Origin of the sequence: Streptomyces mirabilis (assembly GCF_039503195.1) — a bacterium.
GTDB classification, from domain to species: domain Bacteria; phylum Actinomycetota; class Actinomycetes; order Streptomycetales; family Streptomycetaceae; genus Streptomyces; species Streptomyces mirabilis_D.
This window is the reverse complement of the sequence record NZ_JBCJKP010000001.1, coordinates 7,615,918-7,731,260: the sequence shown is the minus strand read 5'-3', so window position 1 is coordinate 7,731,260 and position 115,343 is coordinate 7,615,918. Positions and strand designations below refer to the sequence as shown.

At 70.7% G+C, this 115,343-nt stretch carries 70 protein-coding genes and 4 pseudogenes (1 of these 74 running past the window's edge); 29 read left to right on the top strand and 45 right to left on the bottom strand.

Annotated elements, in window-relative coordinates:
• Nucleotides 1-107: 107 nt before the first annotated feature.
• From AAFF41_RS35215 to ngcE, 4 genes are all read right to left on the bottom strand, one after another.
• Nucleotides 108-1,307 carry an ROK family transcriptional regulator gene (locus tag AAFF41_RS35215; RefSeq protein ID WP_319748543.1) on the bottom strand — a complete coding sequence of 400 codons (1,200 nt, stop codon included), beginning with the start codon at nucleotides 1,305-1,307 and terminating at the stop codon, nucleotides 108-110.
• Nucleotides 1,308-1,810: 503 nt separating this feature from the next.
• A complete protein-coding gene (locus tag AAFF41_RS35210) occupies nucleotides 1,811-2,731 on the bottom strand; it encodes a carbohydrate ABC transporter permease (protein ID WP_319748542.1) in 921 nt (306 codons plus the stop codon).
• Between the two features lies 1 nt (nucleotide 2,732).
• Nucleotides 2,733-3,656, bottom strand: a complete 924-nt coding sequence (locus AAFF41_RS35205) for a carbohydrate ABC transporter permease (protein ID WP_054234021.1) — start codon at nucleotides 3,654-3,656, stop codon at nucleotides 2,733-2,735.
• A gap of 59 nt (nucleotides 3,657-3,715) precedes the next feature.
• On the bottom strand, nucleotides 3,716-5,167 hold the full coding sequence (gene ngcE, locus AAFF41_RS35200) for an N-acetylglucosamine/diacetylchitobiose ABC transporter substrate-binding protein (RefSeq protein ID WP_319748541.1): 1,452 nt from the start codon (nucleotides 5,165-5,167) through the stop codon (nucleotides 3,716-3,718).
• 549 nt (nucleotides 5,168-5,716) lie between these two features.
• On the opposite strand from ngcE, the gene AAFF41_RS35195 reads away from it, so the two are divergent.
• The gene (locus AAFF41_RS35195) at nucleotides 5,717-9,478 is read left to right on the top strand and encodes a GH92 family glycosyl hydrolase (RefSeq protein ID WP_319748540.1); all 3,762 of its coding nucleotides are present in this window, start codon (nucleotides 5,717-5,719) and stop codon (nucleotides 9,476-9,478) included.
• 68 nt (nucleotides 9,479-9,546) lie between these two features.
• Here the strand turns inward: AAFF41_RS35195 and AAFF41_RS35190 are convergent, their stop codons facing one another.
• Complete coding sequence (locus tag AAFF41_RS35190; RefSeq protein WP_343325191.1) at nucleotides 9,547-12,828, bottom strand: GH92 family glycosyl hydrolase; 3,282 nt, start codon at nucleotides 12,826-12,828, stop codon at nucleotides 9,547-9,549.
• 1,309 nt (nucleotides 12,829-14,137) lie between these two features.
• Nucleotides 14,138-15,679, bottom strand: coding sequence for a sensor histidine kinase (locus tag AAFF41_RS35185; RefSeq protein WP_343325190.1), 1,542 nt, complete (start codon nucleotides 15,677-15,679; stop codon nucleotides 14,138-14,140).
• Between the two features lie 603 nt (nucleotides 15,680-16,282).
• Between AAFF41_RS35185 and AAFF41_RS35180 the strand changes: the two genes are divergently transcribed.
• A complete protein-coding gene (locus AAFF41_RS35180; RefSeq protein ID WP_343325189.1) occupies nucleotides 16,283-19,945 on the top strand; it encodes a S8 family serine peptidase in 3,663 nt (1,220 codons plus the stop codon).
• 58 nt (nucleotides 19,946-20,003) lie between these two features.
• Entirely contained in the window at nucleotides 20,004-21,005 is a 1,002-nt protein-coding gene (locus tag AAFF41_RS35175) for a response regulator transcription factor (protein ID WP_319748537.1), read from the top strand.
• A gap of 78 nt (nucleotides 21,006-21,083) precedes the next feature.
• Here the strand turns inward: AAFF41_RS35175 and acnA are convergent, their stop codons facing one another.
• Nucleotides 21,084-23,798 (bottom strand): aconitate hydratase AcnA, encoded by a 2,715-nt coding sequence (acnA, locus tag AAFF41_RS35170; protein WP_319748536.1) that lies wholly within the window; start codon nucleotides 23,796-23,798, stop codon nucleotides 21,084-21,086.
• A 186-nt stretch (nucleotides 23,799-23,984) separates the two neighbouring features.
• Nucleotides 23,985-24,503, bottom strand: a complete 519-nt coding sequence (locus tag AAFF41_RS35165) for a GNAT family N-acetyltransferase (RefSeq protein ID WP_343326396.1) — start codon at nucleotides 24,501-24,503, stop codon at nucleotides 23,985-23,987.
• A gap of 179 nt (nucleotides 24,504-24,682) precedes the next feature.
• Between AAFF41_RS35165 and AAFF41_RS35160 the strand changes: the two genes are divergently transcribed.
• From AAFF41_RS35160 to AAFF41_RS35150, 3 genes are all read left to right on the top strand, one after another.
• Nucleotides 24,683-25,543 (top strand): helix-turn-helix transcriptional regulator, encoded by an 861-nt coding sequence (locus AAFF41_RS35160; RefSeq protein WP_319748535.1) that lies wholly within the window; start codon nucleotides 24,683-24,685, stop codon nucleotides 25,541-25,543.
• Nucleotides 25,544-25,661: 118 nt separating this feature from the next.
• Nucleotides 25,662-25,859 carry a DUF4236 domain-containing protein gene (locus tag AAFF41_RS35155; RefSeq protein ID WP_319748534.1) on the top strand — a complete coding sequence of 66 codons (198 nt, stop codon included), beginning with the start codon at nucleotides 25,662-25,664 and terminating at the stop codon, nucleotides 25,857-25,859.
• Nucleotides 25,860-25,984: 125 nt separating this feature from the next.
• Nucleotides 25,985-27,514, top strand: coding sequence for a helix-turn-helix domain-containing protein (locus tag AAFF41_RS35150; RefSeq protein WP_054234030.1), 1,530 nt, complete (start codon nucleotides 25,985-25,987; stop codon nucleotides 27,512-27,514).
• A 95-nt stretch (nucleotides 27,515-27,609) separates the two neighbouring features.
• Here the strand turns inward: AAFF41_RS35150 and AAFF41_RS35145 are convergent, their stop codons facing one another.
• Nucleotides 27,610-28,056, bottom strand: a complete 447-nt coding sequence (locus AAFF41_RS35145) for a DUF6299 family protein (protein ID WP_319748533.1) — start codon at nucleotides 28,054-28,056, stop codon at nucleotides 27,610-27,612.
• Nucleotides 28,057-28,405: 349 nt separating this feature from the next.
• Here AAFF41_RS35145 and AAFF41_RS35140 point away from each other — a divergent pair, with 349 nt between their 5' ends.
• Nucleotides 28,406-28,600, top strand: a complete 195-nt coding sequence (locus tag AAFF41_RS35140) for a DUF5999 family protein (protein WP_319748532.1) — start codon at nucleotides 28,406-28,408, stop codon at nucleotides 28,598-28,600.
• 46 nt (nucleotides 28,601-28,646) lie between these two features.
• Here the strand turns inward: AAFF41_RS35140 and AAFF41_RS35135 are convergent, their stop codons facing one another.
• Both AAFF41_RS35135 and AAFF41_RS35130 read right to left on the bottom strand, forming a co-directional pair.
• The gene (locus AAFF41_RS35135) at nucleotides 28,647-29,045 is read right to left on the bottom strand and encodes a RidA family protein (protein WP_343325188.1); all 399 of its coding nucleotides are present in this window, start codon (nucleotides 29,043-29,045) and stop codon (nucleotides 28,647-28,649) included.
• Nucleotides 29,046-29,067: 22 nt separating this feature from the next.
• The gene (locus AAFF41_RS35130) at nucleotides 29,068-30,384 is read right to left on the bottom strand and encodes an acyl-CoA dehydrogenase family protein (protein WP_343325187.1); all 1,317 of its coding nucleotides are present in this window, start codon (nucleotides 30,382-30,384) and stop codon (nucleotides 29,068-29,070) included.
• Between the two features lie 177 nt (nucleotides 30,385-30,561).
• On the opposite strand from AAFF41_RS35130, the gene AAFF41_RS35125 reads away from it, so the two are divergent.
• From AAFF41_RS35125 to AAFF41_RS35115, 3 genes are read left to right on the top strand one after another with little or no spacing between them, the layout of a single operon-like run.
• Entirely contained in the window at nucleotides 30,562-32,244 is a 1,683-nt protein-coding gene (locus tag AAFF41_RS35125; protein ID WP_319748529.1) for an AMP-binding protein, read from the top strand.
• 15 nt (nucleotides 32,245-32,259) lie between these two features.
• Nucleotides 32,260-33,081, top strand: coding sequence for a PaaX family transcriptional regulator (locus tag AAFF41_RS35120; protein WP_097286564.1), 822 nt, complete (start codon nucleotides 32,260-32,262; stop codon nucleotides 33,079-33,081).
• 40 nt (nucleotides 33,082-33,121) lie between these two features.
• Entirely contained in the window at nucleotides 33,122-33,358 is a 237-nt protein-coding gene (locus AAFF41_RS35115) for a hypothetical protein (RefSeq protein WP_415925878.1), read from the top strand.
• Here AAFF41_RS35115 and AAFF41_RS35110 read toward each other — a convergent pair.
• The gene (locus AAFF41_RS35110; RefSeq protein ID WP_343325186.1) at nucleotides 33,283-35,550 is read right to left on the bottom strand and encodes a bifunctional salicylyl-CoA 5-hydroxylase/oxidoreductase; all 2,268 of its coding nucleotides are present in this window, start codon (nucleotides 35,548-35,550) and stop codon (nucleotides 33,283-33,285) included. The genes AAFF41_RS35115 and AAFF41_RS35110 overlap by 76 nt on opposite strands.
• A gap of 26 nt (nucleotides 35,551-35,576) precedes the next feature.
• Nucleotides 35,577-36,404, bottom strand: coding sequence for an enoyl-CoA hydratase family protein (locus AAFF41_RS35105; protein WP_319748527.1), 828 nt, complete (start codon nucleotides 36,402-36,404; stop codon nucleotides 35,577-35,579).
• Between the two features lie 344 nt (nucleotides 36,405-36,748).
• Between AAFF41_RS35105 and AAFF41_RS35100 the strand changes: the two genes are divergently transcribed.
• Nucleotides 36,749-37,201: an ATP-binding protein gene (locus AAFF41_RS35100; RefSeq protein ID WP_060897576.1), complete on the top strand. Its 453-nt coding sequence runs from the start codon at nucleotides 36,749-36,751 to the stop codon at nucleotides 37,199-37,201.
• Here AAFF41_RS35100 and AAFF41_RS35095 read toward each other — a convergent pair.
• The 3 genes from AAFF41_RS35095 to AAFF41_RS35085 form a co-directional block, all read right to left on the bottom strand.
• Complete coding sequence (locus tag AAFF41_RS35095; RefSeq protein ID WP_343325185.1) at nucleotides 37,161-38,618, bottom strand: amino acid permease; 1,458 nt, start codon at nucleotides 38,616-38,618, stop codon at nucleotides 37,161-37,163. The genes AAFF41_RS35100 and AAFF41_RS35095 overlap by 41 nt on opposite strands.
• 112 nt (nucleotides 38,619-38,730) lie before the next feature.
• Nucleotides 38,731-39,765: an ornithine carbamoyltransferase gene (argF, locus tag AAFF41_RS35090; RefSeq protein ID WP_319748525.1), complete on the bottom strand. Its 1,035-nt coding sequence runs from the start codon at nucleotides 39,763-39,765 to the stop codon at nucleotides 38,731-38,733.
• Between the two features lie 165 nt (nucleotides 39,766-39,930).
• Nucleotides 39,931-41,160, bottom strand: coding sequence for an arginine deiminase (locus tag AAFF41_RS35085; protein ID WP_319748524.1), 1,230 nt, complete (start codon nucleotides 41,158-41,160; stop codon nucleotides 39,931-39,933).
• Nucleotides 41,161-41,327: 167 nt separating this feature from the next.
• On the opposite strand from AAFF41_RS35085, the gene AAFF41_RS35080 reads away from it, so the two are divergent.
• Nucleotides 41,328-42,377: an SPFH domain-containing protein gene (locus tag AAFF41_RS35080; RefSeq protein ID WP_343325184.1), complete on the top strand. Its 1,050-nt coding sequence runs from the start codon at nucleotides 41,328-41,330 to the stop codon at nucleotides 42,375-42,377.
• Nucleotides 42,374-43,267: a hypothetical protein gene (locus tag AAFF41_RS35075; protein ID WP_319748522.1), complete on the top strand. Its 894-nt coding sequence runs from the start codon at nucleotides 42,374-42,376 to the stop codon at nucleotides 43,265-43,267. The genes AAFF41_RS35080 and AAFF41_RS35075 overlap by 4 nt, the downstream gene beginning before the upstream one ends.
• A 151-nt stretch (nucleotides 43,268-43,418) precedes the next feature.
• On the opposite strand, the gene AAFF41_RS35070 is transcribed toward AAFF41_RS35075, so the two are convergent.
• Nucleotides 43,419-45,968 carry a polynucleotide kinase-phosphatase gene (locus tag AAFF41_RS35070; RefSeq protein WP_343325183.1) on the bottom strand — a complete coding sequence of 850 codons (2,550 nt, stop codon included), beginning with the start codon at nucleotides 45,966-45,968 and terminating at the stop codon, nucleotides 43,419-43,421.
• On the bottom strand, nucleotides 45,965-47,449 hold the full coding sequence (locus AAFF41_RS35065; protein WP_343325182.1) for a 3' terminal RNA ribose 2'-O-methyltransferase Hen1: 1,485 nt from the start codon (nucleotides 47,447-47,449) through the stop codon (nucleotides 45,965-45,967). Before AAFF41_RS35065 ends, AAFF41_RS35070 begins: the two co-directional genes overlap by 4 nt.
• A 229-nt stretch (nucleotides 47,450-47,678) precedes the next feature.
• Between AAFF41_RS35065 and AAFF41_RS35060 the strand changes: the two genes are divergently transcribed.
• Complete coding sequence (locus tag AAFF41_RS35060) at nucleotides 47,679-48,602, top strand: LLM class F420-dependent oxidoreductase (RefSeq protein WP_343325181.1); 924 nt, start codon at nucleotides 47,679-47,681, stop codon at nucleotides 48,600-48,602.
• A 276-nt stretch (nucleotides 48,603-48,878) separates the two neighbouring features.
• Here AAFF41_RS35060 and AAFF41_RS35055 read toward each other — a convergent pair whose 3' ends face one another.
• The 4 genes from AAFF41_RS35055 to AAFF41_RS35040 form a co-directional block, all read right to left on the bottom strand.
• The gene (locus AAFF41_RS35055; RefSeq protein WP_054234047.1) at nucleotides 48,879-49,355 is read right to left on the bottom strand and encodes a DUF6099 family protein; all 477 of its coding nucleotides are present in this window, start codon (nucleotides 49,353-49,355) and stop codon (nucleotides 48,879-48,881) included.
• Nucleotides 49,356-49,725: 370 nt separating this feature from the next.
• Entirely contained in the window at nucleotides 49,726-50,064 is a 339-nt protein-coding gene (locus AAFF41_RS35050) for a nucleotide pyrophosphohydrolase (RefSeq protein ID WP_319748518.1), read from the bottom strand.
• Nucleotides 50,061-51,218, bottom strand: coding sequence for an AAA family ATPase (locus AAFF41_RS35045; RefSeq protein WP_319748517.1), 1,158 nt, complete (start codon nucleotides 51,216-51,218; stop codon nucleotides 50,061-50,063). Before AAFF41_RS35045 ends, AAFF41_RS35050 begins: the two co-directional genes overlap by 4 nt.
• A gap of 154 nt (nucleotides 51,219-51,372) precedes the next feature.
• Complete coding sequence (locus tag AAFF41_RS35040) at nucleotides 51,373-51,762, bottom strand: cell division protein SepF (protein WP_343325180.1); 390 nt, start codon at nucleotides 51,760-51,762, stop codon at nucleotides 51,373-51,375.
• A 193-nt stretch (nucleotides 51,763-51,955) separates the two neighbouring features.
• Here AAFF41_RS35040 and AAFF41_RS51760 point away from each other — a divergent pair.
• From AAFF41_RS51760 to AAFF41_RS35015, 6 genes and pseudogenes are all read left to right on the top strand, one after another.
• Nucleotides 51,956-54,022 (top strand): annotated as a pseudogene (locus AAFF41_RS51760) (molybdopterin oxidoreductase family protein); the annotation flags it as partial.
• Between the two features lie 319 nt (nucleotides 54,023-54,341).
• A complete protein-coding gene (locus AAFF41_RS51755; protein ID WP_425526185.1) occupies nucleotides 54,342-56,117 on the top strand; it encodes a diflavin oxidoreductase in 1,776 nt (591 codons plus the stop codon).
• Between the two features lie 133 nt (nucleotides 56,118-56,250).
• Complete coding sequence (locus AAFF41_RS35030) at nucleotides 56,251-56,670, top strand: TOBE domain-containing protein (RefSeq protein ID WP_319748515.1); 420 nt, start codon at nucleotides 56,251-56,253, stop codon at nucleotides 56,668-56,670.
• Nucleotides 56,671-56,847: 177 nt separating this feature from the next.
• Nucleotides 56,848-58,563, top strand: a complete 1,716-nt coding sequence (locus tag AAFF41_RS35025; protein ID WP_319748609.1) for a hypothetical protein — start codon at nucleotides 56,848-56,850, stop codon at nucleotides 58,561-58,563.
• A gap of 187 nt (nucleotides 58,564-58,750) precedes the next feature.
• On the top strand, nucleotides 58,751-60,961 hold the full coding sequence (locus AAFF41_RS35020; RefSeq protein ID WP_319748514.1) for an MMPL family transporter: 2,211 nt from the start codon (nucleotides 58,751-58,753) through the stop codon (nucleotides 60,959-60,961).
• A 93-nt stretch (nucleotides 60,962-61,054) separates the two neighbouring features.
• Complete coding sequence (locus AAFF41_RS35015) at nucleotides 61,055-61,636, top strand: sensor histidine kinase (protein ID WP_425526184.1); 582 nt, start codon at nucleotides 61,055-61,057, stop codon at nucleotides 61,634-61,636.
• A gap of 105 nt (nucleotides 61,637-61,741) precedes the next feature.
• On the opposite strand, the gene AAFF41_RS35010 is transcribed toward AAFF41_RS35015, so the two are convergent.
• The 8 genes and pseudogenes from AAFF41_RS35010 to AAFF41_RS34975 form a co-directional block, all read right to left on the bottom strand.
• On the bottom strand, nucleotides 61,742-63,208 hold the full coding sequence (locus AAFF41_RS35010; RefSeq protein WP_319748513.1) for a WGR domain-containing protein: 1,467 nt from the start codon (nucleotides 63,206-63,208) through the stop codon (nucleotides 61,742-61,744).
• 307 nt (nucleotides 63,209-63,515) lie between these two features.
• Entirely contained in the window at nucleotides 63,516-64,736 is a 1,221-nt protein-coding gene (locus AAFF41_RS35005; RefSeq protein WP_343325179.1) for a lactonase family protein, read from the bottom strand.
• 224 nt (nucleotides 64,737-64,960) lie between these two features.
• Nucleotides 64,961-66,259 carry an ArsB/NhaD family transporter gene (locus AAFF41_RS35000; protein ID WP_319748511.1) on the bottom strand — a complete coding sequence of 433 codons (1,299 nt, stop codon included), beginning with the start codon at nucleotides 66,257-66,259 and terminating at the stop codon, nucleotides 64,961-64,963.
• 41 nt (nucleotides 66,260-66,300) lie between these two features.
• Nucleotides 66,301-66,648, bottom strand: a pseudogene (locus tag AAFF41_RS34995) (cation:proton antiporter); the annotation flags it as partial.
• Nucleotides 66,649-67,035: 387 nt separating this feature from the next.
• Nucleotides 67,036-67,500: a CBS domain-containing protein gene (locus tag AAFF41_RS34990; RefSeq protein ID WP_319748510.1), complete on the bottom strand. Its 465-nt coding sequence runs from the start codon at nucleotides 67,498-67,500 to the stop codon at nucleotides 67,036-67,038.
• 153 nt (nucleotides 67,501-67,653) lie between these two features.
• The gene (locus AAFF41_RS34985) at nucleotides 67,654-72,579 is read right to left on the bottom strand and encodes a DNA repair ATPase (protein ID WP_343325178.1); all 4,926 of its coding nucleotides are present in this window, start codon (nucleotides 72,577-72,579) and stop codon (nucleotides 67,654-67,656) included.
• 79 nt (nucleotides 72,580-72,658) lie between these two features.
• The gene (locus tag AAFF41_RS34980; RefSeq protein WP_319748508.1) at nucleotides 72,659-74,737 is read right to left on the bottom strand and encodes a flotillin family protein; all 2,079 of its coding nucleotides are present in this window, start codon (nucleotides 74,735-74,737) and stop codon (nucleotides 72,659-72,661) included.
• 71 nt (nucleotides 74,738-74,808) lie between these two features.
• The gene (locus AAFF41_RS34975; RefSeq protein ID WP_343325177.1) at nucleotides 74,809-75,423 is read right to left on the bottom strand and encodes a hypothetical protein; all 615 of its coding nucleotides are present in this window, start codon (nucleotides 75,421-75,423) and stop codon (nucleotides 74,809-74,811) included.
• A gap of 249 nt (nucleotides 75,424-75,672) precedes the next feature.
• Between AAFF41_RS34975 and AAFF41_RS34970 the strand changes: the two genes are divergently transcribed.
• The gene (locus AAFF41_RS34970) at nucleotides 75,673-76,731 is read left to right on the top strand and encodes a PucR family transcriptional regulator (RefSeq protein WP_319748506.1); all 1,059 of its coding nucleotides are present in this window, start codon (nucleotides 75,673-75,675) and stop codon (nucleotides 76,729-76,731) included.
• A 10-nt stretch (nucleotides 76,732-76,741) separates the two neighbouring features.
• Here the strand turns inward: AAFF41_RS34970 and AAFF41_RS34965 are convergent, their stop codons facing one another.
• Nucleotides 76,742-77,479, bottom strand: a complete 738-nt coding sequence (locus tag AAFF41_RS34965) for a flavodoxin family protein (protein WP_319748505.1) — start codon at nucleotides 77,477-77,479, stop codon at nucleotides 76,742-76,744.
• 163 nt (nucleotides 77,480-77,642) lie between these two features.
• Here AAFF41_RS34965 and AAFF41_RS34960 point away from each other — a divergent pair, with 163 nt between their 5' ends.
• Both AAFF41_RS34960 and AAFF41_RS34955 read left to right on the top strand, forming a co-directional pair.
• A complete protein-coding gene (locus AAFF41_RS34960) occupies nucleotides 77,643-79,334 on the top strand; it encodes an acetolactate synthase large subunit (RefSeq protein ID WP_319748504.1) in 1,692 nt (563 codons plus the stop codon).
• Between the two features lie 314 nt (nucleotides 79,335-79,648).
• Nucleotides 79,649-79,792, top strand: a pseudogene (locus AAFF41_RS34955) (IS256 family transposase); the annotation flags it as partial.
• Nucleotides 79,793-79,855: 63 nt separating this feature from the next.
• Here AAFF41_RS34955 and AAFF41_RS34950 read toward each other — a convergent pair.
• The gene (locus tag AAFF41_RS34950; RefSeq protein WP_319748503.1) at nucleotides 79,856-80,770 is read right to left on the bottom strand and encodes a LysR family transcriptional regulator; all 915 of its coding nucleotides are present in this window, start codon (nucleotides 80,768-80,770) and stop codon (nucleotides 79,856-79,858) included.
• A 170-nt stretch (nucleotides 80,771-80,940) separates the two neighbouring features.
• On the opposite strand from AAFF41_RS34950, the gene AAFF41_RS34945 reads away from it, so the two are divergent.
• Together AAFF41_RS34945 and dctA are read left to right on the top strand one after the other, a co-directional pair.
• The gene (locus AAFF41_RS34945) at nucleotides 80,941-82,059 is read left to right on the top strand and encodes a PrpF domain-containing protein (RefSeq protein WP_319748502.1); all 1,119 of its coding nucleotides are present in this window, start codon (nucleotides 80,941-80,943) and stop codon (nucleotides 82,057-82,059) included.
• Entirely contained in the window at nucleotides 82,056-83,441 is a 1,386-nt protein-coding gene (dctA, locus tag AAFF41_RS34940) for a C4-dicarboxylate transporter DctA (RefSeq protein ID WP_319748501.1), read from the top strand. Before AAFF41_RS34945 ends, dctA begins: the two co-directional genes overlap by 4 nt.
• Nucleotides 83,442-83,615: 174 nt before the next feature.
• On the opposite strand, the pseudogene AAFF41_RS34935 reads toward dctA, so the two are convergent.
• The 8 genes and pseudogenes from AAFF41_RS34935 to AAFF41_RS34900 form a co-directional block, all read right to left on the bottom strand.
• Nucleotides 83,616-83,771: pseudogene (locus AAFF41_RS34935) on the bottom strand (IS256 family transposase); the annotation flags it as partial.
• A gap of 160 nt (nucleotides 83,772-83,931) precedes the next feature.
• Entirely contained in the window at nucleotides 83,932-85,317 is a 1,386-nt protein-coding gene (locus tag AAFF41_RS34930; RefSeq protein WP_319748500.1) for an FAD-binding oxidoreductase, read from the bottom strand.
• Between the two features lie 65 nt (nucleotides 85,318-85,382).
• The gene (locus AAFF41_RS34925; protein ID WP_343325176.1) at nucleotides 85,383-86,765 is read right to left on the bottom strand and encodes a DoxX family protein; all 1,383 of its coding nucleotides are present in this window, start codon (nucleotides 86,763-86,765) and stop codon (nucleotides 85,383-85,385) included.
• A 40-nt stretch (nucleotides 86,766-86,805) separates the two neighbouring features.
• Nucleotides 86,806-87,519, bottom strand: coding sequence for a class I SAM-dependent methyltransferase (locus AAFF41_RS34920; protein WP_319748498.1), 714 nt, complete (start codon nucleotides 87,517-87,519; stop codon nucleotides 86,806-86,808).
• Between the two features lie 77 nt (nucleotides 87,520-87,596).
• Nucleotides 87,597-88,415, bottom strand: coding sequence for an ABC transporter permease (locus AAFF41_RS34915; RefSeq protein ID WP_319748497.1), 819 nt, complete (start codon nucleotides 88,413-88,415; stop codon nucleotides 87,597-87,599).
• Entirely contained in the window at nucleotides 88,412-89,395 is a 984-nt protein-coding gene (locus AAFF41_RS34910) for an ATP-binding cassette domain-containing protein (RefSeq protein WP_319748496.1), read from the bottom strand. The genes AAFF41_RS34915 and AAFF41_RS34910 overlap by 4 nt, the downstream gene beginning before the upstream one ends.
• A gap of 62 nt (nucleotides 89,396-89,457) precedes the next feature.
• Nucleotides 89,458-90,396: an NAD(P)/FAD-dependent oxidoreductase gene (locus AAFF41_RS34905; RefSeq protein ID WP_319748495.1), complete on the bottom strand. Its 939-nt coding sequence runs from the start codon at nucleotides 90,394-90,396 to the stop codon at nucleotides 89,458-89,460.
• A 297-nt stretch (nucleotides 90,397-90,693) separates the two neighbouring features.
• Entirely contained in the window at nucleotides 90,694-93,072 is a 2,379-nt protein-coding gene (locus AAFF41_RS34900; RefSeq protein WP_343325175.1) for an ATP-binding cassette domain-containing protein, read from the bottom strand.
• Nucleotides 93,073-93,230: 158 nt separating this feature from the next.
• Between AAFF41_RS34900 and AAFF41_RS34895 the strand changes: the two genes are divergently transcribed.
• The 3 genes from AAFF41_RS34895 to AAFF41_RS34885 all read left to right on the top strand — a co-directional run bounded on the left by AAFF41_RS34895 (nucleotide 93,231) and on the right by AAFF41_RS34885 (nucleotide 97,126).
• Nucleotides 93,231-94,004 carry a TioE family transcriptional regulator gene (locus tag AAFF41_RS34895; protein ID WP_343325174.1) on the top strand — a complete coding sequence of 258 codons (774 nt, stop codon included), beginning with the start codon at nucleotides 93,231-93,233 and terminating at the stop codon, nucleotides 94,002-94,004.
• An 86-nt stretch (nucleotides 94,005-94,090) separates the two neighbouring features.
• Complete coding sequence (locus AAFF41_RS34890) at nucleotides 94,091-95,275, top strand: erythromycin esterase family protein (protein WP_343325173.1); 1,185 nt, start codon at nucleotides 94,091-94,093, stop codon at nucleotides 95,273-95,275.
• Nucleotides 95,276-95,365: 90 nt separating this feature from the next.
• Nucleotides 95,366-97,126: a non-ribosomal peptide synthetase gene (locus AAFF41_RS34885; RefSeq protein WP_319748491.1), complete on the top strand. Its 1,761-nt coding sequence runs from the start codon at nucleotides 95,366-95,368 to the stop codon at nucleotides 97,124-97,126.
• A 6-nt stretch (nucleotides 97,127-97,132) separates the two neighbouring features.
• Here the strand turns inward: AAFF41_RS34885 and AAFF41_RS34880 are convergent, their stop codons facing one another.
• The gene (locus AAFF41_RS34880) at nucleotides 97,133-98,320 is read right to left on the bottom strand and encodes a cytochrome P450 (RefSeq protein WP_343325172.1); all 1,188 of its coding nucleotides are present in this window, start codon (nucleotides 98,318-98,320) and stop codon (nucleotides 97,133-97,135) included.
• A 187-nt stretch (nucleotides 98,321-98,507) separates the two neighbouring features.
• On the opposite strand from AAFF41_RS34880, the gene AAFF41_RS34875 reads away from it, so the two are divergent.
• A complete protein-coding gene (locus AAFF41_RS34875; RefSeq protein ID WP_319748489.1) occupies nucleotides 98,508-99,203 on the top strand; it encodes a tryptophan 2,3-dioxygenase family protein in 696 nt (231 codons plus the stop codon).
• 368 nt (nucleotides 99,204-99,571) lie between these two features.
• Here the strand turns inward: AAFF41_RS34875 and AAFF41_RS34870 are convergent, their stop codons facing one another.
• The 4 genes from AAFF41_RS34870 to AAFF41_RS34855 form a co-directional block, all read right to left on the bottom strand.
• Entirely contained in the window at nucleotides 99,572-99,976 is a 405-nt protein-coding gene (locus AAFF41_RS34870; protein ID WP_319748488.1) for a helix-turn-helix domain-containing protein, read from the bottom strand.
• A 288-nt stretch (nucleotides 99,977-100,264) separates the two neighbouring features.
• Entirely contained in the window at nucleotides 100,265-100,477 is a 213-nt protein-coding gene (locus AAFF41_RS34865; RefSeq protein WP_069926457.1) for an MbtH family protein, read from the bottom strand.
• 46 nt (nucleotides 100,478-100,523) lie between these two features.
• Nucleotides 100,524-109,928 carry an amino acid adenylation domain-containing protein gene (locus AAFF41_RS34860; RefSeq protein ID WP_343325171.1) on the bottom strand — a complete coding sequence of 3,135 codons (9,405 nt, stop codon included), beginning with the start codon at nucleotides 109,926-109,928 and terminating at the stop codon, nucleotides 100,524-100,526.
• A gap of 8 nt (nucleotides 109,929-109,936) precedes the next feature.
• Nucleotides 109,937-115,343: the 3' portion of an amino acid adenylation domain-containing protein gene (locus tag AAFF41_RS34855; RefSeq protein WP_343325170.1), read on the bottom strand. It continues 2,390 nt past the right edge of the window; only the last 5,407 of its 7,797 coding nucleotides appear in the window; the start codon falls outside the window, past its right edge — the gene reads right to left on this strand; it ends in the stop codon at nucleotides 109,937-109,939.

The window sequence follows — 115,343 nt, the reverse complement described above, 5'->3', positions numbered from 1 at the left end:
TGACGAGGCCGCGTCGTTGCGGCCGAGGTGGCTGGAAGTCAACTCGGCCACGCGAGCGACGTCAAGAAGTAAATACTTAACGAGATGGCAACGGTGCCATGCGTTCTCTAAGTGAAGGCAGGGGCACTCGCGGACAGCGATCCGTCCAAAAGGGTCGAATCGCCCATCTCGCTGAGCGCGAGAGCAAGGGCCCCGAGCACCTCCGCACGGCCGCCAAGTGCCCCTGGCAGCACCGAGAGTTGACGTGCGGCACTGGGGATCGCATACCGGCCGACCGACTCCCTGATGGGTCCGAGAACGAGTTCGCCGGCCTCGGCGAGGTCGCCGCCGAGGACCACCCGACTCGGGTTGAGCAGGTTGCAGAGATTCGCAACCCCGCTTCCGATGTGACGGCCGACATCGGCGATCACCCGACGACAACCCGGATCACCCTCCCGAGCCAGCCTGACGACGCCTTCCATGGTCAGGTCCGTGCCATGGCTGGACTGCAGAAGCGGCAGCACATAGCGCGCCGCCGCGAAGGTCTCCAGGCAGCCCCGATTGCCACAGCGACAGACGGGACCGGATTCATCAAGAGTAATATGCCCGATTTCGCCCGCCGTGCCGCCGGGCCCGCGGTAGATCTTGCCGTCGATCACCAGCCCGGCGCCGACACCGCTCGCGACCTTGATGTACGCCAGGTCCTTGACCCCGCGCCCACTGCCCCAGACCAGTTCGCCGAGCGCGCCCAGGTTGGCGTCGTTGTCCACGTACACGGGCACGCCGAGCCGCCCGCGCAGCTCCTCGGCGGGCTTCGCGCCGGTCCAGCCCGGCAGGATCGCGGTGGACCCCAGGGTCCCCGACTCCACGTCGATGGGACCGGGCACGCCGAGCCCCACGCCCGCGATCTTGGAGGGGTCCACCCCGGTCGCCGCGATCAGGCGGCTGACCAGCTCTTCCGCCCGGTCGAAGCCCTGTGCGGCGCTCGCGTCCACGTCCAGCGGCTCGGACTCCTCGGCCAGCACCTGGTGGGCGAGGTTCCCGACCGCGACGCGCAGATGCGTATGGCCGAAGTCGACGCCGATCACGATGCCGGCGTCACCGCTCAGGGACACGCTGCGGGCCCTGCGGCCACCCGCCGAAGTGGGGGTGACCTCGACCGTTCCGCCGTCCTTGAGCTCTCGGACGATATTGGAAACGGTCGCGGCGGAGAGGCCCGTCGTCCTCGCGATCTCCGCCTGCGTGAGCGAACCGGCAAGGCGCACCGCACGTACGACGCGCTCCAGATTGGCTCGGTGCAGCGACGACTGCGACCCCGGAGTCTCCACGACGACCTCCCGCGTACGAGGCCGCCACGATGAGGCCCCGCCTATGTCCAACTAGTGAACTCTAAGCTGAGCTGTTTGGGTTACCTCCCGTCAAGAGGTTGAGCTGCATCGGGCGCGGATGAGCACACGTGTGCGGGACAGACTGGGCCGTAGATCCTTCTATGGCCCAGGTCACACCCCGGCTGATTACAAGTTGTCGCCGTCCCGGCGTACAAGATCAAGGCCGCGACCACGACGCCGCCCCGCCGGGCGTGGGCCCCCGCACATCCCCTCCGGGCGAGTGGGCCGTTTTCGGGGGACCGGGGAATGCGGAACCGAGTGGGCGGGACCGAGTAGTCGGGACGAAATAGTCGGGGCCGAATAGTCGGGGCCGAATGTGCGGAACCGCAGGTGCCTGAATGTGCGGGACCGAGTACGCGTAATCCCTTCCGCGTCTTCGGAAGGGATTACGTACTCCGGAGAGTTCTCGGTGTTCGACGGATGTGGCCGTTACCTCGCTCGGCCTACTTGAGAGCCCCCGCCGTCAGCCCCTGGACCACCTGTCGCTGGAAGATGATGTACGCGGCCAGCACCGGGAGCATGGCCATCACCAGGCCCGCGAAGAGGCCCGACCAGTCGCCCTTGTAGCCCTGACTGGTCGCCAGCTCGACCAGGCCCTGGGAGAGGACCTTCTTGTCGGGGTCGGTGTTCAGCACGGTGGGGAGCATGTACTGGTTCCACTGGCCCAGGAAGTTGAAGATCCCGACGCTGATCAGCCCCGGCTTGGCCATCGGCAGCATGATCTGGAAGAACGTCCTGGTGTGCGAGGCACCGTCGACGAACGCCGCCTCGGCGATCGAGGTCGGCAGTGTCCTGAAGAACGAGGTCAGGAAGAAGACCGTGAACGGCAGCGAGTAGGCGATGTAGACGAGGATCAGACCCGGCAGTGTGTTCAGCAGACTCATGTTGTTCAGGACGTAGAACAACGGCACCAGAGCCAGCATGATCGGGAAACTCATTCCTCCGACGAAGAGGAAGTAGATGAAGCGGTTGCCCGGGAACTCGAATCGGGCGAGCACGTACGCCGCCATCGAGCCGAGCACGAGCGTACCGACCAGCGAGAATCCCACCACGATGAGGGTATTGCCGAAGTAGTCGCTCATGTGGGCCTGCGACCACGCGCGCGACCAGTTGTCGAAGTGCAGTTTGTCCGGCAGCGACCAGGGCGAGCTGAAAATGGAGTCGTCGTTCTTGAAGGACGTCATCACCGCCCACAGCAGCGGCAGTACGACCATGATCGCCCAGATGATGAGAATGCCGTGCGAGAAGGCGTTGAGGACGCCGCCCTCACTGCTCTTCGCCTTTTCCGGCGGCGCCTTCTCCTTTGCCACCTGAGGACGGTCCTCGACCGGTTCCACGGGCGGCGGGGTGTCAGTGGTCTTCATGCTAGAACTCCAACCGCTCGCGCCGGCCCACTCGCATCACGATCGCCGCGAACAGCAGCGTGACGATGAGCAGCGCGACACCGATCGTGGTGGCGTAGGCGGCGTTCGCGTCACGGAACGCCGATTGGTACACGTACAGCGGAAGGACCGTGGTCGAGTAGTCGGGGCCGCCGGGACCCACGGTCATGATCTGTACGGCGGCGAACGCCTCGGCGCCGAGCGCCAGGATCCCCATGTACACCCATCCCGACTGCACGGTGTCCCAGAGCAGCGGAAGGGTGATCTTGAAGAAGGTGGTGGCGCGGCTCGCGCCGTCGAGCAGCGCGGCCTCGTAGAAGTCCTTCGGAATCGACGCCATGCCCGCCGAGAACAGCACGACGAAGAACCCGACCGTGCTCCACAGCAGCACCGCCATCACACACCACAGGGCGAGGTTCGGGTCGCCCAGCCAGTCCGGCTGGACACTGCCGAGGCCGATGGCCTTCAACGTCCCGTTGATGACGCCGTCGTTGGGGTTGTAGGCGAATTGGAAAAGCAGGGAGACGATCGCGATCGACAGCACCTGCGGGAAGAAGTAGGCGATTTTGTAGAAACCCGAACCGCGCACTCCGGTGATGGCGGCGCCTTTTCGGCGCCGCCCACCGACATTGAGCATGAAGGCGAAGAAGAGCGCGAGGCCCAGCGTCACCAGCGGCAGCAGCAACGCGAACAGCAGACTGTGCTGCAACGACTTCCAGAAGATGTCGTCGTGCAGCATTCTGGTGTAGTTGGCGAAACCGACCATCTTGAAGTCGGGGCTCAGACCGGTCCAGTCCGTGAACGAGTAGTAGATGGCCTGGACGAAGGGCCAGATCACGAAGATCGCGTACAACGCCAAGGGGGCCACCAAGAACCCCACGATGAACCGGTACTTGCCGTGTTGCATGGTTACCGACCCCGATCGAATCGCGGATGCCACCGCCGGCGACGCGTGGACACGCGCCGCTACTGGTGCTTGTAGTGCTTGATGGACTGGTCCTTGGCCGCCGCGTCCGCGTAGCCCTGGATCTTCTTGATGGCCTCGGCCGGGGTCAGCCGCCCTGCCATCATCTCGCCGAGACCGGCGACACCGATCTGCTCCTTCTGAAGCTTCACGTACCAGTCCTGGAGCCGCGGGTTGACCACGTTGGTCCCGGCCTTCTCCAGGGCCGCGACACCGGACTTGAGGCCCGGGGTCAGCGTGATGCCGTCGGTGCCGCCGTTGTAGGCGGTCAGCGATTTCACCTGGCTGGTGAAGTTCTTCGACGAGGCCTCGCTGAGCATGATGCGCAGCTGCTCCATGCCTCCCTCGGGGTTGTTCGCCTTGGCCGGCACGATGAAGGGCTCGCCACCGGAGGCCCAGATGGTGCCGAACGGCATCTTGTCGGAGCTGTCCAGGCCGGTCGGGCCGCTGACGGCCAGGTTGAAGTCCTTCGGGATGACGTTCGCGGACTCGTTCTCCACCCAGGAGCCGTTCGGGATGAAGAGTGCCTTGCCCTTGGCCCAGGCGGTCTGCGACTGGATGTGGTCGATGCCCGGGGTGCCCTGAAGGATGTAACCCTTCTTGTAGAGCTCGTAGTACGCCTCGAACGCCGACTTGACGGCCGGGTCCTTCCAGGCGTTGGGCTCCAGGTTGTCGATCTTGTCGAGAACCTCCCGGCCGCCGATCTTGGCGATGAAGGGGTAGAGCGAGAACGGCAGGTAGTACGGGTACTTGCCCGCGTACGTCCAGCCGGCCATGCCCTTCTTCTTCGCCTTCTCGCACAGCGCGAGCATCGCGTCCCAGGTCTCGGGGTACGTCGCGTCGAGCTTGTCGAGGGCGGTCTGCGAGTACCAGACGCCGTAGACGGTGTACGCGTAGTACATGATCCAGACCGGCGCGCCGTCGAACTGGCCCATCTCCACGATGCCGGGGCGCAGCGTGTCGCGGACCTTCTTCGACGGGTCGTCGATGGACGGCGCGTCGAGGAGCGGGGTCAGGTCGGTGAGCTGCTTCTTGCCGACGAGCACGCCCATGTCCATCTGCTGGGCGCCGGAGTTGTCGATCAGGTCCGGCGGGGTACCGCCGTTGAACTTGGGCTGCAGTTCGGACTGGATCTTCTGGGTCGCATGGAAGTTGACCTTGGCCTTCGGGTAGGCCGTCTTGTACTGGGCGTTGGCGTCGGTCGCGTACTTCGTACCGAATCCGCCGTCGAAGATGACGACGGCGAGCGGGGCCGTCTCGTTGACGCCCAGCGGGTTCTTCGTGGTCTTCTTGCCGGCCTTGGCCTTGGTACCGGAACCGCTGTCGCTGCTCGCGCAAGCGGACAAAAAGCTCATCGTCGGTACGGAAATCAGGCCGAGCGCCGCGGACCGCTTGATCAGGTCACGGCGGCCGACACCCTCGGTGTTGCTGTTCTCGGCGGAAGTGGATCCCATGCTCAAGTCCTCGCCTTCTCCAGGACTCAGGCGGTGAACCGGATCCTCCCCGGCACCGCGGTTAGGTCAAGCTGGGGTCGTGCGTGAGGGATTCAGTCGGTCAACGCGGCGATCCCTGCCCGTCACACTGGCCGCCGACGTCCGATTCCCCCCGGGACGTGCCTGCCCGCGGCCGTCGAACGGCTGGGCGGGTGCCGACAGGTATAGTCCACTTCCCGTCAGCGGAGCAAGATCGAAAGCGGGTTTACCCGCGGGTCTTTTCCGAGTTGAGACCTCGCGGAAATATGGGGCGTCCGCGACTTCCCGGGGGAAGATCGACAGGGCACCAATCTCCCACCATGGGAGTAATGCGCAGCTCGTCGCACGATATTCGCCCCGGACGCCACATCCAACACCCTTGACACCACTGACAACTTGACTCCCTACTGGTCCTTGCGCAGCAAATCTGACAACGTTGTCCATGGCCAGGGAGGGTGCTCGCGCATGCAGCACAGAGCTCGGTACAGACGGAGTTCTCCGGCTCGGCTCAGATGGGGTTCCTCAACGATAATGGGGGTGGTAGCGCTTTCACTGGTAGTGGCCTCGCAGGGCACGGCGATTGCCCTTCCGGCCCAAACGGCATCCACCGATCGCGAGTTCGCCTCCTCGTTCGAATCAGGCGATCCGGCACCGACCTGGCTCAACACGGTGGACACCGGAGCAGACGGCGCAAAGCGCGCGTCGGGTGTCGACGGCGGCTACAGCAGCGGCATCCCCGGCAATGTCACCGACCACGTCACGGATGTCAGGGCGAGCGGCGAGAACACCGGCGGCGGCGAGGTGAAGGAGAACCTCGTCGACGACGAGTCGAGCACCAAGTGGCTGACCTTCGAGCCGACCGGCTGGGCGGAGTTCGACTTCGACGCCCCGGTCAAGGTGGTCACGTACGCGCTGACGTCGGCCAACGACCACGACGAGCGCGACCCCCAGGACTGGACCCTCCAGGGCTCCACGGACGGCAAGGACTGGAAGACCCTCGACACCCGTTCCGGCGAGTCCTTCGGCGAGCGGTTCCAGACGAAGTCGTACGACATCGCGAGCCCCGTCGAGTACCAGCACTTCCGGCTCGAGGTCACCAAGAACAACGGCGGCGACATCCTCCAGCTCGCCGACGTCCAGTTCTCCACGGGGCAGAGCGACGACCCGACGCCCAAGGACATGCTCTCGCTGGTGGACCGGGGCCCGAGCGGCTCCCCCACCGCGAAGGCCGGCGCGGGCTTCACGGGCAAGCGGGCCCTGCGCTACGCCGGTACCCACAAGGCGGACGGCCGGGCGTACTCGTACAACAAGGTCTTCGACGTGAACGTGGGCGTCGGGCGCGACACCCAGCTGTCCTACCGGATCTTCCCCTCGATGGCGGACGGCGACCGGGACTACGACGCCACGAACGTGTCGGTGGACCTGGCGTTCACGGACGGCACCTATCTGAGTGACCTGAACGCGGTCGACCAGCACGGGTTCGCGCTGACGCCGCAGGGGCAGGGCGCGGCCAAGGGGCTGTACGTCAACCAGTGGAACAACGTCGCCTCGCGGATCGGTTCGGTCGCGGCCGGGAAGACCGTCGACCGGATACTCCTCGCGTACGACTCCCCGCAGGGCCCGGCGAAGTTCCGCGGCTGGCTGGACGACGTGGCGCTGAAGACCGTGGCTCCCGAGAAGCCCAAGGCGCATCTGGCCGACTACGCGCTGACCACCCGCGGCACCAACTCCAGCGGGGGCTTCTCGCGCGGCAACAACTTCCCGGCGACAGCCCTCCCCCACGGCTTCAACTTCTGGACGCCGGTGACCAACGCGGGCTCACTGAGCTGGCTGTACGACTACGCGCGAGCGAACAACGCGGACAACCTGCCGACCATCGAGGCGTTCAGCGCGAGCCACGAGCCGAGCCCGTGGATGGGTGACCGGCAGACCTTCCAGGTGATGCCCTCGGCCGCCTCGGGCACTCCGGACACCGGCCGCACCGCCCGCGCGCTCGCGTTCCGGCACGAGAACGAGACCGCGCGCCCGTACTACTACGGGGTGACCTTCGAGAACGGTCTCAAGGCGGAGATGGCGCCCACCGACCATGCCGCGGCCCTGCGCTTCACCTATCCGGGTGAGGACGCGAGCGTGCTCTTCGACAACGTGACCGAGCAGGCGGGCCTCACGCTCGACAAGGACAACGGGATCGTCACCGGGTACTCGGACGTGAAGTCCGGGCTGTCGACGGGTGCGACCCGGCTCTTCGTCTACGGGGTGTTCGACGCGCCGGTGACGGACAGCGGCTCGTCCGGCGTCAAGGGATACCTGAAGTTCAAGCCCGGCGCCGACCACACGGTCACCCTGCGCCTGGCGACCTCCCTCATCAGCATCGACCAGGCCAAGGACAACCTGCGCCAGGAGATCCCCGACGGCACCTCGTTCGGGACCGTCAAGGAGCGGGCGCGCAAGACGTGGGACAAGCTGTTCGGCAAGGTCGAGGTCGAGGGTGCGACGCCGGACCAGCTGACCACGCTGTACTCCAGCATGTACCGGCTCTACCTGTACCCCAACTCCGGCTTCGAGAAGGTCGGTTCGAAGTACGAGTACGCCTCGCCGTTCTCCGCCATGCCCGGCCCCGACACCCCCACCCACACCGGTGCGAAGATCGTCGACGGCAAGGTGTACGTCAACAACGGCTTCTGGGACACCTATCGGACGACCTGGCCGGCGTACTCATTCCTGACACCCTCTCAGGCGGGTGAGATGGTGGACGGGTTCGTGCAGCAGTACAAGGACGGCGGCTGGACCTCGCGCTGGTCCTCCCCCGGGTACGCGGACCTGATGACCGGCACGTCCTCGGACGTGGCGTTCGCGGACGCGTACGTCAAGGGCGTGGACTTCGACGCGGAGGCGGCCTACGACGCCGCCCTGAAGAACGCGACCGTCGTCCCGCCGGCCTCCGGCGTGGGCCGCAAGGGCATGTCGACGTCCCCCTTCCTCGGCTACACCAGCACCGCCACCGGCGAGGGCCTCTCGTGGGCGATGGAGGGCTACGTCAACGACTACGGCATCGCCGAGATGGGCCAGGCCCTCTACAAGAAGACCGGCAAGAAGCGCTACCAGGAGGAGTCCGCGTACTTCCTCAACCGGGCCCAGGACTACGTGAACCTCTTCGACTCGAAGGCCGGGTTCTTCCAGGGCCGCGACGCGCAGGGCAACTGGCGTCTCGACTCCTCGAAGTACGACCCGCGTGTGTGGGGCTACGACTACACCGAGACGAACGGCTGGGGGTACGCCTTCACCGCACCGCAGGACTCACGGGGCCTCGCCAACCTGTACGGCGGCCGGAGCGGGCTGGCCCAGAAGCTCGACGCGTACTTCGCCACCCCCGAGACGGCCTCGCCGGACTTCGTGGGCTCCTACGGCGGGGTCATCCATGAGATGACCGAGGCGCGTGACGTACGGATGGGCATGTACGGGCACTCCAACCAGGTGGCCCACCACGTGAACTACATGTACGACGCGGCGGGTCAGCCCTGGAAGACGCAGAAGAACATCCGCGAGGTCCTCTCCCGCCTCTACACCGGCAGCGAGATCGGGCAGGGCTATCACGGCGACGAGGACAACGGCGAGCAGTCCGCCTGGTACCTCTTCTCCTCGCTCGGCTTCTACCCGCTGGTGATGGGCAGCGGCGAATACGCGATAGGCTCCCCGCTGTTCACCAAGGCGACCGTGCACCTGGAGAACGGCAAGGACCTGGTCGTCAAGGCGCCGAGGAACAGCGCGCAGAACGTGTACGTGCAGGGCGTCAAGTTCAACGGCACGCGCTGGACGTCGACTTCGCTCCCCCACTCGCTCATCTCCCGTGGTGGCGTGCTGGAGTTCGACATGGGCCCCAAGCCGTCCTCATGGGGCACGGGCAAGGACGCGGCGCCCGTTTCGATCACCCAGGACGACAAGGTGCCCGCGCCCCGCGCGGACGTCCTCAAGGGTGACGGCGCGCTCTTCGACAACACCTCGGCGACGGACGCCACGGTCACCTCGGTCGACCTGCCGACGTCCACCGCGGCCAAGGGGGTTCAGTACACCCTGACCTCGTCCGCGGACCACACCAAGGCCCCGGGGGGCTGGGTCCTGCAGGGCTCCTCCGACGGCACCACGTGGACCGACCTCGACAAGCGCTCCGGCGAGTCCTTCACCTGGGACAAGCAGACCCGGGTGTTCTCGGTCGCGCATCCGGGCTCGTACGCGCACTACCGCCTGGTCCTCGACAGCGAGGCGACGCTCGCGGAGGTGGAACTGCTGGGCTGACACCCTCATACGGGCGGGGCGGGCGCGGAGATCACTCTCCGCGCCCGCCCCGCTGTGCGGCCGGGGTCTCAGCTCACCGCGACGGTGAACACGTGCAGATCCGCGTTGTCCGGCAGCCGCACGCTCTTGACGGTCTTCCCGGACGGGGCCTGGAAGGGCTTGGTGGCGAAGACGTACGCAGCCACCGGGTCCTTGTCTGCGCCCGCGACATTGCGGTACGCGGTCCTGGCGACGGTCTCGTTGCCGTACTGGACGGTGCCGCCTCCGCCGCCGACGGTCCAGTCGGTGAAGGAGAGGTCGACGGAGTCCGTGCTGCCGTCGGTGTAGGTGACGGTCGCATGGGTCTGCTGGTTGCCGTTGACCGCACTGCCGATGAAGGACAACCGGTCTGCCGGGTGGGCCAGTTCGATGCTCTGGGCGGTCGCCGAGGCGTTGTCGGGACGGCCGGTGGGAGAGTCGGGCCAGGTGTAGGTGAGGCCGTCCACGGTGCCCTGGGTGCCGGGGGTCAGGCCGGCGGCGGCGAGGGCCTGACGGGAGTAGCTCCAGCCGCCGCCGTCGTAGTCGGCCTCGTCGTGGTCGCCGGTGTCGTCGGAGACACCGGTGTTGTTGTAGGCGGCCAGGAGGGAGCCGGGCGCCGCGACGGTCAGGGCCACCGGTTGTTCGTACGAGGTGGCGGCCGACGTCACGGTGACCTTGACGTCGTAGAAGCCCTGCTGGGCGGTGTCACCGGCGGACAGGGTGATCTCCTGGGCGCCGTCGGTCACGGTGCCCTCGGCGGGGGTCGCGGTCACGCCGGCCGGGGTGTCCACCTTGAAGCGGACCTCGGGGCCGGTGCCGCCGCTCAGCGCGAGGGCACGGATGTCGAGCTTCGTGCTGCCGCCGGGTGCGAGCGTCGCCGTGGTCGGCCCGACACCGATCTGGTACGGCTGCTCGCCCTCGCGGAAGGACGGCGGGGCGGCCGCCGGGTCACTGCCCCAGGTGCGGTTCGGGGTGCCGGAGAGGATGTAGTCGAGCGTGCCGCCGTCGCGGACGAAGGAGGCGGGGAGCCAAGGGCGGTCGCTGGTACGGCCGTCGACCTTCAGCGACTGCACGTACGGGGCGTCGGCGGCGGCGCCGTTCGCGTGGATCTCGATGTCGTTGCCGCCGGGCCGGTTGATCTCCACCCGGGTGAACAGCGGTGAGGCGAGGACGAGTTCGGCGCGGGAGGGGACCTGCGGATACATGCCGAGCGCGGAGAAGACGTACCAGGACGACATCTCCCCCAGGTCGTCGTTCCCGGGGATGCCGCCCGGCTGGGTCGACCACAACCCCGTCATCGCGGCGCGGACGGTCTCCTGCGTCCTGCAGGGCGCGCCCGCGTAGGCGTACAGGTAGGGCACGTTGATCGAGGGCTCGTTGTCCAGCTCCGACTTGTCGCCGCCGTTGCCCGTGAGGGCCCAGCTGCCGTCGGCGTTGTGGAAGAAGGTGTCGAGGCGGTCGAGTGCCTTGTCCCGGCCGCCCATCGCGGCGAAGAGCCCGGCCGGGTTGTGCTGCACCATCCAGGTGTACTGGGCGGCCGTACCCTCCACGAATCCGTTGCCGGTCGCCGGGGTGAAGCCGGTGACCCAGCTGCCGTCCGCCTTGCGGCCCGCGACGTAGCCACCGCTCGGGTCGGCCGCGATGTTGAAGTTGTTCTGCCACCACTGGGAGCGCTGGGCGAAGTCGGCGGCCGTCTGCTTCTTCCCGGCCGCCGTGGCGAGCTGGGAGAGCGCGAAGTCCGCGCCGGACATCTCGAGGGTCTCGGCCGCGCCGCCCCAGGCGTTGGACACGGACGGCATGTAGTGCTGCTTGAGGTACTTGTCGAGCGACGGCCGCTGTCCGACGGACAGGACCGGCTTGCCCGAGGAGGAGAGGTCGCCCTCGGTCGGCACGGTCGCCGCCCTGACCAGCGAGTCCAGCGCGCCGCGCAGGTCGAAGTCGGTGCCGCCGAAGGCCCGGATGCCGGCGAGCGCGGTCGGGGACGGGTCGCCGTTCATGACATGGGTGCCGCTCGCGCCGTGCAGCCAGCGGTCCCAGACGCCGCCGTTCTGCCGGGCGAGTTCGAGCAACGACTGCGCGATGTCGGAGCCGGTGTCCGGGCTGAGCAGGGTCAGCAGCTGGACCTGGGAGCGGTAGACGTCCCAGCCGGAGAAGGTGCCGTACTGGGCCCGGTGGCCACGGCCGACGACATGGACCTTGTCGTCGGGGCCCCGGTACCTGCGGTCGGCGTCACTGATGACGTTCGGGTGCAGGAGGGCGTGGTAGAGCGCGGTGTAGAAGGTGGTGCGGTCGCTGTCGCTGCCGCCGCCGACCCTGATCGCGCCGAGCTGGTCGCGCCAGGCCCGATGGGCGGCGTCCTGGACCGAGGCGAAGGAGCGGGACTGCGGGTTCTCGGCCGCGAGGTTGGCGGCGGCACCCGCCTGGCTGACGTACGAGATGCCGACCTTGACGTTCACGGGGTCGGCGCCGGGCTCGAACTCCACATAGCCGCCAGCGCCCTTGCCCGCGACGGGACGGCCGCCGTTCCCGAAGCCGCCGGTGCCGCCGCTCGCCTCCGTGGACCCCGGGCTCAGCCTGTCGTCCTGCCAGGTGCCGGTCGACTGGAAGTCGCGGTCGAAGCGGGCGGTGAAGTAGAGCGTGTAGTAGGCGCGTTGACCTTCGGGGTCGAGGTAGCCGCAGAAGTTCCCGGAGGTGACGGACCCGGAGACCGTGCGGGTCGCCGGGTCGATCTTCAGGGTCGAATCGGTGGACCCTACCTCGGAGTTCGCAGTGCGGACCAGGAGCGAGGCGGGTTTGTCGGCGGGGAAGGTGAAGCGGCCCGAGCCGGTGCGCGCGGTCGCGGTGAGGTCGGCGGTGACGCCGGAGGCGAGGCCGACCTTGTAGTGGCCGGGCTCGGCGGTCTCCTCGGTGTGCGCGAAGTCGGCCGCGTACACCGCGTCCTTGGTGTCGCTCGCCGGGGAGGACGTGACCTCACCGGCGTACGGGAAGAAGGGGATGTCGCCGCTGCCGCCCGCGCAGCCCGTGCCGGACATGTGGGTGAGGCTGAAGCCCCTGATGCGGGTGGCGTCGTACTGGTAACCGCCGGGCGCGGCCGTCCGGGTGGAGTCGCCGCGGGTGTTCTCGGGGCTCCAGGAGAGCATGCCGAAGGGGACGACGGCTCCGGGGAAGACGTTGCCGCCGTTCTTGGTGCCGATGAGCGGGTCGACGTAGGTGGTGGGGTCCCGGACGAGGTCGGGTGCGGCGGTGGCGGCCGCCGCGGGGGTGACGGCGGGGGTGATCCCGGCGGCCGCCAGGGCGACGGCGAGCAGGACGAATGACGGACGGAAACGCATGACGCGGCCCCTCCTCCTTCGGACGGGTCGCGCACCGCAGGTCGCACAAGCCGCAGGGACAGTAACGTGCGCCACGGGTACCACGGAAGACCGCGTGCGCCCCCACAGGCACGCTCGGCGCACACCCCTATGGCGCAACGCGCCCCGCTGTGGTCCCCCAACTCTCTTGACATCGTTGTCGGTTGAGGCGGTAGAGTCATGTACAGACCATCAGACAACGTTGTCGCACGCCTAGGTCGTCACAAGCCACGCTCCCCCACAATCTCGGCTGCGCTCGAGCAGGGGGACCCCCAACCCGGGCAGCACCCCCCTCGCCCGCCCGGGCTCGCGGACCGGGTGAGTTCCACACCACCCACCCGGTCCGCCCAGAGCCGCTCAACCGACCTGGCAGGGAAGCGCGGTCGCGGGATCACCGCCGGAGCCCGAGACGACGTACCCGAAGGTCGCGCTCCTCCCGTGCAGGCCGGGTTCACCGGTTTGATCTCACCGGTGTCGGTCAGCCCGTCCTGCCGGCACAGGAAGGTCCTTCGCTCGATGTCGCGGGAATGCGAGGTGAGGCGGGAGCAACTCCCGGCGGGTTCCGGTCCGCCGCATGGGAGCGCTCCCACCTCATGTGGACGTTAGCGCGCACGACCACCTCTGTAAACGCTTCACGTGTAAGCGCTTCACATGTAAGCGCTTCACGCACGAGGGCCACATCCCCTGACAACGGGTGCGGCCCTCGCCATGACGGAGAAACCACTCAGGTACCGATTTTCCTATGACTGAGAGACCACCCGAGTCGGTCACGTCACCGAGGTGGGGTGACGTCAGACAGTGCTGTCGAAGAAGCTCCCTCCCGTAGTCGTTGCCGTTGGGCGTGCGGATGAGGGAGTGGACGTGCTCCTGGGTCGCGCCGCCGCCCTGCCCCGAACTGCCCGTCTGCGACTGCGGCTCCATTGCCGCGCGCTCCCCGGTGTCCCCGCTGCCGAGCTCGGTCATCGTCGCTGGATCCCTTCGTCGTGGGCACGTCCGGGACGGATGGCTGGGCGCACACGACTCCGGGGGAGCAGCCCGAGGTGAACCCGAAGTGCGGCGGAGGGAGGGCCTGGCCGACGACAACGAACCGCTCCCTTCCGGGCGCCGGGGCGGGCCGTTGTTCCGTCACCCGCGCTTGGCGCACACCGTGACCTGATGCCCGATCCAGCGCGTGCGAACGTATGTCGCCACCGAAGGAAGTGTCAACAATTTCGTTGACCTTCATGGCTCACGCACAGGCCGCACAGGCAACACAAGGTCGCCGAGGGGCGGCGCGGAGGGTGGTCGGGCTTCAGGCCGACGCGGGCGCCGGAGTGGGCGCCGGGTCCGGGGTCCTGATGCTGTCGGCCGGGGGCAGTTCGAGCGTGAACTCCGTACGACCTGGGGCGCTCTCCACGCGGATGCGACCGCCGTGGGCGGCGGTGACCGCCTCAGCGATGGCGAGTCCGAGGCCGGAGCCGCCCTCAGTCGGGTTGCCGCGGGAGCGCGAGGCGTCGCCCCGGGTGAAGCGTTCGAAGACGGACGGGAGCAGATGCTGCGGGATACCGGGGCCGTCGTCGCGCACGCGGATCGTGCAGGATGCGTCCGTGGCCTCCACCGAGGCGACCACGGTCGTACCAACAGGCGTATGCACACGGGCGTTGGCCAACAAGTTGACCACCACCTGGTGGAGCCGTGCCTCGTCGCCGACGACCAGGGCCGGGGTGTCCACCAGCAGCGCCAGCTGCCAGTTGTGGGTGTCCCCGGCGGCTCGCGCGTCCCACACCGCCTCGGCGACCAGTGCCGCGAGGTCCACCTCGGCCGCGTGCAGCGGCCGGCCCTCGTCCAGCCGGGCGAGCAGCAGCAGGTCCTCGACGAGGCCGGTCATCCGGGCCGACTCGGCGGAGACCCGGCGCCAGGCCAGGGTCGGTTCGATCCGTTCGGTGCCGCGGTTCATCAGTTCCGCGTATCCGGCGATGGAGGCGAGAGGGGTACGGAGTTCATGGCCGGCGTCGGCGAGGAAGCGGCGCATGCGTTCCTCGCTGCGGCGCATCTCCTCCTCGCCACGCCGACGTTCGGCGAGCGAGGACTCGACGTGGTCGATCATGCGGTTGAGGGCGGCACCGACCTGACCGGCCTCGCTGCCGGGGTCGGTGTCGCGTTCGGGGACCCGGATCAGTCTGGTGACCTCGCCGTGGCCCAGCGGGGAGCGGGAGACCGCGACGGCGATGGCGGCGACCCGTCCGAGGGGGCGCAGTTGGCGCCGTATGACGACGGCGCAGACGCAGCCCGCCACGGTGAGGCCGACGGCGGCCACGACGGCCTCGACCGCGATCAGGCGACCGATCATGTCCTGTACGTCTGCCATGGGAAGCCCGGTAAGGACGGAGACGCCGTCGCCGCCGAGAGCGGTCACCCGGTAGCTGCCGAGGCCCGGGACGGTACGGGTGTGCAGGGAGCCGTCGGTGGTGATGCGGTCGAGGGCGGCGCGCTGGACGGCGGTCAGGGTCTTCCGGCCGCCGTCGTGGGTGACGACCTCGGCGGCGAGGATGCCCCCGTCCTCGTCGAACCGGGCGGCGAGGGTGCCGACGGCCTGTCCCCGTTCGTTGAGGAACCCCAGGTCCGTGGCGTCGCTGCTGCGGCGCTGGAGGCCGCCCTGGCTGCGCTCGGCGGCGTCGGTGACGCGCTGGTCCAGGTTGCCGAGCAGGTAGGAGCGTTGGGCGAAGACGGTGGTGAGGGCCATGGCGGCGCAGACGGCGACGAGGGTGGCGCTGACGAAGAGGAACAGTCGCGTCCGCAGCGAACACCCGGTCCGAGGGGAGCGTCCGAAGAGCCGGGTCCGTCGGGGGCTCATCTCCCGTCCTCCACCGGCCGGATCGCGTACCCCACCCCACACACGGCGTGCATCGTCGATGCCCGCCCTTTGTCGATCTTCCGGCGCAGGCTCACGTGGTTCCTTGGATATCCGTAGTCGTTCGTCGTCTGCCGGCGCCATGCCATGTGCCGGTTTCGCCTGATTGTGCGAGGCGGTCCCCGCGGAGGTACCCGCCACCGTCACGTCCGACACGGGGGCGGTCGCCGCCGTCACGCTCGCCGCGCACGCGGGCCCCGTCGCCGTCGCCGCCGCCGTCCCCGAGGACACGCTCACCGGGGACGCGGTGGCCACCGGTGCGTTCGCCACGGGCGGGGTCGCCGGGGGCGCGTGTGACGTGGAGACGTTCGCTCCGGGTGCCAGACATATGACGATCCTGTCCCGGTTCGCTGGGAGAACCCCGTGTTCCGACTGTGCCGCAGCCGTGCGAAGGGCCTCCCGGGAGGAACCGGCGGTTCTCAACCCCCCTGGCCGAAGGGGGCATTGGCACCCCTCGGCCACAGGAATCCCTTGAGCCTCTTCTCTCCCGGCCCGCACAGTGGTCCAGACCTCACCAGGTCTCTCAAGGGAAGGAAAAGCCCACAGATGCGAAGACTCCACGCCCTCTGGGCCATGACAGGCGCCGCCGCTCTGCTCGCGGGTGCGATCGCCCCCTCGGCAGCGGCCCCGACCCCCTCGCCCGACACCCCACCGGGCACGGCGCAGGGCACCACCCGGACCGTCACCCTCATCACCGGCGACACCGTGTCGCTCACCGCCGGACCGGACGGAAAATATGCCGTCGACATCCAGCGCGGCAAGGGCCGTGAGGCCGCCACCTTCCTGTCGACCGAGCGCGACGGCGAGGTCAGTGTCCTGCCGGCGGACGCGATCCCGCTGGTGAAGGCGGGCCGTCTCGACCCGGCCCTGTTCAACGTCACCCAGCTGGTGAAGCAGGGATACACGGACGCGAAGACCGGCACCACCCCGGTGATCGCGACGTACAAGAGCGGCAGCGCGACCCCCGACGGCGCACGCCGGACGCTCAAGCTGCCCGCGATCGACGGGGCCGCGCTGAGCGCGAAGAAGTCGACCTCCTTCTGGGCCGACATCGCCCCCGCTCTCGGCACCGAACCGACCACCAAGGCCGCCAAGCAACTCGGCGAGGGCATCGACAAGATCTGGCTCGACGGCAAGGTACAGGCGTCCCTCGACGTCAGCGTGCCGCAGATCGGCGCACCCGAGGTGTGGAAGTCGGGCTACGACGGCAAGGGCATCAAGGTCGCCGTCCTGGACACCGGCGTGGACACCGGACACCCCGACCTCGCGGGCAAGATCGCGGAGTCCCAGAGCTTCGTGCCCGACGAGGGGGTGCAGGACGGATTCGGCCACGGAACGCACGTGGCCTCCACCATCGTCGGATCGGGCGCGGCCTCGGGCGGCCGCTACAAGGGCGTGGCGCCGGGCGCGGAACTGGCGGTGGGCAAGGTGCTCGACACCACCGGCCACGGCCAGGACTCCTGGATCATCGCGGGCATGGAGTGGGCGGCCAAATCCGGCGCGAAGATCGTGTCGATGTCGCTGGGCGGTGACGCCACCGGCCCCTCCGACATCCTGAGCGAGACCGTCGACAAGCTGTCCGAGTCCACCAGCACCCTCTTCGTGATCGCGGCGGGCAACTCCGGCCCGTCCGAGCAGACCGTCGGCACCCCGGGCATCGCCGACTCCGCGCTGACAGTGGGCGCCGTGGACAAGTCCGACAAGCTGGCCTCGTTCTCCAGCCGCGGTCCGCGCGCCGGTGACTACGCGGTCAAGCCGGAGATCACCGCGCCCGGCGTGGCCATCACCGCGGCCCGCGCCGCGGGCACCAGCATGCCTGGTGGTACGCCGGTCGACGACTACTACACGACGGCGAGCGGTACGTCGATGGCCACCCCGCATGTCGCGGGCGCCGCGGCGCTGGTCGCCCAGGCCCACCCCGACTGGACGGGCCAGCAGATCAAGCAGGCGCTGGCGACCACGGCGAAGACCATGCCGGACGCCGACGTCTTCGAGCAGGGCGACGGCCGGGTCGACGCCGTACGGGCCGTCAACCAGGGCGTCTTCGCGACGCCGACGCTGAGCTTCGGCAAGTACGAGGAGACCGACACCGAGGCCGCCGACAAGGACATCACGTACACCAACACCACGGACAAAGCGGTGGAGTTGAAGGTGTCCTCGTCACTTCGCGACGCCACACTGAACGCGGACACGGTGACCGTCCCGGCGAAGGCCACCGCCACCGTCGCGGTCACGGTCGACCCGGCGAAGGAGGCGACGGGCCGGTACACGGGCCACATCACCGCGAGCGCCGACGGCATCCTCGTCACCACGGCCATCGGCTTCGAGAAGCTGCCGAAGACCTACGACCTGAAGGTGTCGCTGCTGGGCCGTGACGGCAAGCCGACCAAGTCTTCGTCGATCTTCATGCTGCAGGAGCTGAACGGCGCGTATCCCGACACCTACGGGTTCATCGGCAGCGGCTACACCTTCAAGGTGCCGGCCGGTACGTACTCCACGGCGTCCTGGATCTCGCAGCGGGACGCGGCCGGACTGGAGGTCAACACCTCGGTCGTCGGCGATCCGGAGATCAAGGTCGCCCGTGACACCGAGGTCGTCCTCGACGCCCGCAAGGCGGTGGAGATCAAGCCGAAGACCAAGGAGGACTCCGAGTTCCAGGGCTTCAGCACCAACTGGCACCGGGAAGGCCCGGGCACTGCCTTCGGGGTGACCTACAGCCAGGGCTGGTGGACCGACCACATCTATGTGGCGCCCACCGAGAAGGTCACCCAGGGCATGTTCGAGTTCTCCTCGAAGTTCCGGCTGTACGCCAAGGAGCTGACGGCGAGCGTCACCGGCCCGGAGAAGTACGCGCTGCCCCTCGACTACGCGCAGACGTACAGCGGCCTCCCCGTGAAGGTCAGCGGTGATCACACGGTGCGGGCGGTGGACGCGGGCGCCGGAACCGCGGCCGACTTCAAGGGACTCGACGTCAAGGGCAAGGTGGCGGTCGTCCGGGTGGGCGCCGGTGCGACGGCGGACGAGGCGCTGGCCAACGCGACCGCGGCCGGGGCCGGTTACGTCCTCGCCTACCGCGAGACGCCCGGATACTGGCTCGGCTCCGTGCAGAGCATGACTGTCCCGCTGATGCTCGCCACCGGCGAGGACGGCGCGAAGCTCGGCGCCCTGCTGAAGAGCGGGAAGAAGGTCAAGCTGAAGCTGGCCGGCACTCCCGTCAGTCCGTATGTGTACAACGTGATGTTCCCGCAGGTGGGAGCCATCTCGGCGAACCAGACGTACAACCTGAACAGCTCCAACACGGTGAAGCAGACGGTTCGTTACCGCGGAGCCGGGGCCGGGGATGTCGGCAAGGACGCCGTGTACCGGTACCGCCCCTGGCAGAGTGCCGACATCGCGACCACCACCAACGTGCGGCTCGGCACGGAGCGCACCGAGTACTACAACGTCTCCGACAATCGGATCTGGCACGCCGTCTATCCCAACTGGAAGGCGAACCAGCCTCAGTGGGGTCCCGTGCGGACCTTCGACAAGGCGGGCAAGCAACCCACCGAGGACTGGCTGGGCCAGGTCGTCCGCCCGGCGACCGCTCAGCAGGCCGGCCTCTCCCAGCGCACCGGTGACAAACTCACCGTCCGCGTACCGGAGTTGAGCGATGCCACACCGGGCCACTACGGATACGCGGACAACGTTCTGGACACCGCGAAGGGCAAGCTGTACGCGGACGGGCAACTGATCGGCGACACCGCACTCGGCGGCTACGGTACGTTCACCGCGCCGGCGGCGAAGTCCTCGTACCGCCTCGTGGTCGACACGCAGCGCACGGCCGACTGGGCGGCGTACTCCACCGCCACCCACACCGAATGGTCCTTCGCCTCGGCGCACACGGACCAGCAGACGGCGCTCGGGCTGCTCTCGGTCGACTACGACGTGGCCGGGCTCAACCTTCTCAACAGTGCTGAGGCCGGACACACGTCGAAGCTCGGCCTCTCCGTCCGGAACCAGTCGGGCGGCGTCACCGCCAGTTCCCTGAAGGCCTGGGTCTCGTACGACGACGGCACCTCGTGGAAGGAAGTGAAGGTCAAGCACGGCAAGGCGGAGCTGAAGCACCCGAAGAAGGACGCCCGGTTCGTGTCGCTGCGCGTACGGGCCGGCGACCGGGACGGCAACATCGTCGACCAGACGGTCGTACGGGCGTTCGGCCTGAAGTAGACGACCGTAGCCAAACGTTGCGGAAAGCCTTAACAAAGATCGTCTACCGTGCCGGGCCATGGTGAACACGGCATACGACACGGCAAGGGAGACCCCTGCCGCGAGCCCCTGGGCCGCGGTGGGGGTCTCCGCGTTCGACGAGGTGCTGTACCAGGCAATCCTCAACCAGCCCGACGCCGGCGCGGCCGGCTGGGCGCTGCTGACCGGTGCCTCCCCGGCCCGGGTCCGCGAGGCCTGCAACCGGCTGCTCACGCTCGGGCTGTTGCAACCACCGGACTCCATGGGCGGGTTACGGGCGGTCGACCCCCGGGTGGCGATCCGCGCGCTGATCCGGCGGCGCGAGACGGAGTCCGAACTGCTGGCCGCCACCGCCGAGGAGATGGCGACCGCGTACGAGGCGGGGCTGCTTCGCGAGGAGCCGTCCCGGCTGGTCGAGGTGGCCTCCGGCGAGGGCGCCATCGCGGCACGCCTGGAGGAGATGTACGCGCGCGCCGAGCACGAGGTGTGCCTTTTCGACACACCGCCGTATCTCGCCCCGCCCGCTCCTCAGGTGGATCTCCAGGCCGATCTGCTCAGCCGCGGAATCGTCTCTCGGGGGATCTACGCGGCGACCGGCCTGGAGGATCCGAAGGTCCTGTCCCGCGCCCTGAGTATGGTCGAACTCGGCGAGCAGGCCCGGGTGTTGCCGACCGTGCCGCTCAAGCTGCTGGTGGTCGACGGATGCCGCGCGCTGCTGCCGCTGACCGCCTCCGTGGCCGGCGGCTACTGTGCCGTCGTGGTGTGGCACTCGGCGGTCACCGAGGCCTTGCAGAAGCTCTTCGAGCTGGCCTGGCAGCAGGCGACCCCGCTCGGCCAGCCGGTCTCCGACGGTGAACTCACCGAGGACGAGCGGACGTTGACCCGGCTGCTGGCCGCCGGGATGAAGGACGAGGCGGTCGCCCGTCACCTGGGGGTGAGCCTGCGGACACTGCGCCGCCGGGTGAGCGATCTGCAGGAGCGGCTGGGCGCGGCGAGCCGTTTCCAGCTGGGGATGCGGGCGGCGCAGCGCGGCTGGGTGTAGGCGCCCGGGCATGCCGTCGCATGCGAAGGGCCGCACCCCTCCGAAGAGGAGTGCGGCCCGGCCGCCGTACCGGATCGCCTACTTGCGGATCAGGTTGCGCAGCACGTACTGCATGATGCCGCCGTTGCGGTAGTAGTCCGCCTCGCCGGGGGTGTCGATGCGGACGACCGCGTCGAACTCGACGCCGGTGTCGGTGGTGACCTTCACCGTGCGCGGGGTGGTGCCGTTGTTGAGCTCCTCGACGCCGGTGAAGGAGAAGGTCTCCTCGCCGGTGAGGCCGAGGGTCTCGGCGGTGGCGCCCTCCGGGAACTGGAGCGGCAGGACGCCCATGCCGATGAGGTTGGAGCGGTGGATGCGCTCGTACGACTCGGCGATGACGGCCTTGACGCCGAGGAGCGCGGTGCCTTTGGCGGCCCAGTCGCGGGACGAGCCGGAGCCGTACTCCTTGCCGGCCAGGATGACCAGCGGGGTGCCCTGCTCGATGTAGTTGCGCGAGGCGTCGTAGATGAACGCGACGGGCGCGCCCTCGACGGTGAAGTCGCGGGTGTAGCCGCCCTCCGTGCCCGGCGCGATCTGGTTGCGCAGGCGGATGTTGGCGAACGTGCCGCGGATCATGACCTCGTGGTTGCCTCGGCGCGAGCCGTAGGAGTTGAAGTCACGACGCTCCACACCGTGCTCGGTGAGGTACTTGCCGGCCGGGGTGTCGGCCTTGATGGCGCCGGCCGGGGAGATGTGGTCGGTGGTGACCGAGTCGCCCAGCTTGGCGAGCACACGGGCACCGGCGATGTCGGTGACCGGGGACGGCTCGTGCGCCATGCCCTCGAAGTACGGGGGCTTGCGGACGTAGGTGGACTGCGGGTCCCACTCGAAGGTGTTGCCGGTCGGGATCGGCAGCGCCTGCCACTGGGCGTCGCCCGCGAAGACATCCTTGTAGGACTTGTTGAACATGTCCTCGCCGATGGCGTTCGCCACGACGTCGTTGACCTCGGCCTCGGAGGGCCAGATGTCGGCCAGGTAGACCGGCTTGCCGTCCTGGTCGATGCCCAGCGCGTCCTTGGTGATGTCCACCTTCATGGAGCCCGCGAGCGCGTACGCGACGACCAGCGGCGGGGAGGCCAGGTAGTTCATCTTGACGTCGGGGTTGATGCGGCCCTCGAAGTTCCGGTTGCCGGAGAGGACCGAGGTGACGGCGAGGTCGTGGTCGTTGACGGCCTTGGAGACCTCCTCCGGCAGCGGGCCGGAGTTGCCGATGCAGGTGGTGCAGCCGTAGCCGACGAGGTTGAAGCCGACCTTGTCGAGGTAGGGGGTGAGCCCCGCCTTGTCGAAGTAGTCGGTGACGACCTTGGAGCCCGGGGCGAGGGTGGTCTTGACCCACGGCTTGCGGGTCAGGCCCTTCTCGACCGCCTTCTTGGCCACCAGCGCGGCGGCGACCATGACGTACGGGTTCGAGGTGTTGGTGCAGGAGGTGATGGCCGCGACCGTCACCGCGCCGTGGTCGATCTCGTAGGTCGAGCCGTCGGGGGCGGTGACCGTGGTCGGACGGGTCGGTACGCCGTTGGCGGTGGCCGGGGAGTCGGAGGCCGGGAAGGACTCCTTGCCCGCCTCGTCGTCCTCGTCGACGTAGTTGCGCACGTCCTGTGCGAACTGCTGCGCGGCGTTGGCCAGGACGATCCGGTCCTGCGGGCGCTTCGGGCCGGCGATCGACGGGACGACCGTCGAGAGGTCCAGCTCCAGCTTCTCGGAGAAGTCGGGCTCGGCGGCCGGGTCGAGCCAGAGGCCCTGCTCCTTGGCGTACGCCTCGACGAGCGCGAGCTGCTGCTCGCTGCGGCCGGTCAGCTTGAGGTACTTGATCGTTTCTGCGTCGATCGGGAAGATCGCGGCCGTCGAGCCGAACTCCGGCGACATGTTGCCGATGGTGGCGCGGTTGGCCAGCGAGGTGGCGGCGACGCCCTCGCCGTAGAACTCGACGAACTTGCCGACGACGCCGTGCTTGCGCAGCATCTCGGTGATCGTGAGCACCAGGTCGGTGGCGGTGGTGCCGGGGGTGAGCTCACCGGTCAGCTTGAAGCCGACGACGCGCGGGATGAGCATGGAGACCGGCTGGCCGAGCATCGCGGCCTCGGCCTCGATGCCGCCGACGCCCCAGCCGAGCACACCGAGGCCGTTGACCATGGTGGTGTGCGAGTCGGTGCCGACGAGCGTGTCGGGGTACGCCTGGCCGTTACGGACCATGACCGTGCGCGCCAGGTGCTCGATGTTCACCTGGTGGACGATGCCGGTGCCCGGCGGGACGACCTTGAACTCGTCGAAGGCGGTCTGGCCCCAGCGCAGGAACTGGTAGCGCTCCCTGTTGCGGCCGTACTCCAGCTCGACGTTCTGCGCGAACGCGTCGTTGGTGCCGAACTTGTCGGCGATGACGGAGTGGTCGATGACCAGCTCGGCCGGGGCCAGCGGGTTGATCTTCGCCGGGTCTCCGCCGAGCTCCTTGACGGCCTCACGCATGGTGGCGAGGTCGACGACACAGGGCACGCCGGTGAAGTCCTGCATGATCACGCGGGCGGGCGTGAACTGGATCTCCTGGCTGGGCTGCGCCTGGGAGTCCCAGTTGCCGATCGACCGGATGTGGTCGGCGGTGATGTTCGCGCCGTCCTCGGTGCGGAGCAGGTTCTCCAGCAGCACCTTCAGGCTGTACGGAAGGCGAGCCGAGCCTTCCACCTTGTCCAGCCGGAAGATCTCGTACGACTCGTCGCCCACCTGCAGCGTGCTGCGGGCGTCGAAGCTGTTCGCCGACACGACAGTCTCCTTCATTGATGTGCGCGTTCCCACCGCATCCTGCCGCCACGACGTCTTGGCCGATCCGCTAAGGTAAGGCTAAGTTAGGTAAGCCTTACCGTCAGACCTGATGACTGCGTGCGGCTGCGGTGCACCTCGGCAGATATCTCGATGTCGAGATAACTCTAGTACATGGGCGCCCCCGGGTCATGCCCGGCATGCTGTCGACCTGCCGTCAGGCACTCCGCCGCGCCGCGGCAGCGCGCGCGTGAGCCACACCAGCTCGCCGCGGTCGTCGGCCGAGACGTGGTCCCGCTCGAACCCGAGCTTTTCGAGGACGCGGAACGAGGGGGCGTCCCAGGTGCGCACGGTCGCCCAGACCCGCCCGCGCCCGGTCGTGCTCGCGGCGGCGAGCACCGCGCAGGCCGCCTCGGTCGCGTAGCCGTGCCCGTGCGCGCTTCGGAACAACTCGTACGCGATCTCGGGTTCGTCGAGGGAGGCCCGGCCGACGTAGCCGAGGAAGGCGCCCGTGTCGCGGCGGTCGACGGGCAGCAGAGCGATGCCGGTCGACGCCGCCGCGGCGAGCTGGGCCGCGATGATCTCGCGGCTCCGTTCGACCGGGAGCGGTCCCGCACCCCGTTCCGCGAAGAGCGCGCTGTGTCCCTCGGCATCGGAGTCGGACCACGGCCGCAGCGTCAGCCGGGCGGTCTCGAGGCGTGACGGCATCGGCGGATACGCGGGCACGGCGACACCCTATCGACGGCGCCCGGGGCGGGGAACGCCGCGCTCGGGGCGAGCAAACCCGTACTCGGGGCGGGGCGGGCCGGGCGGTCATGGGTCTGTCCGCCCGTGCCTGGCACTGCCAGTACCAGGCACGGGCGGGCGGACCGGTGCACAGTGGGGGCATGGCGAGTACGGAGTTCGGGCGGACGGTCCGGCGCTGGCGGGACCGGGTCTCCCCCGAGGCGGCCGGGCTCCCCGTCGGCGGGCACCGACGCGCGGCCGGACTGCGCCGCGAGGAGCTGGCCCTGCTGGCCGGGATCTCGGTCGACTATGTCACCCGTCTCGAACAGGGCCGGGCGAGCAACCCCTCGGAGCAGATCGTCGAGGCGCTCGGCCGGGCGCTGCGACTGTCCGGCGCCGAGCGCGAACACCTCTTCCATCTCGCCGGACTGGTCCCGCCGGGACGCGGCACCGTGCCCGCCCACATCACCCCCGGCGTGCACCGGATGCTGGACCGGCTGACCGGAACGCCCGTCGCGGTCTTCGACGCGGCATGGAACCTGCTGCTGGCCAACCCGCTGTACGCGGCCCTGATGGGTGACCCGTCCGGGTGGCGCGGCAACGAGCGCAACGCGGTGTGGCGCAACCTCGTGGGCCCGGGCAGCCACGTCCGCCACACCCCCGAGGCCCGACGCGAGTTCGAGACCACCGTCGTCGCCGACCTGCGCGCGACCGCGCGCCGGTATCCGGCGGACCAGCGGCTGCGGCGCCTGGTCGAGGAGTTGCGCGCGAACAGCGACCGGTTCGCCGAGCTGTGGGAGTCCGAGGCCGTGGGCCACCACGAGGCCTCGCGCAAGACCATCGACCATCCGCAGCTGGGTCCCGTGACGCTCGACTGCGACGTACTCAACGTCGCGGGCAGCGACCTGCGCATCATGGTCTACACGGCGGAGCCGGGAACGCGGGACGCCGAGCAGGTCGCCCTCCTCGGGGTCATCGGCACCCAGACACTCGTGGAGCGCGGGGCGGCCGAACGAGGCTGAGCGCGCCGGGAGTTCACAGGCAACCATCGCCCGCTTCGGGGTACTGGGAACGGGACGCGCCGCAGTCGGCGGCGCGAAACGACAGGAATGCCGCGAACTGCCCCAAGGGGGACCCTTCATGCCTCTCACGTTCCGCAAGAGCTTCCGCATCCTTCCCGGGGTGCGGCTGAACATCAACCGGCACTCGTGGTCGATCACCACGGGCGGCCGGCACGGGCCGCACCACACCCGCAGCAGCACCGGACGCCGCACCTCGTCGATGGATCTGCCGGGCCCCTTCGGCTGGCGGCGCACGACGCGTCGACGGGAGCGCTGACCGAAGTCGCCGTGCCGCCACGGCGCCGCACCCGAACTCCCATGCGGGTGCGGTGTGCTGTTCCCCACTACCCGGACGGGTGCGCTCCGTTTCTCTTTATCTCACATCAGATATACGGTCGCGCCATGGCAGACGACTACCTCGTACGCATCGGCAAGCTCATCCGTGACGCCCGGCAACACCGGGGCTGGACACAGTCGCAGCTCGCCGAGGCACTCGGCACAAGTCAGAGCGCCGTCAATCGCATCGAGCGCGGCAACCAAAACATCAGCCTTGAGATGATCGCTCGAATCGGTGAAGCCCTGGACAGCGAAATCGTCTCTCTGGGCTACGCGGGTCCGATGCATCTGCGCGTGGTCGGCGGACGTCGTCTGTCCGGCTCGATCGATGTCAAGACCAGTAAGAACGCGTGCGTCGCACTGCTGTGCGCGACGCTCCTGAACAAGGGGCGCACGGTGCTGCGCCGGGTGGCCCGGATCGAAGAGGTCTACCGCCTGCTGGAGGTGCTCGGCTCGATCGGCGTCCGCACCCGCTGGATCAACGACGGGGTCGACCTCGAGATCGTGCCCCCGAGCGAGCTGGACATGGAGGCGATCGACGCCGAGGCCGCCCGCCGGACGCGGTCGATCATCATGTTCCTCGGCCCGCTGCTGCACCGTATGGACACCTTCAGGCTGCCGTACGCGGGCGGTTGCGACCTCGGCACCAGGACCATCGAGCCGCACATGATCGCGCTGCGGCGGTTCGGGCTCGACATCGCCGCCACCGAGGGGCTCTACCACGCCCAGGTCGACCGGGCCGTCTCCCCCGGCCGGCCCATCGTGCTGACCGAGCGCGGGGACACCGTCACCGAGAACGCACTGCTCGCCGCCGCCCGCCACGACGGCGTGACCGTCATCCGCAACGCATCCTCCAACTACATGGTCCAGGACCTGTGCTTCTTCCTGGAGGCACTCGGCGTACGGGTGGAGGGCGTCGGCACGACCACGCTCACCGTCCACGGCGTGCCGAACATCGACGTGGACGTGGACTACTCGCCCTCCGAGGACCCGGTCGAGGCGATGAGCCTGCTGGCCGCCGCGGTGGTCACCGAGTCGGAGCTGACGGTACGCCGGGTGCCAATCGAGTTCCTGGAGATCGAGCTCGCGGTACTGGAGGAGATGGGCCTCGACCACGACCGCACGCCGGAGTACTTCGCCGACAACGGCCGTACGCGGCTGGTGGACCTGACCGTACGGCCCTCCAAGCTCGAGGCGCCGATCGACAAGATCCACCCGATGCCGTTCCCGGGCCTGAACATCGACAACGTGCCGTTCTTCGCGGCCATCGCGGCCTCCGCCCAGGGCAAGACCCTCATCCACGACTGGGTCTACGACAACCGGGCCATCTACCTGACCGACCTCAACCGGCTCGGCGGCCGGCTGCAACTCCTCGACCCGCACCGCGTGCTGGTCGAGGGCCCGACCCGCTGGCGCGCCGCTGAGATGATGTGCCCGCCCGCGCTGCGCCCGGCCGTGGTCGTGCTGCTGGCGATGATGGCGGCCGACGGCACGTCCGTGCTGCGCAACGTGTACGTCATCAATCGCGGCTACGAGGACCTCGCCGAGCGGCTCAACTCGATCGGAGCGCAGATCGAGACGTTCCGGGACATCTAGGACGACCGGAAGGTGGTGGGGCTCGCCGGAGGACGACTTCGCGTCGTCCTCCGGCGAGCCCGCCGTGTGTCGTCCCGTCCCGCCCGTGCGCCGGCTCAGCCCTCCATGAGGGTGATGTCCTGCTGCTGCACCGCGTGGAACAGCGGCAGCGGCAGACCGCCCAGGGCGGGGCTCAGTTCCATCAGGGTGGCCTCGACATGGGCGGCGCCCGGTGCGAGGGCGCCGGGTGTGCGCTTCTCCGAGTTGGTCCAGCGGTGCTCCGCGCCGTCGCAGACCGCCGCGCTGCCGCCGATGCCGTAGCGGATCCGGGGGTCGCCCTGCGACACCGACGAGGAGACGAGCACCGGCCCCGTACGGCCCAGGCAGCGGTAGGTGCCGGAGAGGGTGACGGTTCCGTCGGCGGCGAGGTGACCGGTCGCGTCGACGGTGACCGTCTCGGACGGGTCCGACAGGGCGCCGACGGACACGGCGACGGCGGACGGGGCGAACAGCAGCAGGAGCGCGGCGCCGGTGGCCGCGCCGATGACCTGGCGCAAGGGCATGAGGTACCTCCTGGAACGTGGGGGGCTCCACAGGTACCGGGCGCACGGGCCCGAGGCGGTGATCCTCACCCCTTTGGTGGCGAGTCCGCTGTACGGCGGGTCCGGTACAAAGGGGTCCGGTACCGGCGGTCCGGTACAAGGGGGTCGGGTTCAGGCGCGTCCCGTCCATGGCGGGTCCGGCCCGTCGCGGGTCGGGTCCGTGCGTCATGGGAACGTTCGAGAGTTGTCCGCGTGTTGTCACGCTTCTCGACCGGCGGTTCCGATGAGTTCGCCACGGGAGCATGGTCTTACGTATGCGAGGCGGCGACGGCGCCGTCGGCACTCATCGCATCCGACGTGGAGGTGCGTCATGTGTTCCCACCAAACTCTGTGCCCGTCCGCGGACTCCCAGGCTCCGCACATCGTGTCGGCCCACCCCGAGCAGGGCTGGAGCCTGCTGTGCAACGGCGCGATCGTCTTCGACGACAGCGGTGAACTGCTCCCCGACGGCAGCGTGGTCGCTCCGCACCGGGTGTTCGCCGAGCGGCTGGCCGTCGCCGCCTAGTCCCTCCGGGAGTTCGGGGAGTTCGGGGAGTTCCGGGAGCGGGGTGCTAGGGCAGCACCGCGAAACCGTCGAGTTCGACCAGGGCCTGTTCGTCCCAGAGGCGGGCGGCGCCGACGACGGCCATCGCCGGATAGTTCCGTCCCGCCAACCGCCGCCAGACGCGGCCGAGTTCGGGGGCCCGCGCACGGTAGTCCGCGACATCGGTGGCATAGACCGTGACCCGCGCGAGGTCGGCCGGGGTGCCGCCCGCGGCCCGCAACGCCGTCAGCAGATTGGTCAGCGCCTTCTCGAACTGCTCCGGGAGGGTCTCGCCGACCACCTTCCCGTCCGTGTCCAGCGCGGTCTGGCCCGCCAGGAAGACCACGCGGGTGCCGGTGGCGACGACGGCGTGCGAGAAGCCGGTGGGCGGGGAGAGTTCGGGCGGGTTGACGCGCTCGGTGCTCACTGGACCTCCAGGCTCTCGACGCTCACAAGGCCTCCACCGACGCGTACAGCTCCTTGGCGATGACCGCCCGCTGGACCTCGCTGGCGCCTTCGTAGATACGGGGCGCGCGGACCTCCCGGTAGAGGTGTTCGAGGAGATGGCCGCGGCGCAGGGCACGGGCGCCGTGCAGTTGGACCGCCGCGTCGACCACGTACTGGGCCGTCTCGGTCGCCAGCAGCTTCGCCATCGCCGCGCGCCGGGGCACGTCCGGGGCCCCTTCGTCGTACGCCGCCGCCGCCGCGTAGACCATCAGGCGGGCCGCCTCCGTACGCATCGCCATCTCGGCGACCTGGTGAGCCACCGTCTGCAGGTCCTTCAGCCTGCCGCCGAACGCCTCACGCGCTGCCGTGTGGGTGAGCGTCGCCGCGAGGGCCGCCTCCGCCATGCCGACCGCGAAGGCGCCCACGCTCGGGCGGAAGAGGTTGAGGGTGTGCATCGCGACCCGGAAACCGCGGTCGGGCTCGCCGAGCACGTCGTCCGCCGTCACCGGTACGGCGTCGAAGGCGAGGGCGCCGATGGGGTGCGGGGAGAGCATGTCGAGCGGGGTGCCGGTGAGGCCCGGCCGGTCGGCGGGCACCAGGAAGGCGGTGACGCCACGGGCTCCGGCGCCCGGGGTGGTCCGCGCGAACACGGTGTAGAAGTCGGCCTCGGGCGCGTTGGAGATCCAGCACTTCTCCCCACTGAGCCGCCAGCTCCCCCAGCCGTCCCGCTCGGCAACGGGCGACTCCTGCGCCTCGACGACGGACGGCCCGGGACCCGCGGGCGAGGAACCGGGGGCCACGGGCAGGGTTCCGGGGACCGCAGACGCGACTCCAGCGGCCGGGGACGAGGCCCCGCGGGCCGCGGGTGCGGCTTCGCCGGGCCCCGGTGCGGACGTGGGCGCCCGTGCGTCGTCCCGGTCCGCGCGGAGCGCCAGCGCCGCCGCGTCCGAGCCCGCGCCCGGCTCGCTGAGCGCGAACGCGGCCACCGCGCTCCCGTCCGCGACCCGGGGCAGCCAGCGCTCGCGCTGTGCCCGGGTGCCGTACGCGTGCACCGGATGCGCACCGAGGCCTTGCAGGGCGAGCGCCGTCTCGGCCTCGGTGCAACCGTGCGCCAAGGACTCCCGCATCAGGCACAGATCGAGCGCGCCCGAGGTGAACAGGCGGGCGAGCAGCCCGAGCCGGCCCAACTCGGCGACAAGAGCGCGGTTGACGTGACCCGGCTCGCCCTTCTCCGCCAGCGGGCGCAACCGCTCCTCGGCCAGCGCGCGCAGTTCGGCACACCAGGCGGTCTGTACCGGATCGAGCGAGAATGCGGTCATTGCCGGTTCCCTCTCCGCCGTCGGACTGCGGGACCCCAGGCTATCGCGAGACATTGACTGTCGTCACCAACACGATACGCTCCTTGTGCGAGACGCGAGCCGAGAGCACCGAGACCTGAGCACCGAGAGCCACGAGCTGAGCGCTGCGAGCCCACCACGACAAGGGGGCGAACCTCCATGGACGGCGACACCCTGGAGCCGACGACCTCGGCCCACGTCGACACCTTCGCCCGCGACCACCTCCCGCCCCCGGAGCAGTGGCCCGAACTCCCCTTCGACCTGCCCGAGCTGCACTACCCCGAACGGCTGAACTGCGCCGCCGAACTCCTCGGCGGCAAGCCACCGCAGCGCCCTGCCTTCCGCACGCCGTCCGGCGATCCGTGGACGTACGGGGACCTCCTCGCCCGGGTGGACCGGATCGCCCACGTCCTGACCACCGAACTGGGCGTCGTGCCCGGCAACCGGGTGCTGCTGCGCGGGCCCACCACACCCTGGCTCGCCGCGTGCTGGCTGGCGGTCCTGAAGGCGGGCGGGGTCGCCGTCACGGTGCTCGCCCAGCAGCGCCCGCACGAGCTGACCACCATGTGCGCCATCGCCCACGTCACCCACGCGCTGTGCGACGTACGGTCGGTCGACGACCTGGCGAAGGCGGAGATCCCGGGGCTGCGGATCACGACGTACGGCGGGGACGCGCCCGACGACCTGCTGCTGCGCATCACGGGCGCCCCGGACGAGCCGTTCACGGCGGTCGACACGGCCGCCGACGACGTCGCGCTGATCGCCTTCACCTCCGGCACCACCGGCCGCCCCAAAGGCTGTGTGCACTTCCACCGGGATGTGCTGGCCATAGCGGACACCTTCTCGAAGCACGTGCTGCGGCCCCGCGACGACGACGTCTTCACCGGCAGTCCCCCGCTGGGCTTCACCTTCGGGCTCGGCGGCCTCGTCGTCTTCCCGATGCGCGCCGGCGCCTGCTCCCTGCTGCTCGAACAGGCGGGCCCCAAGCAGCTGTTGCCCGCGATCACCGAGCACCGCGTCTCGGTGCTGTTCACCGCACCGACCGCCTACCGGGCGATGCTGGCGGAGCTGGACGAGCACGACACGAGCTCGCTGCGGCGCTGTGTCTCCGCGGGCGAGAACCTGCCCGCCGCGACCTGGCGTGCCTGGCACAGCCGCACCGGACTGCGCATCATCAACGGCATCGGCGCCACCGAACTGCTGCACATCTTCATCTCCGCGGCCGACGAGCACATCCGCCCCGGGACGACGGGCGTCCCCGTACCGGGGTGGCAGGCGCGGGTGGTCGACCCCGAGGGGACGCCGGTGCCGGACGGCGAGCCCGGACTGCTCGCGGTGCGCGGCCCGGTGGGCTGCCGCTATCTCACCGACCCACGGCAGCGGGAGTACGTGCGCCGCGGCTGGAACATCACCGGCGACACCTATGTGCGCGACCCCGACGGCTACTTCCGGTATGTCGCCCGCGCCGATGACATGATCGTCTCGGCGGGGTACAACATCGCCGGGCCCGAGGTCGAGGACGCCCTGCTGCGCCACCCGGACGTGGTCGAGACGGCGGTCGTGGGGCGGCCCGACGAGGCGCGCGGGCAGGTGGTGGTGGCGTACGCGGTCCTCAGGGAGGGAGCACGCAAGGACGCCGAGGCGCTGCGCGCCTTCCTCAAGTCCGAGCTGGCGCCGTACAAATGCCCTCGCGAGTTCGTCTTCCTGGACTCGCTGCCGCGCACGGCGACCGGAAAGCTGCAACGCTTCCGGCTGCGTGCGGACGCTCCGCCGGCGAGCGGGGAGAGCCCGTCGCCGGCCGCGCCGGAGGGTGAGTTGTCCACCGGCGGCGGTCCCAAGTGATCTTCGCGCACTAGAGTGATCAACGTGTCAGAGCAGCACGCCCCCCGGTCCCTCATCGTCACGTTCTACGGCGCGTACGGCCGTTTCATGCCCGGCCCCGTGCCGGTGGCCGAGTTGATCCGGCTCCTCGCCGCGGTCGGCGTCGACGCGCCCTCGGTACGCTCGTCGGTGTCCCGGCTCAAGCGCCGCGGACTGCTCGAACCGGCCCGTACGGCGGCGGGCGGCGCGGGGTACGCGCTGTCGCCGGACGCCCGCCAACTGCTGGAGGACGGCGACCGGCGGGTGTACGCGGCGGCGCCCCCCGAGGACGAGGGCTGGGTGCTCGCCGTCTTCTCCGTGCCGGAGTCCGAGCGGCAGAAGCGGCACGTACTGCGCTCACGCCTCGCCGGTCTCGGCTTCGGGACGGCGGCCCCCGGCGTCTGGCTCGCCCCCGCGCGGCTCTACGAGGAGACCCGGCACACCCTGGCGCGGCTGCGGCTCGACCCTTACGTGGAGCTGTTCCGCGGGGAGCACCTGGGCTTCGCGGCGACGGCGGACGCGGTCGCGCGCTGGTGGGACCTGGCGGCGATCGCCAAGCAGCACGAGGCCTTCCTCGACCAGCACGCGACCGTGCTGCGCGACTGGCGGCGGCGCGCGGACACCCCGCCCGAGGAGGCGTACCGCGACTATCTGCTCGCCCTGGACACCTGGCGCCACCTCCCGTACGCCGACCCGGGGCTGCCTGCCGCGCTGCTGCCCGAGGACTGGCCGGGCGCGCGCTCGGCCGCCGTGTTCCGGGCGCTGCACGAGCGGCTGCGGGACGCGGGGGCGAGCTTCACCGAACCCACTGACGTGTGACCTCGGTACATCATGAGGCGCCAAGGGCACCCTCATCGCAGTGAACGACCTCGGGCGCATCACCCCGCGCACCGCCGAGCCGCTCGCGCTCGACCACTACGCGGACGTACGCCGCACCGGTGCGTTCCTCCTCGTCGACCCGGTGGACGGCTCGACACCGACGGCGGGCACTCTCCCGTCGGGCCGCTCCTCCCCGCGCCCTCAGGTCCCCAGTGAGAGCCGGGGCTTGGGGGCGTCCATGCGTCCGGTCTGCGGGCGGCGGCTGCCCGCGCGGTAGGGCTTGGGCCAGGCGACGCCCGGACCCTCGTACCCCTGCTCGGCCGCCGCGTGCAGCGTCCAGTGCGGGTCGTAGAGATGCGGCCGGGCGAGTGCGCACAGGTCCGTACGCCCGGCCAGGATCAGGGAGTTGACGTCGTCCCAGGAGGAGATCGCGCCGACGGCGATCACGGGGAGGCCGGTCTCGTGGCGGATCCGGTCGGCGAACGGGGTCTGGAACGACCGGCCGTACTCGGGCTGTTCGTCGGCGACCACCTGCCCGGTCGACACGTCGACCGCGTCGGCGCCGTGCGCCGCGAAGGCCCGGGCGATCGCCACGCCCTCGTCCCCGGTGTTGCCGCCCTCGGCCCAGTCGGTGGCGGAGATACGGACGGTCATGGGCCGCTCCTCCGGCCACACGGCCCGTACGGCGTCGAAGACCTCCAGCGGGAAGCGCAGTCTGCGTTCCAGCGAGCCGCCGTAGGCGTCGGTGCGCCGGTTGGTGAGCGGTGAGAGGAAGCCGGAGAGGAGGTAGCCGTGGGCGCAGTGCAGTTCGAGGAGGTCGAAGCCGCAGCGGACGGCACGCCAGGTGGCGGCCGCGAACTGCTCGCGGATGTCGGTGAGTTGGGCTCGGCACAGCTGCCGGGGGGTCTGGCTGCGCGGTCCGTACGGGATCGGGGAGGCGGCCACGAGCGGCCAGTTGCCCTCCTCCAGGGGTTCGTCCATGCCCTCCCACATCAGCTTCGTGGAGCCCTTGCGGCCGGAGTGTCCGAGCTGGACGCCGATCGCGGTGCCGGGTGCCTGGGCGTGCACGAAGCGGATGATCCGCCGCCAGGACTCGGCCTGCCGGTGTGAGTAGAGGCCGGCGCAGCCGGGTGTGATGCGGCCCTCGGCGCTGACACACACCATCTCGGTCATCACCAGGCCCGCGCCGCCGAGCGCCCGTGCGCCCAGGTGGACGAGGTGGAAGTCGCCGGGGACGCCGTCCACGGCCGAGTACATGTCCATCGGTGAGACCACGACCCGGTTGCGCAGGGTCAGACCGCGCAGCCGGAACGGGGTGAACATCGGCGGTGTGCCGGGCGGGCAGCCGAACTCGCGCTCGACCGCCGCCGTGAAGTGCGCGTCCCGCAGCCGCAGGTTGTCGTGCGTGACGCGGCGGCTGCGCGTGAGGAGGTTGAAGGCGAACTGCCGGGCGGGCTGGTGGAGATACAGCCCCAGGTTCTCGAACCACTCCAGACTGGCCCGCGCGGCCCGCTGGGTGGACGCGACGACAGGGCGCCGCTCCTCCTCGTACGCGGCGAGTGCCTCGTCGAGGGTGGGCCGCTCCTCCAGGCAGGCGGCCAGCGCGAGCGCGTCCTCGACGGCGAGCTTGGTGCCGGAGCCGATGGAGAAGTGCGCGGTGTGCGCGGCGTCGCCGAGGAGGACCAGATTGCCGTGGGACCAGCGGTCGTTGACCACCGTACGGAAGGTGGTCCACGTCGACTTGTTGGACCGCAGTTGCCGCCCGCCGAGCGCGTCCGTGAAGATCTTGCCGCAGAGCTCGACGGACCCCTGTTCGTCGAGGTCCGCGAAACCGGCCGCCCGCCACACCTCTTCGCGCATCTCGACGATGACGGTGGAGGCATCGGCCGCGTACGGGTAGCCGTGCAGCTGCATCACGCCGTGCTCGGTCTCCACGATCTCGAAGCGGAAGGAGTCGAAGGCGAAGTCGGCGGCGAGCCAGATGTAACGGCACCGGTGCTCCTCGACCGACGGTCCGAACGCCTCCGCGTACGCGGCCCGGGTCGGGCTGTGCACCCCGTCGGCGGCGACGACCAGGTCGTACACCGTCATCAGTTCTGCGACCGGCGGGGCCTCGGCCCGGAAGCGCAGCTCGACGCCGAGCGAGCGGCAGCGCTCGTGCAGGATCTCCAGGAGCCGGCGCCGGCCGAGTGCCGCGAAGCCGTGGCCTCCGGAGGTGTTGCGCACGCCTCGGTGCACGATGTCGATGTCGTCCCAGCGCACCAACTCGTCCTGGAGCGCCGCGTACACCACCGGGTCGGCGTGCTCGATCCCGCCGAGCGTCTCGTCGGAGAGCACGACACCGAAGCCGAAGGTGTCGTCGGGGGCGTTGCGCTCCCAGACGGTGACCTCACGGCCCGGGTCGAGGCGCTTGAGCAGCGCGGCGGCGTACAGCCCGCCGGGACCGCCGCCGATGACGGCGACACGCACAGACGCGCGCGTCCGCGTCGCCACGGCTATCGCCCCCGCCACTTCGGCGCGCGCTTCTCCGTGAACGCCGCATGGAACTCGGCGTAGTCCTCGCCGGTCATCAGGAGGGCCTGGGTCGAGGCGTCGAGCTCGACGGAGGCGGCGAGGGGCATGTCCAGTTCGGCGGTGAGCAGGGCCTTGGTCTGGGCGTACGCGAGAGCCGGGCCCTCGGCCAGGCGGCGGGCCAGTCGCTGGGCGGCCTCGTCCGCGTCGCCCTCGTCGGCCAGCTCGCTGATCAGACCGATCCGCTCGGCCTCGGGCGCGCGCACCGGTTCGCCGAGCATCAGCAGCCGGGTCGCGTGACCGAGCCCGACGACCCGGGGCAGCAGATAGGCGGCGCCCATGTCGCCGCCGGACAGTCCGACGCGGGTGAAGAGGAAGGCGAACCGGGCGCTCGGGTCGGCCACCCGGAAGTCGGCGGCCAGGGCGAGGACGGCTCCGGCGCCCGCCGCGACCCCGTGCACCGCCGCGATCACCGGGAACGGGCACTCCCGTACGGTCCGCACGACCTGCCCGGTCATCCGGTTGAAGTCGAGGAGCTGGGCGGTGTCCATGGACAAGGTCGCGCCGATGATCTCGTCGACGTCGCCGCCGGAGCAGAAGCCGCGCCCCTCCCCCGCCAGCACCAGCGCCCGCACCGACCGCTCACGGGAGAGCTCGGCGAGCAGATCGCGCAGGTCGGCGTAGGCGCCGAAGGTGAGGGCGTTGAGTTTCTCGGGGCGGGCCAGGGTGACCGTGGCGACCCCGTCGGCGACCTCGCACCTCAGGTGCTGCCAGTCGGAGGTGCGGGCGGCGGAGCCGGTGAAGGGACTCATGACGGGCGGCCTCCTCGGACGGGGGCGGCGGTCCGCGCCACAGGGCGCCGGACGGCGGTCGTCGTTACTCCACGAAGTTATCACCACTCTGTGACTGTCGTCACGACCACGCAATAACCCGGTCGTGAAGTGACCGTTTCCCGTCACCGAGTCACGGGTTCTCGATAGCCCCGTAACGGCGGGAGCACCTCGCGGGAGGCAGGCGTTGGGCTGGGTACGGGTCCTGATGCCGAGCCGAACGTCCTGGGAGGGCGCCCACCGAATGTCCTGGAAAGCGCCCGCCCGACGCCTCCGTCCGGCCGCGCCGTACCATTCCTCAGGTTGAAAGCAGGACAGCCTGCTCCATGAACGGACCCACCTTGCACGACACTCCCGCCCCCGCCTCCTGGCGCATCGCACTGCCGCACACCGCCGCGGCCGTGCCGGTCGCCCGCGCCCTGGTCCGCACCGCGCTGGCCGAGCTGAAGCACGCGGCCGACAGCGACACCGCGGAACTGCTCACCGCGGAACTGGTCGCCAACGCCGTGGAGCACACCGCGGGGGACGGTCCCATAGAGCTGGTCGTGGAGCTGATGCCGACCGGCTGTCAGGTCGAGGTGCACGACCCGGACCCGGAGCCGCCCGGCAACCTCACGGTCCCGGAGCCGCCCGGTGAGCCCGATCCCTGGCAGGAGCACGGGCGCGGCCTCCTCCTGATCCGCACCCTCAGCTCGTCCTGCGGCCACCGCCCCACCGGCTCCGGCAAGGCGGTCTGGTTCAGACTGCCTGTGGTGCCCGCTCAGCGGCGTCCGGCGTGACCTCGGCGCCGGGAGCGGCTCCAGCCACTGCCAGCCGGGAGTTGCGGCGCCCGTAGAGCACGTACACGAGGAAGCCGGCCGCCAGGAAGCACACGAACTGGACCCAGGTCGTCCAGCCCGTCTCGTACATCAGGTACAGACAGAAGCCGATGCCGAGCAGCGGCACCACGGGGTAGAGCGGCACCCGGAACGTCCTGGCAAGACCCGGTTGCCGGCGCCGCAGCGCGATCACCGCGACATTGACGGCGGCCATCGTGGCGAGCGTGCCGATCGTCGTCAGGTTGACGACGGCGTCGAGCGGGGCGAAGGCCGCCGGGACGGCGAAGACGATGGCGACGATCAGGGTTCCCGCGACCGGTGTCGAGGTCCTCGGCGAGATCTTCTCGAAGACGCGCGGCACGAGCCCGTCACGGGACATGGACATGAGGATGCGGGTCTGTCCGTACATCACCGCGAGCACGACCGAGGCGATGGCGACGACCGCTCCGAACGCGACGACCCCGGCGCCGACCGTGGAGCCGGTGACCACGTTGACGACGTACGACAGCGCGGCGGGCCGCCCGGCGACCGCGTCGCCGCCGACGGCGCCGATCGCCGCGAGGGCCACCGCGCAGTACAGCAGCGTGACCAGACCGATGCAGACCAGGATGGCGATCGGGATGTTGCGGCGGGGGTCCTTGGCCTCCTCGCCGGCGGTGGTGATCGCGTCGAAGCCGATGTACGAGAAGAAGGCAGCCGTGGTGCCCGCGCCGATACCTCCCAGCCCGGCCGGGGAGAACGGCGTGAGGTTGCCGTGCTTGAAGGCGCTGAACCCGATCGCGCAGAAGACGACGAGCACGACGAGCTTCAGCACGGCCATGGCCGCGGTCGCCCGGGCGCTCTCGCGCACCCCGCGGATCAGCAGGACCGAGGCCAGGGCGATCACGATGACCGCGGGAAGGTTGACGATCCCGCCGTCGGACGGGCCGGCCGAGAGCGCGGCGGGCAGCTGCACGCCCATGAGGCTGTGCAGCAGTTCGTTGACGTACTGGCTCCAGCCGACCGCCACGGCCGACACGGAGACGCCGTACTCCAGGAGCAGACACCAGCCGACGAGGAAGGCCGTGCCCTCGCCCAGTCCCGCGTAGGCGAAGGAGTACGAGGATCCGGAGACCGGGATCGCGCCGCCGAGCTCGGCGAAGGAGAACGCGGTGAAGACGCAGGTGATCGCCGCGAGGATGAACGACACGACCACGGCGGGTCCGGCCTGTGCGACCGAGTCGGAGAGCCCGACGAAGATTCCGGTGCCGACGATCGCGCCGACGCCGAAGCAGATGAGCTGGAAGAGACCCATGGTCCGCTTGAGGCCATGACCTTCGCGGTCGGCGCCTGATTCGGCCATCAGCAGCTGGGGGGACTTGATGCGTGGAGCGGACATGCGGGTGGTGCTCATTTCCGGTGGTGCGGGGTGCGACGGGGTCGGTCGCACGGTGGTCACGGAAGGGGTGGCTCCGGACCGCCGGTCAGGATAAGGCCTGCGGGGACCTCCGTCAGGCCAGGACCTCGGGGATTCCCGGTCGGCCCAGGGTGGCGACCATGATCGCCTTGATGGTGTGCAGCCGGTTCTCGGCCTCGTCGAAGACGACCGAGTGCGCCGACTCGAACACCTCGTCGGTGACCTCCAGCGAGTCGAGGCCGTGGGTCTCGTGGATCTCGCGGCCGACCTTGGTGCCCAGGTCGTGGAAGGCCGGCAGGCAGTGCAGGAACTTCACGTCCGGGTTGCCGGTGGCGCGCAGCACGTCCATGGTCACGGCGTACGGGGACAGCGCGGCGATGCGCTCGTCCCACACCTCCTTGGGCTCGCCCATCGAGACCCAGACGTCGGTGGCGACGAAGTCGGCGCCGTGGACGCCCTCGCCGAGGTGCTCGGTGAGGGTGACGCGCCCGCCGTTGCTCTCGGCGAGCTTGCGGGCCTCGGCGACGATCTCCTCGGCGGGCCAGTAGGCCTGCGGGGCGACGATCCGGACGTCCATGCCGAGGAGCGCGCCGGTGACCAGGTAGGAGTTGCCCATGTTGAAACGGGCGTCACCCAGGTAGGCGAAGGCGATCCCACCGAGCGGCTTGTCGCAGTGCTCGGTCATGGTGAGCACGTCGGCGAGCATCTGGGTGGGGTGCCAGTCATCGGTCAGACCGTTGTAGACGGGCACTCCGGCGTACGCGGCCAGCTCCTCGACGGAGGCCTGGCTGTCACCCCGGTACTCGATCGCGTCGAACATCCGGCCGAGCACACGCGCGGTGTCCTTCACGGACTCCTTGTGGCCTATCTGCGAACCGGACGGGTCCAGATACGTCGTCGACGCGCCCTGGTCCGCGGCGGCGACCTCGAACGCGCAGCGCGTACGGGTCGAGGTCTTCTCGAAGATCAGCGCGATGTTCCTGCCCCGCAGGTGCTGCGTCTCGGCCCCGGCCTTCTTGGCCGCCTTGAGCTCGGCGGCCAGCTCGATCAGACCGCGAAACTCCTCCTCGGTGAAGTCCAGCTCTTTGAGGAAGTGGCGTCCGGCGAGGGCGGTCGGGACTGTCGCCATGGGGGCGCTCCAGGGATGCGAGAACGGGGACGAACAAAAGGGCGAGTGGAAGTCTATACGATGCTCCACATTTCTATACGGGCCCTCTTCGTGGACCCCGGGGACAGCGCACCTTCAGGGGTGCGGGGAACTGCGCGACCAACCCTCACCCACCCGCACCCGAGATCACACCCCCACCGCCGCCCTTTCCACCGGACAGCTCATACACCGAGGCCCACCCCGCCCCCGCCCCAGCTCACTCCCCGGAATCTCGATCACCTCGATGCCCTGCTTCCGCAGATGCGTGTTGGTGGTCACGTTCCGCTCATAGGCGACGACGACCCCAGGCTCCACCGCGAGGACGTTGCATCCGTCGTCCCACTGCTCCCGCTCCGCCGCGTGCACATCCTGCGTCGCGGTCAGCACCCGGATCTCGCTCAACCCCAGCGCCGCCGCGATCGCCCGGTGCATGTGCTCCGGCGGATGGTCGGTGACCTTCAGCTCCTTGTCCCCCGAGCCCGGTTCGATGGTGTACGAGCGGAGCATGCCGAGCCCCGCGTACTGGGTGAAGGTGTCGCCGTCGACCATCGTCATCACGGTGTCGAGGTGCATGAGGGCCCGCCGCTTGGGCATGTCGAGCGCCACGATCGTACGGGCCGACCCGGCGGCGAACAGCTTGTGCGCGAGCATCTCGACTGCCTGCGGCGTCGTCCGTTCACTCATGCCGATGAGCACCGCGCCGTTGCCGATGACGAGCACGTCACCGCCCTCGATGGTGGACGGGTAGTCCGCCTGCCCCTCCGACCAGAGGTTGAAGTGCTCGTCACGGAAGAGCGGATGGTGCCGGTAGATCGCCTCGAAGTGCACGGTCTCCCGCTGTCGCGCGGGCCAGCGCATGGCGTTGATGGACACCCCGTCGTAGATCCAGGCGGAGGTGTCCCGGGTGAAGAGGTGATTGGGGAGCGGGCCGAGGAGGAAGTCGTCGAGGTCCATGACATGGAAGCGCACCGAGGTCGGCTCCGGGTGCGCGTCCAGGAACTCCCGTTTGGTCATCCCGCCGACCAGCGCGGCCGCCAGCTCCGGGACGGGCAGGGTCTCGAAGGCCGCCCGGAGATGGTCGGTGGCGAGCGGCCCGTACTCCTTCTCGTCGAAGACCCGGTCCAGGACGAGCGATCTGGCCACCGGGATCTCCAGTGCTTCGGCGAGCAGGTCGCCGAAGAGATGGACGGTGACCCCGCGGTCGCGCAACACGTCCGCGAACCCGTCGTGCTCCGCCCGGGCCCGGCGCACCCACAGCACGTCGTCGAAGAGCAGGGCGTCCTTGTTGCTGGGGGTGAGCCTCTTGAGCTCGAGGTCGGGTCTGTGCAGGATGACGCGGCGCAGCCGCCCGGCCTCGGAGTCGACATGGAATCCCATGCCTCCATCCTGACCATCCGGACGCCTGTTCACCCGTGGATCGACGGGAGACGGGCGAGTTGATTTCGTCCCCTTGACGATAAGGGGGCCTCTTCATTATCGTCACTGCGACGACAAAAGCGCATCACAGCGGGTCGCCGGGATCGCCCGGCGGCGAGGGGGTACCCATGGCCGACATCACCCGGCGTCTCGGCTGGCGCCATCTGCGCGGAGCGCCCACCGCCCATGTCCGGCACCACCGGTCGGGCCGGCTGGCGCACGACGGTCCCGGACTCGGCTTCTGGTACCGCTCCCTGACCGCCACGCTCTCCGAAGTCCCGGTCGACGACCGCGAGTTGGCGATGACCTTCCACGCCCGTACGTCCGACTTCCAGGACGTCGCGGTGCAGGCGACCGTCACCTACCGGATCGTCGATCCCGGGGTCGCGGCCACGCGGCTCGACTTCTCCATCGACCCCGACACCGGCTCCTGGCGCGGCGCGCCCCTCGAACAGCTGGGCTCGCTGCTGACCGAGACGGCCCAGCAGCACGCGCTGGACGTACTGGCCCGTACGACGCTGGCGGCGGCCTTGGTGGACGGCGTCGCGTCGGTACGCGAGCGGATCGCGGGCGGGCTCGGCGCCGAACCCCGGCTGCCCGCGACGGGGATCGAGGTGGTGGCCGTACGGGTCGTCGCGCTGCGCCCGGAACCCGAGGTGGAGCGGGCGCTGCGCACTCCAGCCCGCGAGCAGATCCAGCAGGAGGCGGACAAGGCGACGTACGAACGCCGGGCCGTCGCCGTCGAACGGGAGCGGGCGATCGCCGAGAACGAGCTCGCCAGCCAGATCGAACTCGCCCGGCGCGAGGAGCAGTTGGTCGACCAGCGCGGCACCAACGCGCGGCGCGAGGCGGAGGAGCACGCGGCGGCGGACGCGGTGCGGGCCGGGGCGGAGGCGGCGCGGACCGTGCGGCTCGCGGAGGCGGAGGGCAGCCGGGTGGTACAGCTCGCCAAGGCCGAGGCCACGGCCGCGCGGGAGGTCGGCGAGGCGCGGGCCGCGGCGCAGGCCGCCTGGCTGCGGGTCCACGGAGACGTGGACGTCGCCACGCTGCACGCCCTGACGGGCACGCGGCTCGCGGAGAACCTGCCGCGCATCGACAGTGTGACGGTGTCGCCGGACGTACTGACGGGCCTGCTCGCACGGCTGGGCAATGGGGTCGTCGGAGGGCCGGAGCAGTGAGCCTCGCGCCCCGGGTCGTCCTCGTCCATCGCACCACGGAGTACGAGGAGCTGGTGGCCCGGCACGGGACGCACGGGCAGGCGGCGTTCTTCCTCTCCTCCCGGGGGCGCGACATCGAGGAGGTGGCCGAGCGGCACCGGCGGGCGCGGGAGGCGCTGGCGGAGGTGGTCGCGTCCGTGCCGCTGACCTGGCGTCAGGCGCGGGTCGAGCGGCGCGACTTGGACCGCTTCCTCTTCGCCCCGGAGGACGTGGTGGTCGTGGTCGGGCAGGACGGGCTGGTGGCGAACGTGGCCAAGTACCTGACCGGACAGCCGGTGGTGGGGATCGACACCGACCCCGGACGGAACCCGGGGGTGCTCGTGCGGCACCGGCCGCGCGACGCGGGCGCGCTGCTCGCCTCGGCTCACGGGGGCCGGGCCGACGAGCTGACCATGGTCGAGGCGGTCGCGGACGACACGCAGCGGCTGGTCGCCCTCAACGAGATCTACCTCGGAACCGCGAGCCATCAGACGGCCCGCTATCGGCTGGGGCTCGACGAGTACGGGGGTGCCGTCGAGCCCCAGGCCTCCTCCGGGGTCCTGGTGGGTACCGGGACGGGCGCCAGCGGGTGGCTCCGCTCGGTGTGGCAGGAGCGGGGCGGTGAGCTGCCGCTGCCCGGCCCCGCGGAGGAACGCCTTCTCTGGTTCGTCCGCGAGGCCTGGCCGTCGCCGGCCACCGGCACGTCCCTCGTCGCCGGCTCCCTCACCGCCTCCGCCCACCTCTCCCTCACCGTCGAGTCCGACCGCCTCATCGCCTTCGGAGACGGCATGGAGAGCGACGCGGTGGAACTGGTGTGGGGACAGACGGTACGGGTGGGGGTGGCGGGGATGAGACTGCGCCTCGTGGGCTGACAAACGCCGGACGGGCTGAGGCTCTTGGGGGCGCGGGGAACTGCGCGCCCAGCCCCCACGCACCCGCAGCCGAAGAAGGCACCCCGGGGGTCTGGGGGCGGAGCCCCCAGGTTCGGGATGGGACGGGTAAGGGCGGCGGGGGCGAAGAACGCTACAGACGTGGGTCCACCGGTTCGGACTCCAGCGCCAGCACCCCGAACACCGCCTCATGCACCCGCCACAACGGCTCCCCCTCCGCCAGCCGATCCAACGCCTCCAGCCCGAGCGCGTACTCCCGCAGCGCAAGCGACCGCTTGTGGTTCAGGAAACGCCCCCGCAGCCGGGCGAGGTTCTCAGGACGCGTGTACTCAGGACCGTAGATGATCCGCAGGTACTCACGGCCCCGGCACTTGATGCCGGGCTGGACAAGACGCCCCTGCCCACTCCGCACCACCGCCCCGACCGGCTTGACGACCATGCCCTCGCCCCCACGCCCGGTCATCTCCAGCCACCAGTCCACCCCGCCCCGCACGGACTCCGCGTCCCCGGTGTCCACGAACAACCGCCGAGTCGTCTGCAGCAGCCCACTCCCGTCGTGCTCGACCAGCCGGTCGATGAGCGCGAGCTGCTCGTCGTGCGGCACCGCGGCGAGACTGCGGCCATGGACCGCGAGGATCTGGAAGGGAGCGAGCCGCACCCCCTCCAGCCCCTCCGTCGGCCAGCAGTAGCGCCGGTACGCCTCGGTGAACGCCGCCGCGTCGGCGGCCCGCTCCCGCTGCTTGCCGAGCAGCTCCCGGGCGTCGACCCCACGCTCCGCGGCCCCTTCGAGCGCGGCCAGCACCCCCGGGAACGCCGCCCCGGCAGCGGCGCCGACCGCCGCGTACTGGTTGCGCAGCAACCCGGACGCCTTGAGCGACCACGGCATCAGCTCGGCGTCGAGCAGCAGCCAGTCCGTACGCAGTTCCTCCCACAGACCGGCCGCCGTCACCGCGCCCCGCAGTCGCCCGAGGATCTCCTCGGTGACGGCGGAGTCGGCGAAGAAGGGCCGGCCGGTACGGGTGTACAGCGCCCCCGTGGGCCCCTGCGCGACGCCGAACCGCTCCCGCGCCACCCCCGCGTCCCGGCAGACCAGCGCCACCGCCCGCGACCCCATGTGCTTCTCCTCGCACACGACGTGGGCGACGCCGTCCTCCTTGTACTGGGCGAAGGCCTCGGCGGGGTGTTCGAGGTAGCCCTCCACCTGGGAGGTCGCCGTGGGCGCCATCGTCGGCGGAAGGTAGGGCAGCAGGCGTGGGTCGACCGCGAACCGGCTCATGACCTCGAGGGCCGCCGCCGCGTTCTCCTCCCGTACCGACACCCGCCCGGCGTACCGCGTCTCGACGACCCGCCGCCCGTGCACGTCGGCGAGGTCGAGCGGCCGCCCCTCGTGTCCGCCGGGAGCCTCGGAGGCCAGCGGCTTCGTCGGCTCGTACCAGACCCGCTCGGCCGGTACGTCGACGAGCTCGCGCTCCGGCCAGCGCAGCGCGGTGAGCTTGCCGCCGAACACGGCACCGGTGTCGAGGCAGATGGTGTTGTTCAGCCAGGTGGCCGTGGGGACCGGTGTGTGACCGTAGACGACGGCCGCCCGGCCCCGGTAGTCCTCCGCCCACGGATAGCGCACCGGCAGGCCGAACTCGTCCGTCTCCCCGGTCGTGTCGCCGTACAGGGCGTGCGAGCGCACCCGGCCCGACGTACGACCGTGGTACTTCTCGGGCAGTCCGGCGTGGCAGACGACGAGCCGCCCGCCGTCCAGGACGTAGTGGCTGACCAGCCCGTCGACGAACTCCCGCACCCGCGCGTGGAACTCCTCGCTCTCTCCGTCGAGCTGCTCGATGGTCTCGGCCAGTCCGTGGGAGTGCTGGACCTTGCGGCCCTTGAGATGGCGGCCGAGCTTGTTCTCGTGGTTGCCCGGCACGCACAGCGCGTCGCCGGCCGCGACCATGGACATCACGCGGCGCAGGACTCCGGGCGTGTCCGGGCCGCGGTCGACGAGGTCGCCGACGAAGACGGCCGTACGGCCCTCCGGGTGCGCGCCGTCGACGTAACCGAGCTTGTCCAGCAGGGTCTCCAGCTCCGAGGCGCAGCCGTGGATGTCGCCGATGATGTCGAAGGGGCCGGTGAGGTGGGTCAGGTCGTTGAACCGCTTCTCCGTCCGCACCTCGGCGCTCTCGATCTCCGCCACGCCGCGCAGAACGTGCACCTTGCGGAAGCCTTCGCGTTCCAAGTGCCGCAGGGAACGGCGGAGTTCGCGGATGTGGCGCTGGATGACACGGCGCGGCATCTCGGCGCGGTCGGTGCGGGAGGCGTTGCGTTCGGCGCACACCTCCTCCGGCACCTCGAGCACGATCGCGATGGGCAGCACGTCGTGCTTCCTGGCGATGTCGATCAGCTGGCGGCGGCTCTCCTGCTGGACGTTCGTGGCGTCCACGACGGTGCGCTGGCCGGCCGCGAGCCGCTTGCCCGCGATGTAGTGGAGGACGTCGAAGGCGTCGCCGCTGGCGCTCTGGTCGTTCTCGTCGTCGGCGACCAGGCCGCGGCAGAAGTCGCTGGAGATGACCTCGGTCGGCTTGAAGTGCCGGCGGGCGAAGGTGGACTTGCCGGAGCCGGACGCGCCGATCAGGACCACGAGGGACAGGTCGGTGACGGGCAGGGTGCGCCCCTGGGTGGTGTCGTTGCCGGTCATGCGGCCTTCTCCTCCTTCGTGGTGGTCGGGGTGGCGGTGGTGGTGGCGCGGGTGAAGACGGCCATCTGGGTCGGCGGACCGACCTCCGGGTCGTCGGGGCCGACGGGCGTGAACTCCACCTCGTATCCGTGCCGCCCGGCCACCTGGTGGGCCCAGGTCCGGAACTCCTCCCGGGTCCACTCGAAGCGGTGGTCGCCATGGCGGGAGTGGCCGGCCGGGAGGGTCTCCCAGCGGACGTTGTACTCGACGTTCGGCGTCGTCACCAGGACCGTACGGGGGCGGGCCGAGCCGAAGACGGCGTACTCCAGGGCGGGCAGCCGGGGCAGGTCGAGGTGTTCGACGACCTCGCTGAGCACGGCGGCGTCGTACCCCTTGAGGCGGTTGTCGGTGTACGCGAGCGATCCTTGGAAGAGCCGCACGCGCGCGGCCTGCCGCTCGCCCATCCGGGCCAGCTTGAGCCGCCGCGAGGCGATGGTGAGCGCGCGTATCGACACATCGACCCCGACGATCTCGGTGAACCGCACGTCCTTGAGCAGCGCCTGCACCAGCTGCCCCTGACCGCAGCCGAGGTCGAGCACGCGGGCCGCGCCCGACGCGTGCAGCGCGGCGAGGATCGCGTCCCGGCGCTGGACGGCGAGCGGGATCGGCTTCTCCTCCGTGTCCGCCTCCTCGTCGACCGCGTTGTCGATCTCCTCGACCTCGGTGTCGTCGGTCTCGGCGAGCCGCACGAGCTCCAGCCGCTCCATCGCCTCCCGCGTCAGCGACCAGCGGCGCGAGAGGTACCGGTCGGCGATCAGCTTCTGCTCGGGGTGGTCCGACAGCCAGCCCTCGCCCGCCCGCAGCAGCTTGTCGACCTCGTCGGACGACACCCAGTAGTGCTTGGCGTCGTCGAGCACCGGAAGCAGGACGTAGAGGTGGCGCAGAGCTTCGGCGACGGTCAGACCCGACGCCTCCAGTTCCAGGCGTACATAGCGGGAGTCGCCCCATTCGGGGAACTCGACGTCCAGCGCCACGGCCTCGACCGCCACCGTCCACCCGAGCGGCTCGAACAGCTGGCGTACGAGGTCGGCGCCGCCCCTGGCGGGAAGCGCGGGGACCTCGATCCGGAGCGGCAGCGGCCGCGCCGGCAGGTCCGGCCTCGCGGCGCACTGGCCCTTCATCGCGCTGGAGAACACCGCGCTCAGCGCCACGGCGAGCAGGGACGAGGCGGCGTACGGGCGGTCGTTGACGTACTGCGCGAGCGCGGCGTCGGGGGCGCCGCCGCGGCCCTTGCCCTTGCCGCGCCGGACCAGCGCCACCGCATCGACCTCCAGCAACAGTGCGGCCGTGCACCGCTCGACGGACGCCTCGGGGTAGAGGACGTGCGCCGTGCCGTAGGAGGTCGAGAACGCCTGCGCCTTGTCGGGATGCTTGTGCAGCAGGAAGCCGAGGTCGGTGGCGGGGCGCTCCGGGGTACCGGTGGTACTGATCGTCAGGAACACTGGAATCTGCCTCGAAACGTCTTCTGAGCTGTGAATACCTCACCTGCGCCGAGCGCCGGTGAACCACAGCGGGGAGAGCGCGCCGGGGGATCACTGCTCCCGGCCTGTCGTCGGCGCGCACGCCCCAACGTATAGCGAACGCCCCTGGCGGGCCCGGGAATTTTCCCGCCGAGCTCCGTGGCAGCGGTTCCAGCCGGGGCGGCTGATGTGACCGGTGCATGATGGATGCATGGATCTTCGAGTCTTCACAGAACCGCAGCAGGGAGCGACCTACGAGACGCTGCTCCGCGTCGCCAAGGCCGCCGAAGACCTCAACTACGGAGCCTTCTTCCGATCTGACCACTACCTGCACATGGGATCCGTCGACGGGCTTCCCGGACCCACCGACGCCTGGATCACGCTGGCCGGCCTCGCTCGTGAGACGAGCCGGATCCGCCTCGGCACACTCATGACGGCCGCGACCTTCCGTCTTCCCGGCGTTCTCGCCATCCAGGTCGCGCAGGTCGACCAGATGTCGGGCGGGCGGGTGGAACTCGGTCTGGGCTCCGGTTGGTACGAGGCCGAGCACGAGGCGTACGGGATTCCGTTCCCCAAGGAGAAGTTCGGGCGGCTGGAGGAGCAACTCGCGATCGTCACGGGTCTGTGGGAGACGCCCGTCGGTGAGCGGTTCGACTACGAGGGGAAGTACTACCAGCTCAAGGACTCCCCCGCGCTTCCCAAGCCCGCGCAGCCGAAGGTGCCGGTCCTCATCGGCGGCCACGGTGCCAAGCGGACGCCCGAGCTGACGGCGCGCTACGCCGACGAGTTCAACATCCCCTTCGCCTCCCTCGCGGACACGGAGCAGCAGTTCCAGCGGGTGCGGGCGGCGGCCGAGCGGGCCGGGCGCAAGGGCGACGACCTCGTGTACTCGAACGCGCTCGTCGCCTGTGTCGGCAGGAACGACAGCGAGGTGAAGCGGCGCGCGGACGTGATCGGGCGGGACGTCGACGAGCTCAAGGCGAACGGGCTCGCGGGCTCTCCGGCGGAGGTCGTCGAGAGGATCGCCCAATATCAGGCCGTCGGGTCACAGCGGATGTACATGCAGATGCTGGACCTCGACGACCTGGACCACCTGGAGTTGATCGCCGCGGAGGTCATGCCGCAGCTGGGCTGAGGTCGCGTTCCTCGGATCTCCGGCGGGTGCCATCCGTCAACTCCTCGTGCGGCGCGGGTTCGTGGCAGTGACCCGGGTCGGTGGTGATCGTCGGGCTCGGGCGGAGCCTGAACGGCCTCGTCCTCGAACGCCGGACGGGCTGAGGCTCTCAGGGGCGCGGGGAACTGCGCGACCAGCCCCCACCGGCCCGCAGCCGAAACACCACCCCTCGCGTTCTGGGGCGGAGCCCCAGGAGGAGGGGCCGGGTAGGGGCGGCGGGGCGCGGGAAGGCCCCGTCTACCCGGTCGCCCGCCCCCGCTCCACCACCCCCTGATCCCGCGCCGCCAACCGTCTCAGCATCTCCAGGACCCGGTCCCGGGACTCGTCCGCCGCGTCGATCGCCTCCATGCACTGCCAGTACGTCCCCTGGTCGTCCGCCGCGCAGGCGATACCGACGAGGGCGATACCGACCTCGCCGAGGAGACCCCCGAGACACAGCAGGGACTCTCGCGCATCACCCAACTCGGTGAGCTGAGCGGCGCGCAGGTCGGCCATGTCGAGGGGCGGCGCGTTCAGCACACCGCAGCCCCGGCCCGCCAGCTCCGTCAGACCAAGCGCCTCGCCCCGCAGTTCCGGCGGCCCCGAGACGGCGAAACGACTCCCTATGGCCTGCGCCAGGGCCTGCGCCTGCCACGCCTCCGCCACCACCTCGATCGTGTCCCCGCTCCCCGCGAGAGCGCGCCTGCTCGCCCCGATGAGCCGCACCGCGTCCATGCGCTGCCCCCGTCTGTCCCGACGCGCTCGTCGCGCGTCCGCCCGAACTCCCCTGTCCACTACCCAGAGTGAGAGCCCGTGAGCCGAAAAGCCAGAGGAAGACCGAAATCTGTGGACACAGAGTTGAATGTGGACAACTCAACGAATCCGGAGAGTGACAACCGGACCCACCGCTTCCCCGGCACCCTCACCACGGCCCCTCCGCGAGGCACCGCGCACCCTCACCCCGGCCACTCCGCAACGGCACCGCACCCCCCACCCGCAGCTCTTGCACGACAGCACCGCGCACCCCGCCACGGAGCCCACCCGCCCCCGTTCCCCGCGCGCACCACAGCGCCCCCACACCACAGCACCCGCACCGCCGGGCCCCCTACGCCCCCTCCCCCACCGGAAACCTCCGCTCGTTCCGATCGATCTTCGCGTCGAGCGCCGCCAGCGCGTCGATGCCCAGCACCTCGCACAGCTGGAGCAGATACGCCAGCACGTCCGCCACCTCGTCCGTGACGCGGTGCGCGGTGTCCGCGTCGTCCATGACCCGCGCCGACTCCTCGGGCGTCAGCCACTGGAAGATCTCGACCAGCTCGGACGCCTCCACGCTGAGCGCGGCGACCAGGTTCTTCGGCGTGTGGTACTGCTGCCAGTTCCGCGCGGCAGCGAACTCGGCCAGCCTGCCCTGCAACTTCGCCACATCCAGTTCACGTTCACTCACGGCGTCAGGTCTACCACCGTGACCCCCGGCTCCTCGCACACCGGGACGGCATCGCCCACCGCACCCACCAGCCGGATGTGCCCCCGCTCGCACATCCGCGCCGCCAGCCGCACCAACTCCCCGGCCTGTCGCACGTCCAGCCCCCGGTCGAGGCCGTCGGCCAGCACCGTCAGCGTCTGCAGCGCGGCCGGGACCTCCCCCGCGGGGTCGACCTCCAGCACGCCGGGCCCGGTGAGCAGCACCAGGGCCAGCGCCAGATACCTCAACTCGCCGTCCCCGAGGAGCCCGAGGTGCGTACGAACACCGTCCCCGCGGTCGAGGAGCGCACGGACCGTGCCGTCGCCGAGCGGCTCGGCCAGGACGTCCGTGACGGGGCCCGCGCAGCCGGCCCGTACCGCCGTGACCAGGTGCGCGTAGCGACGGCCGCACTCCGATCGGGTACGCCACAACACCTCGGCGAGGTTGTCGCAGCCCCGGAGCAGCCGCCCCGCGCCGAGCGGGGCGGCGGCGCGCATCCGTCGGGGGCTCGGGTCGCAGGCGTACACGGACCGCAGGGCGACGACCATCTGCTCGGCCGCGGCGAGGACCCGCCGTTCGCCGTCCGTCCGGCCGGCGACGCGCAGGGGCAGCAGCGCGGTGCCGAGGCGGTCGTCGGGGAGCGGGCCCCGGGTGACCGCCGACGGGCCCGCCGTGTGCCAGGCGGCCTGGACGACACGGCGGCCGGGGTCCCGTAGCGCGGTCTCGAGGAGGGTCACACCGCCCGCGGTCAACCGCTCGCCGACGATGCGCAGTTCGGGCTCGGCCTGCACGGCGACCTCGAGCCGTACCGGTCCTTCGGGGCCGTCGACCGTGCAACCGATGCGGAAGCCGCGCCGTCGCTGGGCGTCGGGCCTGGCCCGCTCGGGCACACAGGCGACCGGGTCCGGGAACACCTCACCCAGCGCGGCGCCGCCGCCGAGCCGCGCCAGGGCCTCGTACGCTCGCAGGGCACCCGTCTTGCCGCTGCCGCTGGGGCCGGTGAAGAGGGTGAGGGGGCCGAGCGGGAACCGGGCGCGCCGGTGTGCGGCGAAGGCGGCGAGCCTGAGCTCGGTGGCGCCCGGCCGGTCGGGGCGCGCCTCGGCCTGGGCGGGGGCCGCCAGAGATGACACGGTCATATGTGGACGGTAAGGGCCCCCAGCCGGGTGAACCGCAGGCGAACCGTTACAGCCTGGTGGCCTTCCCACGATCGGGGGACCGGCGCGCGCCCGCGCGCGGGACCCGGTCCTGGTCGCCCCCGGTCAGATCCCAGGAACCCCCGCCCTCCCTTGATCAGATCCCAGGAACCCCCGCCCCTTCCATCAGCCCTCGCACCTCGGTCCCGCGCGGTGTCAGCAGGAACAGGTTGCGGTCGACCCGGTGCATGCCGCTCGCCAGACCGAAGACCACCCCCGTGCTGAAGTCCAGCACGCGCTTGGCGACCTCGGTCTCCGCGCTGGTCAGGTCGAGCAGGACGGGGATGCCCGACATCAGCGTCTCCGCGACGTCGCGGGCGTCCGCGAACACATTGACCCGCAGGACCACGAAGCGGCGCCGCGCCTCCGTCACGGCCTCGGGTATCGACCGGTGATTCACCGCCGAGGGCCAGGCGTCCCGGCCCCGGAGCGGAACGACCTGGGCGAGCCCTTCCCACTGCTCGTCGGTGACGTCGTGGCTGTTCACTGGCCCACCCCGTCCTGGCTCGCACTCATTGTCTGCACCGGCCAATTCTTACGCATGGTCACCCGTTCGGCCCAACAGCGACACGGTCCGCGACACCCTCACATCGCCCGTCGGCCGGTTGTGCAGCGGGCGTAACCCCCCAAGATCAGACCATGTGACATCCGCGTAACGGGCAATTCGTACTGTCGTCGGCATGACCACGACCCCCCGCCCGGAGCAGGTCCGGACCGTCTGCTCGTACTGCGGTGTGGGCTGCGGCATGGTCCTCGACATCGGCCGGGGACCGGACGGACGGCGTACGGTCCTGAAGGCGTCCGGGGACAAGCGGCACCCCGCCAACTCCGGCCGGCTGTGCACCAAGGGCGCGACCACGGCCGACATGCTCGCCGCGCCCGGCCGGCTGACCACCGCGCTCGTGCGCGAGGACCGCGGCGAGGAGCCACGACCCGTGCCCGTCGACGCGGCCCTCGCCGAGACCGCCCGGCGCCTGCGGGCGATCATCGACGAGCACGGCCCGGACGCCGTCGCCTTCTACGTCTCCGGGCAGATGACCCTCGAAGCGCAGTACCTCGCCAACAAGCTGGCCAAGGGGTTCGTGGGGACGAACCAGATCGAGTCGAACTCACGGCTGTGCATGGCGAGCGCGGGCACCGGCTACAAGCTGTCGCTCGGCGCCGACGGACCGCCGGGGTCCTACGACGATCTCGACCGCGCGGACGTGTTCCTCGTCATCGGATCCAATATGGCCGACTGCCATCCGATCCTCTTCCTGCGGCTCATGGAGCGTGTGAAGGCGGGGGCCAAGCTGATCGTCGTCGATCCGCGGCGTACCGCGACGGCGGCGAAGGCCGATCTGTTTCTGCAGATCAGGCCCGGGACCGACCTCGCGCTGCTCAACGGACTGCTGCACCTGCTGCACGAAGGCGGCTCCACGGACCCGGACTTCATCGCCCGGCACACCGAGGGCTGGGAGGCGATGCCCGCTTTCCTCGCCGACTATCCGCCCGCCACCGTGGCCGACATCACCGGCATCCCGGAGGACGACATCCGGGCGGCGGCGCGGCTGATCGGTGAGGCCGGGGAGTGGACGAGCTGCTGGACCATGGGGCTCAACCAGTCCACGCACGGCACGTGGAACACCAACGCGCTCGTCAATCTCCATCTCGCCACGGGCGCCATCTGCCGGCCCGGCAGCGGACCGTTCTCCCTCACCGGTCAGCCCAACGCCATGGGCGGGCGAGAGATGGGGTACATGGGTCCCGGGCTGCCCGGGCAGCGGTCGGTGCTGGTGGACGAGGAGCGTGCCTTCGTAGAGGAGTTGTGGGGGCTGCCGGTCGGGAGCATCCGCAAGGACGGGGTGGGGCAGGGGACCGTCGAGATGTTCCGGAAGATGGCCGAGGGGGACATCAAGGCCTGCTGGATCATCTGCACCAACCCCGTCGCCTCGGTCGCCAACCGCCGGACCGTCATCGAAGGGCTCGAAGCCGCCGAGTTCGTCGTCACCCAGGACGTCTTCGCCGACACCGAGACCAACGCGTACGCCGATGTCGTGCTCCCCGGCGCGCTGTGGACGGAGGCCGAAGGCGTCCTGGTCAACAGCGAGCGGACGCTGACCCTGGCACGGGCCGTCGTCGACCCGCCCGGGGAGGCGCGGGCGGACTGGCGGATCATCGCGGCCGTCGCCCGCGCCATGGGGTACGAGAAGGAGTTCTCGTACGACAGTGCCGAGCAGATCTTCGAGGAGATCAAGGAGGCGTGGAACCCGAAGACCGGGTGGGATCTGCGGGGTGCCTCCTACGAGCGGCTGCGGGGCGGACCCGTGCAGTGGCCCGTCGCGCGGGAGGACGGGCCCGCGCGGAACCCGATCAGGTATGTGGAGCCGGCGGGCGACGGTGAGCTGTCGTTCCCCACCGCGAGCGGACGGGCCGTCTTCTACGCGCGGCCCCACCTGCCGCCCGCCGAGATGCCCGACGACGACTTTCCGTTCGTCCTCAACACCGGGCGCCTGCAGCACCAGTGGCACACGCTGACCAAGACGGGGAAGGTGGCCAAGCTCAACAAGCTCAATCCGGGGCCGTTCGTGGAGCTGCATCCGCAGGACGCGGCCGCGCTCGGGATCGCGGAGGGGGACTCGGTGGAGGTCGCCTCCCGACGGGGGCGGGCCGTGCTGCCGGCGGTGGTGACGGACCGGGTGCGGGTGGGGTGCGTGTTCGCGCCCTTCCACTGGAACGACCTGTTCGGGGAGTATCTGAGCATCAACGCGGTGACCAGCGACGCGGTGGATCCGGTGTCGTTCCAGCCGGAGTTCAAGGTGTGCGCGGTGTCGCTGGCGCGCGTTGCCGCCCGAAGGGCTCTTCCGGAGACACCCGACGGGCCGGAGACTCCCCGGGGCCGGAGACTCCCCGGGGCCGGAGACTCCCTGGGAGCCGAAGGCTCCCGACGCACCGAAGTTGGCCGACCGAGTCGCGACGGCGCCCGGAGGCTTCGCCTTGGAGCCCGCTCCCCCGCCCGTGCTCTCCTCCGTCGAGCGGCAGTACCTCAGCGGCTTTCTCGCCGGGCTCCCCTCCGGGCTCCCGGGCGTGCCCGTCCTCCCTCCGGACGCCCCCTTCGACCCGGAGCACGCCCTCTGGGTGAACGGCGTGCTCGCCGGGATGTACTCGCGCTCCGCGCCCCCGGCGGCTCCCGCGCCGGAGTCCGCGGGCCGTGAGGTGGTGGTGCTGTGGGCCTCGCAGACCGGCAACGCGGAGGAGTTCGCGACGGCCACCGCCGAGCGGCTCGCCGCCACCGGGCACCGGGCACGACTGGTCGGCATGGACGAGGCGGACGTCGGCGCGCTCGCCCGCAGCGCCGATCTGCTCTTCATCACCAGCACCTTCGGGGACGGTGACGCGCCCGACAACGGCTCCGGCCTGTGGGACACCCTGTCCGGGCAGGAGGCCCCGCGGCTGGACGGCGTGCGCTATGCCGTGCTGGCGTTCGGCGACTCCTCGTACGACGACTTCTGCGGGCACGGGCGTCGACTGGACGCGCGCCTGGCCGAGTTGGGCGCCGTACGCCTGGCTCCCCGTACGGACTGCGAACCGGACTACGAGCCGAACGCGGGCGCATGGCTGGAGCTGATCCTCACCGCGCTCGGCGGACGGACCCAGACACCCAGGACACCCGACACATCAGAGACATCAGAGATATCCAGGGCGTCCGAGTCGCCCCGGACCGCCAAGCCCGCCAGGCCCGCGCCGGCCGCCGCTACCGCCCGCCTCACCGGCAACCGGCTGCTCAGCCTGCCCGGCGCCGACAAGGAAGTGCGCCGGTTCACCTTCGACACCCGGGACAGCGAGAGTCCGCTGCCGTACGAGGCGGGGGACGCGCTCGGCGTACGGCCCGTCAACTCATCGGGCCTGGTTGCCGAATGGCTGGAGACGATCGGGGTCGACGGCTCAACAGCCGTCGATGTCACGGGTGTGGGCGAGGTGGCCTTCGACGAGGCCCTGCTTCGGCATTTCGACATCACGCGGATCACCCCGGATCTGCTGCGCTTCGTCGGCGAACATACGCGTGACGGGCGCGAGTTGAGGAAGCTGCTGCGTCCGGACAACAAGGGAGAGCTGGCGCGCTGGTCATGGGGGCGGCAGGCCGTGGACGTCGTGGCCGAGCATCCGGTGCGCGCGTCGGCGGCGGAGTGGGCCCAGGTGTTCAAGCGGTTGCAGCCCCGGCTGTACTCGATCTCGTCGAGTCCGCTCGTCGACCCGAACCTCGTCTCACTGACCGTCTCCGTGGTGCGGTACGAGAATCCGGGCGGCCGGGCGAGGGGCGGGGTCTGTTCGCCCTTCCTCGCCGATGCCGAGCAGGGGGCGGCGGTCCCCGTCTTCGTACAGCGGTCGCCGCACTTCAGGCCCCCGGCGGACGCGACGACACCCATGGTGATGGTGGGGCCCGGTACCGGAGTCGCGCCGTTCGTCGGATTCCTCGAGGAGCGCCGGGCGCTCGGCCATCGGGCGCCGAACTGGCTGTTCTTCGGCGAGCAGCACCGCGCCACCGACTTCTACTACGAGCACGAGCTGACCGGGCTGCTCGACGACGGCACGCTCACCCGGCTCGACACGGCGTTCTCGCGCGACCAGCGCGCCAAGGTCTACGTCCAGGACCGGATGCGTGAGCACGGGCCCGAGCTGTGGCACTGGCTCCAGGACGGCGCCCGCTTCTATGTGTGCGGAGACGCCTCGCGGATGGCCAAGGACGTCGACCGGGCGCTGCGGGACATCGCCGTCGCGCACGGCGGTCTGGCCGAGACGGAGGCCACCGCGTACGTCAAACAGCTGGCGGCGGAGAAGCGGTACGTACGAGACGTGTACTGAGACACGGGAGACACGGGGTGTGGTGAGCCCACCGAGAGCCGCGAGTTGCACATAATTGGCGAAACTCGACTATTCGCAGCGCACCGGCATCCGTCGTTCGCTGTCCCACCGCACCGCACATTGAGGCGTACCCATGAGCCTGAGCATCCGCAACCAGCTCCCCGGAACCGTCACCTCCGTCACACCGGGCGAGGTGATGGCGGCGGTCAAGGTCCGCCTCGACGGCGGTCAGGATCTCACCGCGGCCATCACCGCGGAGGCGGTCGAGGATCTGGGTCTCACCACGGGCTCCACGGTCCGCGCCCTGGTCAAGTCGACGGAGGTGTCCCTGGCCACCGGGCCGGTCGACGGGGTGAGCATCCGCAACCAGTTCCCCGGCACGGTGACGGAGGTCTCCACGGGCGGGGCCATGGCCCGCGTCAAGGTCGAGGTCCCGGGCGGCGAGCTGACCTCCGCGATCACCAAGGACGCGGTGACGGAGCTCGGCCTTACGGCCGGATCGGCGGTCGTCGCGCTCATCAAGTCCACCGAGGTGTCCCTCTCCAACGCCTGAGACACCCGATATGTCCCGTCAAAGCATGAGACGCCCTTATATGAGACGCTCCCGCACGACACGTACCCACATGGGTCGTAAACCCTCTTCTTACCACCCTCATACCGGACTCTTCACGTCCGGCATCATGGCCTTCATCTGCGGGAATTACCGTCCAATCCCGTGTACTTGGCAGAAATGAGGCCGTCGACCACCGGCCAGAAGGCCCTCACGAAGACGTCGCCCGACGAGACGCCCGCGCAGTGGCACCGCGTGCTGACCCTGCTCGCCGACATCAGCCTCTTCATCGGTACGCGTCCGATGTGGACGGCGGCCGCGAGCCACCGGCTCGCCGTCGCGGCGGTGATCTCGGTCTGCTACGCCTCGATCCTGGTGACGGGCGTCCTGACGCTGACCGTGCGCCGGACTCGCTCGCTGGCCCGCCTCGACCTCGTGATCCTGGTGACGGCCGTGACGCTCGCGGTGTGCGGGTTCGCCATGTACCACGGCGGCGGTGACGAGTCGGTCCTCACCGCGCAGGCCGCCCGTGAGTTCGTCGCCGGGCACCAGGTCTACGACCAGCCGTGGCCCTGGCTCTTCGGGCAGCACGGGGTCGCCCTCACCCCGACGATGACCGGCGGCTACGACTACACGTACGGCTACCCGCCGCTTCCCCTGCTGCTCACCGCGCCGCTGCTGTGGATCGGACACGGGGCCGCCCCCGCCGTCCTGGCCGCCACCGGCGCCCTGATCGTGGGCACGATCGTGATGTGGCGGATGCTGCCGACGCAGTGGCGGTCCGCGGCCACGCTGGTCTGCCTCGGGCTCGGCCTGCTGACCGCGTACGCCCGGCTCGGCTATCCGGCGATCGTCGCCTGCGCCTTCCTCATCCCGGTGGTGGTGGGCTGGCCGCGGATGGGCTACGGCGGATGGAGCGACTGGGCACGGGCGGCGTGCCTGGGCGCGGCCTGCGCCTCGCAGCAGCTGCCGTGGTTCCTCATGCCGTTCCTGCTGGCCGGGGTCTACGCCCTGCGCCGCGGCGACCTCGGAGCGCGCGCGGCGGCGGCCGCCGTGGGCCGGATCGTGGGGGTGGCCGCCCTGACCTGGCTGCTGATCAACGCGTACTTCATCGTGAGCGAGCCACGCAGCTGGCTCTCCGGGATCGCGCTCCCGCTCACCCAGAAGGCGAACCTGCACGGCCAGGGCCTGGTCGGCATCTCGCTGTACTTCACCGACGGCAGCGACCGGCTGGCCTGGTACTCGCACGCGAGCATGCTGCTGGCGGCGGGGCTGCTCGGGCTCTTCGTGTTGTTCGTGCGGCGGCTGGGACCGGCCGCGGTGGTCCTGCCGTGGTGCGCGTTCTTCCTCGCGACGCGTTCGCAGGACGGCTACTACCTGATGATGACGCCGCTCTGGCTGGCCGCTGCCGTGACCGCCCCGCCGTCGGCCTTCACCACGGCGTGGCAGCCCCGGCCCGCCTTCCTGCGCGGCCCGCACCGGCAGCGGGCGCGCATCGCCACGGGGGCGCTGCTGATCGTCCCCGCCCTGGTCGCGTCGACCCTGGCGGTGACGGGCTCGCCGCCCCTGAGGATGCGGCTGGTCGGCGAGAGCCGGACCACCACCGCCAAGGCCGTGACCGCGCTCACCGTCCGCGTCACCAACCTCGGCGACACGGCCCTCACCCCGCACTTCACCCTGACCACGGGCCAGGGCATGGGCCGCTACTGGTCCATCAAGTCCGGCCCCGCCACACTCGGCCGGCACGCCTCGGCCAGCTACGAGCTCCTGCCGCCCTCCGGCAGGTTCACTCTCCCCCAGGCCGGAGTACGCGTCCGGCTGCGGGCCGTCTCGGCCACGCCGATGACACTGTCCAGCACGGATCTGCACCTGAAGGCCCCGGCAAGCACCCGCTAGGCCCCCCTGACGTACGCCGCCGGTCGCGGTTCTCCGCGGCCGGCGGTAGACGTCAGGAGGATGATCCGGAAGCGGCGTACTGCGTTCTCAGTAGTCGGAAATGTCGGCACGTGCACGACGACGGGAGGGGTCTGCCACGGGGAACCTGATGGGGTTCCCGAGATCGGACGAGTGGAGACCTCAGCCCGTGGCTACTTTCCTTTGTCGACTGGGCCGTACGGCCTTCCGGCGACGTTGGTACGTCGCCTTGATCTGGGTGGCGGTGCTCGGCGCTGTCGGCTTCGGCGCGGTCAAGGCTCCGGCCACCCCCGATCCGGACAATTCCATGCCGGGGATCGAGTCCCAGAAGGCGTTCGACCTCATGGAGCAGCGCTTCCCGGGGACGACCGCCAACGGCGCCAACGCCCGCATCGTCTTCGTCGCCCCCGACGGCCAGAAGATCACCGCAGCCGACAACAAGAAGACCATCGACGAACTCGTCGACGACGCGGCCGACGGCTCGCAGGTCGCCGGCGCGGTCAGCCCCTTCCAGGCGAACGCGATCAGCAAGGACGCGACGACGGCGTACGCGACCATCACCTACAAGGTGAAGCCTGACGACCTCACCGACGCCAGCAAGAACGCCCTGAAGGGCGCGATAGCGCAGGCCAAGAAGTCCGGCCTGACGGTCGAGGTCGGCGGCACGGCACTGGCGACCCAGCCCGCCGCGGGCGGAGCGGCCGAGGGGATCGGTATCGCCATCGCCGCCGTCGTCCTGATCATCACCTTCGGCTCACTGACCGCCGCCGGGCTGCCGCTGCTCACCGCGCTCATCGGTGTGGGCGTCTCGATGGCCGCGATCACGGCCCTGTCCAGCGCGTTCGGCCTGTCCTCCACCACCGGCACGCTCGCCACCATGCTCGGCCTCGCCTGCGGCATCGACTACGCGGTCTTCATCGTCTCCCGCTACCGAGAAGAACGCGCCAAGGGCCACACCCCGCGGGAAGCCGCCGGCCTCGCCACCGGAACCGCCGGATCCGCCGTCGTCTTCGCCGGCCTCACCGTCGTCATCGCCCTCGCCGGTCTCTCCGTCGTCGGCATCCCCATGCTCACGAAGATGGGCCTCGCCGCCGCCGGAGCCGTCATGGTCGGCGTCTTCATCGCACTGACACTCGTCCCGGCCCTCCTCGGCTTCTGGCCCAACGCCGTACTCTCCCGCAAGGCCCGCAAGCGCGGACGGATCAAGGAAGGCGGCACGAACAACGGCGGCAGCCGCTGGGCACGCTTCGTCCTGCGCCGCCCCCTCCCGGTGCTCCTGCTGTCGGTCGTGGGCCTGGGAACGCTCGCCGTACCCGTGATGGACCTCCAGCTGGGCATGCCCGGAGACGAGGCCAAGCCCACCTCCACCACCGAGCGCCGCGCCTACGACGACCTCGCCAAGGGCTTCGGCCCCGGCTTCAACGGCCCCCTGTCGATCGTCGTGGACGCCAGGGGCGCCGCGAACCCCAAGACCGCGGTCACCACCATCGAGAAGAAGATCAAAGCGACCGACGGAGTCGTGTCCGTCTCCCCCGCCCGCTTCAACCCCGCGGGCGACACCGCGGTCTTCTCCGCCGTCCCCTCCACCTCGCCCACCGACAAGAAGACCCAGGACCTCGTCAAGACCATCCGCAACGAGCGCCCCGCCACCGAGGCCTCGACCCACGCCGAGTTCGAGGTCACCGGCACCACCGCCCTGAACATCGACATGGCCCAGAAGACCCAGAACGCCCTGATCCCCTACCTGATCGTGGTGGTCGGCCTGGCCGTCCTGCTCCTGATGGTGGTCTTCCGCTCGATCCTGGTCCCGGTCAAGGCGGCCGTCGGGTTCCTCCTGTCGGTGCTCGCCGCGCTCGGCTCCGTCGTCGCCGTCTTCCAGTGGGGCTGGCTGGCCTCGCTCCTCGGCGTGGAGACCACCGGTCCGATCATGAGCCTGATGCCGATCTTCCTGGTGGGCATCGTCTTCGGCCTCGCGATGGACTACGAGGTGTTCCTCGTCGCCCGGATGCGGGAGGCCTACGTCCACGGCGACAGCCCGCGCCAGGCGGTCGAGAGCGGCTTCCGCCACAGCGCCCGGGTCGTGGTCGCCGCCGCGCTGATCATGATGGCCGTCTTCTCCGGGTTCATCGGAGCGAGCGAGTCCATGATCAAGATGATCGGCTTCGGCCTCGCGATCGCCGTCCTGTTCGACGCGTTCGTCGTCCGCATGGCCTTCGTACCGGCGGTCCTGGCCCTGCTCGGCAAGGCCGCCTGGTGGATGCCCCGCCGGCTGGACCGGATCCTGCCCAAGGTCGACGTGGAGGGCGAGGGTCTCGTCCACCGGTCCGCCGTCGCCCCGGCGCACGACGACACGGCCGCACGGGAATCGGCCCGCGTCTGACCGTCCCGCGCGCCGGAGGGCCGCCCGTGCCGAACACGGGGGCCTCCGGGCCGTTCGTCGGCGACGTCACCCGCCGGGATCGCCGCACCCGCCATGGTTCGTCGCGGTGACCGCCGCCTTGCCAACGCCCTGGCCGGGACCGCCGCGCACCTCGCCCGCAGCCACCCCGACCAGACACGGCGGATCCTGGGCGACCTCGCCGACACCACGTCCTCGGCGCTGCGTGAACTCAAGTCCACCGTCGGCCTGTTGCGCCAGGCCGGCGATCCCGTCGCGCCCCTGGAACCGTCCCCCGGACTCGGCCGGCTCTCCGAACTGACCGCCGCGTTCGCCTCCACCGGGCTCGACGTCGTCGTCGCCACCGAGGGAGAGGCGCGACCGCTGGCCCCGAGCGTGGACCTGACCGCCTTCCGGATCGTGCAGGAGACGCTGACCAATGTCACCAAGCACGCCGCCGTGAAGGAGGCGCGCGTGCTGCTCTCGTACTTCAAGGACACGGTGCGGATCACGATCGACGACGACGGCAGCGAGGCTCCCGCGCCGCCGGCCCCGGGCAGTGGCTTCGGCGTCATCGGCACGCGCGAGCGCGCCAGTTCGGTGGGCGGGCGACTCCAGACGTACCGGCGGCCGGAAGGCGGATTCACCGTCGCCGCCGAACTGCCGCTTCACCCCTGAGAACCCTGCCCAAGTGCCGCAGGCCCCCCGAGAGCACGGAGCCCCCGAAGGGCCCCCTCGAAGGCCGCGAGGCAGCCCGCACCTACCCCCTCTGGTCGGTGAGCGTCACACCAGACGCCTGATCTCTCCGCGCACCCGGTAGAAGCCACCCGCCGAGGAGTGCAGCGCGTCCACCACATAGCGGGCGCCGGGCTGGCGTATCGCACGCGGGAACTGGACGTTCCAACTCGGCTCATAGCCCTCGGAGACCACGTGCACGCGCACTCGGCCTCCCTCCTGAGTGCACTCCACGACGACCCCGCTCCCCGGCGCGGGGACGGCGCTGACCGTGGCGACGGAGGCGGCGGTGGTCAGCGGTGCGTACGTCGGCAGGGCGGCCGCCAGTTTGATGTCCGCGGCGACCGGAACGGTGCCCGACTGGGCGGCGTTGATCGCGGCCTCGCTCGCGTCGACGCAGGCGAGCGAGCCGTCCGTGGAGACGATGTACAGCCTTTCGTCGTGGTACTGCATCGACAGCGCCGAGCCGCCGCCCGTGCCGAGCTTCCACAGCCGGGAGCCGTCGGCGGTGAAACAGTAGACGGAGGAAGCGGAGTCGCCCGCGAAGACGTACCGCCCACCGGGGGACGTGGCACACGAGTACACCGCGGCGTCACACGAGTAGGAGGCCTCGATCCGCCCGTCGGACTTGGCGAGCCGCTGGACGACCCGCCGCCCCGTCCCGGCGTAGACGGCGTTCTCCTCCTGCCACCCGAAGAGCACATTGCCGTTGGTCGCGGTGTGCCAGAGCTGGCCGGCGCCGTCCGCCGCGTACGCCGTCACACCGCGGCTGTGCCCGTGGTACACGGCGTGGTCGTCGGCCCGCACCATCCACGCGTTGTCCCCGGACGAGTTGCGCGACCACTGGAGCTCGTCCTCGTGGTCGATGACCGTCAGACCGCCGTTGCGGTCGGAGACGTTCAGCACGCCCGCGTGAATGTCCAGCCAGAAGATGTCCACCTCGGCCGCTATCTCGTAGGCCGCGAACGGCACCTTCGAGGAGAGGTCGTACACCCGGCCGTCGTCACAGCCCGCGTAGATCCAGAAGTCGTCCGCCACCAGGCACTTCACCCCGTCCGGCAGGGAGTAGTGAGCCAGCACCTCACCGTCGTGGCTCAGGTTGTAGACGCTGCCGTGCTGGTTGCCCACCCAGCAGCGGTCCTCGTCGACATGGATGCCGAACGCCGAGGCGCCCGTACGGAACCGCCACAGCACCGGGGCCGTCGCCCGCGCCGTGGACGGGGCGGACGTCACCTGACGATGCGTCACGGGCCGGGCCGCGCGCTGCCCCTGGACGGCCGGCGCGTACCCCTTGCGCACCTTCTCCGCTATCTTCTTCGCCGCCGCCGCGTTCGCCTTCTCGACGGTCGGAAACGCGGAGGTCTGACGCTGCCCGTCCACACCGATCCGTCCGTACCGCACCGAGACGGTGGTCCCCTCGACGGTCACCTCGTAGAATTTGTGGGCACCGCCGCTCTCCTGGGACAGCTCCAGATACGTCGTGTTCCCCGACTGTCGTGCCTGCGCAGCGGACACAGCACACCCCTCCCCAAAGGCCCGGTCGGCCGCTTCGGCCGTCTTCCAGTGCCTCCAAACTAGTGGTCACCACTGACAACGACGGGCCGGGCCAGGACCGTTGCGGACGACGGCGCCTCTGCCCCAGGGGAAGCCCCAGAGCCCTCGCCCGCAGGACAGGGCGTCCGGCAGAAATCGGTCCGCTTCCGGTGTTCCGGCCATGGGGGGCGGTCGGTGCTCGCGGTTTGAGCGCCCCGTGCCGTACGGAGGGGCCATGGCGCCCCGGACAGGGACTGTTCGGGGCGCCGGGGCCGCGGTGGCCGCTTCTTTACACCGCGGCGATGCCCTCCATGCCGGACTCGGCGAAGGGGGGCAGTCCAGTGGTCGTGCCGACCTTGGTCAGCGAGCCGTTCCGGCCGATGCGGAAGCCGTCGACGGTGCCGGAAGTCGCGTTCTGCACGTACAGGAACTTCTCGTCCCTGGTCACCGCCAGGTCGATGACGCCTTGGGACTTGGCCGACGGCGGGGCGGCCACCCCGACGTCGTTGGTGAGCGCCAGCCCGCCCCGACGGTCCGTGCGGTAACCGGTGACGGTCGAGCTGCCGGTGTTGCCGCCGTAGAAGAAGTCACCGGCACGCTCCAGCCAGCACAGCGTGTTCTGACCATTGGGCAGGGATTTCTGGACGGCCTCGAGGGTGCCGTCGACGCGGACCTCGTACGTACTGACCGTGGACTCCTTGGCCTCGGCGACCAGCATTCGGCCGGCCTTGTCGAAGGTGATCGCGAACGGGACGGCACCGGCGGAGTCGTTGACCACCGCCCGCCGCGCGGGGCGTCCGTCACGCGTCATCGGAAAGACTTCGACGGTGTTGGCGGACTTGGTGGTCACGACCAGTTCACGACCGCCGGGAGTGAACGCGACCTGCCCGGGAGAACTGCTGAACAGCGGCACCTTCTTGTTGTCCAGCGCGAGGGAACGGTGAGCGTCACGCAGCGGTACCAGGCCCTTGGCCGTGATCCGGAAACCCTGGACACTGCCCGCCCCGCCCGCGTTCATGACGTACGCGAGCCTTCCCGAGACCGCGATCGACGAAGGGAAGTCCCCGCCCGAACGCACCACCCGGCGGTCCGTCAGCCTCTGTCCCTCGACTCGGAAGGACGTCACGGTGCCGCTGCCCGCGTTGACCGCGAGGAGCAGGCCGGACCGGTCGTCGTAGACGAGCGAGCCCTGCGAGGCGAGCGAGTCAGTGGGGGCGGCGACCTGGTCCCCGCCCTTGCCACCGGTCGCGTAGGTGCCCGCGGAACTCAGCCTGCCGTCCTGCGCGCGCTCGAAGACGTGAATTGTGTTGCCGTCGAGTTCGTTGCCCTGCACGAAGACCGCGTGGTCGGCTCCGGCCTTCGCGCTGCCCGCGTCGTCGTGCCCGCGGGAGACCTCTCCCGCCGAGGCGACGGTCACCGTCGTCACAGCCGCCGCCGCGGCGAGGATTCCCGCTCCGACGAGGGTCAGCTCGACCTGTAAAGGTGACCTGCGCCTGTTGTGCCTGCTCATATGTCGCTCCTCGGGCCTTCGCCACCACCAGGGGTCGGTGGAGGGCAGGACCAGAGTTGTCCATGAGGTGCTTGAGGCATGAGGGGTTCGACCGCCACGTCAGCTTCCCGTAATAACTCGACGTGCCGCGTCCAGGGCCGCCGGCGTCCTGCTTTGGCCAGGAGGCGAACCCGGTCCTGGGCATCGAGACGTGGCACGCGACCGTACGCCGCGTCGGCCACGGGTCAGCCGAGGGCGAAGTAGCGCAGCCACACGTAGCCGAGGGAGATGGTCACGGTGACGGCGGTGACGATCAGGCCGTACTTGGTGAACTGCCAGAAGGTGATGGGTTGGCGGTTGCGTTCGGCGATGCCGAGGACGACGACGTTCGCGGAGGCGCCTATGGCGGTGGCGTTGCCCCCCAGGTCGGCGCCGAGGGCGAGGGCCCACCACATGACGTGGTCACCGCCGCCGCCCATGTTGTGGACCAGGTCGCTGGTGATGGGCGCCATGGTGGCGACGTAGGGGATGTTGTCGACAACGCCGGACAGCACCGCCGAGGCTCCCAAGAGGGTCAGGGAGCCGCCGAGTTCGTTCGTGCCGATGACATCGGCCAGTGTCTTGGAGACCTCGTCGATCACACCGGTGTCGATCAGGCCGCCGATCATGATGAACAGGCCGGCGAAGAAGGCGAGGGTGGGCCACTCGACCTCGGAGAGGACCTCGCTCGTGTCGGCGGTGGAGACGGCGACGAGCAGTCCGGCGCCGAGCAGGGCGACGATGCTCGGCTCGTAGTGCAGCACCGGATGCAGGACGAAACCCGCCACGACCAGGGCGAGGACGATCAGGCCCTGGACCAGCAGGCGGGGGTCCTTGATGGCTTCCCGCTCCTCCAGGGCCATGATCTCCACGGCGCGGTCCTCGTCGTACACGAAGGACTTGCGGAACATCACCCGGCACAACGCGACCAGGACGACGACCAGCACCGCCACCAGCGGGGCGAGGTGGACCAGGAAGTCGTTGAAGGTCAGGCCGGCCCGGCTGGCGATGATGATGTTGGGCGGATCGCCGACCAGAGTCGCGGTGCCGCCGATGTTGGAGGCGAACACCTCCGCGATGAGGAAGGGAGCGGCCGACAGCGCGAGCCGCTCGCAGACCAGCAGCGTCACCGGGGCGATCAGCAGGACCGTGGTGACGTTGTCGAGGAGCGCGGAGGCGACGGCCGTGATGACGACGAGCATGGCCATCACCCGGAAGGGCTTGGCCTTCGCCTTCTTCACGGACCAGATGGCCAGGTACTCGAACATGCCGGTCTTCTTCAGCACGCCGACGATCATCATCATGCCCATCAGCAGGAAGATGACGTTCCAGTCGACGCCGGAGTCCTCGGAGTAGAACGCCGAGACGTCGTCGGTCGCCCCGATCGCCAGCATCAGTCCCGCGCCGCCCAGGGCCACGGCGACGCGGTGGATCTTCTCGCTGATGATCAGGGCGTACGCGCCGACGAACACGACGATCGCCGCCCAGCTGTGCCAGTCGCTCACGTTTCTCCGGTTCCTCCGAGCGGTTGCGGAGCCTTGCCCCTGATCGCGAAGGCGATGCGCACGGCGACGAGGGTGAACGCCTCCTCGGCCTGCCGGATACCGGACCGGAGAACGAGCAGCCCGTGCGCCACGGAGGCGAAGCCCTTCGGGCCGACCCAGGCCGCCACCCACCTCTCCGTGCGGGAGATGCGCGTGCCGAGCCGCGAGAGCAGCAAGGCCGGAAGGATGAGGAACATCGCCTGGACCACCGCCGCGTGGCCGCCCCACGACAGGTCCCCGAACAGCCTCGGGGCCAGCGGCGCGCCGAAGACCAGCAACGCCGTGAACTTCGCGAGCTCCGCCAGTGCCTCACCGAGCGGCTCGAAGGACGCCTTCGTCTCCGGCGAGGTGATGTGGATCAGGCCGAGGAAACACAGCAGCAGCACCGCCACCAACAGTGCGGCCCCGAACACCACCGCGAGCACCATGCCGAACGCCCCGATCGGAAGAGAGAGTGATCCCCTGCTCGCCGACCAGGCTTCCCGGCACACCGCTGGGCACCCTACAGGCCTTTGACGCGTCCTTAACAGATTCTTGGCGAGCATCTTGAGGGGCCGCAGGTTGCCTGAATCCGGCAACCTGGTCGCAGACTCCACCCGGGCGTCGGTGTGCTCGAACCGCCCGGCCCGAGCGGCGGCCACTGCGGTCTTTGCCTGGGGGTCAGGCGGGCCGGGAAGCCCGGTCAGCGGGGCCGTGCTCATGGCGCTGCTCGCGCACGGCACTCGTGCCGGCCGCCGTCAGCACGCCGCGGCGGCGAGCAGCCGCTCCAGCAGGTGCGAGGCGGTGATGACTCCGAGCAGCCGCGTACCACTCCTGTCCTTGTCGACCACGGCCACCAACGGGCTGCGGGCCTGTGCCATCTGGGCCGCGACCTCCAGTGCCGTGTCGTCCGGGGCGGCGATGGCGGGCGGTGGCGCGGTCTTCGACAGACAGTCGCCGACCTTGCGTCCCGCGAGCGCCTCGCACAGTCGGTCGGCGTGGCGCTCGTCGACGACCGCCGCGAGCGTGGGGTCCTCCACGACGTACCCCGGCACCAGGATCTTGATCATCTGGGAAGCGGGCAGGATCGCCTTCGGCGCACCCCGCTCGTCCAGCACCAAAAGCGCGGGCAGCCGGTGTTCGGCCATCAATCGTGCGGCGTCCAGGGCGTCGCTGTCGACGCCGACTGTCTCGTACTCCACCGCCAGGTCACGCGCACGCACGCTCGGCTCCTGCCTCGCTCTCGACCCACCGACCCACACAGCCACGAGGACGTACGACCGGGCCGGCACTTCGAACGATACAACCGGCCCGCCGATACGGAGGGTGCCCGAGGACCGGCCTTCAGCCGCCCGAGGGAGCCGCTGCGCCGTCGGCTAGGTACCGTCCGACGCTCGCCCCCACGGCCCGACGGCGTGCCTGGCGGTGGGGTTGGCCATCGCGTGGCGGGGGTCGGCGGCCCGGTCGATCGCGGTCTCCACGGCGGAGATACGGTCGGCGAGCAGGCCGAGCGCGGCGACCGCCCGGGTCAGAGGGGCCTCCTCCGTGCCGCCGAGGGCCTGCGCACGGAGATACGCGGCCTTCACCTCCGCCCAGCGGAGCGCCTGTGCGGTGGTGAGGGTGCCGCGCAGTTCGGCCAGTTTCAGCAGGTTCGCCTCCGCGCCGGTCGTGAGGGTCTGCGCCTCGGCCGTGTAGTGGTCGTCGATGACGGCGGCGAGTTCGGTGTCGTTCATGACCGGCTGGATGCGTTGGACGATCTTGTTCATGGTGCGGTAGGAGCCCTGGAGCCGGAAGGGCGGCTCCGTGCGGGTGGCGTCGGTCCGGGCGGCGGAGGCGATGTAGGCCGCGTTGACGGCGAGGACGGTCGCGCGGGCTGTGAGCAGATGGCGCAGGACGGCGAGGATCCGGTCCAGTTCGGCGGCGGCGTAGGGGTGGGTGAGGCGGTCGGCGCGGGCGGTCGGGTCGCCTTCGGCCCACCGGATCAGCAGGTCCAGGTCGGTGCGCTCTCGCCCGGCGAGCGGCGCGAGGACCGGGTGCGCGGTGAGGGCGTTCTCGACGAAGCTGACGGCGAAGGCGTCCTCCTTGCCGGTCAGGACGTCGCCGAGGTTCTGGACGTCGGCGCGGCTCGCGAGCATGTCGGGGACGTGGAAGCGGCTGCCGGACTCGGTGTAGGGATTGCCCGCCATGCAGACCGCGAAGCGCTTGCCGCGCAGGTCGTAGGTGCGCGGCTCGCCGTTCCACACGCCCTCGACACGGCGCGTGGCGTCGCACAGCGGGATGAACCGCTGAAGCAGCTCGGGCGAGGTGTGCTGGATGTCGTCCAGGTGGAGAAGGGTGTTGTTGCCCGCCTCCAACGCGAAGTTGATCTTCTCCACCTCCTGGCGGGCGGTGGCGTTCGGAGCGTCGGCCGGGTCGAGCGAGGTGACGGCGCTGCCGAGCGAGGGCCCGTTGACCTTGACGAGGACGAGGCCGAGGCGGTCGGCGACGTACTCCATGAGGGTCGTCTTGCCGTAGCCGGGCGGGGAGATGAGCAGGAGCAGGCCGCCGGTGTCGGTGCGCTTCGCCTCGCCTGTGGTGCCGAGCTGTTTGGCCAGGTTGTCGCCGATGAGAGGAAGGTAGACCTCGTCGATGAGGCGGCCCCGGACGAACGAGGACATCACCCGGGGTCGGTACTCGTCCAGCCGTAGCCGGGTGCGTTCGGCGGTCACGAGGGTGGTGCGCTGCCGCTGGTAGGCGCGGAAGGCCGGGGTGTCCTTCGCCCTGAACTCCCTGGTACGGGAGAGGAATTCGTCGACGCGGACGGTCAGGGAACGGTCGGTGATGCGCGGATGCGTGCCCAGCAGCCCCGTGACCGTCCCGGTCAGCGGCGCGTCGGACTCGTAACGCGGCAGGTCCGGGCAGAGTTCGGCGGCCACCGCCTCGGCGAGGTCTCCGGGGGTGATGTCCGTGCCGGTGGCGGTGCTGTACGAGGACAGCCAGGCCTCGACGAGCTGGCGGCGCGCGGCGAGGTCGTCGAGGGCGGTGAGGTCCTCGTCGTACGCCGACGTGCCCACCGTCCGGCGGAACGTGTCGAGCAGTGTGCGGGTGGCCGTGCTGACGACGAAGCCGCCGGGGTCGGTCGTCAGTTCCTCGAAGAGGTACACGGCGGACGCCTGGCCGACGTGGACCGCCAGCTCCGCCCGGAAGTCGGCGATCGCGGGTGTGAGACCGAACGTGTCGCGGGCGCGGGCGAGCGACATCGCGCGGCGTTTCAGGGTCGCGCGCTCCTCTGCGGGAAGTGTGTGGGCCCAGAACAGCTGGGCGGCGGCGCGGGCGGCGGGCTCGTGACGGAGGAGGCCCGCCCTCTCGTGCAGGCGCAGCACCGCGGTGAGGATCGCGGTCGCGTCGTGGTCGTGGACGCCACGCTCGTGGCCTTCGTCGTACGCCGTCTCCGCGGCCTGTCGTACGAGGTCGGGGAGGTCGGCCTCCGCGAGGGCCGCCGGGCCGCGCTCGTCCAGCAGCCGGGCCGCGAGGTGCTCGGCGCGATAGACCTGGGGCGATTCGGAGGGCAGCAGCCGGTCCCAGTACGGGCGGGTGGCGGCGAAGTCCGGGTCCGCGACCGGTGAGCGGTAGTCGGTGCCGGTGAGCGCGAAGGCGAGGCCGTCGGCGGCCGGGACCAGGGTGAGGTCCAGGGGCTCCGTGTTCACGGCGAACCGGTGGCTGCCCAAGCGGATGACGCGGCCGTCGTCGGTGTACAGGTCGGTGCGGTCGCGCAGGGCGCGGGACGCTTCCTGGCGGGTGGCCTTCAACCGGCCGTCCAGTGCCTCCGCCCGTACCCGGTCGCCGAGATCGCGCAGCTCGTCCGTGGTGCGCCGGACCTTGGCGACCATCGGGTCGGAGGCGAAGTACGTACTGACCGCGTCGGTGTCGGCGAGCGCGGCGGCCCGGCGCGCGACCGTTTCCAGGACCCGGTACGCCGAGGCCACGAGCTGTTCGGCCCGGCGGGCGCGGGCGTCGGCGAGGGTCTGCTTGCGGGCCGCGAACGCCTCGTACACCTCGGTCCGCCTGTCCGCCAGCTCGCCGAGGAAGTCGTCGAACTCCGTGAAGCGGGCTTCCAGGTTCTCCACCTGCACCAGCAGCCGGGCGAGTTGCTCGTCACAGGACTCCGGGCTCCCCGCGGCGGTGAGCGCGCTCGTGACCGACTGGCCGAGCAGAGCGAACTCGGCGGCGAACTCGGCACGCCCCTCGTGGTCGAGGAGTTCGCGGCGGCGGGCCTCGAGCGTGGCGCGGGCGCGATTGACACCACCCAGCACCTCGGCGACGCGTTCCAGGACGGACGTCCTTACCGTGGCGTCGGCGATGTCCAGTCCGGCGACGACCTCGGTGACGGTCCGCAGTCCGTCGGTCAGTTCGTCGATGCGGCCGGTGACAGGCGCCGCCTCGGCGACGGTGGTGAGCGACTCGGCTTCCGCGACGAGCCGTTCAACGGCCTGGTGGTGACCGGTGAAGGCATCCTCACGGGCCAGGAAGGAGACGGCACGCTGCCCGAACGAGGCGAGGTCGGCCTCCGCGTCGGCGGCGAGCTCGTCGATACGGACGGTGTCGGCGTACCGCAGCTCCTTGAGCGTGAGCAGGTGGCCCTGGGCGCGGCGGAGTTCGGCCAGGCCGTTCACCCAGGCGTGAGCGTCGCGGGGTGCCTCACCGCGCAGGCGTCGTACGACCGAGGCGATGTGCGCGGCGGCCTCCGCGAGTGCGTCGGCGGCCTGGCGGGTGAGGGCCTGGACCGTCTCGAATTCGGCCAGTACCTGCTCGGCCGTGGCGCGGACCGCGTCCAGCGGAGTGCGCAGGTCGCCCAGATCGGCGTCGCCGAGCCAGTGGTAGGTGTCGGCCGCGCGGACACAGGCGGCGAGCAGCGCCTCGTACACCTCGGCCGTCGGAGCGGTCTCCGAGGCGGCACGTGTGAGGGACAAGCAGTCGGAGATGCCCCGGACGAGGTCGGCGTTGCCGACACGGGCGATGGGGTCTCCCCTGTTCGCACGCAGTTGAGAACTTGAGGAAGGGCCGGCTTCCGACGGCTGGGCATCGGCGTAGGTGTCCGAGACGTACGGGGACCGCCAGAGCTGCAACGCGTGCACGCGTGTCGGCTCATCGGAGTCCGCCCGCAGCACCGTCAGCGTGCCGTCGTCGAAGAGCGCCCAGCCGTGGCAGGACAGCGGAGCGGCGAACTCCTTGCGGATCATGTTGTACGGGAGCAGGAGGCTGCGGCCCTCCACACGCGCGTGGAAGGCGAAGAGGACGTCCTCGCCGTTGGGAGAGCGGATCACCCGCTCGTAGTCCAGGGCTGCCGTGTCCACAGGGGCGGCGGTTCCGTCGAACGTCTTGTACGCCCCCGTGGCCAGGCAGTAGCCGCCGGGGAAGACGATTCCCTGGTCCGCGGGGAGGCGGCGGCACGCCTGCCCGATGCCGTCGAGGCGCACCACGGACCTGGTGAGCGTGTTGACGACCAGGTGGCGGTGCGCGTCCTCTTTGTAGGGGCGGATGCGGAGCAGCATCAGGGCGCCCACGCGCGCGTACGCGATGTCCGCGTCGGCGAGGGACTGGAGCGGTTCGTCGACCGGCTCGGCGTAGATCCCCTCCCCTGTCTCGGTGTTGTCCTCGATCTTGACGGTGAGGGTGCCACCGACCGTCTCGACGAAGACCTCGCCCTCGAGGGAGACGTGCGGGTGGCGGCCGAGTACGTGGTCCTCGCGGGTCGTCTCGTGCCACTCGAAGTCGTGCGAGGACGGGAAGACGTGATCGCGCTCACCGCGCGCGTCCAGGAACGACGCCCGGCCGTCCGCCGAGAGGGCCCACCGCAGTACGCGGATGTCGTCGGCCTTCTCGCCGGTCTGGAAGACGGCCAGCAACCTGCCGTCCACGTGGCGCAGTTGGAGGAGGCGTGCCGCACGGTAGTAGCGGTACAGAGCGACGAGTTCCCGTACGAAGGCGGGGTCGTCGAGCAGACCGGGGACGGCGTCCTCGGGCAGCCGGTTCAGGTCTCGGTCGTACAGCGTGAGGACGTCGCCCACCGTCGTCTCCGGCTTGAGGCCGAGGAAGACGTCGTATCCGAAGAGCAGGACGTCACCGACGGAGACGATGTCGCGGGGCACACAGTGGTGCTCGGTGCGGATGCGTTCGGTGCCGGTGAGCTCCAGCCGGGTCGAGCCGAACTGCTCGGTGCGGCGGGTGTTGAGCGCCTCGGCGCGCCGCGCGAGTTCGCCTGCCTGTGCGGCGAGTCGGTCGCGCAGCACGTCGTACGTACCGGTGTCCAGGCCGGTGGTCATGGGATCCCTCTCAGGAAGGCGGGACATGAGGTCCGGAGCCGCCGTCCCCTGTTCGGCGGCTCCGGACCCGGCTTGGCGGTCAGGCTCTGACGCTGCCGTTCAGGGCGGCGAGTGGCAGGTCGGAGAGACCCAGCTCACCTGCCTTGTCGAGCAGTTGCTGCACCTGTCCGGCGCCGTCACCGCCCGTCCTCATCAGCTTCGTCAGCAGCGCGGAGACCGTCAGGTTCTGCACGTCGGCCGTGGACACCGAGCCGAGGATGCGGCTCAGGTCGTCGGTGAAGCTCGACGTGCCGTCCAGCCACGGCTTCGCCAGCGCCTGCGCGGTCTCGGAGTGCCGCATGAAACCGTCCACGCCCTTGCCGAGTGCGATCGAGGAGACGATGCGGTCGAAGAAGACCGACTCGCCGCCGACGATGTTGATGTCGGCGTTCTCCAGTCCGGTGGCGAGCACCGTGGCCTGCGCCTCGGCGACCTGCCGCTGGACTTCGAGCCCGGCCAGCCGGATCTCCTTCTCGGCCTGGATCCGCAGCCGGTACTCCTCGTGGCCACGGGACGCGTCGTCCAGCGCCGCCATCGCGACGGCCTTCTGGCCGAGGCCCTCCGCCTCGGCCTTGAGCTTCTCGCCGATACCGGTGGCCTCGGCGAGCGCTTTGGCCCGCGAGCCCTCGGCTTCGGCGCGCAGCCGGGCCTCGGTGCCCTCCGCCTCGGCACGCAGCCGCGCCTCGGTGGCCACGGCCTCGGCACGGCCGGCCTTCTCGGTGACCTCGGCCGCCTTGTCGCGGACCTGCACGTCGGCGAGGCCCGCGGCGGCGGACTCGGCCTGGACGCCCTCGGCGAGCCGCAGTTTGGCCCGCGCGTCGAGGTCGGCCGACTTCAACCGGGCTTCGGCAAGCGTCAGTTGCTCGGCGGCACGGTGCTTGGCCGCGGTCTCCGCCGCCTCGGCCGCCTTGATGTCCTTGACCAGCTTCTCCTGGGCCTGTGCCTCGGCGGCGATGATCACGGTCTGCCGTCCGCGCTCGGCTTCCTCCACGGCCCGCAGCTTCTTGATGGACTCCTCCTGCTCGGCGACCGTACGGTCCACCGCGACCCGCTCCCGGATGACCTCGGCGATCTCCCGCCTCTCGGCCTCGACCTCCTTGTCGGCGGCGATACGCGTCAGGCCCGTCTCCCGTTCCCGGGCGATGACCTCCAGCAGCCGGTCCTTCTCGATGCGCTCGTTCTCGACGGCGATGACCCGCTCACGGTTCTTCTGCGCGACGGCGATCTCGCGGGCCTGGTTCTCGCGCTGGATGCCGAGTTGCTCCTCGGTGCGGATGAACGCGCCCTGCGAGCCGAGCCGTTCCTCCTCCTGCACCTTCGCGGTCGCGGCCTCCTCGCGGGCGCGGAGGGTCTCGACCTCGCGCCGCTGCTTGATCTCGGCCTCGGCCTGCCGGCGCTCCAGCTCCAGGATGGTCTCCCGGGCGTCGACGTTCTGCCGGGTGATCTCCTTCTGCTCGGTGCGCTGGAACTCGTTGGTGCGGACGTGCTCGATCGTCGTCAGTTCGGTGATCTTGCGGATGCCCTGGGCATCGAGGATGTTCTGGTTGTCGAGCTGCGTCATCGGCGTCTGCTCGAGGAAGTCGATGGCCGCGTCGTCGAGGTGGTAGCCGTTGAGGTCGGTGCCGATGACCTGGATGATCCGGTCCCGGAACTCCTCGCGCTTGGTGTACAGGTCGACGAAGTCCAGCTGCTTGCCGACCGTCTTGAGGGCCTCGGAGAACTTCGCCGCGAAGAAGTCCTGGATCGCCGCCGCGTCGCTCGCGGTCTCGGTGCCGATGGCCTGCGCGACCTTGATGACGTCCTCGACCGTCTTGTTGACCCTGACGAAGAAGCTGATGTGGATGTCGGCGCGGATGTTGTCCTGGCAGATCAGACCCTCGCGGCCGGTGCGGCGGATCTCGATGGTCTTCACCGAGATGTCCATGTACTCGGCCTTGTGCAGCACCGGCAGCACCACGGCGCCGGTGAAGGTGACATCCACCTTCTTCGTCTTGGAGATGATCAGCGCCCGCCCCTGCTCCACCTTGCGGAACAGCCGGCCGACCACCAACAGCATGGTGATGGCGATGAGGAGGACAACGGCGACGAGCACGCCGATGCCCAAGGAGATGACATCCATGGCAAACGTCCTTGAGGCGTAAGGAACTTCAAGCGGGTGAGAAGGTGCGGCGCGAAGCGGGCGCGGGCGACTCAGGTGCCGTGGCCCCGCGGGTCGAGCGCCGTGTCGTACGGCGCGACCCAGAAGAACTCGCCGACCTCGTCGTAGGCGTACAACAGGCCGGTACTGCCGCTGGTGAGGACCTCGTCCGCGGTCTGGCGCACCTGCACCACCGCGGTGGAGCCGTCCTTCGCCGCGACCTCGGCCTGCCCGAACCCGGCGTCCACCCGCCCCGTGCGGACGGTGCAGGTGAGTCCCACGAAGTCCAGCCGGGACGGCCCCGGTTCATCGGGGAAGAGGTGGCGCAACGGCCGTACGAGAAGGCGGGTCACACGCCAGGCGATCAGCAGTGCCCCCGCCAGGACCGCCAGCCCGGCCAGCCCGCGGACCACCCCGGAGGACGCCAGGGGATCGAGCAGGACGGTCGCGCTCAGACTCAGGAACCAGCCGATCGCGGTCACCAGGGAGAAGACGACCGTGACCGGGACCCCGCCCACCCCCCAGGCGTCGAAGTGCACATGGCCGTCGAAGCCGTGCGACTCCGCCGCTCCTACGGCGACCAGCAGCCAGAAGCCGACGACCACGACGAGCGCGGCCGTGAACAGGATGGTGGGAAAACCGCTGACAGCCACGAGAAACGACCACATGCCCCCCACCCCCGCTCGTCGTGTTGTGCTGCCTGCCTGTTCCGGTGGGCGCACGGCTCCCCTCCGGCTGTCGGTGCCGGACACCGCCAGGCATCCGGCACCGAGACCATCCGCCGTGCTCCCCTGCGCTCATCGTGCATGTCAGGTACCGGCCAGCGCATTGCCGGTTCCCGGCAGTGTTCACTAGGGTCTGCATGCCGGTCGCCGCTAAGAAGTCGTCACCGGGCCGTCAAGAAACCGGGGGACGACGTGACGGGGCACGACATACCCGAGCACTATCTGAGCGGCTATGCCCTGCTCCTGGCGGAGGTCTCGGCCACCGGTCGGCGCCTCACCCGCGACGAGATCGAGTCACGCCGCGCCCTTGGCGAGCGGGCCGCCGACTCCGGCCACGGCCTGCGCGCCCTCGTCAGCGCCCACCTGTCCGCGGCCCGCGCCGCCTGGCCCACGACGCCCGGTTCGGCCGACAGCACACTTGCCGCGATCCAGCAGGTCATCGACGCCTTCGCGGAGGGCTACGAACGGGCGCAGTTCCTCGCCGTACGGAAAGAGGAGGCGGCGCGCCGCGAGTTCATCGACGACCTCCTCTACGGCCGCAGCGACCTGGGCCGCCTCGCCGAGCGGGCCGAGCGCTTCGGCCTGCGCCTCTCCCAGGCGCACGCCGTCGCCGTCGCGCAGGGCACGACCGCCTACGACGAGGGCGCTGTAGTGCCACGACAGGTGGAACAGTCCCTCATCGCACGCTTCGGCGACCGCAACATCCTGCTCACCACCAAGGACGGCCGGATGCTGTGCGTCGCGCCCGGCGACCAGGACGACGTCCTCACCTACTTCGCCAAGCGGGCGTACGCGGCCACGGACGGCGGGCGCATCGCCATCGGCCGCCCCCAGCCCGGCCCCGGCGGGGTCGTCCAGTCCTACGAAGAGGCACTGAACACCCTCGAACTCGCCGAACGCCTCGAACTCGACGACCCGGTACTGCGCGCCGCCGACCTGCTGGTCTACCCCGTCCTCACCCGGGACCGCCAGGCCATGGCCGACCTCGTCCTCGACGCCCTCGGCCCGCTCACCTCCGCCCGCGGCGGCGCCCAGGTCCTCCTGGACACCCTCACCGCGTACTTCGACTGCGGCTGCGTGGCGGCCGAAGCGGCCCGCCGTCTCTCACTGAGCGTGCGCGCCCTGACCTACCGCCTGGAACGCATCCACAAACTCACCGGCGCCAACCCCGCCGACCCGGCCCACCGCTACATGCTCCAGACCGCGGTCATCGGCGCCCGACTGCTGAACTGGCCCGCACAGAGCCTGTGACCCGGCCGGCTCAGCGGTGTTCGGGGTTCTCGTAGTCGCGGTGACAGCCGGCGTCCCACGCGGTGCGCTGGTTGCCGTATGCGGGAATGCCACCGAGGTCCTTCAACGCCCGGGCCAGGTGCAGCAGGTTCCAGGTCATGAAGGCGGTGTTGCGGTTGGTGAAGTCGTTCTCCGGGCCGCCCGAGCCGGGGTCGAGATACGAGGGGCCGGGACCCGCCTCGCCGATCCATCCCGCGTCCGCCTGGGGCGGGATGGTGTAGCCCAGGTGCTGCAGGCTGTAGAGGACGTTCATGGCGCAGTGCTTGACGCCGTCCTCGTTGCCGGTGATCAGGCAGCCGCCGACGCGGCCGTAATAGGCGTACTGTCCGGCGTCGTTGAGCAGGCTGGAGCAGGAGTAGAGGCGTTCGATCACCTGCTTCATCACGGAACTGTTGTCGCCCAGCCAGATGGGGCCGGCCAGCACGAGGATGTCGGCCGCCAGGACCTGCCGGTAGAGGTCCGGCCAGGCGTCCGTCTCCCAGCCGTGCTCCGTCATGTCGGGCCACACACCGGTGGCGATGTCGTGGTCCACCGCCCGGACGACATCGACGTGCACTCCCTGCGCGTCCATGACGCCGACGCTGCGGTCGATCAGCCCCTGGGTGTTGCTCGTCTCCGGCGAGCGCTTGAGGGTGCAGTTGATCACCAGAGCACGCAGGTCGTCGTACCGGGCCGGCGGTGCGTCGGTGGCGGGCGACGAAGCGGTCACACGGTCCTCCCAGAGCCCTGCCCCCGCACGGCGCACGGCGGCACGTCCACAACGGGATCCAGCGTGCGGGCCGACCACGACGGGCGCCACCACAACGCCTCCGAATGGCCCCGCCGGCGGCTGAGGAGTGGCCGGGGCAGGCGGGTGTGCCTACGTTCGTCCCATGGGCAGCGAAGACGCGACCGGGTCGCGGAACACGGCAGCGGTGGAGGACGTCGCGCACCTGTTGGTGCGCTGTCTGCGGGCCGAGGGCGTGGAGTACGTCTTCGGGATTCCCGGTGAGGAGAACATCCGCTTCGTCGACGCCCTGAACGACTCCGGGATCCGGTACGTCCTGGTGCGCCACGAGCAGGCCGCCTCGTTCATGGCGGAGATCTACGGGCGGCTGACCGGCCGGGCCGGGGTGTGCTCGGCCACGCTGGGGCCCGGCGCGATCAATCTGCTGCTCGGCACCGCCGACGCCATGACCAACAGCGCGCCGCTGGTGGCCCTGGCCGCGCAGGGGTCGCTGCGCCGTACCCACAAGGAGTCGCACCAGGTCATCGACCTCGTGTCGATGTTCGCTCCCGTCACCCAGTGGGCGGCCCAGATCGCGTGTCCGGACGCGGTGCCGGAGATGACGCGCAAGGCGTTCAAGACCGCGCAGAGCGAGCGTCCCGGCGCCGTGTTCCTGGCCGTGCCGGAGGACATCGAAGCAGCGCGTCCGGCCGAGCCGCTGGCACCCTTGCAGATCGACGCGGTGCGCGCCGACGCGCCGTCCTCCTCGCAGATCGCGCGGGCGGTCGAGGTGCTCACCACGGCACGGCGTCCCGTCGTGCTGGCGGGCCACGGTGCCGCCAGAGCCGGGGCCTCGGCCGCCCTGGTGCGGTTCGCCGAGGGGCTGAACATCCCGGTCGCGACCACGTTCCACGGCAAGGGCGTCTTCCCCGACGATCACCCGAACGCTCTCGGCGCGATCGGATTCATGCGCCACGACTACGGCAACTTCGGCTTCGACGCGGCCGACGTACTGATCTGCGTGGGCTACGAGATCCAGGAGTTCGACCCGGTCAAGATCAACCCGAACGGCGACAAGCGGATCCTTCACGTGCACCGCTTCCCCGCCGAGGTGGACGCCCACTACCCGGTGGCAGTGGGCGTCAAAGGGGACCCCTCGCAGGCGCTGGACGCACTGGCGGCAGCGCTGCCCGAGGGGCTCACCTTCGACCCGGGAAGCAGCGAGAAGATCCGTACGCTCCTCGACGAAGAGCTCCAGTACGGACGCGACAGTGACGCGTTCCCCCTGGTGCCGCAGCGCGTGGTCACCGATGTCCGCGCCGCGCTGGACCGCCACGACATCGTGCTCGCCGACACCGGCGCCGGAAAGATGTGGATGGCCCGCCTCTACCCCGCCTATGAACCGGACACCTGTCTGGTCTCCAACGGCTTGTCGACCATGGGGTTCTCACTGCCGGGCGCGATCGCCGCCAAGCTCGCCCGGCCGGACCGACGCGTCCTGGCGATGATGGGCGACGGCTCGTTCCTGATGAACTCGCAGGAACTGGAGACCGCCGTCCGCGAACGCGTCCCGCTGGTCGTCCTCGTCCTGGTGGACGGGGAATACGGCCTGATCACCTGGAAGATGGAACTCGAACTCGGCCGCCACAGCCACACCCGGTTCACCAACCCGAACCTGGTCGCCTACGCCGAAAGCTTCGGCGCACACGGCTACGCGATCGAGTCCGCCGACCAACTGCTGCCCGTGCTGCGCCGCGCCCTCGACGACGACACCGTCTCCGTGATCGCCTGCCCGGTCGACTACTCCGAGAATCTGCGCCTGACCGACAGACTGGGCACTCTCCAGGGCCCGTTCTGACCGCACGCCCCGACCGAGTGCGACACGTCGAGGTGGATGCCGTGCTCCCGTAGCGCCCGCACCGCACCTCGTACGCACACGCACAACGGCGGGTCAGGAGCCCTTTGCCGCAGGCTCCAGAATCGCCGCGCAGTCCACGTGATGCGTCATCGGAAAGATGTCGGTCTGCGCGAGTCTCGAAAAAACACCGGTCAGAGCCGATTTCTCGGCTCATCGCCCTTCGTGCAGACACCCAGAGCGTCAAACGAGCGTCAAGGCCGAGCGTCCGTCCTGCTCAGGGCTGAGCAGCCTGCGGCAACCAGCTCACGCAGCGATCCGCCCTCAAGTGCGTCTACCTGGCGCTGATGAGCATGGACCCGACAGGGAAGGGCCGCAAGAGGTGGACCATGCGCTGGAAGGCCCCCATGAACGCCTTCCAGATCGTCTTTGAAGGCCGCCTCACTCCCACCAACCACTGACCGCTTCAACAACCAGGATCAGCCTTTGAATTGACACACCCTTCACCGGGAGTCAGCGCATCGTCAGCGGGTGGGTTCGAGCCGGGCCGCGGTGGTGTCGAGCAGGAGTTCGGTGAAGGTGCTGGCGGCGGGGGTGAGTGCGTGGTCGGCCATGCGGACCAGGAGGATACGGCGCACCGGAGCGGGCGGCAGCAAGGGCAGGACGCTGACGCCGGGGCGGATGCCTTCCAGGGCGAGAGTGGGGGCGAGGGCGACGCCGATGCCGGCGGCGACCATGGCCTGAGCCTCCTGGTAGTCGTGGGCCTCGTAGGCGATCTGGGGTTCGAAGCCGGCGGCGCGGCAACTGCGGTCGAGGGCCTCGGCCACGGGGTGGTGCTCGGCTCGCGTGATCCACGGGTCGTCCGCCAGGTCGGCGAGCGTGGCCGAGTCGCGCCCGGCGAACGGGTGCTGGTCGCTGACGAGGAGGGCCGGCGGGTCGTCGAGGAGTGGCGTGACGACGACGTCCTCGCGGTCGATGCGGCTCCAGTCGTAGTCCCACATCAGGGAGAGTTCGATCTCCCGATTCTCCAGCATCGACCACAGGCCGGCGATGCGGGCGCTGCGCACCGTGAGCCGTACGTCGGGATGCGCCGCCCGGAAGGCGATGACGGCCCGGGGAAGCAGTGAGGCGCCGACGGTGGGAAAGGTGCCGATACGCAGGGTGCCCGCGCGCAGGCCGGCGAAGTCGGCGAGCTCGTTCTCCGCGGCCGTCAGTTCGCGTTCGATCCGGGCCGCCCGGTCGGCCAGGGCGCGCCCCGCGTCGGTCAGCGTGACCCCTCGCGCGTGACGCTCCAGAAGGGGCTGACCCGCCTCCGCCTCCAGGCGGCTGACCTGCTGCGACACCGCCGACGGGGTGTAGTTGAGGGCACGTGCGGTCGCGGTCACCGAACCGCGGCGGGCAACCTCCGCGAAGAGCAGAATACGCCGGACGTCGAGCACTGCCTCACCCCAAGACTTAACCCCAGCTTAATGCCTGTATAGATTTTTGAGATTGTACTTCACGCCGACGTAACTCACCGTGGATCCCACCACCGGGAAGAGCAGTCTCCGGCGGATCCGGAGTTCCCGGCCATTTTCACGTCTATGTCCGCATTCATGGGGAGTCTGTTGTGTTGCGTCTGCAGGGCGAGATGATCCGCGGAGGAACCAGCAAGTGCTGGATCTTCGCCCACCACGACGTGGCGGCGACCGGCGTGGACGTCGACTCCGTCCTGCTGGCCGCCTTCAACGCCGCCGACCCCCGCCAGATCGACGGCGTCGGCGGCGCCACCTCCACCACGTCGAAGGCCGCGATCGTCCAGATCTCGGCCGAGGCGGACGTCGACATCGAGTACGCCTTCGCCCAGGTCGGCATCGGTGACGAACGCGTGGAGTGGGCGAGCAACTGCGGTAACTGCGCCACCGCGGTCGCCCTCTACGCCGTTCACCACGGCCTGGTACCGATCACCTCGGACACCACCACCGTGCGCATGCGCAACGTCAACACCGGGGCCCGGCTCACCGGCACCATCTCCACCCCGTGCGGTATCGCCCCGGACGAGGGCATGGCGCTGGTGCCCGGCACGGCCGCGCCCGGCGTGCCGGTCCTGCTCGGCTTCGAGGACCCGGCGGGCTCCACCACCGGGCGGGCGCTGCCCACCGGCCACGCCGTGGACACCCTGACCGGCCCCGAAGGTCCCGTCGAGGCGACCCTCGTCGACGCCGGCGCCCCCGCCGCGCTCTTCGAGGCCAAGGCTTTCGGCCTCGACGGCACCGAGTCCCTCACTCAGTTCGCCGCCGCCATCCCCGCGCTCACCGTGCTGCGCCGCCAGGCGGCCCTCACAATGGGCCTGGCCAAGGAGAACGACCCGGTCAGCCACGCGGTCCCGAAGGTCGGCATCGTCGCCCGTCCCGCCTCGTACCGCACCACCCATGGCATTCTGGTCGATCAGGACGAGTACGACCTGGCCGTCCGGATGGTTTCCATGCACGCACCCCACCCGGCGATCGGCCTCACCTCCGCCGTCGCCCTGGCCACCGCCGCCGCCACCCCCGGCACCCTTGCCCACCGTGTCGCCCGGCAGACCGCCGACGGAACGCTGCGCCTGGGCACCCCCGCGGGCGTGATCACCGCCCAAGCCGTCCCCGCACCGGACGGCGCGTCCCCCACGGTGCTGCTGCACCGCGCCGCCCGGCGTATCGCCCGAGCCGAACTCCTCGTTCCCGTCCTGGAAGGACGCCCCGCATGAGCCGCAACGACGCTGCCCCGGGTACCGTCACCGCTCCATCGAGTCGCCTGCGCCGGCTGCTCTCCCACCTCTACATCCAGTGCCTGATCGGCATCATGGCCGGCGCCGTGGTGGGCTGGCTGTGGCCCACCTTCGGCGCCGAGCTCAAACCCCTGGGCGACGGGTTCATCGCACTGGTCAAGATGATGATCGCGCCGATCATCTTCTGCACGGTCGTCCACGGCATCGCCTCCATGGACAACCTGCGCGCGGTCGGCCGGGTCAGCCTCAAGGCGCTGATCTACTTCGAGGTCCTCACCACCATCGCCATGGTGATCGGCCTCGTCGTCGTCAACATCGTCAAGCCCGGCAGCGGACTGCACGTCGACGTCGCGTCGCTCTCCACCAAGGGCCTGCCACCGGCCGCGACGGAGCACGAGGGCTTCGTCGAGTTCGTCCTGGCGATGATCCCGGCCACGCTGGTCAGCGCCTTCACCGGCAACGACATCTTGCCGGTGCTCCTCGTCTCGGTGCTGTTCGGCTTCGGCCTGCACGCCAGCGGCGAGGCCGGCCTGAGCATCGCCCGCGGTATCGAGAAGTTCTCCACGGTGCTCTTCACGCTGATCCGCTGGATCATGCGGCTCGCCCCGATCGGCGCATTCGGCTCGATGGCCTTCACCATCGGCAACTACGGCCTGGACACACTGAGCCATCTCGCCCTGCTCGTCGGCTCGTTCTGGCTCACGGCGCTCTTCTTCGTCGTGGTCGTCCTGGGCGCGGTCATGCGCCTCAACGGCCTGCGCATCCTCCCCTTCCTGCGCTACATCAAGGAGGAGCTGCTGATCGTCCTGGGCACCTCGTCCACCGAGCCCGTTCTGCCGCGCATGATGGCCAAGCTGCAACACGTGGGCGCCTCGAAGCCGGTCGTCGGCATCACGGTGCCCGCCGGCTACTCCTTCAACCTCGACGGCACCGCGATCTACCTGACCATGGGCTCGGTGTTCCTCGCCCAGGCCCTCGGCATCGACCTCAGCCTCACCCAGCAGCTGTCCATGCTCGCGATCATGCTGCTCACCTCCAAGGGCGCGGCCGGCGTCACCGGCTCCGGATTCATCGCCCTCGCCGCCACCCTCAGCGCCGTCCCGCACGTTCCGGTCGCCGCCCTCGCCCTGATCTTCGGCATCGACCGCTTCATGTCCGAGGCCCGCGCCCTCACGAGCCTCGTCGGCAACGGCGTCGCCACCCTGGCCGTCGCCCGATGGGAGGGCCAGCTCGACGAGGACCGCGCCAAGGCCGTCCTGCGCGGCGAGATCCCCTACGTCCCCGTCCCGGTGACGGCCGCGCCCAAGCCGAAGGCCGTGACGCCCGAACCGGCCCTGGAGCCGGTGCCCTCCATCGGCTGACACCGCCGCGGATCCAGGAGGCCGGTCCGGAGCACCCGCTCCCGACCGGCCCTTTCCCACGACAGGAGTGCGTACGTATACGACCGGGCCCGGGGACGTCATCGCGGTCGGCGGCAAAAGCGCCGGCTTCAGCGCCGCACAGTCCGCCCGCGGGCAGGGCGCACGCTTCCTGCCCTGGGACTTCGGCGGCTGGGTGACGCCGAGGGACTCCGCGAGTTCCTCGCCCCTGCGGGTGGACACACTCAGCGGACAAGCAGTGGCCACCACACCGATCCGGGCCTGCGCGGTCCGGCGGCGCCGTTCCAGGAGCCAGTGCGGGAAGTACCGCCCTGCCGCAGCTCACGCACACTGGGTGACGGGTCGTGGTCATCCCACGCCGCTGCCATAGCTCGCCAGCTGCGCTCACCGGTGCGGGCGGTGAGGAAGTCGGCGGGCTCCTTCTTGGTGACGCCGGCACCCGGCCGACCGGAGACCAGGAGAGCGCGAAAGCTCAGTCAGTCGCTGCTGTCGGTCGAATGTTGTGGTTGAACCGGAACAGGTTGTGCGGATCGTGCAGCGTCTTTACGCGTCGCAGCCGCTCGAAGTCCTCGGCCGCGAAGAGCTCCCGCACCTGCTCCTGGCGGACCGGGGCGCCGTCGTTGTAGACGGAGTTGAGGCTGCGGCCGACGGTCCACTGCTTCAGGGCGTCGTAGACGCGCTGGTGGACCGGCCGGGCTGCGGTGGACGGCGCGGCCGTGCCGCCGGTCATCACTCGCAGCATGTACGCGGCGTCACGGCCCCCGACCGCGCCCGGATCGGTGGGCCGGCGGGCGAAGGCCCCGCCGAGGTGACGGATGTCGACGATGCAGGGGACGGTCGCGTCGGGTCCGGCCACCTCCACGACGGTCCGCAGGGCCGTGGGATCGAGTTCGCTCAGCAGGACGTTCCCGCCGAAGTAGGCATGCGGGACGTGCGGGTCCTGGTAGATGGTGCCGACCTCCGTGTACGGGATCTCCCGGACGGTGTCGATCAGACGCGGGCCGAGCGCGCGCAGGGGCGCCACGAGCCGTTCGCCCTCCTCGGCGGAGCCCGTGAAGGCGATCCGGACGTGTGCGACGTGGCGTCCGCGCAGCGGCTCGGGGACGGACGGCAACGGTGGGAAGGTCATGAGGCCGATCGAGGAGGTGAGTTCCTCGGGCAGCGTGAGGGTCCACGCGCGGTAGGCGTGCAGCAGGTCGACGGGGTGGTCCGCGGCGAAGTGGAGGCCGCCGCCGTAGAGCCTGGTCACCGGCACGAGGGCCGTCTCGATGGCGGTGACGGCGCCGAAGTTGCCGCCGCCACCGCGCAGCGCCCAGAACAGGTCGGTGTCGGATCCGGCCGTGACGTGGCGCAGCGCGCCGTCGGCGGTGACGATGTCGATGGCGCGGACGTAGTCGCTGGCGTATCCGGTCCGGCGGCCGAGCAGGCCGACACCGCCGCCGAGGAGATAGCCGACGACGCCGATGTGCGGAGCTGAGCCGTTGACAGGGGCCAGACCGTACGGGGCGGCCCGCTCGATGACCTCTCCCCACAGCACGCCGGCCTGGGCTCGGACGGTTCCGCCCTCCGCGTCCACCACGACGGCCTTCATCCGGCGGGTGGTGATGAGTACGCCCTCACCGTCCAGGGCCGTGACGATGCCGTGTCCGGTGGACTGCACGGCGACGGGCAGCCTCCGCTCGGCGGCGAAGCGGACCGCGGCGCGCACGTCCTCGGGGCGGGTGGCGCCGACGACGACGGCGGGCCGGTGCCGGAAGCCGGTCTGGAAACCGGTCCGTTCCTCGTCGTACCCTCGGCTGCCGGGCAGCAGGACGGGTCCTCGCACCTCCGCGGCCAGCGTGTCCACGTCCGCGCTCATCCGTTGTTCTCCTCCCGTGGACGGCGGGCCGCCGTCCCGTGTGTGCCGGTCGGTCGACTGGTCCGCTACCGCAGGTACGAGTTGTCCTGCACCCAGTGGAAGCCACGGCCGACCAGCGGGAAGGTGCCGAGATCGCGGCGGCGCAGATGCAGGCGGAGGTGGTAGCCGTCGGCGTCGCCCTCCAGGATCAGGCGGTCGTCGGCCGGGCGCTCGAAGGTGAACGTCACTTGCCACTTGGGGTCGGCCATCCTGGTCAGCGCGACCGAACGGGCGTTCATGTCGATCGCCGCCATGCAGGGGTCGAGCGAGTCGTCCATGTGCTGGATGGCCACGGTGTCGACGGAGTCCACGACGACTCGGCGCCAGCGCTGGCCGTCGGTCGTCATGGGCGGGTGCCGCTCGCCGTCGATGGAGAAGTCGGTGACGTCCCAGACGCCGTACAACCCGGGCTTCTCCCGTCCGCCCCCGTGGTTCTTCCAGAACGACCAGTCGTTGCGCAGCTGTGCGCCGAGCAGCCAGAGCCCCGCCCCGGCCTGCAGTGCGGTGGCGATCCGGTTCGCCCGGCGGGAGCGGAAGAGGTCCGCGGGGACGGCCGCGGGGACCGGGCGCTCCGTGAGCAGGGCTTCGGTCAGGCGAGGCGTGTGCGGGGCCAGCAGAAGCAAGCTGAGCAGGAGGAGGTGGAAGGAGTGCACCTTGACGGGGACGTCGAAGGTCAGGTTGAGGAGAAGCACCTGGGCCATCTCCGCGGCCGACACCAGCGCGCCCAGCGACGCCGTGCGCGGGACGATGAGCAGCAGCCCGCCCGCGATCTCCGCACAGCCGAGCAGCATCTGGTACGGCTTCGAGGACCCCGTCTGCGCCCACAGCAGGCCCATCGGACTGAGGTCGCCGAGCGGCTCGACGAGCTTGGACGGCGGCAGCTGGAACTGGAGCGGGACGGCCTTGGCCGCGCCGTAAGAGAACATCTGCCCCGCGAGGCAGAATCGGGCGGCCAGGCGGACCCACTTGTCCAGCGCCACGTAGTCCGTCCGGTTCCGGTCCAGCACGGACCAGACCGGGGTGGCCGCGGCGGCACCCGCGAGCCAGCAGAGCTGCCCCGCCCAGGTGTGCGGGTCGTCGCCGCCGTCGAAGCGGTCACCCAGCTCCCTGCCGAGGACCCGGACGGACATCCAGTTCCGCACCGGACGTACCTCCCAGAGCTTCGCCCAGGAGTCGGCCGCTTCCTGGAGACGCCCCATTCCGCCCCCGCGCAGGGCCAGATAGACCTGAGGGGAGGTCAGGCAGTACAGGCCGGCGTAGGCGAAACCGAACCGGTAGGCGGCGCGGGCGGCCCCGGTCCAGGGAGGCGGGGCCGGGGAGGCGCCGGCCGACGGGACCACCCGTCGGGCCGCCCGGCCGGCCGGTGAGGACGCGACGGTCCGCAGCCACTTGCCTACTCGCACCTTCATCGTTCATCACCTTCGCAAGGGCCGTCTTCGGTGGTCGCGGTCAGCTACGGCGGAAGCGTCCGAGCCAGGCGTGCACGTCGAGGAGTTCGGACGTGGTCGGGATGATGCCCCGTATGTGGGTCTCGCCGATCGACTCCACCGTCCAGCCGTCGGCGAAGCCGTGGCGCAAGTGGTCGGCGGAGCGCTTGAGGCCGGGCGGCTCGTCGTTGTCCGGAAGCGGCGCCGGTATCTCCTCGATGGCCTCGGCGAGGCGCGCCTGCATCTCCGCGGACCCCCGGTCGCTGATCGAGAGGATGTGCGCCACCGCCCCCGGGCGGCAGGCCCGGTGCAGGGCCGCCGCGTAGGAACGCAGAGTGTCGCCCTCGAAGGTGTGGGCGAGGCCGGAGTCGATCACGGTGTCGAAGCGCCCTTCCCAGCCCTTGAGGTCGAGGGCGTCGGCGACTTCGAAGACGGCGTCGAGTCCGCGTGCCCCGGCCTTGTCCCGGGCGAGGGAGATCGCCGTCGGGGACAGGTCCAGCCCTGTCACCGCGTACCCCTTGCCCGCCAGGTGGAGGGCGTCCTCACCGGTGCCGCAGCCCGCGTCGAGGACCGCGCCGCCGATGAGTCCCGCTTCCTCAAGGGCGACGTAGGCGGGCTGGGGCGCCCCGATGTCCCACGGCGGGCGTTTGCCGAAAGGGCTCTCCCCGCGGTAAACGGCGTCGAACACCTCGGTCATCGGGGCGGGTCCGTCGGGTGCGGCGACAGGTTCAGTCATGGCTGCCATGATTGCGTCGCCCCCCGGTGCGTCCTCGGTCTCTTGCGGACTTCTGTCAGGGAGGCACCGGCCGCCGGTCAGCGCGAGCCGTACTTGCGGACCGCGAGCGGGGCGAACACCGCGATCAGGCCGACCGACCAGGCCACGGTCTGGAGGACGTAGCTCGTCGCCGGGCCCCCGGTGAACAGTGCGCGCAGGGCGTTCACGGCCGCCGTCATGGGGCTGTGGGCAGCGTACGCCTGGAGCCAGCCCGGCATCGTGTCGGTCGGTACGAACGCCGAGGAGATCAGTGTGAACGGGAAGATCCACACGCCGCCGACCGCCTGGGCGGCTTCCGCGTTGCGCACCGACAGCCCGAGGTAGGCGGCGAACCACGACACCGCGTAGCCGAACAGCAGCAACAGCAGCAGGCCGGCCAGCGCGGGCAGCAGGCCGTTGTGGAACCGGAAGCCGACCAGCACGCCGACTCCCACGGTCACACAGGCCACGCCGACGTTGCGGAAGATCTCCGACAGCGTGCGTCCGATGAGCACGGCGGTACGGCTCATCGGCATCGAGCGGAAGCGGTCCATGAGGCCCTCGCGCATCTCGGCGGCGACCCCGATGGTCGTGCCGGCGGCGGAGCCGTAGAGCGCCATCTGGACGAGGACGCCGGGCAGCAGGAACTGGGCGTAGCGTTCGCCGCCGACGTCCATGGCGCCGCCGAAGACGTATGTGAACAGCAGGATGAACATCACCGGCTGGACCAGCGAGAACATCACCAGATCGGGGCTGCGCAGCACGTGCCGCACGTTGCGCAGGGTCATCTGCCACACGTCGGAGAGCCACCACCCGAGGCTGTTCCGCGCCTGCGTGTACGACGTGCCGCTCTCCCGTGTCAGGGTGGTGGAGGTCATGTGCGCCCGGTTTCCTTCCCGATGTTTCGCTGGTCGACGCCGTGATCGGCGGACCGGCCGGTCACGGCGAGAAAAACGTCGTCGAGAGTGGGTCGGCGGAGCGCCACGTCACCGATCGCGATCCCCGACTCCCTGAGCAGGTGGAGCAGGTCGGGCAGGGTGCCGCCGTCGGGCAGCGGGGCGTGGACCACCATCTTCTGCGGGTCGGCGACCGGGTCGGCGCCCAGCCGCTCCCGCAGGAGCCGCACCGTCTGTTCCATGCCTTCGCCGTCCAACAGCGTGATGCCGACCCGGTCCTGACCCACCTCAGCCTTCAGCTCGTCCGGGGTGCCGCCGGCGATGACCCTGCCCCGGTCGATGACCGACAGGGAGTCGGCGAGTTGGTCCGCCTCCTCCAGGTACTGCGTGGTGAGCAGTACGGTCGTGCCCTCCGCGACCAGTTCGCGCACGAGCCGCCACACCTCCATGCGGCTGCGCGGATCGAGGCCGGTGGTCGGCTCGTCGAGGAAGATGAGCCTGGGCCGCGCCATGAGGCTGGCGGCGACGTCGAGCCGGCGTCGCATTCCGCCGGAGTAGGTCCTGGGCTGCCGGTCGGCCGCGTCGTCCAGGCCGAAGCGTTCCAGCAGTTCGCTCGCGCGGGCCCGGCAGTCGGACTTCGTCAGCCGGAACAGCCTGCCGATCATGTGCAGGTTCTCGCGCCCGGTGAGCAGTTCGTCGACGGCGGCGTACTGGCCGGTGAGGCCGATGACCGACCGGATCCGCCCGGGGTCGTCACGCACGTCCACGCCGAACACCTCGGCCGCTCCCTCGTCCGGTCTGATGAGGGTGGCCAGGACCCGGACGGTGGTGGTCTTGCCGGCGCCGTTGGGGCCGAGCAGGCCGTGCACCGTGCCCTCGGACACCGTGAGGTCGAGGTGGTCGAGTGCGGTGAGCGAGCCGAAACGCTTGCACAGTCCGGCCGTTCTGATCGCTGCTGGCATCTGCCGTGGTTCCTTTCCGGATCCGACGCAACCCTGAATTGAGTGGTGGCGGGGCAACCGGTTCAGCGGCGCACAGCACCGAGCAACGCCGACATGTGGAGGGCGTCGGCGGCCGCGGCGCCCGCCGCGGCCGACACGGTGACCGACTGCTTCCAGCGGCTGGTCAGGTCCCCGGCCGCGTACAGGCCCGGAACGCTGGTGCACTGGGAGGCGTCGACGCCGATGAAGCCGGCGTCGTCGACCGTCAGCTTCAGCTCTTCGGCGGTCCGCCTGACGACGGGTTGCTGCCGCTGTCGTGGCGTCCAGACCAGTGTCTCCCGCTCCAGGACCCGGCCGTCGTCCAACTCGACGGCGTACAAAGCCCCTTGGCGGTGGTGCAGGCGACGGACCGTTCCTATGACGACCTCGCCCCCGCTGCTCCGCGCCGTCGCGCGAGCGGTCTCCAGGCCGGGCATGGACTCCTGGCAGATCGCGATGGTGTCCTCGCTCCAGGCGAGGAAGGCCACGGCGGACAGTCCCGCGAGTTCCGCGTTGTCGGCGACGGTCGCCCAGCGCCCGCCGGCGTTCTCCTCGCCGAGGCAGAACGGACAGTGGATCACGCTGCGGCCCCAGCACTCCGCGAAACCGTCCACGTCGGCCGGGTGGACGTCCACGACACCGGTGGCGAGCAGAACGGTTCGGGCCTCGACGGTCTCACCGCCGCCGACGGCGACCCGGAAGCCTCCGCCCGGAGCGGGGGTCACGCTTTCGGCGTCGGCCTCCAGCCGCTCGACGGTCGCGTACCGGGAGAGTTCCCGCCAGGCGCGCGCCCGGAACTCGCCGGGCGTGACGCCGTCCATTCCGACATGGCCGTGAACACCCGCCGACGCGCTGTTGCGCGGTGCCCGAGGGCTGTCCACGACGGTCACCGGGTGCCGGTATCTGGCCAGGCTGAGCGCCGCGGTGAGCCCGGCGGGGCCGGCTCCCACGATCACGGTGGTGTGGTCGGCGTGCGAGGACATCGGTCTGATCCCTTCCGTCGGGCGGCGTGAGCGGGGTCCGTCCACCGTGGGTGCGGTCCGGCAGGCGCGCGGTGGGGAACGCCGGAACGGGCTGTCAGCGGGCGGAGGCCGTCGGCCCGCATTGTGGTCGCCGCCGCGGTGCGGGAGAGGTACGGGCGAAAGAGGTGAGCCAGACAGTCGTGCGCGTACGGCGGTGTGAGCGGCGTCGACTTTCGGCCCGGCGCAGGCCGGCCACGGTCAACGCCCCCGCCGCCCCCGCCCCCTGTCAACAGGCGGGGGCGGGCGGGCCGCGTCGTGTCACGCGCCGACGTACTGTGCGAGGTGCTCGCCCGTGAGGGTGGGGCGGTCGGCGACGAGCTCGGCGGGCGTGCCCTCGAAGACGATCTTGCCGCCGTCGTGGCCGGCGCCGGGGCCGAGGTCGATGATCCAGTCGGCGTGCGCCATGACCGCCTGGTGGTGCTCCACGACGATGACCGTCTTGCTGGCGTCCACCAACCGGTCGAGCAGGGCGAGCAGTTGCTCGACGTCGGCCAGGTGCAGGCCGCTGGTCGGCTCGTCGAGGATGTAGACGCTGCCCGTTCCGGCCATGTGACCGGCGAGCTTCAGCCGTTGCCGCTCTCCGCCGGAGAGGGTGGTGAGCGGCTGGCCGAGGCTGAGGTAGCCCAGGCCGACCTCGGCGAGCCGGTCGAGGACGGCATACGCGGCCGGCGTCCGTGCCTCACCGCTGCGGAAGAACTCGGCGGCCTCGGCCACCGGCATCGCGAACACCTCGCTGATGTCCCGACCGCCGAGCCGGTACTGGAGCACCGAGGCCTGGAACCGCTTGCCCTCGCACTCCTCGCAGGTGGTGGCGACGCCGGCCATGATCGCCAGGTCGGTGTAGATGACACCGGCGCCGTTGCAAGTCGGGCAGGCGCCCTCGGAATTGGGGCTGAACAGTGCGGGCTTGACCCCGTTGACCTTGGCGAACGTCTTGCGGATCGGTTCGAGCATGCCGGTGTAGGTGGCCGGGTTGCTGCGCCGGGAGCCCTTGATGGGCGACTGGTCCACCGTGACGACGCCGTCGCGGCCCGCTACCGAGCCGTGGATCAGGGAACTCTTGCCGGAGCCCGCGACGCCGGTGAGCACGGTGAGCACGCCGAGCGGGATGTCCACGTCGACGTCGCGCAGGTTGTGGGCGTTCGCGCCGCGCACCTCCAGCACACCGGACCGCTCGCGCACGGACGGCTTCAGCGAGGCCCGGTCGTCCAGGTGCCGTCCGGTGACGGTGCCGCTGGCCCGCAGTCCCTCGACGGTGCCCTCGAAGACGACTTCGCCGCCCTTGGTGCCGGCGTGCGGTCCCAGGTCGACGACGTGGTCGGCGATCACGATCGTCTCCGGCTTGTGCTCCACGACCAGCACGGTGTTGCCCTTGTCGCGCAGTCGCAGCAGCAGGTCGTTCATCCGCTGGATGTCGTGCGGGTGCAGGCCGACGGTGGGCTCGTCGAAGACGTAGGTGACGTCGGTGAGCGCGGAGCCCAGGTGGCGGACCATCTTGACGCGCTGGGCCTCACCGCCCGAGAGCGTGCTCGATGACCGGTCGAGCGAGAGGTAGCCCAGGCCGATCTGGACGAACGAGTCGAGGGTCTGGCCGAGCACGGTGAGCAGTGTCGTGACCGACGGGTCGGTCAGACCGCGGGCCCAGGCCGCGAGGTCGCTGATCTGCATGGCGCAGGCGTCGGCGATGCTGAGGCCGTCGATCTTCGCGGACCGGGCGGTCTCGCTGAGCCTGGTGCCGTGGCACTCGGGGCAGACGGAGAACGCCACCGCCCGTTCCACGAAGGCACGGATGTGCGGCTGGAGCGTCTCCTTGTCCTTGGACAGGAACGACTTGCGGACCCGCGCGAGGAGGCCCTCGTAGGTGGTGTTGACGCCCTTCACCTTGACCTTGACCGGGTCCCGGTGCAGGAAGTCGTACCTCTCCTGCTCGGTGTAGTCGCGGATCGCCTTGTGCGGGTCGAGGAAGCCCGACTCGGTGAACGACTGCACCACCCAGCCGTCGGGCTTCCAGCCGGGGACCGTGACCGCGCCGTCCGCGAGCGACTTGGAGTCGTCGAGGAGCTGGACGGGATCGATGTCCGCGACGGTGCCCATGCCCTCGCAGCGCAGGCACATGCCGCCGACGACGCTGAAGCCCTTCTCGATCTTCTTGCCGTTCACCACGAGGACACCCGAGGCGTCGGCCGAGGCGACGTTGAAGGCGAACGCCTTCTGCGACCCGATGTGCGGCTTGGCGAGCCGGCTGAAGAGGATGCGCAGCAGTGTGCCCGCGTCGGTGGCGGTGCCGACCGTGGAGCGGGGACTGCTGCCCATCGGCTGCTGGTCGACGAGGATCGCGGTGGTCAGCCCGTCTAGCACATCGACCTCGGGCCGCGCCAGGGTGGGCATGAAGCCCTGGATGAAGGCGCTGTACGTCTCGTTGATCAGCCGCTGCGACTCCGCGGCGATCGTGTCGAACACCAACGAGCTCTTGCCCGAGCCGGAGACTCCGGTGAACACGGTCAGCCGCCGTTTGGGGATCTCCACATGCACGTTCTTGAGGTTGTTCTCGCGAGCCCCGTGCACACGGATCAGATCGTGGCCGTCGGCGGCACACAGCCCAGGAGGCTGGGTGTCCGTCTCCTTGCCAGCGGTCATGTTGTCCCTCCCGTTCGTCGGACGCGGCATGCCTTCGTCAGGTGACGTGGTGACGAGTTCCTGAACGTCCCGATTCATGGGACTCAAGCGTATACCTGCAAAGTCGGTTGAGGCTTTTGGAGGAGCTACGCGGATTCCTTGGGATAAAGTCTCAAACCGTGAAGCACCTGCGTCCGTTCGACCTGGCCCGTGAGCACGGCATCTCCACCCAGGCGGTCCGCAACTACGAGCGGGACGGGTTCCTCCCGCTCGCCCAGCGCACCCCGTCCGGCTACCGCACCTACACCGAGACCCACGCGGCGGCCCTGCGCGCCTATTTGGCACTCGTCCAGGCGTACGGGTACGCCACGGGCGGAGAGATCATGCGGTCGCTCAACACCGGCGACCTCGACGCCGCGCTGACGGCCGTCGACCGCGGCCACGCCCAACTGCTCCGCGACCGAAGCACGCTGGACGCGGTGGGACGGGCGGTGGAGCACCTCACCTCCGCCCCCGGCCTCGCCGAGCACACGTCCGCCGGCAGCGAGCCGCTGAGCATCGGCGAACTCGCGCGCCGTCTGGGGGTGACCGCGGCGACCCTGCGGAACTGGGAAGCGGTGGGCATCCTGAGCCCGGCGCGCGAGCCGGTCACCGGCCACCGCTCGTTCGACGCCACGGACGTACGCGACGCCGAGCTGACCCATCTCCTGCGGCGCGGGGGCTACCCGCTGGAGCACATCCGCACGGTGGTCCGGCAGATCCGCACGGCCGGCGGCACCGAGGCGCTGTCCGCCGCCCTCGACGACTGGCGGCGACGGCTCACCGCACGCGGCGTATCCATGCTCGGCGCGGCGGCCCAGCTCGGCGGGTACATGGCCCATGTGGGCGTCCCAGCCGGACCGCCGGCCGCCACGGAACCGGCTCCCGCGCCGGGGCCCCCGCCGACGGTTTGAGACCTCGCGGCCCGGTGGGTCCGACCGCTGCACCGGCGGCATCGCAGTAAGCCTCAACGGGTCTTTCAATGATTCGATTGACAGACATGAGCAAGGACTTTCACGACCTTCCCGTGGCCTCGTGCGCCGTGCTGGCGCTCGGCGAACCCACCCACCGGGAGCCCGCCTTCGGGTGGGTGCGCAACGAGCTGTTCGCCCGACTCGCCGGAATCGGCTTCCGCTCGATCGCCCTGGAGACCGACCGCGTGGCCGCGCTGCGCGTCGACGACTTCGTCAAGGGCGGCGACGGGGATCTCGACGAGGTGGCGCGGGAGGGCTTCTCCCACGACTTCGGGAACCTGGAGACCAACCGGTGCCTCGTCGCCTGGATGCGCGACCACAACGCGAGCCGGCCGCCGGAGGAGCGGCTGAGCTTTCACGGCTTCGACGTCCCTACGGAGACGACGAGTGCCCCCAGCCCGCGGCGCTGTCTCGAATTCGCCCGGGACTATCTGCGGCTCGACCTCGACCTCGCCGGACTGCTGGGCGCGGACGAGCAGTGGAGCCGTGCGGAGGCGGTGACGGACCCGGCCATGTCGGTCGGCGCCACGCCCGAGGCCGAGCGGCTGTGGTCCCTCGCCGACGACATGCTCACCCTGCTCCACTCCCACGCCGCCGAGCGGATCGCGCAGACCTCGCGCACGGAGTGGCTCCGGGCCAGGGCACACCTCACCGCCGGCCTCGGTCTGCTGCGCTACCACCGGCAGGCGGCCCAGCGCCTGGAGAACAACGACCGGCTGTCCCGGCTGTTCGCCACCCGGGACGCGCTCATGGCACAGAACCTCCTCGACATCCGCAGCATCGAGGGCCGCCGGGGCGCGACGCTGGTCTTCGCCCACAATGTGCACCTCCAGCGGACCCCGAGCACCTGGAGCCTGGGAGACCTGTCCGTCAACTGGCCCGGGGCCGGCACCGTCGTGGCACCGCTGCTGGGCGAGCAGTACGTCTTCATCGTCGGCAGCCTGGGGCGCAGCGAGGCCGTCGGGCTGGGCGATCCCGAGCCGGGCACCTACGAGAGCCGCCTACAGGACCGCGTCACCGATTGGGCCATGGCCCCCACCGGCAAGGTCGCCGCCGCCCGGACCCGGACGGACACCACCCCGCAGCAGGGCTACTTCCCGCTCGACCGGGCCACGCTGGACACCGCCGACGCGGTCCTGCACGTCAGCGACGGCGCCGCCGTCAGCCGGGACCTCCTGCGCGTACCCGCCGGTGCTGGGAGCGGGTACTGACAGAGACGGGAAGGATTCGCCGGGCTCCCCGGTCGCCGGAGATTAGATTCGCCGTCGATCAGGGAGCCCCCCCGAAGGAGCTGACCGCGCTTGAACACGGTTCCGGCACTGTTCGAGTCAACCGTCGCCAGACGGGGCGGAGAACCCGCCCTCATCGACGGGGAGAGCACCCTCGGTTACGCGGAGCTGAACACCCGGATCAACCGGCTCGCCCGCAGGCTCATCGCGCACGGTGTCGGCCCCGACTCGCTCGTCGCGGTCGCGATGCCGAAGTCGAGCGAACTGATCGTGGCGATCATGGCGGTGCTCAAGGCCGGCGGCGCCTACCTCCCGCTCGATCCGGGCTATCCGGCAGAACGCCTGCGGTTCATGCTGGCCGACGCGCGGCCGGTGCTGCTGCTGCGGTCCTCCTCGGTGGCGCCCCTCGGCGCGGGTCCGGAGGAACTCGTCCTTGACGACCCGGCGTTCCGCGCCGCGTGCGCGGCTCTGCCGGGGCACGACGTCGCCCAGCATGAGCGCCGTGCCGTACTGCGCCCCGAGCACCTGATGTACGTCATCTACACCTCGGGGTCGACCGGAACGCCCAAGGGTGTCGCCGTGCCGCACAGCGGTGTGCGCGACATGGCCGCCACCCAGGCGGCCGTCCTGCGCGCGGGCCCGGGCGACCGCGTGCTCCAGTGGGCGTCCATCAGTTTCGACGCCGCCTTCTGGGACGTGTCCCTGGCGCTGTTGTCCGGGGCGGCACTCGTGATGGTGCCCGCCGACGACCTGCTGCCGGGCCATCCGCTGTGGAACACCTTGTTCAAGTACGACGTCACGCACGCGGTACTGCCCCCGGTGGCGCTCAGCGAGACCGACGCCGAGGACATTCTGCTCGGCGGGACCGTCATGTCCACGGGAGACAGCTGTACGCCGACGCTGGTGCGCAAGTGGTCGCGGGCACGGCGGATGTTCAACGGTTACGGCCCGACCGAGGTGACCGTCGGGGCGACGATCGGCGGGCCGGTGCGCGACGCCGGTGACGTCGGGATCGGCATGCCGTGGATCGGCAACGAGGTGCACGTGCTCGACGAGAGCCTGCGCCCGGTGCCGCCCGGCACGGAGGGCGAGCTGTACATCGCGGGCAGCGGACTGGCGCGCGGCTATCTCAACCGGTTCGGGACGACCGCGGTGACGTTCGTGGCCGACCCGTTCGGGCCGCCCGGCAGCCGGATGTACCGCACGGGCGACCGGGGCCGCAGGGGGCCGGACGGCGAGCTGTTCTTCGCGGGCCGCGCGGACGGCCAGGTGAAGCTGCGCGGTTTCCGCGTCGAACTCGGTGAGATCGAAACCCGGCTCGCCGCCCATCCGGCGGTGGACGTCGCCGTCGCCGTGGTGCGGGGTGAGCTGGCCGAGGCGCATGTCGTCGGCTACGTCACCACCACGGCGCCGGTCGAGCCGGATGACCTGCGTGCCCATGTCGCCGAGTCGCTGCCCGCGCACATGGTGCCCGCACGGGTCACGGTGCTGGAGCGGTTCCCCACGCTGGCCAACGGCAAGATCGACCGGGGGGCCCTGCCGCAGCCGGACGCGGGGGCAGAGGGGTTCCCGGACGGCGCCCGGGCGCCGGACGCCGCCGAGGCGGATGGCTGCGCGGCCGTGGTCTGCGCGATCGTGCGGGACATCCTCGGGGTCCCGGAGGCGAGGCTCTCCGACAACTTCTTCCAGCTCGGCGGGCACTCGGTGCAGGCGACCAGGCTGGCCGCCCGGATCCGGGAGCGGTTCGAGGTCGCGCTGTCGATCCGGACCGTGCTGGAGGCGGCGACGATCGGCGAGCTGGCCGCGGCCGTCGAGAGCCGGTTGTCCGGCTGACGGCCGTCAGCGGAAGGCGACCGGCAGGCTGCCGTAGCCGTTCAGGAAGGTGGAGTAGATCGGTGTGGGCTTGCCGCACACCTCGATCTCGTTGACCGACTCGGTGAGCGCGCTCAGCAGTGCGCGCAGTTCCGTCCGGCCGAGGAACGCGCCGACGCAGAAGTGCGGGCCGTGGCCGAAGGAGAGGTGCTTGTTGGGCGAGCGGGCCGGGTCGAACCGGCGCGGCTGGTCGAACACCTCCTCGTCGTTGTTGGCGGAGGTGTTCCACAGCGTCACGATGTCGCCCGCGCGCACCCGCCGGCCGCCTATCTCCATGTCCCGGGTCGCGGTGCGGGCGAAGTGCATGGCCGGCGTGGCCCAGCGCAGTACTTCCTCGACCGCCGTGTCGATCGCGGCCGACCCTTCGCGCAGCGCCCGCCACCGGGCGGGATGCTCGGCGAACGTCTTCACCGCGCAGATCGCGGACACGCGGGAGGACTCGTCGCCGCCGAGCACGAGGCTGTAGCAGTTGAGAGCGACCTCCTCCAGCGTCAGCGGGCGGTCTCCCACCTCCGCCGTCGCGATCATGCTGACGACGTCGTCGCCGGGGTCGCCGCGGCGGTGCCGGGCGAGGTCCATGAAGTAACCGATGATCTCGTTCCGGGCCTCCAGGGAGTCCAGCCTGTCGGACTCGGCGTCGTGCGAGGAGAGGGCCAGCTTGTTCCAGCGCAGCAGCTTCTCGCGGTCCGCCTCCGGAATGGAGAGCAAATCGCAGATCGTGTTCATCGGAATGTGCTCGGCGACCTCCGCCGCGAAGTCGAACGCGCCCTGCCCGGTGACGGTCTTGATGAGCCGTGACGTCCGTTCCCATATCTTCTGTTCGACCGCGCCGAGGACGCGCGGGGAGAAGGCGCGCAGCATCAGGTTGCGCAGTTCGCGGTGGCGGGGCCGGTCGGTGACCGCGAGCATCTTGCCGCCTGCCGAGTCACCGCCGCTCAGAAGGACGTCCAGCACGGTCCCGCGAGCGGAACTCAGGGATCGTACGTCGGCGTAGCAGGACAGCACGTCGGCGTGGCGGGCGACGACCCAGAAGCCGGGGTCCCCCTGGTGCCAGTACACGGGCCGGGACTTCCGCACGTCGCGCCAGAACTCGTATGCGTCGTGCCGTACGAAGGCGGTCGCGTCGGTCAGGTCCAGCTCGGTCGGGATGGTCATGCCGGAAGCGTGCCAACGGCGGCGCCGGCGCCGGGTATTTCTTGCTCAGGTATTTCTCCTTGAATGAGAGACGAAAGATTGCTGATCAGCTGGTTCGTTTCCGTGTCACGCTCAGGCATATGGGTCGTTGGCCGCGCCGGACTGTCCGGCGCGGCCGGCAGATCACCTTTGACGAGGAGGCGGCGTCTTGAGCAGTCTGACGTATGCGGACTATCTCCGAATGGAGAGTCTGCTTTCGCTCCAGGAGCCGCGGACCCCACACACGGCCGGCCGTGCGGTCGTCCTGGCCGAGCAGTTCTTCATCATCACCCACCAGTCCTGCGAGCTGTGGCTGAAGCAGCTCGGGGCTGATCTGGACGCCGCTGCCGAGGCGCTCCTGCCGCCCTGTGACACGCACGATCTGGAGCTCGGGCTCGAATTCCTGCTGCGGTCCGGCGAGTTGATACGAGTGCTCCAGCAGCAGCTTCTGGTGCTGGAGAAACTGCCACTGCGTTACTTCGCCGAGTTCCGGTCCTCTCTGGACACGGCGAGCGGCGCGCAGTCCGCGCAGTTCCGGCGGCTGACCACGCTGCTGGGCAACAGCCACCACCAGGGCAGTCTCTACGAGGCGTTCGCGGCGGCGGTCGAGTACCACGGGCAGACCGTGGACGACGTCTGCCGACGTGGCGTGGAGTCCGGCGTGCTGCACCGCCTCGCGGAAGCGCTGGTGGACCTGGGGAACGGGTACTGGCACTGGAAAGTGGCACACCTGGCACTGGTGTCCAAGATGGTCGGGGAGCAGGGCGGAACCGGCGGGTCGAGCGGTGTCGACTTCCTCGCCCGCCGAGTCACCCGGCCCTTCCCCGAACTTCGCCGGCTGCGCGGGAAGGTGCACCACCCATAGCCTTCGGCCGCCGGCCAGGGCGTGTCCACAGCGCCGAGGCAGTCTGCCCGGCTTTCGCGGGCCCGGTCAGCGATGTGGGAACGGGCCGCACCCCCGTCGGTTCCGCCTCGTCCTGAACCGCCCCCGGCATCGTGCCGGGGACGGTTCGCGGGCGGGGCATGCCGTCCTGGGCGTCGGGGTGGACGACGGCCGGTCCTCGGGGCGGGGTCGCGGGTACCGCCCGCGCCGACGGTGATCACGTCGGTGCCTTCGCCCACCGCCACGGACCGGGGTGGCACGATGCGGAACGGGCCACGTGTCGTCCCGTGCGATCACCCCGCGTCATGGGCGTGATCATTGAGGCTCAAGACCCGCTTTCGCCGCACCGCCTAGCCGGCCTCGGTCTCCAGCGCATAACCGCGCCCCCAGGCCGTGCGGATGACCAGGTCGGTCGGTAAGAGACGGCGGCGAAGCCGCATGATGTGGAGGTCGAGCGAATTCCTCGTCGGCCTCCGCACGCATTCCGCCAGCCGTTGAGTGAGTTCATGCCGGTACACCACCTCCCCGAAGTGCTCGATGAGCAGCTCCATCAATTCGGTCTGGACATTCGAGATGGTGATCGAGTGCGGTCCGTAGCTGAGCGTTCCGGCGGAGTCGAGGGTTGGTATCTGCCGGTCGTCGAGCCGGTTCTGGAGAGCTTTGACCCGGGCGTCGAGATCCTCCCGGGAGATGGGCGCTCGGACCCAGTCTTCGAACGGATCGTTGCAGACTGGCGGACGGGCACCCGCCTCCACTACGAGGAGACGGGGTACGCCGTCCCTCTTACATCGGTTCCGAAGGTCTATTTGTGCCGGCCATCGGACGAACATGACATCGCTGGTTGTGCACCCCACAGCACGCGCCTCCCCGTCGACGCAAAGAGATGGTCACTGTCGTCGCCGGCCGACGGCGTTCTTGTGTCGGCCGAGCACGCGTAAAGGGCCGGAGGCCGTGGTGGTCTGGTTCGGTCTCCACGGCCTCGACCCGCAGAGGCGCCGCGCTTCCTCAGGTCAGCATCCGCGACGGCGCCTCACCGCACGGCCTCAGCCGTTCATCGCCTCTCGGAGACTGCGCGGCCGCATGTCGGTCCAGTGCTCCTCCACGTAGGCGACGCTCTCCGCTCTTGCGGCGGGGCCGAAGACGCTGCGCCACCCGGCGGGCACCTCGGCGAATGCCGGCCAGAGGGAGTGCTGGTCCTCGTCGTTGACCAGCACGTGGAACTGGCCGTTCTCGTCGTCGAACGGATTGGTGCTCACCTGTGTCCTCCAGAACTCGTTCCACCAGTTGGGGCTTCGAACAGGATCACTGCGCTGCCCGCAGATACCGGTTGATGGCGCGGCTGATCTCAGCCGCGTTCCGCGGCCAGTACATCTCGTTGTGAGCGCAGGCGATGTCGATGCGCTGCACACGACCGTCGACGTGCTCCTGCCAGAGCACGTCCAGTTCCTCGTCCAGTTCCCGCTTGTCGTGGGTCTCCGGGTCGAGAAGTGCGTTGAAGAAGACGACGTCACCGCGGTACCGCGGTGAGGTGAACCGCCGCATCTGCTCCATCTGTCCGATGAAGATCGAGGAGGCGGTGGTGACCAGCGACGGGTACTCCTCCATCCCGGCCAGGTGTCCCATGTAGTTGGCGAGGTAGCGGCGGACCATGGCCCCGTCCAGCGCTTCCAGGTCGGCGAAGTGGCTGGAGGGCGCGGCGTCCAGCAGCGCCAGGAGTGCCACCTCGTGTCCGCGGCGCTGGAGTTCGGCCGCCATGGCGTGCGCGAGGGTGCCACCGAAGGACCAGCCCAGCAGGTGGTAGGGGCCGCTCGGCTGGACCTGGAGCACCTGCCCGAGATAGTCCTCGACCATCTCCTCGATGGAGCCGGCCGGCGGGGTGGTGCCGTCGAAGCCGCGTGCCTGGATGCCGTACAGCGGCCAGGACGGCTCGACGTGACGGGCGAATCCCAGGTAGGGCCAGCTCAACCCGCCACCCGGGTGCAGCCACCACAGCGGGGGCCGGTGCCCCTCGGTACGGATCGGCAGCAGGACGGCGAACGGATCCTCGAAGTCGGCCTCGGTGTCGGCGGACAGCTGTGCCGCCAGTGCGGCTACGGTCGGGTACTGGAATACCGTGCGGATCGGGACGTCCACACCCAGCTTCTCGTGGATCCGCCAGACGAGGCGCGTCAGCCGCAGGGAGTGGCCGCCACAGGCGAAGAAGTCGTCGTCGATGCCGATCCGGTCCATGCCCAGCACCTCGGCGAAGAGCGCGGCGAGTTCCTCCTCGCGCGGAGTGCGCGGGGCCCGGTGTTCGCCGCCGACCGGGTCCGGCTCGGGAAGCGCGGCACGGTCCACCTTGCCGTTCTCGGTGAGCGGCAGCCGGTCGAGGACGACGATGTCGGCGGGCATCATGAACTCCGGGAGCCGGCCTGCGAGCCGCTCGCGCAGCAGGGAAGGCAGCCGGGAGACGCGGCGGGAGACCGCGGGCACGTTCGCCAGCCGGGCCGAGCCGGCGCCGGCGGGCCGGTAGAGGCCGTCGCAGCAGACGGCGTCGACGTCGGGCATGACGATCGCTTCGAAGCAGTCACCCGCCTGTGCCGACCAGGTGCAGTACACCGCGAGCCCGCGCCGGGCGCCCCATGCCTCCAGGTCGGCGGGGTCGAGGGTGCCGCCCACTTCGGCGGGGGCGCCCCACTCGGCGGCCTCGCCGGCCAGGCGGGTGTTGGGGATTCGGGTCAGGCGCAGCCGGCCGCCCTGGCGGGCCAGCGCGGTCTCCAGGTCGGCCAGTTCGCGGACCTCCGCTCCCCAGGCCTCCTCAGGCAGGTCACCGAGGTGCAATGGCCTCGCGGGCGCCTTGTGCAGCACGACCTCGTAGCGGTGGCGCGTCAGCTCGTTGTGGTGAGTGCCCTGCTTGAGGCGGACGTCGGCGGCAACGGCGTCCGGCCGGGTCTCGGCCCAGCGGGTGAAGAAGCCCGGGTCGACGACGAGTTCCTTCTCGCCGAGCACCGCGCGCTCGACGGCGGCCTGTACGGCGGCCGGGCCGTCGTCGGGCTGCCGGCAGCGGTGGACCGCGGCGGCGAACGTGCGCAGGGTGCGGTAATTGCGGACGTCACCGATCACGACACGTCCGCCGGGTGCGAGCCGGTCCATCGCGAGGTCGAGCACCCGGGTGAGGTAGTCGGTGTCCGGGAAGTACTGCACGACCGAGTTGAGGATCACCGTGTCGAAGTACCCGGTGGGCAGGCCCTCGGCGTCGTCGGCGGGCTGGCAGCGCAGGGTCACCTTGTCCGACAGCACCGGGTCGGCGCCGGTCCGGGCGCGCAGCCGTTCGACGACGGGGGCCGAGAAGTCGGTGCCCCAGTACTCCTCGGCCTCCGGTGCGAGCGGGCCGAGCAGCAGGCCGGAGCCGACACCGATCTCCAGCACCCGGCGCGGGCGCAGGGACCGTACCCGTCGCAGCACGGCCTCGCGCCAGGCCCGCATCTCGGGGAGCGGGATGGGGCGGCTCGTGTAGGAGCTGTTCCAGCCGGTGAAGTCCTCGCACTCGTCGGTGTCGACCTCCGTCCCGCCGTACATGGTGTCGTAGATCTCGCGCCACTCGCCGACCTGTTCGGCGGCGTCGCGGCCCGTGGACACGGAGCCGTCGGGCACCACGTAGGCGACCATGCGGCGTTCACCGAGCCGGTCCTGACGCACGGTGACCACCGCGTTCGCCACGCCGTCCTCTTCGCGCAGGACCGTTTCCAGCTCACCAGGCTCGACGCGGAAGCCGCGCAGCTTGATCTGCTCGTCGCTGCGGCTGATGTACTGAAGGCAGCCGGCGGTGTTCCAGCGCACCAGGTCGCCGGTGCGGTACATCCGCGCCCCGGACTGTCCGGACGGGTCGGGCACGAACCGGGTGGCGGTCAGGCCCGGCCGGCCCGCGTAACCGCGCGCCACGCCGTCGCCGCCGATGTACAGCTCGCCCACCACGCCGGGCGGCACCGGCAGCAGCCGGTCGTCCAGGACGAGGAGCCGGCTGCCGTCCATCGGGCTGCCGATGGGCAGCGGGTCGGTGCACTCCGCGGCAGAGGCCACCCGGTGCCGGGAGGCGAACGTGGTGGTCTCGGTCGGGCCGTAGCCGTTGACCACGATGACGCCGGGACAGGCGTCGAGCACCGCGCGGACGGCGGTCGGCGAGAGGACGTCGCCGCCCGCCCACACCTCCTGGACGGCGCCGAAGCACTCGGCGTGCTGTTCGGCCATCACGGCGAACAGTCCGGCGGTCAGCCACAGCCCCGTCACCTCCCGCTCGGTGATCACCCGGGCGAGTTCCGCGGTGTCCGGCCGGCCGGCGCGAGCCACCACGGCCGTGCCGCCGCCGAGCAGCGGCACCCACATCTCGTACGTCGACGCGTCGAAGGTGTGCGGCGAGTGGAGGAGGACGCGGTGGTGGGCGCCGGTGCCGAAGCAGCCGTCGAGCGCGAGGTCGACGACGTTCCGGTGGGTCACCTCCACGCCCTTGGGTCGTCCGGTGGAACCCGAGGTGTACATCACGTAGGCGACAGCGGACTCGCCGACGCCCTCCGTCTCGGGCGGCGAGTCGGGCAGCCCGTCGAGATCCTCCTCGGCGAGGTCCTCGTACACGGTGACCGCCGGGGCGAGGTCCGCGAGCAGGTAGTCGATGCGCTCGGGCGGGTAGGTGGGGTCGACCGGCACGTAGGCGGCGCCGGTCTTGAGGACGCCGAGGACGGCGGCGACCAGCAGCGGCGAGCGTTCCAGCACGAGCGCGACGCGGCTGTCCGGGCGGGCGCCGCGGGCCCGGAAGTGGTGGGCGAGGCGGTTGGCCCAGCGGTCCAGTTCGGCGTAGGTCCAGGCGAGTGTGCCGTCCGCGGAGACCAGCGCGGTCGCGTCCGGGGTCGCCGCGGCCGTGGCGGCGAACCGCTCGGGAAGGGTGCCGGCGTCGAACCGGGCGTCCCGGCCTCCGCCGCCCCAGCCGCTGAGCGCGGCGCGCTCGTGCTCGGCCAGGACGCCGACGGATCCGATGGGCGTCTCCGGCGCGGCGACCACCTGGCGCAGGAAGTGCAGCCAGCGGTCGAGCAGCGTGCTGACCGTCCCGGCGTCGAACAGCTCGGTGGCGTACTCCGCGAAGCCCCCGATACGGGCCGGCGCGCCGTCCTCGTCCTGTTCGGTGACGCTGATGAACAGGTCGAAGCGGGAGGTGCCCGGGGAGAACGGCTCCTCGGTCACGGTCAGGCCCGCCAGGTGGAACTCCGGCCGCGCGTTGTTCTGGAGCGCCAGGCACACCTGGAACAGCGGGTGGTGGGCGGGCGAGCGGACCGGGTTGAGCTTCTCGACCAGGTGCTCGAAGGGGATGTCCTGGTGGTCGTAGGCGGCGAGGCTGCTCTCGCGGACCCGGCCGACGAGCTCGGCGAAGGAGGGGTCGCCCGAGGTGTCCGCGCGCAACACCCACGTGTTGACGAAGAAGCCGACCAACCGGTTGAGCGCTTCGTCGGTGCGTCCGGCGATGGGCGAGCCGATCGACACGTCCGTGCCCGCGCCGAGCCTGGTGAGCAGCGCGGCAAGGGCCGCCTGGAGCACCATCGACACCGTGGCACCGGTCTCCCGGGCCAGCCTGCGCACGCCGTCGGTGAGCTGCGGGTCGAGTGCGAGCGGCACCAGGTCGCCGGCGTACGACGCCGCGGCGGGCCGGGGCCGGTCGGCGGGCGGCGAGACGGTCTCGGGCAGGCCGGCCAGCTGGGTGGTCCAGTAGTCCAGCTGCCGCCGGTAGAGGCTGCCCGGGGTGTCGGTGTCGCCCAGCAGTTCCCGCTGCCAGAGGGTGTAGTCGGCGTACTGCACGGGAAGCGGTTCCCACTGGGGCACCCGGCCTGCGCGGCGGGCCTCGTACGCGGTGGTGAGGTCCTGGGCCAGCGGGAGGGCGGACCAGCCGTCGGCGGCGATGTGGTGTGCGCCGATCAGGAACACCGCCTCGCGCTCGCCGGTCCGCAGCAGCCAGGAGCGGATGGGGGTCTCGGCCGCCAGGTCGAACGGACGGCGCGCCGCCGCCCGCAGGGCGCCGGGCAGCTCGGCCTCGGTGATCTCGCGCTCCTCCCACGGGACCTCGACCACGGCCGGTTCCAGGATGCGCTGGTACGGCTGTCCGTCCGCCTCGCCGAAGACGGTGCGCAGCGATTCGTGCCGCACGACGACGTCGTGCACGGCGCGGCGCAGGGCCGCCGCGTCGAGTTCGCCGCGCATGCGCAGAGCCAGCGTGACGTTGTAGGTCGCCGAGGGTCCCTCGAAGCGGTGGATGAACCACAGCCGCTGCTGGGCGTACGACAGCGGCAGCCGTTCGGGCCGGACCTGGGGACGGAGCGGCGGGCGGACGTTGCTCAGGGTGTTCAGGTGGGCCGCCAGTTCGGCGACGGTGGGCGACTGGAAGACGACCCGGATGGGGATCTCCACACCGTGCTCGGCACGGATACGGCTGACCAGCCGGGTGGCCAGGAGCGAGTGGCCGCCGACGGTGAAGAAGTTGTCGTCCACGCCGACCTGGTCGAGTCCGAGTACCGCGGCGAACAGCGCGCACAGCGACTCCTCCTCCGGGGTGGAGGGAGCCCGGCCGCCGCCGACCACGTAGTCGGGCACGGGCAGGGCGCGCCGGTCGGGCTTGCCGTTGTCGGTCAGCGGCACGGCGGCGATGGGCACGATGGCGGCCGGGACCATGTACTCGGGCAAGGTCTCCCGCAGATGGCCGCGCAGGGCGGGCAGCAGCGCCGTGACGGCGGCGGCGGCCGCGGGGTCGTTCGCCGGGGTGCGTCCGTCGGTTACCGGCAGGTATGTGCCGGTGAGGGTGGTGCCGGCGGCCGGGCCGTCGCACAGCACGATCACGTCGAGCAGGTCGACCGCGTCGGCCGACCAGGTCGGCACCGCGTCCCAGCCGTGCCGGGCGGCCCAGGCCCGGATCTCGGCGGGGTCGAGCGGGGGCAGTTCGGGCGCCGCGGAGTCGTCGAGGCCGAGGGCGCGGGCCGCCGCGGCCTCCTCGGTGAGGCGGGCGTTCGGGATTCCGGTGATCCGCACCGCCGGCTCGGACCGGTCACGTAACCGGTCGGCGAGCCGGCCGAGGTCGCCCTCCCAGGTCAGGGTGGGGACGACGTCGAGCCGTCGCGGGGCGTCCGCCGGTGCCGTGCCCGGCTTGTGCAGCACGACCTCGTAGCGGTGCCGGGTCAGCTCGTTGTGGTGGGTGCCGTTCTTGGCGCGGATGTCGGCACCGGCCGCCCCGGCCCGGTCCGCCCAGCGCAGGAACGACTCGGGGTCGACCACCAGTTCCTTCTCCAGCAGGACGGCCTGGTCGACCGTGGTGCGCAGTACGGCCGGTGCCGCATCGGGGTGCTTCGTCCGCTGGACGCCCGTCTGGAGCGTGCGCAGGGAGGACGCCCGCCGGATGTCGCCGAGGACGATCCGGCCGCCCGGCGCGAGCAGTTCCCAGGCGCCGTCCAGGACCCGGGCGAGGTAGCGCTCGTCGGGGAAGTACTGCACGACCGAGTTGAGCACCACGGTGTCGAATGTGCCCCGGGGCAGTCCGGTGAGGTCGTCGGCGGCCTGGCGGCGCAGCCGGACCCGGTCGGCCAGGCCGGCCCGGGTCACCTGGTCACTGAGCCGGTCGATCACGGCCTGGGAGAAGTCGGTGGCCCAGTACTCCTCCACCCGGCCGGCGATGTGCGCGAGCAGGAGTCCGGTGCCGACGCCGAGTTCGAGGACGCGCTCGGGCGACCAGCACAGGACGCGTTCCACGGCGGCGTCGCGCCAGTCCCGCATCTCGTCGAGCGGGATCGGCTCGCCGGTGAAGGAGCTGTTCCAGCCGGTGAAGTCCTCACCGAATCCGTGTCCGTTGTCGTGGGAGTAGGCCTGGTCGTAGACCTCCTGCCACTCCCCCACCTGTGCGTCGGCGTCGCCGTCGGGCCGCAGGGCGCCGGTGTCCGGGACGACGTAGGCGACCAGCCGCAGGTCACCGGGCCGGTCCTCGCGGGCGGTGACGATGGCCTGGCGGACGGCCGGGTGCCGGACCAGGGTGTGTTCGATCTCGCCGGGCTCGACGCGGAATCCGCGCAGCTTGACCTGGTTGTCGGCGCGGCCGAGGAAGCAGATGTTGCCGTCCGGGAAGAAACTGGCGCGGTCGCCGGTGCGGTACAGCCTGTCGCCCTCACGCGCGCTGAACGGGTCGCGGACGAAACGTTCCGCGGTCAGCTCGGGCCGGTTGACGTAGCCGACGCAGAGGCAGTCCCCGCCGATGTACAGGTCGCCCTCGACGCCGACGGGGCACGGCTCCATGTTCTCGTCGAGCACGTAGTAGCGGGCGTTGTCGATGGGACGGCCGTACGGAATGCTGCGCCAGGCCGGGTCGATCTCCCGGACCCGGAAGTAGTTGGACCACACCGTCGCCTCGGTGGCACCGCCGAGGCTGACGATCTCCGCGCCGGTGAACACCCGGCGGACCTCGTCGGGCAGCGACAGCGGGGTGTAGTCGCCGGAGAGGAACACCAGGCGCAGGTCGTCGGTGCCCTCGTACCCGCCGTCCTCCGTGAGCAAGGAGGCGACCTGGTTGAGGGTGGTGGGCACCGAGTCCCAGAAGGTGATCGGTTCCGTGAGCAGGACGTCCAGGAGCAGCTGGGGGTCGCGCTGCTGGACAGCGTCCGCGATGTAGACGCCACCGCCGCAGCCGAGCAGGCCGAAGACGTCGAAGACGGAGAGGTCGAAGCCGAGCGACGTGACGCACAGGGCGACGTCGTCGGGGCCGAACGCGAAAGTGCGGTAGCACCAGTCGAGCAGGTTGTGCACCGGGCGGTGGGTGACCGCGACGCCCTTCGGCTTCCCGGTGCTGCCGGAGGTGAAGATGATGTACGCGGTGTTGTCCGGGCCCGCGGCCGGTTCCGGATCGTGGTCGGGGCCGGGCGACCGGGCGGCGGTGAGCTCGACGAGGCGGACGCCGTCCGGCAGGGCCCAGCGTTCGGTGTCCGGCGTGGACAGCACGAGGGAGCACCCGGCGTCGGCGAGCATGCCGGCCACGCGGTCGGCGGGCAGCGCCGGTTCGAGCGGCAGATAGGCGCCGCCCGCCTTGAGCACGCCCAGGACGGCGGCGATCATGACCGGGCCGCGGGGGACGCCGACGCCGACGACGGTCTCCGGGCCGACGCCGCGTTCCTTGAGGTCCCAGGCGACGCGGTTCGCCCACCGGTTCAGCTCGCCGTACGTCATGGTGCCGCCGGTCCAGCGCAGGGCGGTGGCGTCCGGGCGGCGTGCGGCCTGCTCCTCGAAGAGCAGGTGGACCGGTCCCGGACAGTGGACCGGGCGGGCCGTGTCGTTCCACTCGACGAGGATCTTCCGGCGTTCGGCGGCGTCGAGAGTGCCGCCGGACCGACCGGGCCCGGCCTCGCCCGCTGCGCCGACGGGGGTTCTCGGGTCGGCCACGACCTCCTCGACGACGGCCACGAACCGTGCCGCGATCTCCTCCACCGTGGAGCGGTCGAAGAGGTCGGTGGCGTACTCGATCTCACCGACGACGGAGCCGGTGGACTCGTCCGGCGCCAGGTTGAAGAACAGGTCGAACTTCGCGCTGCCGGTGGGCAGCGGTTCCATCGTCACGGTGAGACCCGGCAGGTCCAAGTGCGGTGGGGTGTTGTTCTGCCACGCCAGCACGACCTGGAACAGGGGGTGATGCGCGGTCGACCGTTCCGGCCGCAACAGCTCTACGAGCCGCTCGAACGGCACGTCCTGATGATCATAGGCGGCAAGCGCCTTCTTCCGTACCTGTTCCAGCACCCGCTCGAAAGGCTGGTCCGCGGCCACCTGCACGCGCAGCGTCCAGGTATTGACGAAGAACCCCACGAGTTCATTCAGTGCCTCCTCCGTACGGCCCGCGATCGGCGAGCCGACGGTCACATCCTTGCCTCCTCCCAGCCGATGCAGCAACGTCACCAAGGCGGCCTGGAGCACGATCGACGTCGTGACTCCATGGGTTTGCGCCAACTTGTCGACCCCGGCGCGCAGTTCGGCGGGCAAGCCGACCGGAACCGATCCGCCCCGGAAACTCGCCACCTCGGGACGGGGCCGGTCCAGGGGCAGGGGAAGGGGCTTGGACACACCAGCCAGTTCCTCGCGCCAATAGGCGCTCTGCACCGTGACAACGCTGTCCGGATCCTTTTCGTCGCCCAGCATTTCGTGCTGCCACAGCGCGTAGTCCGAGTACTGCACGGGCAGTTCGGACCAGTCCGGTGCCGTGCCGGTCACCCGGGCCCGGTAGGCCGTCGACACGTCACGTGCCAGCGGGGCCAGCGAGCCGCCGTCGCCGGCGATGTGGTGGATCACCAGGACGACCAGGAATTCCTCGTCGCCGCTCTGGAGGACGCAGCCGCGCAGCGGCACGTCCGTCGACAGGTCGATCCAGCTGCCGCTCACCGACCCCACCACGCCGGGTATCCGCCCGGGGGCCACCCGGCCCCAGTCCTGCCAGGGCAGTTCGATCTCGTCAGGGTCGAGAACACGCTGGTACGGCTGGCCGTCGGTCTCCGCGAAGACGGTACGCAGGACCTCGTGGCGGATCATCACGTCACGGAAAGCCGCCCGCAGCGCGACCGTGTCGAGCGGGCCGTGGCAACGCAGGAGCAGCGGGATGTTGTAGGTGGAGGAAGGGCCTTCGAAGCGGTTGATGAACCACATTCGCCGCTGCGCGTACGACAGGGGGGTCATGGTCTTTCCTACCTTTCGGTCATTCTCCGCAGCGGCATTCGGGTGGAGGCCGACATCTCGTTCCAGCGGTCGGTCAGTTCGGCGACGGTCGGGGCGGTGAACAGAACGCGCATCGGGATTTCCACGCCCATTTCGGCGCGTACCCGGGCCACCAGTCGGGTGGCCATCAGTGAATGGCCGCCCAGGACGAAGAAGTCGTCGTCGAGACCGATCCGCTCGGCGCCCAGGACCTCGGCGAACAGCGCGCACAGCGTCTGTTCCCGGGGCGAGCGCGGAGCCCGGTACTCGTCCCCGCCGAACTCCGGGCGGGGCAGGGCGGAACGGTCGAGTTTGCCGTTGGGCGTCAGCGGCAGTTCCGTGAGCGTCACGAACGCGGCCGGGATCATATGGGCCGGCAGCCGCTCTCCGACCGCCTCCCGCAGGAGTTCCGTGGTGGGCGGCTCGGTGCCGGTCTCCGGGACCACGTACGCCACCAGCCGGCGGTCGCCCGGCCGGTCCTCACGGTCGATGACGACCGCCCGGCGGACCGCGGGGTGGCGGGTCAGGGTGTGCTCGATCTCGGCGGGCTCGATCCGGAAGCCGCGCAGTTTGATCTGGTGGTCGGAGCGGCCGAGGTACTCCACCTCACCCGTGACCGTCCAGCGGGCGAGATCCCCGCTGCGGTACATCCGCTCGCCCGGTGGCCCGAACGGGCAGGCCACGAACCGCTCCGCGGTCATGCCCGGCCTGTCGTGGTAGCCGCGGGCCAGGCCCTCGCCGGCGATCCAGAGGTCACCGGCAGCGCCGGGCGGCACCGGGCGCAGTGTGCGGTCCAGTACGAGGATCCGGGTGCCGGCGACCGGGCCGCCGACCGAGGGAGGCATGCCGCAGTGGCCGGGGAGCAGACGGGCGGCGGTGGCGTAGACGGTGGTCTCGGTCGGGCCGTAGAGGTTGGTGACCTCGGCGGCGTGCCGGCACAGGGTTTCGGCGAGCGCCAGGGGCAGGGCCTCGCCGGTGGAGATCACCCGCAGCCCGGTCAGACAGGCCGGCGCGTGGGTGACCAGGCTCTGCCAGAGCGCGGGGGTGGCCTGCATGACGGTGACGCCGGACCGTTCGACGAGGTCGAGCAGTGCCGTCGGCTGGGTGATGTCGTCCTTGCCGGCCAGTACCACCCGGCCGCCGGCGAGCAGGGGAAGGAAGAGTTCCAGCGCGGCGATGTCGAACGCGACGGTGGCGCAGGCCAGCAGCCCGTCGTCCGGCGTGAAGGCGAATCGATCCCGCATACCGGTCAGCAGGATCGCCAGCGCACCGTGCCGGACCACCACGCCCTTGGGTGTGCCAGTGGAGCCGGAGGTGTAGATGACGTAGGCGGCGTGGTCGGCGCCGGCCGGAACGCGCGGGCCGTGGGCAGGGTGGGGGGACCGGTCGGACAGGTCCACCCCGGCCAGCCGTTCCTCGTCGAGGAGCAGCACCGGTGCGCTGTCCTCGACCACGGCCCGCACCCGGGCGGCCGGATACTCCGGATCCACCGGCACATACGTGCCGCCGGCCTTCCACACGGCCAGCAGGGCCACCACCAGGTCGGCCGAACGGGGCAGCAGCACCACGACCCGGGACTCCGGGCCCACCCCCTGCCCGGCCAGCCAGTGCGCCAGCCGGCCGGCCCGTTCGTCCAGCTCCCGGAAGGTCAGCCGGTGCCCGCGGAACTCGACGCAGACCGTGTCCGGCGTCGCCGCCGCCCGCGCCGCGATCAGCTCGGGGACGGTCCGCTCGGGGGGCGGGACCGTGGTGTCGTTCCAGCCGTGCAGCACCTGTTCACGTTCGGCGTCGGACAGCACGTCGAGCGCGCCGACGGTGGTCCGCGGACCGGCGGCGATCTGCCGCAGCACCCGCACCAGCCGGTCGGCGAGCGCCTCCACGGCGGTCCGCTCGAATGCGTTGCGCCGGTACTGGAAGGAGATCCGCAACAGCGGGTCGGCCGCCGCGATCACGGTCAGCGGGTAGTGCGGCGGGGCGTACGGGCGGATACCGCTCACCACCGGTTGCGCCGACGCGCCCGCCGCCGAGCGGCCGGACCGGTCGACGGGGAACGACTCGAACACCACCAGCGTGTCGAACAGCGCGTTCAGCCCGGTCGCTCGCTGGATGTCGGCGAGCCCCAGATGGTGATGGTCCAACAGCCTCGCCTGGGCGTCCTGGAGCCGGCCGAGCACCTCCGGGACCGGGTCGGCCGGCGTGCATCGCACCCGCACGGGCACCGTGTTGATGAACAGGCCGGTCATGGTGTCCGCGCCCGGCAGCCCGGAGGGCCGGCCCGCGACCGTGGCGCCGAACAGCACGTCCTCGCGGCCGGTGAGCTGCGCGAGCACCATGGCCCAGGCGCCCTGCACCAGGGTGTTGGGGGTGACGCCCCACTCCGCGGCCCGGCGCGCCAGCCTGGTGGTGTCCTCGCCGGTGAGCGGCACGTCGATCTGCCCGCTGCCGCTGCCGGCCGACCGGGCCCCGGGCGTCGCGGGCGCCAGCAGGGTCGGCTCGGCCACACCGGCGAGTTCCTCGGCCCACGCGCGGGCGGAGCGTGCCGTGTCCTGCCGTGACAGCCAGCTCAGGAAGTCCCGGTAGCCGTGCGGGCGCGCCGACGCGGTGTCGACGCCGTCGGCCCCGTACAGCTGCATCAGCTCGCGCTCGACGAGCGGCACCGACCAGCCGTCGAGCAGCACGTGGTGGGCGGTGAGGGCCAGTTCGGCGTGTTGGGGGCCGAGCGTGACGAGGGTCAGGCGCAGCAGCGGCGGGCTCTCCGGGCGGAAGCGGGCGTCCCGCTCCTCGGCGAGGATCTCCTCCAGCCGGGTGGCGGCGTCGGCCTCGCCGGTGAGGTCGAGGTGCCGCCAGGGCAGCGGGACGTCGTCCACGACGACCTGCACGGGCTCACCGGTGGCGCTCGGCCGGAACGCGACCCGCAGGTTCGGGTGCCGGTCGAGCAGGGCCTGGCCCGCGGCCCGCAGGCGCGCCGGGTCGACCGCGCCTTCGAGCCGGAACACGAACTGCGTCTGGTACGCCTCGGACGCGCTCTGCGCGAGCATCGTGTGATACAGCAGCCCGTCCTGCAACGGCGTGAGCGGCCATACGTCGCTGACGCGCCCGAAGCGCTGTTGCCAGCCGTCCAGTTCCTCCTGGCCGACGGTGACCAGCGGGACGTCGGACGGGGTCAGTCCCCGCCCGCCGGACGCGACCAGGCTCCGCAGGCCGCGCAGTGCGGCGCACCAGGTGCCGGACAGGGCGCGGACCTCGTCGGCGGTCAGCACTCCGGTGGCGAAGGTGAACAGGGCGGTGAGGCGCGCGTCGTCGCCGGTGCCGGTGACCAGGGCGTTCAGTTCGAGCGCGCTGGGCGCCGGCATGTCCGCGGCGGGTGCGGCGACCACCTCGGCGCATTCGGGCGCCGGGGTCCATCCGGGGCCGCGGGTGGGGTCCTCGCCGGGCGCCGGCTCCGGGCGTTCGAAGGTGAAACGGCCCAGGAAGTTGAATCCGATGTCGTCCGCCGGGTACGGGCTCAGCAGCGCCGCGGTGTCGTCGTTGAGGTAGCGCAGCAGGGTGTAGCCGATGCCCTGGTCGGGCAGGGCCCGCCGCTGCTCCTTCACCCGCTTGAGGGCGTCACCGGCGGCGGCTCCTCCGGTGATCGCGGCGTCGACGTCGATCCCCGAGACGTCGACGCGTACGGGGGTGACCGTGGTGAACCAGCCGGCCGTGCGGGACAGGTCCGCGCCCGGCACCAGCTCCTCCTGCCGCCCGTGCCCTTCCAGCCGTACGACCGTCGTGCCGTCGGTGAGACCCCGCCGTTCCCGGGCCAGCGCGAGGACCAGGGCGGTGAGCAGGACGTCGTCCGCGCCGCTGCGGTAGGCCGCGGGGACGGAGGTCAGTATCGCGTCCGTGAGGTCGGCCGGGAGCTCCACCCGGACGGTGTCCGTGGTGGAGGTGAGGTCTCGCCCGGGGTCAAGCGGCCGGGAGCCCACGGGTGCGACGGGTGCCTCGAGCAGGTCGCGCCACAACGACGCCTCCGCCACCCGTCCGGGGCGGGCCGCTTCGTCGGCCAGGGCGTGCAGCCATCGGCGCAGGGAGGTGCCCACCCGCGGCAACGCGGGGGGCCGGCCTTCCTGGACCTGGCGCCAGGCGGTGGCCAGGTCGGGCAGCAGCACCCGCCAGGACATGCCGTCCACGACCAGGTGGTGGGCCACGACCAGCAGCCGTCCGGGCCCGCCCGCGGCCCCCGGGAACCAGACCAGCCGGAGCATCCGCCCGGCCCGGGCGTCGATGTGCCGTACGGCCTCGGCGGCCTTTGCGCGCAGCAGGGTCTGCCACTCCTCGCCGCCCCAGTCCCCGGGGCAGTCGACCCGGTCGATGAATCCGCCGGTGTCCGGAGTGCCGGGTGGCCGCACCAGCAGGCCGTCGTCCGTCAGCCGTGAGCGCAGGACGTCGTGCCGGTCGAGGACGGCGCGCACGGCCGCGGTGAGGCCGGGGAGGTCGACGGCTGCGGGCAGTTCCAGTACCAGCCACTGGGCGAGGCGGTCCAGGCCGGGGCCTCGCTCGGCGTACAGCCGGGCCATGGGAGGCAGCGGCAGCAGACCGACGCCCCCGCCCTCGAGCTCGGCGAGGGCCACCGGTGCGGTGTCGCGGGTCGCGGCCTGCGCGAGCGCGGCGACGGTGCGGCACTCGAACACGGTGCGCGGGGTGAGCGCGAGACCGCCGGCGCGGGCTCGGCCCACCACCTGGATCGCCCGGATGCTGTCGCCGCCCAGAGTGAAGAAGTCGTCGTCGACCCCGATGTGGCTCAGGCCGAGCACCTCGGCGAACGCTGCGGCCAGGAGGCTCTCGTCACCGGTCCGGGGCGGCCGGTGGGCACGGCCGGTGACCTCCGGCTCGGGCAGGCCGGCCCGGTCCAGCTTGCCGTTCGCGGTCAACGGCATCCGGTCCAGCGCGACGAAGGCGGCGGGCACCAGGTGGGCGGGCAGCCGGGCCGCGACGAAGCCCCGCAGCTCGGCGATGTCCAGGCCGGCGTGCAGGTCCCATTCGGTGCCGGTCCCGCCGTTGCCGCCGGAGGTGGCCGGGACGACGTAGGCGACGAGCTGCGCGGCTCCGTCCGCGGCTCGGCCGGGCCGGGCGACGACGGCCGCCCTGAGCACTCCCGGGTGGTCGGTCAGCGTGTCCTCGATCTCCTGCGGCTCGACCCGGAAGCCGCGGATCTTCACCTGGTGGTCGGCGCGGCCGGCGAACTCCAGTTCGCCGTCGGCGTTCCAGCGGGCCAGGTCGCCGGTCCGGTACATGCGCCGCCCGGGTTCCCCGAACGGGCAGGCCACGAAGCGCTCGGCGGTCAGGGCCCGACGGTCGTGGTAGCCCCGGGCGAGTCCGGCGCCCGCGATGTAGAGGTCGCCGAAGACGCCGGGCGGC

Coding starts and splice junctions, on each gene's coding strand:
- AAFF41_RS34890 (WP_343325173.1), top strand. CDS start 94,091: ATGAGCAAGGACTTTCACGACCTTCCCGTGGCCTCGTGCGCCGTGCTG.
- AAFF41_RS34920 (WP_319748498.1), bottom strand. CDS start 87,519: ATGACTGAACCTGTCGCCGCACCCGACGGACCCGCCCCGATGACCGAG.
- AAFF41_RS34925 (WP_343325176.1), bottom strand. CDS start 86,765: ATGAAGGTGCGAGTAGGCAAGTGGCTGCGGACCGTCGCGTCCTCACCG.
- AAFF41_RS35185 (WP_343325190.1), bottom strand. CDS start 15,679: ATGAGCCCCCGACGGACCCGGCTCTTCGGACGCTCCCCTCGGACCGGG.
- AAFF41_RS35060 (WP_343325181.1), top strand. CDS start 47,679: ATGGATCTTCGAGTCTTCACAGAACCGCAGCAGGGAGCGACCTACGAG.
- AAFF41_RS34900 (WP_343325175.1), bottom strand. CDS start 93,072: ATGACCGCTGGCAAGGAGACGGACACCCAGCCTCCTGGGCTGTGTGCC.
- AAFF41_RS35100 (WP_060897576.1), top strand. CDS start 36,749: ATGAACGGACCCACCTTGCACGACACTCCCGCCCCCGCCTCCTGGCGC.
- AAFF41_RS34860 (WP_343325171.1), bottom strand. CDS start 109,928: ATGACCCCCCTGTCGTACGCGCAGCGGCGAATGTGGTTCATCAACCGC.
- AAFF41_RS35145 (WP_319748533.1), bottom strand. CDS start 28,056: ATGCCCTTGCGCCAGGTCATCGGCGCGGCCACCGGCGCCGCGCTCCTG.
- AAFF41_RS34910 (WP_319748496.1), bottom strand. CDS start 89,395: ATGCCAGCAGCGATCAGAACGGCCGGACTGTGCAAGCGTTTCGGCTCG.
- AAFF41_RS35125 (WP_319748529.1), top strand. CDS start 30,562: ATGGACGGCGACACCCTGGAGCCGACGACCTCGGCCCACGTCGACACC.
- AAFF41_RS35150 (WP_054234030.1), top strand. CDS start 25,985: ATGGCAGACGACTACCTCGTACGCATCGGCAAGCTCATCCGTGACGCC.
- AAFF41_RS35195 (WP_319748540.1), top strand. CDS start 5,717: ATGGGGGTGGTAGCGCTTTCACTGGTAGTGGCCTCGCAGGGCACGGCG.
- ngcE (WP_319748541.1), bottom strand. CDS start 5,167: ATGGGATCCACTTCCGCCGAGAACAGCAACACCGAGGGTGTCGGCCGC.
- AAFF41_RS35030 (WP_319748515.1), top strand. CDS start 56,251: ATGAGCCTGAGCATCCGCAACCAGCTCCCCGGAACCGTCACCTCCGTC.
- AAFF41_RS34915 (WP_319748497.1), bottom strand. CDS start 88,415: ATGACCTCCACCACCCTGACACGGGAGAGCGGCACGTCGTACACGCAG.
- AAFF41_RS34985 (WP_343325178.1), bottom strand. CDS start 72,579: ATGACCACCGGCCTGGACACCGGTACGTACGACGTGCTGCGCGACCGA.
- AAFF41_RS34980 (WP_319748508.1), bottom strand. CDS start 74,737: ATGGATGTCATCTCCTTGGGCATCGGCGTGCTCGTCGCCGTTGTCCTC.
- AAFF41_RS35140 (WP_319748532.1), top strand. CDS start 28,406: ATGTGTTCCCACCAAACTCTGTGCCCGTCCGCGGACTCCCAGGCTCCG.
- AAFF41_RS35105 (WP_319748527.1), bottom strand. CDS start 36,404: ATGAGTCCCTTCACCGGCTCCGCCGCCCGCACCTCCGACTGGCAGCAC.
- AAFF41_RS35015 (WP_425526184.1), top strand. CDS start 61,055: ATGGTTCGTCGCGGTGACCGCCGCCTTGCCAACGCCCTGGCCGGGACC.
- AAFF41_RS34880 (WP_343325172.1), bottom strand. CDS start 98,320: ATGACCATCCCGACCGAGCTGGACCTGACCGACGCGACCGCCTTCGTA.
- AAFF41_RS35070 (WP_343325183.1), bottom strand. CDS start 45,968: ATGACCGGCAACGACACCACCCAGGGGCGCACCCTGCCCGTCACCGAC.
- AAFF41_RS35205 (WP_054234021.1), bottom strand. CDS start 3,656: ATGCAACACGGCAAGTACCGGTTCATCGTGGGGTTCTTGGTGGCCCCC.
- AAFF41_RS34975 (WP_343325177.1), bottom strand. CDS start 75,423: ATGTGGTCGTTTCTCGTGGCTGTCAGCGGTTTTCCCACCATCCTGTTC.
- AAFF41_RS35160 (WP_319748535.1), top strand. CDS start 24,683: ATGGCGAGTACGGAGTTCGGGCGGACGGTCCGGCGCTGGCGGGACCGG.
- AAFF41_RS35210 (WP_319748542.1), bottom strand. CDS start 2,731: ATGAAGACCACTGACACCCCGCCGCCCGTGGAACCGGTCGAGGACCGT.
- AAFF41_RS35165 (WP_343326396.1), bottom strand. CDS start 24,503: ATGCCGTCACGCCTCGAGACCGCCCGGCTGACGCTGCGGCCGTGGTCC.
- AAFF41_RS35085 (WP_319748524.1), bottom strand. CDS start 41,160: ATGGGATTCCATGTCGACTCCGAGGCCGGGCGGCTGCGCCGCGTCATC.
- argF (WP_319748525.1), bottom strand. CDS start 39,765: ATGGCGACAGTCCCGACCGCCCTCGCCGGACGCCACTTCCTCAAAGAG.
- AAFF41_RS35130 (WP_343325187.1), bottom strand. CDS start 30,384: ATGACCGCATTCTCGCTCGATCCGGTACAGACCGCCTGGTGTGCCGAA.
- AAFF41_RS35025 (WP_319748609.1), top strand. CDS start 56,848: ATGAGGCCGTCGACCACCGGCCAGAAGGCCCTCACGAAGACGTCGCCC.
- AAFF41_RS34930 (WP_319748500.1), bottom strand. CDS start 85,317: ATGAGCGCGGACGTGGACACGCTGGCCGCGGAGGTGCGAGGACCCGTC.
- AAFF41_RS35095 (WP_343325185.1), bottom strand. CDS start 38,618: ATGTCCGCTCCACGCATCAAGTCCCCCCAGCTGCTGATGGCCGAATCA.
- AAFF41_RS35045 (WP_319748517.1), bottom strand. CDS start 51,218: ATGACCGTGTCATCTCTGGCGGCCCCCGCCCAGGCCGAGGCGCGCCCC.
- AAFF41_RS35155 (WP_319748534.1), top strand. CDS start 25,662: ATGCCTCTCACGTTCCGCAAGAGCTTCCGCATCCTTCCCGGGGTGCGG.
- AAFF41_RS35190 (WP_343325191.1), bottom strand. CDS start 12,828: ATGCGTTTCCGTCCGTCATTCGTCCTGCTCGCCGTCGCCCTGGCGGCC.
- AAFF41_RS35175 (WP_319748537.1), top strand. CDS start 20,004: ATGGTGAACACGGCATACGACACGGCAAGGGAGACCCCTGCCGCGAGC.
- AAFF41_RS35080 (WP_343325184.1), top strand. CDS start 41,328: ATGGCCGACATCACCCGGCGTCTCGGCTGGCGCCATCTGCGCGGAGCG.
- AAFF41_RS34960 (WP_319748504.1), top strand. CDS start 77,643: ATGGGCAGCGAAGACGCGACCGGGTCGCGGAACACGGCAGCGGTGGAG.
- AAFF41_RS35005 (WP_343325179.1), bottom strand. CDS start 64,736: ATGAGCAGGCACAACAGGCGCAGGTCACCTTTACAGGTCGAGCTGACC.
- dctA (WP_319748501.1), top strand. CDS start 82,056: ATGAGCCGCAACGACGCTGCCCCGGGTACCGTCACCGCTCCATCGAGT.
- AAFF41_RS35055 (WP_054234047.1), bottom strand. CDS start 49,355: ATGGACGCGGTGCGGCTCATCGGGGCGAGCAGGCGCGCTCTCGCGGGG.
- AAFF41_RS35180 (WP_343325189.1), top strand. CDS start 16,283: ATGCGAAGACTCCACGCCCTCTGGGCCATGACAGGCGCCGCCGCTCTG.
- AAFF41_RS34905 (WP_319748495.1), bottom strand. CDS start 90,396: ATGTCCTCGCACGCCGACCACACCACCGTGATCGTGGGAGCCGGCCCC.